The organism is Tumebacillus sp. BK434 (genome assembly GCF_004340785.1).
Taxonomy (GTDB): Bacteria; Bacillota; Bacilli; order Tumebacillales; family Tumebacillaceae; genus Tumebacillus_A.
Window position 1 is genome coordinate 172,256 of record NZ_SLXS01000001.1, and the last position, 115,343, is coordinate 287,598.

Annotated in this window: 63 protein-coding genes and 1 pseudogene (2 of these 64 running past the window's edge); 52 read left to right on the forward strand and 12 right to left on the reverse strand. The window is 59.6% G+C overall.

The features are described 5' to 3' along the window. The 3 genes from EV586_RS00895 to EV586_RS00905 form a co-directional block, all read right to left on the reverse strand. Positions 1-231, reverse strand: the 5' portion of a protein-coding gene (locus EV586_RS00895; protein WP_132943206.1) for a hypothetical protein. It extends 174 nt beyond the left edge of the window; only the first 231 of its 405 coding nucleotides appear in the window; the start codon lies at positions 229-231; the stop codon falls past the left edge of the window. Positions 232-381: 150 nt separating this feature from the next. Then, positions 382-867, reverse strand: a complete 486-nt coding sequence (locus tag EV586_RS00900; protein ID WP_132943207.1) for an SRPBCC family protein — start codon at positions 865-867, stop codon at positions 382-384. A 22-nt stretch (positions 868-889) separates the two neighbouring features. Next, positions 890-1,216 (reverse strand): ArsR/SmtB family transcription factor, encoded by a 327-nt coding sequence (locus tag EV586_RS00905; protein ID WP_132943208.1) that lies wholly within the window; start codon positions 1,214-1,216, stop codon positions 890-892. Positions 1,217-1,351: 135 nt separating this feature from the next. Here EV586_RS00905 and EV586_RS00910 point away from each other — a divergent pair, with 135 nt between their 5' ends. Together EV586_RS00910 and EV586_RS00915 are read left to right on the forward strand one after the other, a co-directional pair. Then, a complete protein-coding gene (locus tag EV586_RS00910) occupies positions 1,352-2,137 on the forward strand; it encodes a class I SAM-dependent methyltransferase (RefSeq protein WP_132943209.1) in 786 nt (261 codons plus the stop codon). Positions 2,138-2,243: 106 nt separating this feature from the next. Then, positions 2,244-2,684, forward strand: coding sequence for a DnaJ family domain-containing protein (locus EV586_RS00915; RefSeq protein WP_132943210.1), 441 nt, complete (start codon positions 2,244-2,246; stop codon positions 2,682-2,684). A gap of 75 nt (positions 2,685-2,759) precedes the next feature. Here the strand turns inward: EV586_RS00915 and EV586_RS00920 are convergent, their stop codons facing one another. Genes EV586_RS00920 through cysT form a run of 4 tightly spaced genes read right to left on the reverse strand, consistent with a single transcriptional unit; the run spans position 2,760 to position 6,439 of the window. Then, positions 2,760-3,782, reverse strand: a complete 1,023-nt coding sequence (locus tag EV586_RS00920) for a sulfate ABC transporter substrate-binding protein (RefSeq protein ID WP_132943211.1) — start codon at positions 3,780-3,782, stop codon at positions 2,760-2,762. Continuing rightward, positions 3,758-4,840: a sulfate/molybdate ABC transporter ATP-binding protein gene (locus EV586_RS00925; protein ID WP_132943212.1), complete on the reverse strand. Its 1,083-nt coding sequence runs from the start codon at positions 4,838-4,840 to the stop codon at positions 3,758-3,760. The genes EV586_RS00920 and EV586_RS00925 overlap by 25 nt, the downstream gene beginning before the upstream one ends. Then, complete coding sequence (locus EV586_RS00930) at positions 4,821-5,639, reverse strand: sulfate ABC transporter permease subunit (protein WP_132943213.1); 819 nt, start codon at positions 5,637-5,639, stop codon at positions 4,821-4,823. Before EV586_RS00930 ends, EV586_RS00925 begins: the two co-directional genes overlap by 20 nt. Continuing rightward, positions 5,636-6,439, reverse strand: coding sequence for a sulfate ABC transporter permease subunit CysT (gene cysT / locus EV586_RS00935; protein ID WP_132943214.1), 804 nt, complete (start codon positions 6,437-6,439; stop codon positions 5,636-5,638). The genes EV586_RS00930 and cysT overlap by 4 nt, the downstream gene beginning before the upstream one ends. A 310-nt stretch (positions 6,440-6,749) precedes the next feature. Between cysT and EV586_RS00940 the strand changes: the two genes are divergently transcribed. From EV586_RS00940 to EV586_RS01050, 23 genes are all read left to right on the forward strand, one after another. Further along, entirely contained in the window at positions 6,750-7,208 is a 459-nt protein-coding gene (locus tag EV586_RS00940) for a hypothetical protein (protein WP_132943215.1), read from the forward strand. Positions 7,209-7,213: 5 nt separating this feature from the next. Further along, positions 7,214-7,402 (forward strand): hypothetical protein, encoded by a 189-nt coding sequence (locus EV586_RS00945; protein WP_132943216.1) that lies wholly within the window; start codon positions 7,214-7,216, stop codon positions 7,400-7,402. 92 nt (positions 7,403-7,494) lie between these two features. Continuing rightward, complete coding sequence (locus EV586_RS00950; protein ID WP_132943217.1) at positions 7,495-9,321, forward strand: ABC transporter ATP-binding protein; 1,827 nt, start codon at positions 7,495-7,497, stop codon at positions 9,319-9,321. Further along, positions 9,309-9,848, forward strand: a complete 540-nt coding sequence (locus tag EV586_RS00955) for a MauE/DoxX family redox-associated membrane protein (protein WP_132943218.1) — start codon at positions 9,309-9,311, stop codon at positions 9,846-9,848. The genes EV586_RS00950 and EV586_RS00955 overlap by 13 nt, the downstream gene beginning before the upstream one ends. Before the next feature lie 15 nt (positions 9,849-9,863). After that, positions 9,864-10,409, forward strand: a complete 546-nt coding sequence (locus EV586_RS00960) for a TlpA family protein disulfide reductase (protein WP_132943219.1) — start codon at positions 9,864-9,866, stop codon at positions 10,407-10,409. A 242-nt stretch (positions 10,410-10,651) separates the two neighbouring features. Next, positions 10,652-12,832 (forward strand): AAA family ATPase, encoded by a 2,181-nt coding sequence (locus EV586_RS00965; protein ID WP_132943220.1) that lies wholly within the window; start codon positions 10,652-10,654, stop codon positions 12,830-12,832. A 13-nt stretch (positions 12,833-12,845) separates the two neighbouring features. Beyond that, positions 12,846-13,412, forward strand: coding sequence for a Pvc16 family protein (locus tag EV586_RS00970; RefSeq protein WP_132943221.1), 567 nt, complete (start codon positions 12,846-12,848; stop codon positions 13,410-13,412). Then, on the forward strand, positions 13,412-14,188 hold the full coding sequence (locus tag EV586_RS00975) for a hypothetical protein (protein ID WP_132943222.1): 777 nt from the start codon (positions 13,412-13,414) through the stop codon (positions 14,186-14,188). The genes EV586_RS00970 and EV586_RS00975 overlap by 1 nt, the downstream gene beginning before the upstream one ends. Before the next feature lie 35 nt (positions 14,189-14,223). Further along, on the forward strand, positions 14,224-15,972 hold the full coding sequence (locus EV586_RS00980; RefSeq protein ID WP_132943223.1) for a phage tail sheath family protein: 1,749 nt from the start codon (positions 14,224-14,226) through the stop codon (positions 15,970-15,972). A gap of 31 nt (positions 15,973-16,003) precedes the next feature. Continuing rightward, positions 16,004-16,438, forward strand: coding sequence for a phage tail protein (locus tag EV586_RS00985; protein WP_087457978.1), 435 nt, complete (start codon positions 16,004-16,006; stop codon positions 16,436-16,438). An 88-nt stretch (positions 16,439-16,526) separates the two neighbouring features. Continuing rightward, positions 16,527-16,904, forward strand: a complete 378-nt coding sequence (locus EV586_RS00990; RefSeq protein WP_132943224.1) for a phage tail assembly protein — start codon at positions 16,527-16,529, stop codon at positions 16,902-16,904. 32 nt (positions 16,905-16,936) lie between these two features. Then, positions 16,937-17,098: a DUF6760 family protein gene (locus EV586_RS00995; RefSeq protein ID WP_232463355.1), complete on the forward strand. Its 162-nt coding sequence runs from the start codon at positions 16,937-16,939 to the stop codon at positions 17,096-17,098. A gap of 18 nt (positions 17,099-17,116) precedes the next feature. Beyond that, positions 17,117-17,560 carry a phage tail protein gene (locus tag EV586_RS01000; protein WP_132943225.1) on the forward strand — a complete coding sequence of 148 codons (444 nt, stop codon included), beginning with the start codon at positions 17,117-17,119 and terminating at the stop codon, positions 17,558-17,560. A gap of 5 nt (positions 17,561-17,565) precedes the next feature. Then, positions 17,566-23,241: a hypothetical protein gene (locus EV586_RS01005; RefSeq protein ID WP_132943226.1), complete on the forward strand. Its 5,676-nt coding sequence runs from the start codon at positions 17,566-17,568 to the stop codon at positions 23,239-23,241. A gap of 33 nt (positions 23,242-23,274) precedes the next feature. Then, positions 23,275-23,907, forward strand: a complete 633-nt coding sequence (locus EV586_RS01010; RefSeq protein WP_132943227.1) for a CIS tube protein — start codon at positions 23,275-23,277, stop codon at positions 23,905-23,907. 6 nt (positions 23,908-23,913) lie between these two features. Next, a complete protein-coding gene (locus EV586_RS01015) occupies positions 23,914-25,026 on the forward strand; it encodes a phage late control D family protein (protein ID WP_132943228.1) in 1,113 nt (370 codons plus the stop codon). Continuing rightward, positions 25,023-25,751, forward strand: coding sequence for a phage baseplate assembly protein V (locus tag EV586_RS01020; RefSeq protein WP_132943229.1), 729 nt, complete (start codon positions 25,023-25,025; stop codon positions 25,749-25,751). Before EV586_RS01015 ends, EV586_RS01020 begins: the two co-directional genes overlap by 4 nt. Positions 25,752-25,795: 44 nt before the next feature. Continuing rightward, on the forward strand, positions 25,796-26,197 hold the full coding sequence (locus EV586_RS01025) for a GPW/gp25 family protein (protein WP_132943230.1): 402 nt from the start codon (positions 25,796-25,798) through the stop codon (positions 26,195-26,197). 26 nt (positions 26,198-26,223) lie between these two features. Continuing rightward, a complete protein-coding gene (locus EV586_RS01030; protein ID WP_132943231.1) occupies positions 26,224-29,286 on the forward strand; it encodes a putative baseplate assembly protein in 3,063 nt (1,020 codons plus the stop codon). 31 nt (positions 29,287-29,317) lie between these two features. Further along, positions 29,318-31,567, forward strand: coding sequence for a putative baseplate assembly protein (locus EV586_RS01035; protein ID WP_132943232.1), 2,250 nt, complete (start codon positions 29,318-29,320; stop codon positions 31,565-31,567). A gap of 30 nt (positions 31,568-31,597) precedes the next feature. Continuing rightward, complete coding sequence (locus EV586_RS01040; RefSeq protein WP_132943233.1) at positions 31,598-33,703, forward strand: phage tail protein; 2,106 nt, start codon at positions 31,598-31,600, stop codon at positions 33,701-33,703. A 24-nt stretch (positions 33,704-33,727) separates the two neighbouring features. Continuing rightward, on the forward strand, positions 33,728-35,422 hold the full coding sequence (locus EV586_RS01045) for a hypothetical protein (RefSeq protein ID WP_132943234.1): 1,695 nt from the start codon (positions 33,728-33,730) through the stop codon (positions 35,420-35,422). Positions 35,423-35,434: 12 nt separating this feature from the next. Continuing rightward, complete coding sequence (locus tag EV586_RS01050) at positions 35,435-36,190, forward strand: eCIS core domain-containing protein (protein WP_243652891.1); 756 nt, start codon at positions 35,435-35,437, stop codon at positions 36,188-36,190. A gap of 26 nt (positions 36,191-36,216) precedes the next feature. Here EV586_RS01050 and EV586_RS01055 read toward each other — a convergent pair whose 3' ends face one another. Then, the gene (locus tag EV586_RS01055; RefSeq protein ID WP_132943235.1) at positions 36,217-37,896 is read right to left on the reverse strand and encodes an MORN repeat-containing protein; all 1,680 of its coding nucleotides are present in this window, start codon (positions 37,894-37,896) and stop codon (positions 36,217-36,219) included. 2 nt (positions 37,897-37,898) lie between these two features. Beyond that, positions 37,899-38,285, reverse strand: coding sequence for a DUF4280 domain-containing protein (locus EV586_RS01060; RefSeq protein ID WP_132943236.1), 387 nt, complete (start codon positions 38,283-38,285; stop codon positions 37,899-37,901). Between the two features lie 127 nt (positions 38,286-38,412). Here EV586_RS01060 and EV586_RS01065 point away from each other — a divergent pair, with 127 nt between their 5' ends. From EV586_RS01065 to EV586_RS01075, 3 genes are read left to right on the forward strand one after another with little or no spacing between them, the layout of a single operon-like run. Continuing rightward, positions 38,413-40,140: a TolC family protein gene (locus EV586_RS01065; protein ID WP_132943237.1), complete on the forward strand. Its 1,728-nt coding sequence runs from the start codon at positions 38,413-38,415 to the stop codon at positions 40,138-40,140. A gap of 13 nt (positions 40,141-40,153) precedes the next feature. Next, complete coding sequence (locus EV586_RS01070) at positions 40,154-42,238, forward strand: stalk domain-containing protein (RefSeq protein WP_132943238.1); 2,085 nt, start codon at positions 40,154-40,156, stop codon at positions 42,236-42,238. Next, entirely contained in the window at positions 42,235-45,096 is a 2,862-nt protein-coding gene (locus EV586_RS01075) for an adenylate/guanylate cyclase domain-containing protein (RefSeq protein WP_132943239.1), read from the forward strand. The genes EV586_RS01070 and EV586_RS01075 overlap by 4 nt, the downstream gene beginning before the upstream one ends. Positions 45,097-45,118: 22 nt before the next feature. On the opposite strand, the gene EV586_RS01080 is transcribed toward EV586_RS01075, so the two are convergent. Next, positions 45,119-45,688 carry a hypothetical protein gene (locus EV586_RS01080; protein ID WP_132943240.1) on the reverse strand — a complete coding sequence of 190 codons (570 nt, stop codon included), beginning with the start codon at positions 45,686-45,688 and terminating at the stop codon, positions 45,119-45,121. A gap of 222 nt (positions 45,689-45,910) precedes the next feature. Between EV586_RS01080 and EV586_RS01085 the strand changes: the two genes are divergently transcribed. The 6 genes from EV586_RS01085 to EV586_RS01110 all read left to right on the forward strand — a co-directional run bounded on the left by EV586_RS01085 (position 45,911) and on the right by EV586_RS01110 (position 52,930). Further along, on the forward strand, positions 45,911-47,089 hold the full coding sequence (locus EV586_RS01085; protein WP_132943241.1) for a helix-turn-helix domain-containing protein: 1,179 nt from the start codon (positions 45,911-45,913) through the stop codon (positions 47,087-47,089). Positions 47,090-47,099: 10 nt separating this feature from the next. Beyond that, positions 47,100-47,312: a helix-turn-helix domain-containing protein gene (locus tag EV586_RS01090; RefSeq protein ID WP_132943242.1), complete on the forward strand. Its 213-nt coding sequence runs from the start codon at positions 47,100-47,102 to the stop codon at positions 47,310-47,312. A gap of 665 nt (positions 47,313-47,977) precedes the next feature. Beyond that, positions 47,978-49,147 (forward strand): helix-turn-helix domain-containing protein, encoded by a 1,170-nt coding sequence (locus tag EV586_RS01095; protein WP_132943243.1) that lies wholly within the window; start codon positions 47,978-47,980, stop codon positions 49,145-49,147. A gap of 28 nt (positions 49,148-49,175) precedes the next feature. After that, complete coding sequence (locus EV586_RS01100) at positions 49,176-50,345, forward strand: helix-turn-helix domain-containing protein (RefSeq protein ID WP_132943244.1); 1,170 nt, start codon at positions 49,176-49,178, stop codon at positions 50,343-50,345. A gap of 29 nt (positions 50,346-50,374) precedes the next feature. Next, positions 50,375-51,544, forward strand: coding sequence for a helix-turn-helix domain-containing protein (locus tag EV586_RS01105; protein ID WP_132943245.1), 1,170 nt, complete (start codon positions 50,375-50,377; stop codon positions 51,542-51,544). A 120-nt stretch (positions 51,545-51,664) separates the two neighbouring features. Further along, positions 51,665-52,930 carry a helix-turn-helix domain-containing protein gene (locus EV586_RS01110; protein ID WP_132943246.1) on the forward strand — a complete coding sequence of 422 codons (1,266 nt, stop codon included), beginning with the start codon at positions 51,665-51,667 and terminating at the stop codon, positions 52,928-52,930. Positions 52,931-53,091: 161 nt separating this feature from the next. On the opposite strand, the gene EV586_RS01115 is transcribed toward EV586_RS01110, so the two are convergent. Continuing rightward, the gene (locus tag EV586_RS01115) at positions 53,092-53,715 is read right to left on the reverse strand and encodes an AAA family ATPase (RefSeq protein WP_132943247.1); all 624 of its coding nucleotides are present in this window, start codon (positions 53,713-53,715) and stop codon (positions 53,092-53,094) included. Between the two features lie 43 nt (positions 53,716-53,758). Further along, a complete protein-coding gene (aepX, locus tag EV586_RS01120) occupies positions 53,759-54,640 on the reverse strand; it encodes a phosphoenolpyruvate mutase (protein WP_132943248.1) in 882 nt (293 codons plus the stop codon). Between the two features lie 1,170 nt (positions 54,641-55,810). On the opposite strand from aepX, the gene EV586_RS01125 reads away from it, so the two are divergent. The 18 genes and pseudogenes from EV586_RS01125 to EV586_RS01200 all read left to right on the forward strand — a co-directional run. After that, positions 55,811-57,085, forward strand: a complete 1,275-nt coding sequence (locus tag EV586_RS01125) for a nucleotidyltransferase family protein (protein WP_132943249.1) — start codon at positions 55,811-55,813, stop codon at positions 57,083-57,085. 5 nt (positions 57,086-57,090) lie between these two features. Beyond that, positions 57,091-58,335 carry an MFS transporter gene (locus tag EV586_RS01130; RefSeq protein WP_165898138.1) on the forward strand — a complete coding sequence of 415 codons (1,245 nt, stop codon included), beginning with the start codon at positions 57,091-57,093 and terminating at the stop codon, positions 58,333-58,335. A gap of 102 nt (positions 58,336-58,437) precedes the next feature. Then, positions 58,438-60,819: a DUF7408 domain-containing protein gene (locus tag EV586_RS01135; protein WP_132943251.1), complete on the forward strand. Its 2,382-nt coding sequence runs from the start codon at positions 58,438-58,440 to the stop codon at positions 60,817-60,819. Continuing rightward, complete coding sequence (locus EV586_RS01140; RefSeq protein ID WP_132943252.1) at positions 60,816-61,742, forward strand: ABC transporter ATP-binding protein; 927 nt, start codon at positions 60,816-60,818, stop codon at positions 61,740-61,742. Before EV586_RS01135 ends, EV586_RS01140 begins: the two co-directional genes overlap by 4 nt. After that, positions 61,739-62,632: an ABC transporter permease gene (locus EV586_RS01145; RefSeq protein WP_132943253.1), complete on the forward strand. Its 894-nt coding sequence runs from the start codon at positions 61,739-61,741 to the stop codon at positions 62,630-62,632. The genes EV586_RS01140 and EV586_RS01145 overlap by 4 nt, the downstream gene beginning before the upstream one ends. Continuing rightward, positions 62,629-64,269 carry a hypothetical protein gene (locus tag EV586_RS01150; protein WP_132943254.1) on the forward strand — a complete coding sequence of 547 codons (1,641 nt, stop codon included), beginning with the start codon at positions 62,629-62,631 and terminating at the stop codon, positions 64,267-64,269. The genes EV586_RS01145 and EV586_RS01150 overlap by 4 nt, the downstream gene beginning before the upstream one ends. A gap of 14 nt (positions 64,270-64,283) precedes the next feature. After that, positions 64,284-65,258 carry an AAA family ATPase gene (locus EV586_RS01155; RefSeq protein ID WP_132943255.1) on the forward strand — a complete coding sequence of 325 codons (975 nt, stop codon included), beginning with the start codon at positions 64,284-64,286 and terminating at the stop codon, positions 65,256-65,258. After that, positions 65,255-66,133: a DUF58 domain-containing protein gene (locus EV586_RS01160; protein WP_132943256.1), complete on the forward strand. Its 879-nt coding sequence runs from the start codon at positions 65,255-65,257 to the stop codon at positions 66,131-66,133. The genes EV586_RS01155 and EV586_RS01160 overlap by 4 nt, the downstream gene beginning before the upstream one ends. Further along, positions 66,130-67,950 (forward strand): vWA domain-containing protein, encoded by a 1,821-nt coding sequence (locus EV586_RS01165; protein WP_132943257.1) that lies wholly within the window; start codon positions 66,130-66,132, stop codon positions 67,948-67,950. The genes EV586_RS01160 and EV586_RS01165 overlap by 4 nt, the downstream gene beginning before the upstream one ends. Next, positions 67,940-70,738, forward strand: a complete 2,799-nt coding sequence (locus tag EV586_RS01170) for a VWA domain-containing protein (RefSeq protein ID WP_132943258.1) — start codon at positions 67,940-67,942, stop codon at positions 70,736-70,738. The genes EV586_RS01165 and EV586_RS01170 overlap by 11 nt, the downstream gene beginning before the upstream one ends. Before the next feature lie 166 nt (positions 70,739-70,904). Continuing rightward, positions 70,905-74,336, forward strand: a pseudogene (locus EV586_RS21730) (condensation domain-containing protein); the annotation flags it as partial. Beyond that, complete coding sequence (locus tag EV586_RS21735) at positions 74,319-76,262, forward strand: non-ribosomal peptide synthetase (RefSeq protein ID WP_481937748.1); 1,944 nt, start codon at positions 74,319-74,321, stop codon at positions 76,260-76,262. The pseudogene EV586_RS21730 and the gene EV586_RS21735, both read left to right, overlap by 18 nt. Then, positions 76,262-80,551, forward strand: coding sequence for a type I polyketide synthase (locus tag EV586_RS01180; protein WP_132943260.1), 4,290 nt, complete (start codon positions 76,262-76,264; stop codon positions 80,549-80,551). Before EV586_RS21735 ends, EV586_RS01180 begins: the two co-directional genes overlap by 1 nt. A gap of 24 nt (positions 80,552-80,575) precedes the next feature. Next, complete coding sequence (locus EV586_RS01185; protein WP_132943261.1) at positions 80,576-82,018, forward strand: condensation domain-containing protein; 1,443 nt, start codon at positions 80,576-80,578, stop codon at positions 82,016-82,018. A gap of 32 nt (positions 82,019-82,050) precedes the next feature. Beyond that, on the forward strand, positions 82,051-82,188 hold the full coding sequence (locus EV586_RS20885; protein ID WP_165898139.1) for a hypothetical protein: 138 nt from the start codon (positions 82,051-82,053) through the stop codon (positions 82,186-82,188). A gap of 537 nt (positions 82,189-82,725) precedes the next feature. Beyond that, positions 82,726-93,084, forward strand: a complete 10,359-nt coding sequence (locus EV586_RS01190; protein ID WP_165898140.1) for a non-ribosomal peptide synthetase — start codon at positions 82,726-82,728, stop codon at positions 93,082-93,084. 175 nt (positions 93,085-93,259) lie between these two features. Continuing rightward, the gene (locus EV586_RS01195) at positions 93,260-113,332 is read left to right on the forward strand and encodes a non-ribosomal peptide synthetase (RefSeq protein ID WP_132943263.1); all 20,073 of its coding nucleotides are present in this window, start codon (positions 93,260-93,262) and stop codon (positions 113,330-113,332) included. Positions 113,333-113,522: 190 nt separating this feature from the next. Next, positions 113,523-115,343 carry the start of an amino acid adenylation domain-containing protein gene (locus tag EV586_RS01200; RefSeq protein WP_132943264.1) on the forward strand. The gene runs 11,724 nt beyond the window's last position, so 1,821 of the gene's 13,545 nt are visible here — the first part of the coding sequence; its start codon is at positions 113,523-113,525; its stop codon lies beyond the right edge, outside the window.

The window sequence follows — 115,343 nt, forward strand, 5'->3', positions numbered from 1 at the left end:
CAGTACTCGATACGGATAAAGGGACAGCAGTACATTCAGATAGGGGAGATAGATCCACATCGCCAGTGCATCATTAAAATGTCCGTGCAAAAATGCGTTGTTCGTCAGGCTCTTCAACACGTGTTCATTGATCAGATACAGGGTGAAAGTACCCGCGAGAATCGCTGCGTTTAGCAGAACGAGAGGAGTACGAATCCAAGTACGATACCGCCTGCGATAATTAAGACCCAAGAGCAGCCGCTCCTTTGTTGTGCCATCGCAAAGACAACCCCTTTTTTGAAAAGTATGAATTAAGCATGACTTTATCTTACCATAAATTTCCCAAAACAAAAGCCATCGGCAGAAAATGCCGATGGCCGAAAATGCTCGTACACGTCAGATTTACAGCTTTTCCAAGTACGCTTCCAACTGCGCAAACGTGCCGCCGAAGCCTTGCTGCATGCTGCTGTGCATGGCAGCAAAGAACTGGTGTTCCTCTTCGGTGGCGTTGAGCGGGATACCGCGCAGGGTGATTTGGGTCTTGCCTTCCTGTTCTTCGAAGGTCAGCGTGTTCAGGATCTCCAGCGGGAAGAGTGAATTGAACGGAGCGCGGATGGTGTTGCCTTCTGCATCGGCGAAAGCGGACGCATAGACGAGCTTCTCCTGCGCGGCGATCTCGTGGTAGGTGAATTTGCCCCACATTTTGTTGCCGTCCGGAGTTTCCATGCTGTACAGGAAGATGCCGTCCGGGCGCAGATCGAATTGGGCGACCTCGAGCTTCATGCCGGCCGGGCCCCACCAATGTTGTAGGTGTGCAGATTCGGTCCAGACTTGATAAACCAGATCGCGCGGAGCTTGCAACGTGCGGGTGATGATCAATTCAGACATTGTGATTTCTCCTTTGAGAACGTTATTTTTTGTTTCGGTCTTGCAGTTCCTGCAGGTATTCGTCCAGTCGATCCAGCCGCTGATCCCAGACGCTGCGGAACGTATCGAGCCACAGGTTCAGCTCTTGCAGCGGCTGAGGACGCAGTGCGTAGAACCTCCGGTTGGCGACGGGGCGCACTTCGACGAGACCTGCTTCACTAAGGACACGCAGATGTTTGGAGACCTGAGGTTGTTGCAGCCCAAGCCGTTCGGCGATCTCGCCCACCGCCAGCGGGCCGTCGCGCAACAGCTCGATCATCTGGAAACGGTTGGGGTCGGCAAGTGCGCTTAGAGTCGTTAGCGGTTTCATGATTCAAATATACCTGAATCGGAATATTCCAGTCAAGGAATATAGAGTATCAATTTTTTCGATAACAGCTTATCGAACTTCTATAACCGGAAAGAGCTGCCACGGGATAGAATAGCAGCAGGAGGTGTTGCCACGATGAACAATCAACATCATGCCAATGAGGCAAAAGCGCTGGTACAGAGCCAGTTCGGGAAAAACGCGCAGCACTATGTGAACAGCGAACTGCACGCCAAAGGCGACGATCTCGCCTTGCTCGTCGAGTGGCTGCAGCCAGAAAAATCGGCCAAGGCGCTCGACATCGCAACGGGCGGCGGACATGTCAGCAAAGCGCTGTCACCGCATGTCGGAGCGGTGGTCGCCTGCGACTTGACGCGGGAGATGCTGCATGCGGCGTCCGGCCACCTGCAAGCTGCAGGCTGCGACAACGTGCTGTTTGTGCGCGGCGATGCGGAGGATCTGCCCTTTTTGAACGAAGCGTTCGACATCGTCACCTGCCGCATCGCGCCGCACCATTTTCCGCATCCGCAATCGTTCGTGCAAGAAGTGGCCCGCGTCCTGCGCACGGGCGGGCAGTTCCTGATGATCGACAACGTGGTGCCGGACGGTGAATTTGGCGCCTGGCGCGACAAGATCGAAAAGCTGCGCGACCCGAGCCACGTGCGCTGCTTGAGCGTGGAGGAATGGAAAAACTTGTTCCAACAAGCCGGCCTGACCGAAGTGCACAGCCGTCTGCGTCGCAAAACGTTCCTCTTCCAGCCGTGGATGGAGCGGATGTCCTGCACCGAGGAACAGAAGCTCGAAACGGAAGCGCTGATCCTCTCCGGCGAGCAGGAGTGGCAAGAATACTTTAACGTCGTCATCGAAGGCGGACGAGTCGTCTCCTTTGAGATCGAAGAGTGGATGGTGCTCACCAAGAAGTAGAAGTGACAGGAAACCGTCACAACTTCAGGCTTGTGAAACCGTTTTCAAGTAAAAAATTAACATACACTGGAGGTAGAAAGAGCAGAGAACTAAGGAGGATGGGAACATGGCGAATTCGAAAAATCAATTCGTACCAGGGGAAGTGCGCGAGAGTTCGGAGGAGACCCGCTATTCGGAAGTTCAGGTGTCCTCATGGCTGGATGAAGCGTTCAAGGATTTTGAAAAAGGCGGAGGTCTGCAAGACAATCCGCACAAGGGCAAACGGCTGGCTGTCGACGACGCGCACCAAAGCGAGAACTACGCGCTGAACTCGATTTTGAAAAACGCCAATGTTCTGCCTCCTTGGCTGGAGTTGCAGCACAAGATCCGCGATGAGATCAAAAAAGTGCTCGACGCACTCGACAGCGGCAAGCAGGTCGAGCTGGAAACGGCCGTGTTCCCGATCAACGAGATGATCAAAAAGTACAACCTGTCTTGTCCGTTCCCGATGCAAAAGACGCGAATCTTCCCGGAGAAGATCCGCACACAATATGAGAAATGGGTCTAACAAGAGCAAAGCAAAGCCGGAGCGGGCATCTGCGCACGCTCCGGCTTTGCTTTGCGTAGGGTAGGGAGAGCAGCCCTATTGACCTGCCAAGATCTGATCCCACAGCGCTCCGTCGGCATAGAGCTCTTGGCGAACCCGATCCCAACCGCCGAGATAGCCGATGTCGAACAGGCCGGGCGGGGTCTGGTACTGGGCGGCGAACTGCTTGGCGACCCATTCTTCGACGGCGCGGAACCCGTTTTCCGCAAAGATCGTCTGCGCCTCGGGGGTGAACAGGAAGTCGACAAACGCTTCGGCCGCTTCGCGGGTGCCGTGCTTGTCGACGTTTTTGTCGATGACGGCGACCGGGTTTTCGATCTTGATCGTATGATTTGGCACGAGAATCGTGTATCGGGCGCCTTCTTTGACGCGGGCCAGCAGCTCGTTTTCATAGGTGACCACGACGTCGCCGGTGCCCGCTTCGAACGTGGTCATCGAGGCGCGGCCGCTTTTGTCGAGCGATTTGACGTTCTTGTGGATCGAAGCGAGCAGTTCCTTGGCGAAGACCGGATCTGGCGCGCCTTTTTCCTCCGATTTTTTCAGGCCGGCGCCGTAGATCGCGTTGATGTCCCACTGCGCGCCGCCCGAAGTTTTCGGGTTGGGATAGAGGACGGAGACGCCCGGCTTCGCGAGGTCTTCCCAGTCTTGGATTCCTTGGGGATTGCCTTCGCGCACGCCGAGCGCCACGACGGAAGTGGTGATCATGCCGCCGTGCTGCCTTTGCTTCCAGTCGTGGGTGATCAGGCCGGCGTGTGTGATCGCGTCGATGTCCGCTTCGAGCGAGAGGGCAGCGACATCCGCCTCAAATCCGCCGGTGATCGCCCGCGCCTGTGTGCCGGACGCCTCGTATGATTCTGCGAATTTGACTCTTTGCCCGGTCTGCGCTTTCCATTCCGCCTGAAACTTCGGGATGATCTTGCTGAACGCTTCTTTGGGAACGGTGTATGCGCCGAGGGTAAGGGTGATCTCGTCTTGCTGGTTCGCCGGTTCTCCGCACGCGGGCAGAACGGCCAGGCTCAGCGCGAGCAGCGCGCCTAGCCAAAGCTTCTTTGTTGCCATCTTGAATCGCTCCCTTTGAGTTCGTTTTCCACCAGCAGCGTTGCACGCTCATCAAACAGGTGGATCTGGTGCACGAGCACCGCCACTTCATCGCCGATCTGCAGCGGGCTTTTTTCGAACGAATGGTGGGCGAGCAGGCGCTGCGGTCCGACTTCCACCTCGACCTGCCAGACGTTGCCGCGGAACTGGACACTTTTCACTTCGCCTTTCGCAGCGGCATGGGGGTAGGCGATCTCCTGCTCGCGGCCGAGCTCGATCGACTCGGGGCGGATGAAGACCTGGTGGCTGCCTTGCAAGTTGGCGGCGGCGCGTTCGAATCCTTTCAGCGCCCGCACATCCTGCACCGCCATCGAATCGCCGATAAAGCGGGCGACAAACGGCGTGGCCGGATGCTTGTAGACCTCCCACGGTGTGCCTTTTTGCTCCAGGCGGCCTTTGCTTACGATCATGATCTCGTCAGCGACTTCGACCGCCTCTTCCTGGTCGTGGGTGACAAAAATCGAAGTGACGCCGAGCTGCCGAATCATCTCTTTCAGCCATTGGCGCAGTTCTTTGCGTACTTTCGCGTCGATCGCCGCAAACGGCTCATCGAGCAGGAGCAGCTGTGGAGCGGGGGCGAGAGCGCGGGCAAAGGCGACGCGCTGGCGCTGCCCGCCGGACAGCTGGTGCGGGAAGCGGCTGCCGAGTCCGCTCAAGCCGGTCAGCTCCAGCAGATGCTGCACGCGGTCGCGCATCTCCCGCTTGCCTTTCTTCTGCACGGCCAGCCCGAATGCGATGTTGTCAAAAATGTCCATGTGCTTAAACAGCGCGTAGTTCTGAAACACGAAGCCGATGCCGCGCTCCTGCGGCGGCAGGTGGTTGACCGGCGCGCCTTCGAAGCGGATTTCGCCGGACGTCGGCGCCTCAAGGCCTGCGAGCATGCGCAAAATCGTCGTTTTGCCGCCGCCGCTCGGACCGAGCAGCCCAATCAGCTGGCCGGAACCGATGGTGAACGACACGTCGTCCACCGCGTGGAACGCGCCAAACTGCTTGCTGAGATTACGTGCCTGAATCTGCATGGAAGATCCCTTCCTTTCGATGTTTCGCCCATTCTAACAAGAGCAGGATCAGGATGGAGAGTGCGGCCAGCACCACCGCAACCCCATTGGCGGCGACAAAATGGAAATTCTCCACTTCCTGATAGACCAGCGTAGTCGCCGTCTGTGTTTTGTTGATGATGTTCCCCGATACGACAAGCACAGCGCCAAACTCACCGAGCGAGCGGGCGACGGTCAGCACCACGCCGTACAGCACGCCGAAGCGGATCGACGGCCAGGTGACGCGCCGAAAGGTCAGCCAGCCGGACGCGCCCAGTGTGTAGGCGGCCTCTTCCTGATCGGTGCCAGCCTCCTGCAGCACCGGCATCACTTCGCGCACCATCAGCGGGAAGGTGACAAACAACGTGGCGATGATCATGCCCGGCAAGGCAAAGACGATCTGGGCGCCGATGCTCTCAAAAAACGTCCCCAGCACCGTCTGCGGGCCGAACAAGAGCAGGATCATCAGCCCGCCGATGACCGGCGAGACGGCAAAGGGCAGATCGACCATCGAGTTCAACACCTGCCGTATTCGGCGGTTCCACCGCGTGCCGCGCACCAGCAGCAGAGCGAGACCGACGCCGAACAAGGTGTTCAGCAAAGTGACGATGACGGCGATCAGGCCGGACAGATACAAGGCATGCAGCACTTCCCGGCTGCTCAGCACCTCGAGCAGGCCGGACAAGCCGTACGCCCCGGCCGAAGCGATCATTTTGCCAAGCGGAACGATCAGCAGCGCCAGAAAAAAGAGGTACGTCAGCAGGATCAGTCCTTTTCTCATCCCCGCCCCCCCCTGTCGGTCAGCAGATTGACGCCCCACAGCACGAGGAAAGACAAGGTGAGCAGCACGACCGACACGGCGGCGGCGCCTTGCGGGTTGTAGTTTTCGATCTGCCCAAAGATGTAGACCGAAGCGACCAGCGTCTTGCCCGGCAGGTTGCCGGCGACCAGCACCACCGCGCCAAACTCGGCCAGCGCCCGGGAAAAAGCCAGCAAAGCGCCGCCGATCACACCGGGGCGAATGGCCGGAAAGATGACCTGCCAAAACGTGCGGCCAGGCGTTGCGCCCAGCGTATACGATGCTTCTTCCTGCGCCGGATCGAGCTCCTCCAAGAGCGGCTGGGTCGAGCGCACGACAAACGGAAAGGTCACAAAGATCATAGCGATGACGATCGCCGGCTGGTGATAGACGACCTCCCAGCCCCGGTTTGCAAAAAATTGTCCAAGCGGGCTTGCCGGACCGAGCAGCAGCAAAATCATCAAGCCCCCGACGGCCGTCGGCAAGGCGAACGGCAGGTCGACGAGCGAATTGAGCAGTTTCCGCCCCGGAAAGCGGTAGCGCACCAGCACCCAGGCGATGATGCTGCCGATCGCCGCGTTGCAGAGCATGGCGATCACCGCCAGTTTCAGCGTTAACAGCACCGCCTGCCAGGCCAGCGGATGGCCGACCGCTTCCCAAAACCGCCCCCACCCGAGCGAAAAACCTTCCCCGTAGACGCGCCCGATCGGCACGGCCACCAGCAGCAAAAAGTAGATCAGCACGGTGCTTTGCCAGCTTCTTTTTACCCACAATCCTTTCACAGCGGTCCTCCTCCTGCTTCCTATCAATAAGAAAGTCTAATTATCATCATTAGCGATCCTTATCTCCGTCAGCACTACAAGATATTACGGACAGCTGTCAGGGGTTCCGTTCGCTTGCGCCCAAATAAACGAAAAATCGAATCAAATGTCGAATCACATATTGAAAAATCTGAATATTTGTCATATGATAAACCTAGTGGTTTGAAAAATAAGATGAAAGTATTACATATTAACTAAAAATCGTGAGGCGATCCGATTGTTGTATGCTGTCTTGACGCTGCTACTCCTCGCGTGGGGTGGATCGTACGTCATGTTTCGGTCACGAATGAAACGCACCGCTCAGGAGATCAACCTGCTGCCGAAGCGGGTGCAAGTTCTGCCCGATGCGGTACACCACCTGGTCGGGAAACCGCTGAGTTACATTCACCGGCTGGCCCCGCTGCCGGAGTCGCTGTTCGGCACCCGCTCCGTCGTGATGTTGCTATCGACGACGTGCCCGTATTGCCCCACCCGGCTGGAAGAGTTTATGGAGCAGTACCTCCCGTACAATCCGGTAGCCTATCTCTGTCTGATCCAGGCGGAGGAAGACCGGGAACTTGAGAAATTTGGAAAGCTCTACCCGGGGCTGCCGATGCTCCGCGTGACCCGGCAAGCGCTGCTCGACTTGCAGCTCGATGAGTTCCCGAACTTTTTGATGGTCGGCGAGGATGGCCGGATCGAAGATTGCGTATCGCGGGCTCAGTTCCTGCCTGCGCTTGAAAGGAGGTGAGAGAGATGATTAAAAAGCTGATGGCCAAAATGACCAGCACTCCGGATGCAACGCCGTGCGTGTATTTGTACATGGAGCACAAGTGCGTGCTGACCTGTGCCGGCCTGAGCGGTTACAACCGTACCCGCACGTACTTCAAAGACGAGTTCGGCCGTACTTGCTATTATAATGACGCTACCTCTTGCGGTTGCTAAGACCTCATCATTTGCATTAAAAAGAGGAGAGGCCTGCCGCCTGCGCAGGCTTCTCCTCTGCTTCTTCTCTTGCTTGATTCAGGAGGTGCCGTATGGGCATTGCGTATTTGCTCCGATCCTTTCGTTTTGTCTGGCAGCACGGAAAGGGATGGGTGATCCTCACGGCGGTGTTGCATGTGCTGAGCGGGCTGTTTCCGCTGGCCAGCCTGTGGGTGGTCAAGGAATTGGTCAATGCTGTCTCGGACGTCTTGCAAGGCACAGGCAATTATCAGATGATCACGGTCCTGCTGCTCGTCCAGTTTGGCATTTCGGTGCTGGAATCGCTGTTTCGCCATCTGCAGACGTGGATGGACAAGCGCATGGAAGTGCGGCTCGAACATGACCTGCAAAAACTGCTGGCCGAAAAACTGGCGGCGGTGCCGGTCGCGTATTTTGACCTGCCGCGCTTTTATCAGCATCTCGACCGCATTCAAGGCGGGGTGGGCAGACGCTTCATCGCTCCGATCCTCGCAGTGTTTGACATCCTGCAGCGCTCGATCACGCTGATCTCCATGCTGGCCTTTTTGTTTATGATCCATTGGAGTTTTCTGGTGATCTCGCTGGTCGCAGCCGTGCCGATCCTGATCATGCAGGCCCGGTTTGGCCAACAGCGCTTTTTCCTGATGCTCTATCAAACGCCTGCCGCGCGCGAAGCCGGATACATGTCGCATCTGATGATGGACCGGCAGGGTGCCAAAGAAGTGCGCCTGTTCAATCTCGCAGGCTACCTGATCGGCCGCTGGTCGAACACCTATCGCAAAAACGCCCGGGAAGCGCTCCACCTGATGCGGAAACAACAAGGCATCGATGTGCTGCTCGAAGCACTGTCCGCCTTTTTCTATATGGCTTCGGCCGGGATTCTGGTCTGGCTGATGAAAAGCCGGCCGCTGCAGATCGGGGATTTCGTTTCGATCGGGCAAGCGGTGCACGGCGCGCAAGGCAGCCTGAACATGCTGGCGATGAGCCTGGCCGGATTGTATGAAGAAATGCTGTATATTCGCGACTTTTTTACATTTTTGGAATTTGAAGAGCCGGAGCTTCGGCGCAGCCAACAGCAGACGGCACGCCAGTTCCCGGAGCGGCTGACCCAAGGGATTACGGTGGAACATGTGTCGTTCCAATATCCGGACACGGAGCGCCGGAGCCTGTCGGACGTCAGCTTTCACATCGCCCCGGGCGAACGGGTAGCGATCGTCGGCGAAAACGGGTCGGGGAAGACGACCCTGGTCAAACTGCTGATGGGCTTGTACCCGATCCGCGAAGGCCGGGTGCTGTTTGACGGCATTCCGGTCGAAGAGCTGGACGAGCAGGACGTGTACCGCAACGTCACGGTGATCTTTCAAGACTTTATGAAATACGCGCTGACCGTGCGGGAGAACATCGCGCTCGGCGACATCGAGCGGATCGATGACCTGCTCCGCCTGGAAGCGGTGGCCAGGGAAACGGGCGTCGACCGTTTCGTGCAGGGATTTGAAGAAGGCTATGAGACGAATCTGGGCCGCTATCTGTTTGACGGAGAAGATGTGTCCGGCGGACAGTGGCAGAAGATCGCTTTGGCCCGCGCCTTGTTTCGCGGCGGCCAGATCATGATCTTGGACGAGCCGACCGCAGCACTTGATCCGCAGGCGGAGATGGATGTGTTTCGCCAGTTCGGGCGGCTCACCGAAAACAAGACGGCGGTGTTTATCTCGCACCGCATGGCCGCCGCCAGGATGGCCGACCGCATCCTCGTGATGAAAGACGGCAGCTTGGCGGAGATCGGCACGCATGAAGAACTGATCGCTCAAGACGGCGAATATTCCCGCATGTATCGGATGCAGGCCCAGTGGTATACGGAGGAAAAACAGCAGTTGCAGGAGGCGGCAGCATGGAAGAGTTGATTTTGTTTTGGCGAATCATACTGGCGGTGCTCTTTCTGAGCAGCGCGGTGTCCAAACTGCAAAAAATGCCGGAGCACTTTGCGATCTTGCAGGATTATCAGATTTTGCCAGCGTCGGCCGTGCGCCCGTTTGGTTGGTTGGAAGTAGGCGCGGAACTGCTCGTCGGCAGCTTGCTGGTGCTGGGCTGGCTGCAGCCGTTGACAGCGTGGGTGACAGCCGGGTTGCTGCTGATGTACAGCGCAGCGGTCGCCATCAATCTGCTGCGGGGACGCCGCGAGATCTCCTGCGGCTGCGGCGGTGTCGCGGGCAATCATCAGCTGTCCTGGAAACTGGTGGCGCGCAATGTGCTGCTGATGCTGGTCTGTGGATTTCTGGCGCAATACACCGCCACGTACGGCTTGCTTGACCCGCGCTTTTGGATCACCGCGCTGGTTTCGATCACGCTGCTTTTGATCGGGATGGGCACACTCGAACTGCGAGCCGTCCGCCGGCGGATGCAAGCGCTGACAGCAAGCGAATTTAGGTGATCAAGGAGGTTCATCATGCAGACATTTCTCGTCATTTCCAACATTATATTATGGGTATGTATGATCGCGGTATTGGTGGGCTTTTTTTATCTGGCGCGCATGGTCGGGGAATTTCTCAACCGCTTTCGGTTGCAGGCGGGCGGACTGGCCAGCGTGCAGCTGGAGCGGGGACAAGCGGCCCCGCCGTTTCGGGAACAAGATCACCGGGGCGAACTGGTCAAACTGTCCGATCACGGCGGGCGTCTGACGATGCTGCTGTTTAAAAGCCAAACGTGCCACACGTGCCGGGATCTCACAGACCAACTTCACTTGTTAGGCGAATCCTACCCAGACCTGAACATTCTGGTGATTGACCGGGTGGCAGGTGTAGAGCGGGAACGCCCGCTGCCGCCGCAGATGCACCTGCTGCTTTCGGACGATCTGTTCAAGTCGTACTATGTGGATGCGGTGCCGCAGCTTTTTCTGATCGATCCAAACGGTATCATCCTCGTCACGGAAAAACTGCACGGCTATGAGCACTTGTGCAGCGTGCTGGATCGCCTGAACGCCGTAGCCTCCTGACCGACACCGTGAAAGGGGTAGCAAAGTGGAAAAACAAAGTGGAAAGCAAAAAGGTTCCTGCTCATGGCGAGTGAGGAACCTTTTTCCATTCAGATATTTACCACTAATAAGATATATGTAAATATTTCTGTATACAACTTACTTAATCATGAAAATATATGCTAGATATAGCGAGCCGGATGGTATAAAATAAGGAGCGGACTTAGATTTATGTCGTTTTTTGTCTGTTAAAGGGAGGCACCATGAGACAACCGAGGGGATACCGAAACGGATGGGAGCATCTGGCAGGTTTATTGGAATGGCTGGATGTGAAAATCGGACTGCTCCTGGAGCGGCAACAGGGGGCCAATCCGCCCGGCGATGACATGATGGACCCGTTTAAAGGGCTGGTCGTCTCGGAGCAGGAAGTCTACCGTCTGCTGGAAGAGCCTGTGTTTTCCTTTCCGCCGGAAGATGTTGCGCATGCGACGCTGTTGGAGGAGCTGGAAGCAGGCCATGAACTGAGCATCGCGCTAAGCGCTGCGGGAGGCGTCTTTTTGCCGCTGCCGTACGTGGCGGACGTGTTTCAGCTCACCGCCTTGGAGCAGCAGATTTTGCTGATCGCCCTCGCCGTCGAGGTGCACCGTAAATATGAGAAGCTTTACGCCTATCTGCAAGATGACGTCACCGCGAAAAGCCCGACCGTCGACCTGGTGGTGAAACTGCTCGGCCAGACGGCGGACGACATGCAGGCGATCCTGGAGCATGTGCGGCCGGATGGAACCTTGTTCGCCTACTTTTTCAAACGGGATGATGAGGCGAACGACACCTTGCTGTCCAGAAAATTGCGGCTAGAGCCGCGAATGATCCGCTTTTTGCTGCAAACTGGCGATGGCGATGAGGTGCTGGCCCGCTGTGCTGAGACGTTCGATCCGCAGGCAGCGCTGCCTGCGCTGCGCTGGGAGCAGGACGTGCAGGAGCAGTTGCGTCGCTTTGTCGATTCGCACGCCGAAGAGACGGCGCTTTTGTTTCTGATCGCCGGCAACCCCGGCTCCGGGAAAAAGCTGCATGCCCGCCATACCGCTCAGCATCTGGGGAAAAAACTGGTGCTGGTCAACCTGCGGGAAGCTTTGCAGGATGAACTGCCGCTGGCAGAGCTGCTGTCCCGCGCCTTGCGGGAGGCAAAATTGCAGCAAGCGGTGCTGGGGCTGTCTGGCGTGCATCTATTGCTTGAAGGGGAGGAAGCTTTGCAGCGCAAGCAGATCTTCATCCTGCAAGAAGCGTTGGACAGCTTCCAGGGCATCGTGTTCCTCTTGTCGGAGAAGCCGTGGAAAGCGCCGGAACTGCGCAGCGGACGCGTGCTGATCGACCTCGCCTTACACGTGCCGCCCGACCCCGTGCGCCAACAGGTCTGGGAGGAAGCAAGCGCCGGCTACGCGATCACCGAGGGACTCGACTGGCGGGCGATGGCCGGGAAGTTTCGCTTCACGATCGGCCAGATCGAGCAGTCGCTGCTCGCGGCCAAAGCGAACGCGCACTGGCAGCAGGACGCCGACACGCCGATCGGCCTCGAGGCGCTGCATCGCGCATGTTACGCACAGGTTCAGCACAATTTGGAGAAAAAAGCGGTCCGCATCACGCCGCGCTACACGTTTGAGCAACTGATCCTGCCCGACGAGCAGAAAGACAACCTGAAAAACGCCTGCAACCAGATGAAATTCCGCTCCGTCGTCTACGGCGAGTGGGGGTTTGATCGCAAGCTGTCCTACGGCAAAGGGTTGTCGATGCTGTTCGCGGGTCCGCCCGGCACGGGGAAGACGATGTCGGCCGAAGTGATCGCCAAAGAACTGCACCTGGAAATCTACAAGATCGACTTGTCGCAAGTCATTTCCAAATATATCGGGGAGACCGAAAAAAATCTGCAAGAGATCTTCGCCGAAGCGCAGCTCTCCAGCGCGATTCTGTTTTTCGATGAAGCGGATGCCCTGTTTGGCAAGCGCTCCGAGGTCAAAGATTCGCACGACAAATACGCCAACGTCGAAACGGCCTATCTGCTGCAAAAGATGGAAGAGTACGAAGGCATCACCATTCTCGCCTCCAACTTCCAGCAGAACATGGACGAAGCGTTCATGCGGCGGATCAACTATGTGATCAAGTTCCCGTTCCCGGACGCGGAGTACCGCGAGATGATCTGGCGCGGCATGTTTCCCAAAGAAACGCCGCTCGATGACGATCTCGACTTCCGCTACCTGGCTGAAAAGTTCCAGTTTGCCGGAGGGAACATTAAAAATATCGTGATGTCGGCCGCGTTTCTGGCGGTCGAAACGGGAAGTCCCGTCGGGATGAGACATCTCATTCGGGCGATCAAACACGAGCTCGGCAAGACGGGCAAACTGCTGCTCAAGCACGAGCTCGATGAGTTCCAAGAATACTTAGGCGTGTAGGAGGCGGAGTACTGTGGCAGATTTTACCGCGCTGGCCGATGTCGGCCGAACGCTTGTCCAGCTGTTGCGAACCCATATGACGCCCGACCCGATCCCCCAGCCGGAGATGATCGGGCTGGCCTCGCCGGCCGATAAAGGGGATTTTGTGCTCTCCCTGTTCCTCTACCAGATCGAGCAAAACGGCCTGGCGCAGCAGTCCTACATGATCGACAACGGCGCATCGGTCAAAGATCCGCCGATGGCGGTCGACCTGCACTATCTGCTGACGGCGCATTCGAACGCCGACCTGCAGACGCGGGCGATCGACGAGCAGCGGATCATGGGGCGGGCGATTCAGGTGCTCCATGACAACTCGCTGGTCAAAGGGTCGGTGCTGCAAGGCGCGCTGGCCGACGCCAACGAAGAATTTAAGATCATCATGCGCGAGCCGATCAACCTGCATACGGCGATCACCCTGTTCCCCAACCAGCCGTACAAGCTGTCGTTCAACATCATGGCCGGACCGATCTACATCGATTCCGGCGCGAACAAGCCGATCGGGCGCATCGTCGAGCGCGGCGACGCGTTTGGCGAGAAATGATGATGAGAGGCGTTGGCAACCGCCTGCTGGTCGTGCAGGCGGTCGACAGCTTCACCGCCGCACCGCCGCTGGGGAAATACGCGGTGACGGCAGAGGGGGTGTTGCGGCCGCCGCTGCAGAAAAGCAACGGCATGAACGTGTTCCAGCATCTGGCGGACGGCAACTACACCGCGCAGGTGCTGGCCGAGCACTATTTTCCCGAAACGGTCACCGTGACGGTGGAAGCGCTCGACCCGCTCTATCCGGTGGTGATCGTACCGCTGACCCCAAAGCCTTCCTACCCGTTTGCCGGAGAGACGACGCTGATTCGTGCGTCCTTTATGGACGAGCACGGAGCGCCGCTGTCCGGGATGCGGGTGCGCGGCGTGGCGATGTCAGAATCTTGCACAAAGGGGAAACTTTCAGCGGAAGCGGAGGCGGGGGCAAAGGAACTGGCTTTGTCCCGTCTGAATGGCCGGGTTCGCGTCGGCGAGCGCTATGCGCTGGGCGCGGAGACGGTGACGATCGCTGAGGCGAAGGAAGGGAGCCGCACGTTTTTTCTGACAGAGCCGCTCGCCGCCAGCCATGCTCGCGGCGTGTCACTTCTGCCGTGTGCAGATACGTTGACCGACGGGCGCGGCGAAGTCGTGCTGGCCTTTGGCAACTGCCGAAGCGCTGCGTTTGATGTGCGGCTTACGGTGTTCCACGGAGAACGTGAATTCTGTCGGGAGGTGAGAGTGGAAGAAGGCACATTGCTGAATTTACGCGCAGTCAACCTTGACGATTTCGCAAGTTGACGATAGATCAAATCCAAATGAGAGGAAGGGCTTCGATGCCAGAGTACAAAACGCCTGGAGTTTATGTGGAAGAGTTTGACAGTGGCTCAGTGCCGATGGAAGGCGTCAGCACCAGCACCGCAGGCTTTATCGGCTGCGCACAGCGCGGACCGACGGTAGGGGTGCCGCAACTGGTCACCAGCTTTAACGATTTCCGCCGCATTTACGGGAGCTATCTGTCGGAGAACCAGTACGGGGATTCCCGTTACCTGTCCTACGCGGTAGAGCACTTTTTCCTGAACGGCGGGGGGCGCTGCTTCGTCATGCGCGTGGTGCCGGCCGATGCAGTGGCTGCGACCAACCTGACGGAAGAAAACAAGGAGACCTTGGCGCTGCATGTGGAAGCGAAAAACCAAGGGGCCTGGGGCAACCAAGTTCGCGTTGTCATCGGCAGCAACAACAAGGCGAAGACCAAGATCACCGCACTGGTGGAAGACGGCCAGCCGAAGTACCAGCTGAAGAGCGCCGACGGCTTTTTTGCAGGCGACATCGTCGTCTACACCGACGCGGAAGGCAACAAGCAGTATAACAAAGTCGTCTTCGCTAAAGACGATGTGATCACCCTCGCCAAGCCGTTGGAAGGCGACGTGGTCGACACCGACCTGATCCCGAAGAAGACGATCCAGACCTGCGAGTTCTCCGTGGAAGCGTTCTACGGCGACGAGGCGGAGAAGTTTGAAAACCTCTCCTTCAACGTCGAAAGCCCGCACTACGTGGTCAACGTCCTCGGCAAGTCGAACCTGATCGCTGTGGAAGACCTGTTCCGCACTCGTCCGGAGACGGAAGAAGTGCAAACTCCGTTCCAAGTGATCACCGGCCGCATCGATGACGGTACGACGTTTGACATCGTGCTGACTCAAGGCACCGACGGCAACCCGCGCGCGATGGTCGCTTCCGACTTCAATGGCGTGGACAACGGCCCGGGCAAGCGTACCGGTCTGGCGTCGTTCGTCGACAACGATGAAGTGGCGATCCTGGCGATCCCGGGCATCACCGACCCGAACGTGCAGCTGAACCTCGTGGCGCACTGTGAAAACCTGAAGAGCCGCTTCGCCGTGCTCGATCTGCCGAAAGAGACGACGAAGATCGAAGATGTGAAAACGCACCGCAACTACTTCGACTCTTCCTATGCGGCGCTGTACGGCCCGTGGCTGCAAGTGTTCGACCCGCTGGAAAAGCGCAGCAACTTCATTCCGCCGTCCGGCTCGGTCGTCGGCATCTACTCCCGTTCCGACACGACCCGCGGCGTGCACAAAGCACCGGCGAACGAAGTGGTGCGCAACTGCACCGGCTTGTACTGCCAGTACAACAACGCGGAGCAGGCGTCGCTCAACCCGATCGGCGTCAACCTGATCCGCTCGTTCACCGGTCAAGGCATCCGCGTCTGGGGCGCTCGCACTCTGTCCTCGAACGGTCTTTGGAAATACATCAACGTGCGCCGTCTGTTCATCTTCGTCGAGCAGTCGACGTTGCGCGGCACAAACTGGGTCGTCTTCGAACCGAACGACGAGCCGCTCTGGGCGCGCGTGCACCGCACGATGGACGTGTTCCTGACCGGCGTATGGCGCTCCGGCGCACTGGTCGGCGCAGCGCCGGGTGAAGGCTTCTACATCAACATCGGCCGCACGACGATGACGCAGGACGACATCGACAACGGCCGCCTGATCTGCGAAATCGGCATCGCGCCGGTCAAACCGGCCGAGTTTGTCATCTTCCGCTTCACGCAGAAGACGAGCGACAACTAATCCTACAATTTGGTAAGAAGGAGGTAGAGGTATGTCTGACCGTAAAGACCCGTACCGCAAGTTTCGATTTAAAGTGGAATATGACGGCATCGTATCGGCCGGTTTCAGCGAAGTGTCCGGTTATGACGCGTCTGTAGACGTTGTCGAGTACCGTGAGGGCACCGAAGTCACCACCCCGCGCAAACTGCCGGGCCTGACCAAGTACGGCAACATCACGCTCAAGCGCGGGATGACCGACAACATGGAGCTGTTCAACTGGATCTTCCAGTACATCGAAAAAGGCGAGATCGTGCGCAAATCGATCACGATCACCGTGATGGACGAAAAAGGCGCCGATGCGGCCGCTTTCCAGATCATCAACGCGTGGCCGATGAAGTACACCGGCCCGGACCTCAACGCAACGGCGTCCGAAGTGACGATCGAGTCGCTTGAGATCGCGCATGAAGGTATGAAGCGCACGAAGTAATTTTTGGCAGGGCACTTGTTTTTGGGGAACAGGAGGGCCGTTTTGTCCTCTTGTTCTCCCTACTCATTTATCCGGGAGGAACTGACCGATGGCATTCCAGACTGAATACGAATTTATTCTTCCGAAGGGTTATGTCGATGAAGAAGGCACCTTGCACAAGCGCGGCGTGATGCGTTTGGCGACGGCAGCCGATGAGATTCTTCCGATGCGCGACCCGCGCGTGCAGTCCAATCCGGGCTACCTGACGATCATTTTGCTGTCCCGCGTGATCACCCGCCTCGGCGACCTGACCATGATCGATACGCGCACCGTGGAGAAGTTTTTCACCGCCGACCTGGCATTTTTGCAAAACTTCTACCGTCAGATCAACGAGGGCGAAGGCGTGCAGGTGAAGACGGTGTGCCCGAAATGCGATCATGAGCATGAGGTCGACATGGCTTTTCTTCCGGGGCCGAGCGGAGCATAACCTTATATCCCGTCGACAAGATCTATGAGGAAGTGGGCTTCATCGCTTATTATTTCCACTGGCCGCATGATGAGATCATGTCGATGGATCACCGCGAGCGCCGCCGCTGGTGTGATGAAATCTCGCGGATCAACCGCAATCTGAACGGGGAGAAGCCTAGTGACAACCCGTTCGATATCTTTGGCGAGTTTTAGGGATAGAGGTGACTTCGGGTGGCCCAGATCAAACCGCGCAACGTTGTGGCCGGGTTTCGGTTCAAAGTGGAGCTGGACGGAATCCAGGTGGCCGGGTTCAGCGAAGTGTCCGGCCTGCAGGCAGAAATCGAATATGAAGAGTATCAGGAAGGCGGCGTGAACATTTTTGTGCACCGTTTTCCGAAGCATACGAAGTATCCGGCACTCGTGCTGAAGCGCGGCGTGAGCAACGGCGATGAGCTGTGGAAGTGGTTCCTCGACACGCGCGACGGCAAGATCTCCAAGAAGAGCGGCGCGGTGATCATGTATGACAAAAAGGATCACGAGCTGTGCCGCTGGACGTTTGTCAACGCCTACCCTGTCAAGTGGGGCGGGCCGGAGCTGAATGCGAACCAGAGCAGTCTGGCGATCGAAACGATTGAGCTTGTGCATCAGGGAATCAAGTTTATCAAAGGAAAGTGACAGCGATGAACGTGCTGCAACCGTTTGAACTGTATCGTGTCCAAAGCGGCCTGCTGACGCCCGATTTTGCGCAGGGGATCTTGGGGAAGTACGGCTTTTCCCATGAGGATTACCTGGGGCTGTTGCGGTTGGTGTTTCGTGAATTGGAACTGTTGGAAGCGGAAGAGGGCAGCCCGGAGATCGCCGAGCTGCTGGCGCAGCTGCGCGGGCAGATCGAACTGCTGCAGCGGCAGAACAGGACGACCTCGCAAACGGTTGAGACCCTGAACAAGGGAGCATTTGCGAAAGGGATTCAGAATGAAATCGGGGTGTTGAAGCACTCGGTCACGAAGCTTTTGACAGGGAGTGTTTTGGCGCCGGTACAGATTTTCTATACGAACACGGGCGATGTGTCGATGCAAGGGGTACGCCAGAAGCTGCAGACCCTGTTGCAACAAGCGCCGGCGCAAGCGGCGCAGCGCATGACCCTGCTGTCCCGGACGGGGCAGTTGACCACCGCTTTGTATCAGGCACAGCGCGGTTTGCAGAACGATGGAACGGCGCGTACCGTGCAGGATACGCTGCGGACGCTGTTGCATGATCATCAGACGATGCAAGAGCGGCTGGACCGCACAGAGCTTGAGGCAGAGCGCGGGGAACAGGTGCTGAAGAGCGTTTCCAAGTACCTGAGCCGCCATGTGCAAGTGCTGCAGCCGTATGTTGACTTGACTCAGCAGCTGGCGCGGCATGGCGCGGTCACCAAAGCAGAGCACAACCAGGAAGCGGGCCAAAGCCTGCGTCCTGATCCACATATGGCCATCCCGGTGCGGGAGGCGCTGCGCATCGTGACGCAGCAGCACCCGCATCTGCTGGATGTGCGTCCTTATTCGAACTACTTCACCAGCCAGCACCACATCAGCCGCCAAATGGCGGGGCACCTGACCCTGCAGAACCTGCTCGGCCTGCAGCCTGTGGCGAGCCTAAAACTTACCGATACCCGCCGCCACGCGGGACTGACGGCAGGAAGGGCAGATGTGCCCATCGACCACCTGCAGGCAGGGGATCTGGCGGGTCAGCGCGGGACTGCTGAATTGTCTTCGGTCACCCAACTGGTGAACGGGTATGGTACTGCGGAGTTGTCTTCAGTCCGCGAGCTGGTGAAGAAATATGGTGTGACCGAATTGTCTTCGGTCAGCCAACTGGTGAACCAGCACGGCGCTGCTGAATTAATTTCGATCAGCGAGCTGGTAAACCAGTACGGCGCTGCTGAATTGACATCGATCAGTGAACTGGTAAACCAGTACGGCGCTGCAGAATTGACTTCGATCAGCGAGCTTGTGAACCGATATGGCGCTGCAGAATTGACTGCGATCAGTGAGCTTGTGAACCGATATGGCGCTGCAGAATTGACTGCGATCAGCGAGCTTGTGAATCAGCACGGTTCTGCAGAATTGACTGCGATCAGCGAGCTTGTGAATCAGTACGGTTCTGCAGAATTGACTTCGATCAGCGAGCATTTGAAACGATATGGCGCTGCAGAATTGATTTCGATCAGCGAGCTTGTGAACCGGTACGGCGCTTCTGAATTGACTTCGATTAACGAGCTTGTGAATCAGTACGGTTCTGCAGAATTGTCTTCGATCAGCGAGCTTGTGAACCGGCATGGTGCTGCAGAATTGTCTTCGATTAGCGAGCTTGTGAATCAGTACGGTTCTGCAGAATTGTCTTCAATCAGCGAGCTTGTGAACCGGCATGGTGCTGCAGAATTGTCTTCGATTAGCGAGCTTGTGAACCAGTACGGCGCTGCAGAATTATCTTCAGTCAGCGTGCTTGTGAACCAATATGGCGCTGCAGAATTATCTTCTGTCGGCGAGCTTGTGAACCGGTACGGTTCTGCAGAATTGTCTTCGGTCAGCGAACTGGTGAATGAGTATGGAGCCGCTGAGCTGGCCACGGTCAGCCAGTTGGTGAACGAGTACGGGGCGGACAACCTCGTGCAGATCAGCCAGCTGATCCAGGAAGTGGGCGTCACCGAGATGTCCCGCGTCAACCAGATGGTCAAAGAGCACGGGGCGAATGAACTGGTGCAGATGAGCCGGTTGATTCAGGAGTTTGGCGCGTCCGAAATCACCCGTGCCAGCCAGATGGTCAACGAGTACGGGACGAATGAACTGGTGCAAATAAGCAACTTGATCCAAGCGTTCGGCGCGACTGAACTCTTGCAGGTCAGCCATCTGCTGCAGGACCTGAAAACGGTCAACGGCGCTGTGGAGACGCTGCGCTCGGCCGACCTGGCGAGTGTGAACCGGCTGTTCCACGAACTGGCGGCGACCGAAGTGAACGAAGTGAACCGCTTGATCGACCGGCTGGCGACGACCGATTTGACCGGTGTCAGCCAGCTCATTCACACGCTGGGCACGACCGATCTGACCGTCCATCAGATGATCGATGCGTTGCGGGCAACCGATCTGACGCATGTGCACCGATTGATCAATGAAATGGCGCCCGCAGAGTCTGTGCTGCTCAGCCAATTTGTTGAAACGCTTTCGAACACCAACATCACGCAAACCAGCCGTCTGATCGCCCAGCTTCACACGGCAGTTCTGACCGACGCGGCCGATTTGGTGGACACGCTGCGCGCGACCGACCTCAGACAGGCGGGCCGACTGATCAACACGCTCTCGGCAACCGACGTGGGGCAGATCACGCAGCTTGTGAACCAGTTTGCGGAAGCTTCTGCAGGCGACGAGTTGAGTGCTGCAACTCTTGTTTATGCCAATCGTACGACACGAGACGGCGATCTTAATGAAGCGGAAGCACGTTCTGCCGACGACTCGCAGATCGTCACCCACATTTCCAAGCTGTTGCAAGATGTGCGTACGAGCGACATCGCGCAGATCACCCACCTGCTGCAAGAGCTGCGCACCGTCGAGGCGTCCAGTTTGATGAAGCGCCTGCACCAGTTGAACCAAATGCCGATCGCGGAAGCGGATGCGCAGTTGCGCGAACTGGCCGCAGTTGAGATCACACAAGCGGCGACGTTGGCTGCTCAGCTCAACTCGACGAGCCTGATCAATGCCACGAAGCTGATCAACTTGCTGAACCGAACGGAGATCACAGACGCTGCGACGCTGACGAAGCTGTTCACCTCCACCGAAATTCAGAATGCAACCAGCCTGATCCAAGCGCTGAACACAGCAGATGTGCCTGGCGTGAATCGGCTGATCCATACACTGCGCAACACCGAAAGCATCATTCAGGCCGCCAGCCTGATCAATACCTTGAGCGTCCCGAATATGACCCGTGCGACTGAACTGCTCAGCACTTTGAGCAAGGCCGAAGTCGTGCGCACCGCCGAGTTGATCCAACTGGTGTCTCGCCCTGAAGTGGCTAAAAGCACCGAGATCCTTGCGACATTGACCGCGGGCGACTTGAAGCTGTTCTCAACACCAGAGGTGATCCGCACCGCCGAGTTCCTGTCCACGCTGACGACAACAGAAGCACTCCATGTGACTGAGGTGCTGGCAACTCCAAGCAGACTCGCCGATGCGGCCCAACTGATTCATACCTTCAGCACTTCCGGACAGGAGATCGCAACGCTGCTCGAAACGAAACTCCTCGCCGATGAACGTGTCATGCGTTTCATCACCGGAACGAGCCAACTGAACAAACTGCTCACGTCCGAAAGTGAAGCGAGTCTCCTCAACATCGTCAACCAATTCAGCAGGCAGCGCACGGCTGACCAAGAGTCCAGCCCGTGGATGACCACGAACCAGTTGGAGACTGAGGCGAACTTCAACTTCATGTCGTCGATGAGCAAGCTCCACCTACTGAGCAAGGAAACTGAAACGAGCCTCGTCAACGTCACCAAACAGCTGAGCACACCACTCAGCTCAGAAAGTGCAGCAAATCTCATCACTGCAGTACAGGCACTAAGAAAACAACTCAACTCGGAAACCGATACCAACCTGATCACGGCCATCACTCACCATAACAAGCAGCTCATTACCGATACCGAAACCAACCTAAGCAACCTCACGAGTCAACTGAGCAAGCAGTTTCGTACAACGAGTGAAACAGACCTGATCAACCTCACGCACCACCAAAGCAAGCAACTCCTTACTGAATCCGAAACCAACTTGAGCAACATCACGAATCAAGTAAGTAAGCAACTCAGTAAAGCAAACGAAACAAACCTGATCACCACGACGCACCATCTTAGCAAGCAACTCCTTACCGAAACTGAAACCAACCTGAGCAACCTCACGAATCAACTAAGCAACCAACTCAGTAAAGCAAACGAAACAAATCTGATCACCACGACGCACCATCTTAGCAAGCAACTCCTTACCGAAACCGAAACCAACCTTAGCAACATCACGAATCAACTGAGCAACCAACTCAGTAAAGCAAACGAAACAAATCTGATCACCACGACGCACCATCTTAGCAAGCAACTCATTACCGAAACCGAAACGAACCTGAGCAACCTCACGAATCAACTGAGCTATCAACTCAGAACAGCAAGTGAAACCAACCTGATCACCACCACGAACCATCTTAGCAAGCAGCTCAACACTGAAAACGAAACCAACCTGAGCATGCTCACGAGTCAACTGAGCAAGCAACTCAGTTCAGCAAGTGAAACTAGCCTTCTTACCACCACGCAACACCTCAGCAAGCAACTCGTTGCCAAAAACGAAGCTAACCTGAGCAACCTCACGAATCAACTGAGCAAGGAGTTTAGCACTGCAAGCGAAACCAACCTGATCAACACCACGCACCACCTAAACAAGCAACTCGTTACTGAAACCGAAACGAACCTGAGCAACCTCACGAATCAACTGAGCAATCAACTCAACACAGCAAGCGAAACCAACCTAGTCACCACCACGCACCACCTAAACAAGCAACTCCTTATCGCAATCGAAACGAACCTGAGCAACCTTACCAGTCAACTGAGCAGACAGGTCAGCACTGAAAACGAAGCGAACCTGAACCATCTCACACGACAACTGAACAACCAAATGAGTACCGGTCACAGCACCGATTTCATGACCACGGCGAACCTGACCAAGCGGCTCACAAACGAGAGCCTCAACAATCTCATCACCACCACGAGCCAATTGACCAGCCAGCTCGCCGCCGAAACGACAAGCGCACTCAGGCAGTTTCATCGCCTCGACATACAATCGCAAGACCGCGCAGGCGGCATTTCGCGACTTGGTGCAGGGCAGCGGGACATCACCACGCTCGCCAACACGCCGATGCTCACCAACCGGGCACAGCATCAGCAGTCCCCGGGCATCGTCACCCAAGCCAAGACCCTGCCCACTACGCTGACCCAGTTGCTGCCCAACGCGGCACAGCTTGACGACAACCCGGACGTCCACCGCGAAGCGGATCAAGACGCCGCGTCAGCTCCCTTCCAGGCGGAGCAGTCGTTCACCCTGCGCCACCCGCAGCAGCACGAATCGCCCGCGATGGACTACCGCAAACAACCCGAGCAGGAACCGGCCCAACAGTCCCAATCGGCCCCGACTTCTGCGGTGCCGGCCACACCGGCACCGGATACAAGCGAAGCCGTTCATCCAGCCAAAAACAACCCGCTCGCCGCGCTCGACATGGACGAACTGGTCGACCATCTCTACCGCGAGCTGGAAAAACGGATCGAATTCGAACGCTCCGTCCGCGGCCTCTAACCGCGATCATCATTAGGAAAGGAAGGAACGGCCATGACCACCAAAGCAGTCATCGAAGTTTTAACCGGCGGCCAAAAGGGCACCAAGATCAAAGTTCTGTTCAACCCGAACAACTACTCCCTCGATCACGGCAACCAGTTCGCCTGGCACACCATTCCCGGCCTTTCCATGCCGATCGCGCAGTTCGTCTCCGGCCAGACGCCGTCCCTGTCGATGGAACTGTTCCTCGATTGCTACGGTGAAAGCGCCGACGCCGACGTCCGCGACTATACCAAGCAGATCGCCGGACTCCTCGCCGTCGACAAAGACCTGCACGCTCCGCCGATGGTCAAATTCGTCTGGGGCTCGCTCAAGTTTCAAGGCATCATCGAGAAGCTCAACCAGAAATTCACCATGTTCTCCAACAAAGGCAACCCCGTCCGCGCTACTTTAAACGTCACTTTCAAAGCGGTCTACGGGGTCAAAGAGCAATTTCAGGACATCCCGCGCCAATCGGCCGACCGCACCAAACAAAAGCTGCTCCGCCAAGGCGACGCGCTCTGGATGATCGCAGCCGAAGAGTACGAAGACCCTGGCAAATGGCGCGAAATCGCCAGAGCCAACGGCATCGACAACCCGAAAAAGCTCGAAACCGGACGCACCCTGACCATCCCGCGATTGGAGTGATGAAGCATGCCGCCGAAAATCAAGCTCGACAGCTCGACCTGCACATTTGAAGACCTTGAATCCAAATACGGCAACTTCTTCGCCCCCGCTTTTCTGATCAGTGTGGACGGCAAAGACATCGTGCGCCAAGGGGCGGCCGTGACCACCGTCTCCGTCACCCAAAGCATCGAAAAAGCGAACAGCTTTACCTTCACCGTCAACAACGCCTACAACTGGGTGTCCCGCGAATTCGACTGGCAGGACACCTTCGTTCTCGGCAACCCGGTCGAGATCAAAATGGGCTATGTCGACAAATTGGAGACCCTGTTCTACGGCCTGATCACCAACGTGTCCTACAACTATCCGTCCGGCGGAACACCGACGATGACCATCAACGGCATGGACTACTCCTACGTCATGATGCGCGGCAAAGGCGATGCCACCCCCAACTCGTGGGAGAAGAAGATGAACAGCGACGTCGTCAAAGAGATTGCACAAAAATATTCCCTGTCCGTCTCCAACGTCGAGTCGACGAACAAAGTGAAAAACAAGATCGACCGCCAAGGACAGGACGATTACAACTTCATCAAAAAGCTGGCCGGAGAGACGTTCTACGAATTCTTCGTGCTCAGCAAAGACGTCTACTTCCGCAAGCCATACCAAAACAAAACGCCGATCACCACGCTCGTCTTTGGCAAGAACCTCAAGTCGTTCTCCACATCGATGAAGCTCGATTTCCAGATCAAAAAGTTTGTTGTCACCGGCTACGACCCGAAGGAAAAAAAGCAGCTCAAAGCGGAATCGAAACCGATCAAGCCGGTCAACTCCAATACCTCGACCGGCGAAGACCTGCTCGCCACCTTCGCCGCCGACAACAAAGTCAGCTATCTGAACACCAACCTGTCCGACTTGAGCGAGCTGCAGACGATCGCCGACGCACAGGCGCTGGAAGCGTCGATGCGGCTGATCTCCGGCAGCGGCGAGTCGATCGGCTTCCCGGAGCTGATCGCCGGACGGTTTCTGAAACTAAACGGCCTCGGCGCCCGGTTCAACCAGCCGATGTATCTGCGCACCGTCACACACAAGATCGGCACGTCAGGCTATGTCACTACATTCGAAGTAGCGGGGAATGCAGTATGATCAATTCGTGGACAGCAGCACCTTCCCATACCGAGGCGCGCAACTACGTGCATGGCGTCGTGCGCGCGCTCGTCACCGACAACAAAGACCCGGAGAATCTCGGGCGCGTCAAACTGAAGATCCCGATCCGCGAAGGCGAAGAAGTCACCGAGTGGGCGTACATCGCTACCTTGATGGCGGGCAAAGAGCGCGGCTCCGTCTTCGTTCCGGAAGTTGACGACGAAGTGCTCGTCGCCTTCCACAACGGCGACATGGCTGAGCCCTACGTGATCGGCATGCTTTGGAACCCGAAAGACAAGCCGCCAGCCTATGATGCTGAAAAAAACAACCTGCGTCGCATCGTCTCCCGCGCCGGGCACGAGCTCACGTTTGACGACAAAGACGGCGAAGGCAAAATCACGATCAAAACGGCCAAAGAGCACCTGATCGAGATCGACGACAAAGCGGAGACCTTGACCATCTCCGACGGCAAAAGCAAGAACTCGATCGTCATCACCGGCGGCGACTCCGGCAAGATCACGATCGACTCCGGCGGCGGACAAGCCAAGATCACCTTGACCGCGCAAGGCGACATCAACATCGAAAGCGCCAAAGCGGTCAAAGTCAAATCGACGCAAGTCAACCTCGAAGCGTCCGGCATGATGGGCCTGAAAGCGACCGGCAACCTCACGCTCGAATCGAGCGCCATGGTCACGATCAAAGGCACGATGGTGAAAATCAACTAGGCGGATGAGCGACCAGATCAAGCAAAACAGAGAGGATGGAACCCATGGGAAAAAGCTTTCTCGGGCGCGGCTGGAAATTTCCGGTCGTCGTCGACCCGGCCACCGGGCGCATCGCCATGTCGGAGTTTGAAGACGACATCGCCGAAGCGGTCCGCATCATCCTCTACACGGCAAAAGGCGAACGGGTGATGCGCCCCGACTTCGGCTGCGGCATCCACGAGTTTCTGTTTGAAACGACCGACGCGACCACCTTGTCGCTGATGGAAGCATCGGTCGAAGAAGCGATCACGCGCTGGGAGCCGCGCGTGCACGAAGTGGACGTCAAGATCACCCAGGAACTGCACGATGAAGGCAAGCTGCACATCAGCGTGTCCTACCGCGTGCGCACGACCAATAACCTGTACAACCAGGTCTATCCGTTCTACATGCATGAAGGCACCAAATAAGCAACCGGAGGAAGGGAGGGGAGAGCATGCTGCCACCCAGAATTGACGAGCGCACCTTGCAGGATCTGGTTGCGCGAATGAAAGAGATGGTTCCGTATTACACGCCGGAGTGGAGATTCTCCCCGAGCGACCCCGATGCAGGCGCGGCCCTGTTCTACATGTTTGCGGAGATGTACCTGCAAAATGTCGAACGCTTAAACCGCGTCCCGATGAAAAACTTGATCGCCTTTCTCAACCTGACCGGCCTGGCGCAGCTGCCGGCCAGCCCGGCGACCGGCTATGTCACCTTTACGCTGAGCACCGGCACCCCGCAGCCCGTGCTGATCCCGACCGGCACCGCCTTGCTCGCCGCAGCGGCGGACGGCGGTGACGCGATCCCGTTTGAGACGGCCGCGCCGCTGCTCGTCACCCCGGCCCGCCTCGTCGAGACTTGGCTGACATCGACCGAGCAGGACCGTATCCTGCGCCTGACGCCAAGCCCGGAGCAACCGGCGCTCTTGTATGATTTCAGCGGCGGGGAGAACCTGCAGTCGCACAGCCTGTACCTCGGGCACCGCGATCTGTTTACCGCCACCCAGCCGGCGGTGATCGAGCTCGATTTCTACCACTCGGCCGCCCGCAACCTGGAGAAGTCGTACGGCGAGAAGCTTGCCGATCCGGCCGCTCTCGAATGGTCGTATTACGGCGAACTGGGCTGGGAACCGTTCGATGTGGTCAGCGCAAAAGGCAACCGCCTGCTGCTGACGAAAAACAAAGTCCGGTCGATCGTCCTGCACGAGCTGCACGGGATCGAAAACCGCTGGATTCGCTGCCGCCTGAAACCGCAGATGCTGGACAAGGTGACCAGCGCCGAGCAGCCGCTGTTGATCGATGCCTTGCACGTCAAAACCAACTACCTCGACGCCAACCGCGAAGGCGGGATCGCGCCCGAGCTGCTTTTTTTCAATGACATTCAGGTCGATCCGGCCGCCTGTTATCCGTTTGGCGAGCATTTCGCGCCGTTTGCTCTGTTCTACGTCGGCAGCCAGGAAGTGTTCACCAAGCGGGACAGCGTCGTCACGATGACCTTCCGCCTGCAAGCGGTGCCGCATCGCCTGCTGCCGGAAGAGGAGCAGAAGATCGACTGGAAAATGGTGATGAAAGAGAGCGATTTTGACAAGCCGAAAGTACATGAGACATCGGTGCTGCACGTGATCTGGGAATATTGGAACGGCAACAGCTGGGTGCGGCTGTTCCATCATAAAGAGTATGAGGAGATCTTCTATCGCCCGAGCGAGGCGGGTGTGGACAAAGTGCTGCAGTTCACCTGTCCTGCCGACATGGCCGACACGATGGTCAACGGGCATCAGGCGCGCTGGATTCGCGCCCGCGTGCTGCAGGTCGAGAACCTGTACACGAACAACCCGGTCTACCTGTCGCCGAAGATCGAGAACCTCCGCCTGCAGTACAGCTATTTCCCCGATGCGGGCTTCCCGGTCGAAAGCTGCCTGACCCAAAACAACATGGAAGTGGCCGACCGCACGTCCCAAGTCTGGCATGGCCAGACGCTGTTTGCGCCGTTCGCCGGGCTCGAAGGCACTTATCCCGCGTTTTACATGGGATTTGACCAGGCGCCGCGCAAAGGGCCGATCCAGATGTACTTCTCGATGAAGGGCCAGCCGGTCTCCCGTTCCTCCGAATTACCGCTGATCGAGTGGGAGTATCTGCGCTATGGCCCGGCCGGGCCGGAGTGGGCTCCGTTAAAGACGATCGACGAGACGCTGGGCTTCACTCGCAGCGGCACGGTGCAGTTTGCCGGCCCGACCGATTTTGTCAAAAGCAACCGCTTCCAAAGCGAGCTGTACTGGATCCGCGCTTTGAACCGCGACGGGCAGTTCGAGCGCAAAGCGCGAGCGCACGGCCCGCGCCCGCATCTGGCCGGCATCCACCTGAACACGACAAAAGTGATCCAGCAAGAGTCGGTCCGCCGTGAAGTGCCGAAAAAAGTCCACGTCAGCGACACCGAAGCGCACTTCCATCTGGAAAACCGGCCCGTCTTCTCCGAAGAAGTCTGGGTCGACGAGACGGGTCGCTTGAACGAGCTCGACCTGAACGCCTTGCTGGAGCAGGACGCAACGGCGACCGAGGTGATCCGCGACTCGGGCGGCAACATCCTGCAGCTTTGGGTGCGCTACAGCGCCGTGGAGCATTTTGACCAGTCTGCTGCGGACGACCGCCACTACCTGCTCGACCGCTCCAGCGGGGTGTTGCGCTTTGGCGACGGGGTGCACGGCAAAGCCCTGCCGAACAACGGTCCGGAGCCGGTGATGGTGCATTACAAAAAGATCGCCGGCAAGCGCGGCAACGTCGAAGCAGGCCGGATCACCCAACTCCAGCAGTCGATCGCCTTTGTGCAGGAAGTGTCCAACCCGGAGCCTGCTGGCGGCGGCAGCGACATCGAGCCGCTGAAAGCGACGCTGCAGCGTGGCCCGCAGACGGTGCGCCACTGCGACCGGGCGATCACTGCGCAGGACTACGAATGGCTGGCGCGACAAGCGTACCATGACATCGCCAAAGTCAAATGCCTGCCCGGCTACAATGCCCGGATGGAGCGGGAGAACGGCTGTATTACGCTGGCTGTGCTCGGCAGCGGCGGCGAAAACGGGCGACCGTTCTTCCCGCAATTAAAGCGCAAAGTCGAAGAGTACCTGGCCGAGCGCTCGGCGAACACGATCGCCATGGCGACGCGCATCACCGTGATCGAGCCGGTCTACCTGGAGATCTCGATCTTCGCCCAGCTTGCCGTCACATCGATGGACCAGATCGTTCCGGCGGAGCTCATGGCGGTGCAAAAGCTGAATCGCTTCCTCGATCCCTACACCGGCAACTATGACGGCAAAGGCTGGGAGATCGGGCAGCAGATTCACGCGTCCGTCTTCTACGGACTCCTGAAGGCGGTGCCGGGTGTCAATCACGTCAAGAAGCTGTCCCTGACTGTGCACAAAGTGGAAGACCGCACCCGCACCGAATTGACGCTGGAGGAAGCGATCCGCATCCAGCACGGGATCGTGATCAACGGCAAACATCAGATCGAAATGGACCTGCTGTAAGGCAAAATTCGAAACAAAAGGTGGTGAGCCCATGCTTCCGTTGCCAAACTTAGATGACCGCCTGTTTGATGAGATCGTGGCCGAAGCCCGCAAGATGATTCCCAAGCTCAGTCCGCAGTGGACCGACGAGAACCCGCATGACCCGGGGATCACGATGCTCGAACTGTTCTCGCACCTCTCGGAGATGCAGCAATACTACCTGAACCGCGTCACCGTCAAAAACGAGCTGAAGTTCCTGCGGATGATGGGCATCCACCTCCGGCAGGCAGAATCGGCCAAAGTGGACGTGTCGTTTGCCGAGGCGGCAAAACCGCAATGGATGCCGGTCGGGACGAAGCTGCGCGGCTTGAACGAGCCGTTTGAGACGACCGAACGGCTGTTGCTGGTGCCTGCACAGATCGACCGCGTGCTGGTCGCTGCGCAGGCGGAGATGTCCGACCATTCCTCGGCCAACGAACACGGCAAAGTCGGCTACTTCGCTTTCGGCTCCGGCGCCAAGCAGGGCAGCCGCCTCTATCTCGCCTTTGACAGCCGGCTGCCGGTCGGCCTGCCGATCACGCTGACGTTCGATCTGGTCAACAACTACCAAGTGCCGATCAATCCGACCGCCGATGGGGAGGACGAACAGATTCCGCCGGCCAAGATCTCGTGGAGCTACTCGGGGATCGATGAAAGTGTGGAGAGCCGGCCGTTGCGCCTGCTGCCGCTCCCCGTCGAGCGCGATGACACGCTGCACCTGTCGCGCAGCGGGCGCATCACGTTCACCGTACCGAAAGCGATGGCCGGCATGCGCATCCATCCGGCGAACGACAAAGACCGCTACTGGATCTGTGCCACGCTTGAAGAGCCGGGCTATGAGCTGCCGCCGAAAGTGGACAAAATTCTGCTGAACACCGTCCAGACGGTGCACCGCGACACGCGCTGTCAGATCCTGTCCTTCGACGGCACCGGTGAGATGTACCAGGAAGAGGTCGTCCATGGCTATCTGCCCTTTTACGGCGACGTGGAAGTGCAAGTTGAAACGGAGACCCCGGGCCTCTGGCGCATCTGGCAACAGGTCGAAGACCTGACCCGCTACGGCCCGGATGACGCCTGCTGCGTGCTGTACCGGGACGAGCAGAAAGACTGCTGCTACCTGCGCTTCGGAAACGGCGAGCACGGGATGATCCCGACAGCCGGCCCCGGCACGATCCGCGTGATCGCAGCGGAGCAGAACTTCCGCGAAGAGATGCTGATCGGAAGAAGCAACGGGTTGCCCGGCCAGCACTTTCAAGTCGCAGGCTCGCCGATCCTGCCCCAATCCCTGCGCCTGCAGGTTGCCGTGCAGGAGGCGAGCGGTGAGTGGCTGTGGCAGGACTGGACACGGGTCGATGACTTTGAACATTCCGGCCCGGACGACCGTCACTACGTGCTCGACCCGGGCAGCGGCGAGATCTATTTTGGCAACAGTGAGACCGGGCAGATCCCCGACGTCGCGGAGCATGACAACATCCGGCTCATCGCTTTGCAAGTGGGCGGCGGTGAGCGCGGGAACGTGCAGCGCCGCCTGATCACGCAATTTGCCCGCCCGGAAGCGTTTGGCACGATCACCGTCATCAACCACGATTTTGCCAAAGGCGGGGCGGAGCGCGAGACGCTGGAGGAGGCGAAAGCGCGGATGCGCCGCGAACTGAAACAGCCGACGCGGGCGGTGACCTGCGAGGATTTTGAAAACATCGCCCTCGCCACGCCGGGACTGCGCGTTGCGCGCGCCAAAGCGGTGCCGCTCTACCAGGTCGGCCTGAAAGGCTACCCGCAAGAGCAGGCCCCGGCACAGGTCACGGTCGTCGTCGTGCCGTACAGCGAAGATCCCAAGCCGCTGCCGAGCAAAGGCTTTCTCAGCACCGTGCAGAGCCACCTCGACCAGCACCGGCTTTTGACGACCGAAGTGCACGTCGTGCCGCCCGAATACGTCAAGATCACTGTGCAGGCGGTTGTGGTCGTCACCCCGGACACGAAAGACATCGCCGCCCGGATCAACACTGCGCTACACAAGCATCTCGATGTGCTCGACAACTCCGATCCGAACAATGGCTGGGATTTCGGGCGCGCCGTCTACAAAGGTGACATCTACGGCATCATCAACCAGATGACCGGCGTTGAATATATTCAAACGCTGTGGTTCGAAGCGGAAGGCGCCGGGGTGCAGAAAGACCCGAGCGGCGACATCCTGTTGCCGCCACACGGACTGGTCTACTCCGGCAACCATCAGATCGAACTGGTGTCCCGAACGGACGTGTAAAACAAGCGGGCGAAATGGAGGTGATTCCCGTTGTACGTCGACACGACCTTTTTCTCCTTAAACCGGCTGGCCGATTGGAAAAAAGGCGCCTTGCATAACTTGAGCATCACCGAGCGGGGCGTGCAGATCGCGCGCTCGGAGCGCTACGGCTTCTATCATACGATCCGGCTGGAACACATCGAGGGGCTGCGCGGCCTGTCCGACCTCGCGCTCGGCGAAAACGACAAGCTGTATCTGCTCGACCGGGCGGCGAACGTGTTCCTCTACGATTATGTCAACGATTACGCAGACCTCATCTTCCGCTCCGGGCACGGCCATTTCTCGCCCCGCGCCAAACTGACCCGCGTCGGCAGCCACCTGCTGATCGCCGAGCGGGAAGGGGAGAACCGCCTGGTCGCTTACTCGCCGGGTACCGGGCAGGCGGTGTGGCGGATGAACCATTACAACGGCATCCCCGTCCATCCGCTGGCGATCACGACCGACCGCCAAGGCGACGCTTATGTGCTGCTGCCGCTCGACCCGGTGCAAGTCTCAACCGGCCACGAAGCGACCGACCACTCTTTTTACGGCGTGCTGAAAGTCAACTCGGGAGGCATCCCGCTGCACTTGTTCCAGCACCACACGCTGGTGATCCCCAAAGCGGCCGGGCTGCACAAGCTGCAGGAGCGCTTTCACATCACGGTCGGCCCGGACGGCAAGCTGTACATCCTTGACGGGTACGAACGGGAAGTGACCACCTTCCATCCGGACGGCGCGTATGAAAAGCGTTCGCGCATCCAGATGTACGGCGGCGCCCCTTCCGGCATCGGGGTCGATCCGCACGGTGCGATCTACATCGGCGACAACCATCCGATCGAGCAGGCGTGGGAAGACAACCGCTTCGTTCTGCAATTCCTCGCCGATGGCAGTTATGTCGACGAGGTGTCCGGTTTCCGCGGCCAGGCGATGAAGCTGCTCGCCGGATACGCGCGCAAGATGTACGTCTGGAACGAAGAAGAAAACCTGATCACCGTGCTCGAACAGAAGCGCCGCACCCAGCCGCTCAACAAGCAGGGCCCGCTGAAAGGCGTGTACTTCAGTCAGGCGTTCGACAGCACCGAATCGGAAACTGTCTGGCATAAGATCACCGTCGACAGTGCACTGCCCGAAGAGACGCAACTGCGCATCTCCTATTTTGCGGCCGATCAAAAAGAGCTGCTGCTCGGCGGACAGCGCGTGCAGCTCGACCGGTATCTCCAAGACGGCAGCATCCCGCTGTCGGCGAAGCTGTCCCAACTGGACGAGCTGTTCTCGACACCGATCATCAACCCGAAAGACGCGCTCTTGCGGGCGCGGGGGCGCTACATCTGGTTCAAGATCGAGTGGAGCGGCAATGACCGCAAGTCGCCGCTCTTGCGCAAGCTGCGCGTGTACTTCCCGCGCCATTCCTATCTGGACTACCTGCCCGGCGTGTACCAGTCCGACCCGGGAAGCCGAGATTTTCTGGAACGGTATCTGTCCTTGTACGGCACTTTCTTCGACGAGATGGAAGAGACGATCGACCATATGTCCCGCTTCTTCGACGTCGATTCCTCGTCAGGGGATCTCCTGAAGTGGCTGGCCACCTGGCTTGGCATCGCCGTCGACGAGCGCTGGAGCGAGGAGCAGATCCGCCGCCTGATGAAAAAAAGCCCCGAGCTGTTCAAAAAGCGCGGGACGCGGCAAGGACTCGCAGAAATGATCGAAGTCTTTACGGGAGAAATGCCTTTGATCGTCGAATATTTTCAGTACAAGTATCTGCTGGAAAAAGCGCAGGTCAAAGAATACATGGAGCAGCTCTACGGCCTTGATCCGTACCGCTTCTGTGTGCTGATCAAGCCCGGTGTCGTGAAGAGCGATGAAGAGCGCAAGATCCTGCAAAAGATCATCGACGAGGAGAAGCCGGCCTTTGCGGAGGCGCAGTTGGTGGTGCTCGAGCCCCGCATCTATCTGGGGACGCACTCCTATCTCGGCCTCAACACCTTCCTGTCTGAGCCGACACTGCTCGTCCTCGACGACCGCACTTCCATGCCGAACAACACCGTGCTGATCGACCTCGACCGCGACAACCGGATCGGCTTGCATACACGTTTGGAACTGGACGCCAATTTAGAATAAACCGGGAGAAAAAGGAGTTTGGAGATGCAAAAATCGCGATTTTATCCATTCGAACGCAATCGTTATTTTTACGGCAAACTGCTGACCGTTCGGGATTTCGAATCGGAGCAGACCTACTTTAACGACAAGCGCCGCCTGCTGAACCGCCTTCTGTACGGCACCGGCGTGATCGCAGGCATGCAGGTCGTCAAAGTCGATGAGCGCTCATTTTCCCTGCAGGCGGGCGTGGCACTCGACCACCTCGGCCGCGAGATCGTCGTGCCGGAGCCGCAGACGTACAACTTGTCGGTCGTGCCGGGGTTTGTGAACAACGGCGAATACAGCAAGTACGTCTACCTCTGCATCGCTTATGATGAAAAAGGCAAAGAGCCGGTCTTTTCTATCGCTAACACGACCGTACGGAAAGATGAGGTCAACGAATACAACCGCATGTTTGAAGGTTACAAAGTGTTTGTTCGCGAGCAGGCGCCTGAGCTGTCAGCTTTCGAGCATCACAATCTGGCGCATACGACAAAAGAGGTGCTCGCCGCAGGCGGCATCCGTATCCTGCACCAAGTGCCGCGCTATGTGCAGGCGGGCAGCGTCTTCGAAGCGAAAGTCATCGTCGAAAAAGCGTTGCAGACTTCCGAGCTGCAACTGGAATTCGAGCTGATGACTAAAGGCTGCGACGCGCAAAACGGCAACAAGCTGGCCTTCAAAGTGCAGGGGAAGAGCGAAACCCGCTCCGAGTTCACCTACCAGCTTCGCGCCCACGACACGCCGGGCCATGATGCGACGGTGGCGATTTTGCCGGAGGGGTCGATGCTTATGGTCGGCAACGAAGTGGTCAAAGTCAGCTCCGTCAGCATCCAAAACATCGAGCTGGCGGCGACTCCGGCCCGCGAGCGGATCCTGGACGAGTATTTTGCCCGCTCGCTCGACAAGGCATTGGAATCGGACAGCGATCCCTGCCTGTATCTGGCCAAGATCCACCTTCAGCAGGTCGGTGCGGTCTTCATGATCGACCGCATTGAAACGGTGCCCTTTGGCGACCACATCTACAACCATTCGCTGCTGACCAACCTCGGTCTCGACAAGCAGCCGGCCTCTCCAGGGGCGATCGGCGGCGCGGCCGCCCCGAACTTCAGCGTGAACTCGGTGGCGGAACGCCTTCCGTCCGATGCCGATCCGAAGCTGGACGTGGCGTACGATCCGTCGAAGCAGGAATTCACCTTCACGCTCGGCGTTCCCGAAGGCAAGCCGGGGCAGGGCGGGGGCGGCACCACCGTCATCAACAAAGGCCATACGCCGAAAACGGCGGCGGGCATGACCGACATTCTGCTCTTCCCGAACCAGCGCTCCGGCAAGATCAACCCGTTTGGCAAAGCGGAGCGCACCTACTACTCGGATGAGATCGAACATGGCCTCGGGGTCGGGAACGTGTTTGTGCAGGCGGGGATCGAAGAGTGCGACTCCCTGCTCAACCAAGGCGATGCGGTGTATTACGGCGACCAGGATGTATTCACAGGCAGCGATCACGAGTCTTTCCTGCCGAAAACGAGCCTCGGCGTCCTCGTCTATCCGAAAAAAGGCACCTTCCGCATCGGATTGAAACTGCATGGCAGCACCGAGATGAGCAAACTGCGCGTCCGCTGGTGGGCGATGCAAGATCCGGACGAACAGGCTGTCGCGCGCGGCCGTTATCAGTCGGAAGCGGCGTCTGCAGACGACGAATTCTAGGAGGAGATCCCAGTGGCCAGACAAATGAACCGAGGCGCCGCCTCGGCCAAAGCAACCACATCCTCAGTCAAACAAAAAAAGACTGCCAGCCAGGAGCAGTCCGCATCGCCTTTGCAAAACACGTTGCTGCAGATGCAGCGCGCCTATGGCAACCAAGCGACCAGCCGCTTCTTAAGCGGGCAGATCCAACGCAAAGCGGCCATCCAGCGCCTGCCGGAGGACGAAGAGGAGCTGCAGTTAAAAGCCGACCCGGCGCAGCGCATGCCTGAGGAAGAGGAGCTCCAGCTGAAAGCAGATCCCGCGCAGCGGATGCCGGGAGACGAAGAGGAGCTTCAGCTCAAGGCCGATCCGGCCCAGCGCATGCCCGACGAAGAGGAGCTGCAGCTGAAGGCGGCCGCCCCGGTGCAGCGCAAATCTGCAGCATCGAACAAGATGCCGGAAGATGTGCAAGCCAAAATGGAGACGGCGATGAACGCCGACTTCTCCGACGTCAACATCCATGTCGGGAGCCAAGCGTCGGACGTCGGCGCGCTTGCCTACGCGCAAGGCAATGACATCCATTTCGCCCAAGGCAAATTCGATCCGCACAGCCAGTCCGGCCAAGAGCTGCTCGGCCATGAGCTGGCCCACGTCGTCCAGCAGCGCCAAGGACGCGTCCAGGCGACAACCTCCGTCGGCGGCCTGCCCGTCAACGACGATCCTTCCCTCGAACAGGAAGCGGACAGCGTCGGCAAGCAGGCGGCGAGCCTCAAGCTTGAAGACAAATAAAAAATCCCTCCACATGGAGGGATTTTTTATTTCATCGCTTTCGTAATCTCGGCCCGTGCGATCACCGACCCATTATATGAGCAATAGTACCAATCGTCACCAATCTCATACACCGTCACATTGCCCGACTTGCGTACTTCCTTGATCGGGGTCACCACAGGCTCATCCTTCGCATCGCCCGTTTTCCCACCGGCCGATGTCTCCGTAGCCTGCCCGGCAGTCGCCGCCTTTTTCACGGCCGCCTGCTTGTCCTTGATCATCTGCTGCAGCTCCGCCAACTGCTCGGAGCCCCACAGCTGCACCGAAGTGACTTTTGCTTCCTTCTGTTTCTCCGGGTCGGGGTCCAGATTGGCCGGGTCCAGCTCCAGCCGGAACAGCATGTTGCTGCCCGCGTAGACCATCTCCAGCGCCGGAGTCCCTTTTTCCGAGATGCGCACGTCGGTCGCCTTGCCGAGCAGTTCTTCCACCTTCTGCGGCGCGAGGTCGAGGAAGCCGGGGTAGAAGGGGTAGCCTTCCTGGAACTGCCCTTTGTACACGACCATGCCCTTCAGATTGTAGCGCTCGCCCGGTCCGTCTTCACGCCCGGCTTTAAACTGCCCCTTGTAGCGCAGATTGCCGTCCGCATCGTACAGCTCGCCTTGACCGTCATACTTGCCGTTAACAAACGCGCCTGTGTACAGCGGTTTGCCTTTCTCGCCGTTCAGCGCGCCGGCACCCTGATACTTCCCGGCCGCGTACTGTCCGGCATACTTCAGCTGGCCATTGCCGTAGTACTCCTTGCCTTCGCTGTTATACTTGCCTTCCTTAAATCCGCCGTCATACAACAGCTTGCCGTCCTTGTCATACAGCTTCCCGGCACCGTGATACTGGCCGCCGGAAAACGTGCCTTCATAGACCTTGTTGCCAGTCTCCGCAAACAGCTTGCCTTCGCCTTCATACACATTGTCCAAGAACAGGCCGTCGTATTTGACCTGTCCGTTAAAATAGTACTCGGTGCCTTTGCCCGCATATTTGTCTTCCACAAACAGGCCTTTGTACATCATCTTGCCGTCCTGATAGTACATCGTGCCGTCGCCGCTCATCTTGCCGTTTTTGAACTGGCCGGAATAGCGGATGTCGCCGTCGGTGTAAAAGGTCGTGCCTTCGCCGTTGTACTGATCATCTGCGAAGTTGCCTTTGTAAACCACTTCGCGCATGGCATTGTACTTCTCTCCGGCGCCGTGCATCTTGCCGTCTTTCATCTCGCCTTTGTACAGCACATCGCCGTTGCTGGCGTACACCGTGCCGCTGCCGGTGAACGTGCCTTTCTTCAGGTCGCCTTCATAGATCAGCTTGCCGCTTTCGTCGACCACTTTGCCATAACCTGAATACTTCGCCACTTCCTTCGAGTTCACCACAAACACGTTCCGCCCCAAGAGTTCGCGCAGGAAGGAAGGCGGATTCAGATACAAGAACTGATAGGCCAAGATCCCAAGCGCGACAGACACGATCAAGATCATCAAAATCAGCCGTTTCGCCACATAGCGCCTGCCGAAGCGCACATAGTTTTTCAGCGACTGCTCTTTGGGGGACAGCATCGCTTCCACCTTGGCTTGGATCGCTTTCGGCAGGTTCGTCACCGCGGCGATCGCTTTTTGCACGGCGGTCCGGACCGGGGTGATCACCGGCTTCACAATCATGTCGGAAAGCTGCATCAACATTTTCATGACTACGGCACCTGGATCGTCTGCTGGCCGGGCTGGGTGATCTGTATCACGCCGCCCCAGTTGCACATCAGCTTCGACGAATTGTTCAAAGCGGGCATGTTGCCGATCTGCACCGTCGGGCTGCCCGGAGCCCAAGGAGCGGCCGTCACCGGAATGCAGGGCATCGGCGTCAGCACGCCCATCGCTGCAGCAGTTGCGGAAGCCACGGTCGGATTGGCCATCGACTGGCACATCCCGAACGGCAATATGTTCACCATCGGCTTGTTGTCCATAATGTTGGCGATCGGCATCGCCGTCAGCACTTTATTAACAGGGAGCACCATCAGTGCGCTCGGTGCAGCGCCAAAACTGCACTGCATTTGAGCGCCCCCGCATACCACAAATCCCATTGCACTCTCTCCTTTATTTCTCCTCTTCTAAATGTATCATAAGTTCTGTCCTTATTGTTCTTAAATTAGATACTAGAGTAGAGGAAAGTGTAGTAATATTGAACTACGAGTCAAGAATCCTACAGGAGTGGTTCATATTTTAATCATTCATAAAAGAACAGCTGCCATCGCCCTGCTCACCGCCCTGATGCTGGCCGGACAAGCTGCGTTGCCGATCATGCCGCAGCACAGCGTCGTGCAGGCTGCAGCCGCCCTGTCGCTGAAAGACCTGACGGCGCGCACCGTCCAAGTCAGCCCTGATCTCAAAGACCTGAACAGCAACCTGCAGAAAAAGAAGCACGAGCTGACCCAAGCGTATCAAGCGGTGCTGATCCAAGCCGAAAAAGACGCCAGCAAGCACGCCAAAGAGCACAGCTTGAGCCGCGACATCGACCTCGGCACGAAGATCCCCAACGCACAGCTTGAAGTCAAAAAAGCAGAACGCGAGCTCGAAAACAAGCGCCTTGCCGTGGCCCTTGAGATCGAACAGCTCTATATAACCGCCTATCAGGCCCAACTCGGCGTTCGAAAAGCGCAGACCGCGCAGAAAAAGGCGGAGACCAAAGTCAACGACCTGACCCAAAAAGCGGTCTTCGGCTATGCCAAGCTGGAAGACGTCGCAGCGGCCAAAGCGGAGCTGGAAACGGCCGTCTCCGCCGTCACCATCGCGCAGCTCAGCTTCAAGTCCAGCCGCAACGAGCTGGGACAGAAGGTGAGCCTGGATCTCGACGGCGATTTCACATTCAACGTCCCGCGCCAGTATGCCCAGCTCAACCAAACGACGCTCTGGCAACTGATCGACCGCGCCGAGAAGACCGACTTTGCACTGTGGAAAGACACCGAAGCCCGCCGGCTCGCCGAAGCGAAAGTCAACCTCGTCCGCCAGCTGTACCGCAACAAGTTTGGCGCTGCGGCGATGCAGATCCTGGAGGCCACCTACGGCGGCACGCAAGAGACCGACTACAGCGCGTTTATGGTCAAATACAATGAGCTGGCCGCGAACATCGACGCCAAATGGAAAGGCAAGACGTGGATTCTCGTCTTTTCCTTGCCCTTCCTGAAATACGTCCCGAAAAAAGAGCTGCAAGGCGAGTATGAAGGCATGCGCTACTTCGAAGATATGCAAAACGCCCTACCTGTCGCGATGCTCGACGCTGACAAAGCCCGCTTGAAAGAAAGCGATTCCCGCCAAAAGCTCGCCGCCAAGATCAAAACATCTTACCTCGGCGTCAAGCAGGCCGAGTCGACCTACATCCTGGCGATGAAGGCGCTCGACAAGGCGAAGCAAGACACCAAGAAGGCGGAAGAGAAGAAAAAGTTCGGCATGATCAAGCAGGAAGAGCTCGACGCCGTCAAAGCGCTGGAAGAGCAAGCGAACGAAGTGGTCACCTCCACCTTCCTCGCCTACAAGCTGTCTCTCTCCAAGCTCGACCTCGACACCTCGGGCGGAGTGGCCTATCGCAACGGCAATCTGCCGTATCAGGTGGACAGCGGACTCGACCCGCTGATCAAGCCGCCGGCCCCCGATCTGCTGCTCGGCGGCTGGAAGCTGGAGCCGGCCGCAGAAGGCATGACCAGCAGATTCACCCTCGTCGACCTCAAGGGCGGCTACAAGCCGACGCATTTCAGCCTGCATTCCAAGAAGAACGGCAAGCAGATCGGCGAGCGCACGGCGATCACCGACGAGCTGCTGCACTTGAACCTCGCGTTCAGCGACACCGGCGATCTGTACGTCGTCTTCTACAACGGGGACAAAAAAATGGACGAAGCCGATCTCGACGGTTACGCGCCGAAAGGGACTTTGACCAAGAAGTAAAAGGAGAATCGCCATGACCAAGAAACATCGCCGCAAGTTCGTGACCTTGTTGCTCGCCTGCGCGCTCTTCGCTGCGTTCCTGCCGACTTCGCCCGACGCGACGGCTGCCGAGCGCCCTGCCGCGTCGCAAGTGAGCAGCGGACACCTGCTGATCGGCACGTACCTGATTCAAAAAGAGGCGCTGACCAAGCCCGTCCTCGATGCAGCCAAAGCGAGCATGGATCAGTCCGACCAGGGCATCTATTATAAATCGGAGCTGGCGGACGGCGCTTGGTTCAACATCCAGAATGGATTCGACCTTTCGGCGATCCTCAACCCGAGCGGCACGACCGTCACCAACGCCGATATCGACAAGATGACGATCAGCGTCTGGGTGCATCTCGTCGCAGGCAAGCCGATCGCCGAGTGGACGCAGACGCCGGCGGAGCTGGACAAAGCGATCGCCGACGCCAAAGCCCAACAGGCGAAAGCAGAAGCGGACAACAAAGCGGCCGTGGAAGCGGGCGACGACACCCTCGCCATCCAGCTGTCCCTGAAAGCGGCCACGCTGAAGGCGCAGGTCGACTTCCTCGAAGCGCTGAAAGCGGGCAAAGGCGACCAGGCCGCCGCCGAGCTTGAGAAACTGGCCGATCCGGAAAAACTGCTCGCAGAATCGGTTAAAGGGGCGCAGGCCGACCTGCAGAAGAAACTTGAAGCCGACTTGAAAAAAGCGGAAGACGAGCTGAACGCCGCCACCGACCCGGCGGAAAAAGCCAAGCTGCTCCAACAGAAGCAGCTGGCCGAAGACAACTTGGACGCTTTTAAGGCGAACGCTCTGTCCTCAGAAGCGGATACTGCCAAAGCGGCGAGCCTGCAGGTGGCGCAAGACCTCAGCCTGGCGGTGAACAACTCGCAGACCCAGAAGGCGCAAGATCTGCTGAGCAAGCTCGACGCGGCCGACCAGCAAGTGCTGGTCCTGCATAAAGGTCTGCTCACCCAGCAGGTCGCCGCCCTGGAGAAAAAGATCAAAGCAGCGACCGACTTCCAAGCGATCCAAAAGCTGCAAGCGGAGCTCGCAGCGACCAAACAAGCGGCCTACAGCAAAGAAAAAGCCGCCTGGGAAGCGGAAGTGAAAGTCTTGGAGCCTGCGTTCCAAACGGCCGACAAGCTGGGACAAAAGGAGATGGCAGCACTGCTGCTCGCCAAGCTGAACACGATCCAGGCCCGCCTTGACGAGCTGCAAGCGGAAGCCACAGCCACCCGCATCGCCTCGCGCCAAGCGGAGATTGCCGACCTGAACAAGCAAATCCGGGAAGCGAAAGCGGCCGGTTCGGCGGACATCGCCGATCAGTTGCTGGTGCCGCTCGTGCAGGCGGAAGGGCGGCTGGCAGCCGACCAACAAGGCGTTGCCGACACGATCCTCGACATCGAATCTGCGATCGTCAAAGTGAACGCCAAGCTGAAAACGGCCGGTACGGAAGAAGCCGTCCTGCTCAAACAAGAGCTGGCCGTCCTGAATGCCAACCTGTTGAAAGCGCAAATGACCGAGCTGTTTCTGCTCAAAGGGCAGGTCGAAAAGAAGCAGGCCGAAGTGAAAGTTGAGACCGGCAAAGAGAGCGCCCGTCTCGCGCCGGTTCGCCAGCAGTACATCAAGGAGATCACAGCGATTGAAAAGCAAAAATACTCAGCCAGTGACCTGGCCGATCTCGCCGCGCTGCAAAAGCAGATCAAAAAAGAGCAGCCCAAAGCGACCGTCCTGCCGGCGGAAAACGTCATTGCGGAGTCGGTCGACATCAAGTTCATGATGCCGCCGGTGATCCTCGACGGCCGCACGCTGATTCACATCCGTCCGATCTCCGAATCGTTTGGATCGACGGTGCTGTGGAACAACGAGGAGCGCAGCGTTTGGATCAGCAACGCCGGCACCACCGTCTACTGCAAGATCGGCGACAAAATGGCGCTCGTCAACGGCAAGCCGGTCACGCTGGACGCGCCGCCGCGCCTGATCGCCGGGCGCACCGTCGTGCCGCTGCGCTTTGTGGTGGAAGCGCTCGGTTTGAACGTGGCGTGGGATGAACAGAGCCAGACCATCGAAATCAAAGGGACGGTCAACCGATGAGACAATATCTGTGGAAACTCTTGCTGCTGGTGGCCGCCTTGACCGGCCTTGGCCTGTATCTCTATCACAATCAAGACTACATCACAAAATTTCCGATCGAAAAGCAAGTCGCCCTGCATCATCCGTCACAAGCGGCCGCAGACGGCAAAGGCAACTGGTACATCATCGAGGACGCCAAACAATCGATCCTCAAATTGGGGCAGGACGGCACGCAGCTCGCCAAGATCAAAGCGCCACTGGCCAGCGAGTTCGTCAGCCTGACCTCCAAAGACCCGACGCTGAAAAACGATGACCGCACCTATCTCACCTATGACCAAGTGCTGCCTGCACCGGACGGGACTTTGTACGCCGTGGTGCGCTTGATGGACATCAACGCGCTGACCTTGAAGCACGAAGCGGTCGTCCGCTACAGCGCCGAAGGGGAGCTCGACCCAAGCTGGGTCGGTTACTCGCGCCCCTACAGCGTGGCCGAGCAAGGGTCGCTGCGCGGCGGCACGATCCGTTCGCTGGCCTTTAAAGAGAACAAGCTGTTCATGATCACGCAGGAGAGCGATGTCGAGCTCGACCTGCACGAGTGGGATGACAAGCTGGACCGGTTCAGCAAGATCACCAGCACGCACATCCCGTCCGAGTCGGGCGTGGCAGACATCAGCGGCGTCAAGTCGCAGGAGCTGATCTACGCTACGAAAAAGGGCGAGATCTATTACGCGAGCGAACGGATCTACCCGCAGACCCGCACGGGGCAAAACGGTATTTTTGCCGATCATGTGCAGGTAGTAGGGAATGACGTCTATTTTCTCGATGAGTACGGGAGCAGCGTCAAGCGCTTTTCCTCCGGGAATCCTGCAAAGGTCGAGACTTTGTTCACCCAGCAGGACGCGGCAGCCAAGCTGGTTTCCGGGCCGGAAGCGAAAGTGGCGCTGTCTGACGCACCTTTGGAAAGCCTCGGTGTGGCGCCGGACGGCACCGTGTTTGTCGCGCTCGGTCGGCACGCTGTGCAACTGATGTCAGGGCGGGAACTTCAGGTGCTTGAGTATTCGGGCAGCACGCGCACGCAGCAGTACCTGATCTGGGCGGCGTTTGCTGTGGCGGCAGTCCTGCTCATCTGGCTGTTCAAGATCCTCTATGTCAACATCATGCCGCATTCGCTGATTTACAAGCAGTTGTTCGTGCTGATCCCGCTGATCTCCCTGTCGATGCTGTCGCTGGCCTTGCTCGTGCATACTGATTTCCGCGCCGACACAGAGCTGGAAGTCAGACGCGCCCTGACCTACCTGGCGCACGACGGGCAGAACCTCGTCGATGCCGAGCGGCTTCTTAAGATCGACTCGCCGCAGGATTTCATGAACGAAGACTACAAGGCGCTCAAAGAAAAGTTGAGCTTCAAAGACAACTACGGCAAGTTCTACATGATGATCTACAAGTACGTCGACCGGCGTCTCTACGATGTGCTGGAAGATGACAACGATGTTCGCATGTTCGACTCCTTCGAAGTATCCGTCCACGATACGGCCGTCTCAGCCTGCATGGTGCGCGACAAGTATACCAGCGAGTTTCTCGAAGTCGATGCCAGTTTCGACTACAGCAAAGCGCTGGAAGAGCAGACCTTCGTCACCTGCAAATCCCAAGATGAAAACGGCACTTGGCTGTTTGCGTTGGGGCCGTTGTACAACGCCGAAAAAACAAAAGTCGTCGGTATCTATGAAGCGGGCATCAACACGCACGCGCTGGATGCGCGGATGAAGACGAACTGGAATGATACGTTAAAACAGTTGACCGGCTTTGCGATCCTGATCTTGATCGTCGTGCTGGTAGTCACGCTTCTGCTCTTGAAATCGGTGCGCAACTTGAGCGTCAGCGCGAACCAGATCGCCAAAGGGCAGTGGAACACGCGGGTGAAGGTCAGCTCGCAGGACGAAGTGGCAGCGCTGGGGCACACGTTTAACAACATGTCGGAAGAAGTGGAGAAAAAGGTGCTGGAGCTGCGCGAGTTCCGCGATGCCTACCGCCATTTTGTGCCGGAGGAGTTCCTCAACTACCTCGGCAAGCGCGACATCCGCCATGTGAACCTCGGCGATCAGGTCGAGCTCGACATGAGCATCCTGGTCACAAACATCCGCCATTTCGATGATTTTATGGAAGACATGAAAGACAAGACGCGCGACAACTTCAACTTTATCAACCGCTTCCTGCATGAGGTCTCGCCGATCGTCGATCAAAACAACGGCGAGGTCAGCAAGTACCTCAACCACGGCATCCTCGCCGTGTTCCCAAACAGCCCGGGCGAGGCGCTGCGGGCAGCAGTGGAGATGAAGCGGGCGCTGGACCGCTACAACTCGCACCGCGCGGGCAAAGGCAAAGCGCGGATCGATGTTGGCATCGGCATCCAGCAAGGGCCGTTGATGCTCGGAATCATCGGTGCAGAAGAGCGGCTGGAGGTGAACGTGATCTCAGACAGTGTGCAGTTTGCGATGGTGCTCGAAGAGATCTCCGACAAGCTGGGCGCGACAATCCTGCTTCCGGCGCGCGTACTGCAGCAGATCCCGGAGCGCGACCGCTTCCAGGCGCGCAGTCTCGGCAAGCTCCAGCTCCAAGGGTCGCTCAGCGGGCCGATCGAACTATACGATGTGTTCGAAGCGGACGATGAAGAGACGCGCCGTCTCAAGCAGAAGACGAAAGACCTTTTCGAGTCGGCGATCACCAAATATCAACAGGGCCGTTTCTACGACGCCCGCGAAGCTTTCCTCCAAGTCATCCGCCAGAACCCGGGCGACAAGATCGCCCAGCTCTACTTTTACGTCTGTGACGAATACCGCAGCGGCATGAAAGATGACTGGAAAGGGACATTGGACGTGTAAACGGCAACAAAAAAAGAGCCTCTCATTCGAGAGGCTCTTTTTCCTGCGACGACAGCACCATCTGGAGCAGTCCGGCCAGATCTTCGTCGCCGTGCGCGATGACCGGGTGATAGAGTGCAGCGCGGTTGTATGCGTCGATTTGGTAGAGACGTATATGAACGGGGAGGTCTATGCCATAGGTGCGGAATGCCTCCATGTAATGGACGATCTTTTCAATAAGTTGAGCTTCCGTCAGATCGGAGGAGTCTACTGCTTCAATATAGCCATCTTGAAAGAACTGGGTATACGAGATGATCGAGCGAGTGTTTGGAACCTTGACGAACGAAGTCATGCTGTACGGTTCGTTTTCTGTCAGGTAGTCTTGCACGGCAAGCGGTGCCAACGGGCGAATGTCATACTCTTTCGGATCGACAAATGCGCTTTCCGGGAACATGTGCAGCACCAGGCGCGCCGTGCCCACAGGCAGGTCGAAGCCGGTGCGCCCTTCCAGGACGCTGTGCAGCCGGGAGATCGATTCATCATGAATGACCTCGTAAAGCGATGGTTGATACTCATACGTCAGTTGCTCAAGTTGGCGAGCCAAATTTTCCACTAGCAGCATCTCCTCTCAGAATGAGGGTGGGAAATTACCATCTAATCATATCACAATTACTTTCGATATAAAATGGTTGGATCGATAGTTATGTATATGATATTAATTCGAGATAGTACTGAAAATTCTGCATGGGTATTAAGCATTATTCGACAAAATTATCTATGCTAAATATAGAGCAATGATTATAATTTTCTTAGGAGCACGTAAAGGAGGATTGCAATGAGCCAACTGCTGGCACCGACCCACACTTATCAAGGCGAGATTCCTTTATGGATACGAATTCGGGAGCTTATGAAAGAAAAGGGGAGTTCTCACAGCATCACGGCTATGGCAGCACGGATCGGGGTCAGCAGGGAAACACTGCGTGTGATGTTAAACGGCGAACGGGAGATCTATTGGTTTGAACTGGAAAAGATTGCGCAAGATTTGAAAGTCCCGATCGCGCGTCTGCTGATGGAAGATTTGAAGGAGCACCTGAGCCGGGATATGATCATAAAACATGTCGCCAACAATCAAATGGAAGCGGCGATGAAAATGGCCAATGAGTGGTTGGCGGTCTCCAACGGACTGTCTGAGAAAGCCCAGTGTTACAGTATCATCGCTTATATACATTTTTGGTCTGGCGAATACGAACTTGCCAAGTTCAGTTATTTGCAGATGCGGCCGATTGCGGAAGAAGTGTATGCGAAATATCAGTTTCAAGAGCTGTTGAGCGGTTGCTTGATCAACTTGTTGAACATCGCGGTGGAACTACATCAATATGAGCAGGTTCCAGAATTACTGGAAGCGACAGAGCCTTTTGTGAAGACTTCTCCTGTGAAAATGGGAATGTGGCACTATGCGAAAGGCAAATGGAAACTTTCGATTTATGAGCGGAAGCAGGCGAAAAACAGTTTTTATCAGTGTCTGGCGCAGATGAAACAGACCGATAACAATTTAGCGATCGGACGTTCCCTCACCCATCTCGGCCACGTGGAGTATGTGGATCGCAACTATGTAGAAGCAAAGGTGCTGTTGCTGGAGGCGATCGAAATCTCTGGCGAAGACCCGGGGTTGCGAGCGTCTGCGATCAAGGAGCTCGCCAAAACATTGATTAAGCTCAAAGAACTGCAGGCTGCAGAAGCGTTGATTCGCAACACGTTGCAGGAGGAATGGTTTGGGCAGTTCCCAGATCTGAAAGCTCGTTTGCTGATTCTGCTTTCCCGCGCTACGGGAGATTCCCGTCATGCAAAAGAGGTAGCGACCCATCGTGGGTATCAGATGCGGGCCCGCTTTCACGCTTACCGATACCTTGAACTTGAAAACTTGAGGCGGAGCAGACAGAGCAGCCAGGCAGTCGGGAAAAAAGCAAAGGGGAAACTGCCTAAACGGCAGATCCCGCTCGATCAGAACTTTTAAGGGGAACATCATGATCAAACTCGTAATACTGACGAATGCCGTTGTTGATAAGATACCGCTTTGGCTGCGAATCCGGGAGATCATGAAGGAGCGGGGCAGTTCGTACAGCTTGACGGCCGTGTCAGCAAGGCTTGGGATCAGCCGCGAGACGCTGCGGCTGATGTTGAGCGGCGAGCGAGAGATCCACACCTTTGAATTGAAAACGATCGCAGAGGATCTCTAAATTTCACTTTAAAGGTTGTTGCAAGAGGCTCTGCTGCCAACTTCTAATAGGGAGTATTTAGGGAATTTCATGGCGAACAGAGAGTGGGAAGCGGCCATGAGGTTTGCAGAAGAATGGCAGGCGATCTTGATCGGTCTCACAGAAAGGCTTTCGTCGAAAAAAAAAGTTTGCCTATCTCTTTTTCTGGAAAAAAAACTAAGAACTTTGCAGAAAGTTAACAGAATAAAGAAAAAGACAGCTCGTACAACCTATATTTAATGGTGGGAAGTTTCGATTGATGCTGAACGGGGAGCGCGAGATTTACTACTATGTACACCAATTTGGTTTTGAACGGACGGTGGCTGGTACTTCCAAGTATCCGATAAATATGCGCTTCCTGACCTGGCACTTCTGTGCATTTATTATCGGCATTGGTTTATGCAAGGACGGAGCATACGTGTGAAAGCAGTGCACAATTTGCCGAAGAGTAGTTTTGGGTATTACAAATATTTCTAGAAGGTGCAGCGAAGTAGGTTGGTGAACCACAAGGGGATAAAAGGAAACGTGAACATTTTGCTTGTACATACAACACGAAATACATGTTACATCGATACGCAAAAGCCATGCTGAAGCTTTCTCTAAGGCAGATATTGTTAAATGATTAGATGGAAAGCGAGTGGATCAACATGAGTCAATTGCTTGCCCCGGCGCAAACGGTCGTGGATGGAATCCCACTATGGCGTAGAATTCGGGAGTTGATGAAGGAAAAGGGCTCCCGTTACAGCATATCTGCCGTTGCGATTCGGCTGGGGATCAGCCGTGAAACGCTGCGGCTGATGCTAAATGGCGAGCGTGAGATCTATTGGTTTGAGTTAGAAAGAATTTCTGAGGATCTGAAGCTGTCTGTGGCACGCATCTTGCAAGAGGACCAGGTTGAACTTTATGAGGAAATCAAAGCGCGAAAAGTGAGTCTGCTCGAATTGGACATGGCACTCGACGTTGCAAAAAGACGTTTTAACATGGCGCAAGGTCTGTCGGAGAAGGCGTATACATGGATCGATATTGGGTATTTTTATTTCCACAAAGAAGAGTATACAGATGCGAAACTGTGTTATATGGCCGCCGGCGATTTGATCGAGAAAATCGGATTTTCAGAGCAAGAGAATGAGTTGATGTATGCCGTACAGCGACGTCTTGTTGTAATCAATATATTTACAAAAGAAATTGCAACAGCGTTAAAGTTGCTGCGATCCAACGAATCGCTTTTCATGAAAACAGTGATTCGCCAAGCTGATTATTTACATATGAATGCGCGATGTCAACTTAGATTAAGCGTTTTGGTTGAGACGAGAAAATACCTGTTGCAAACGTTAGAAAAGCTGAAGGGAACCGGTCAAGAGGAATGGGTCGGCGTTGTTTATTCAGATCTTGGGTATGTTGAATACTTAGACCTAAACTATGAGAAAGCACACGAACTGATGAAATTGGCACTTCAGCATTTGCGGTTTGATGGAAGACGGCTGTTGGTAATCAAAGATTTGGTAAAAGTTCAGCTGAGACTAAACGAACTTCAGGTCGCGGAAGCACTGATTCGCAAAACCTTAGCAGGAGATAGGACAAATATGAGCAAGGAGATGGAAGCTCGCTTTCTCATCCTATTGTCGCGCGTAAAGGGTGTGCCGTTTTACGCCGAAACTGTGGCCGGACATTCTAAGTATCCAACAAATGTGCGCTTTCTGGCCGGACGCTTTCTGCGAATTTTTTACCGCCGCTGGTTTTTACGGGGGAGAAGCAAACGGGTCACAGGGACATATCAATTGCCCCAAAGAAGATTTCCTTATGACAAGTATCTGTAAATGAACAGATCGAAGGTGAGTGTGGAACATGAATCGATTGCTTGCGCCAACGCAAACGGTTGTAGACGGAATTCCGCTTTTCCGTAGAGTGCGGGAGCTGATGAAGGAAAAGGGCTCTCGTTACAGCATTTCAGCCGTTGCTGTTCGGCTCGGGATCAGCCGGGAAACGCTGCGTCTGATGCTAAATGGCGAGCGTGAATTCTATTGGTTTGAATTGGAGAAGGTCGCCGATGACCTTAAAATACCAATAGAACGCATTTTGCAAGAGGATGTTGCAGCTCTTCATGCTGAAATTAAAGCACGCAAAAACAATCTTCAGCAATTGGATAAAGCAATTGAATTGGCACACCAGCGATTTGCTCAGGCGCAAGGTGCGTCGGAAAAGGCAAGTGCTCTACTAGATATCGGGTATTTGCTTTTTTTCAGCGATCGGTTTCAAGAGGCAGAAGAGACATTGCTTACCGCCAATCATTTGATCCAAAGTATTGTTTTGCTTCCGGCAGATGATCGATTAATATTCAGTGTTTTGGTTAACTTCTCAGCGGTATATATTTACTCCAAACAGTACCCAAAAGCTCGTCTTGCTTTAGAATCTTTGCGAAAAATATCCATGTCGTCACCGCAGCGCGAATCAGATTATCATCACTTATATGCAATGTATAAACAGGCTTTGAACGAGCTTGCAGAGGCAAAAGAGTCATTATACAAGACAATTGAACTGCTGCAAGGGCAGGAGCGTGAAGAAACACTTGGACGCGCTTTGTGTGATGTTGCTTACATCGAATACGCAGATTTGAACTACAGGGCTGCTAAAGATATGCTCCGACGGTCACTGCAACATTTGCAGTCGAGCAGCTTTCGGCTAATGACGATCAAAGATATGGTCAAAGTTCACATAAAATTGCAGGAACATCGTGAAGCAGAGCGCTTGATTCGCCAAACCTTGCAAGGGGAAGAGATCAAAAGCAATCGGGAAATGGAAGCGAGGCTGCTCATTTTGCTGTCACGGGTACAAGGCGTGCCATATCATGCTGAAGCTGTGGCCGGCAATTCGAAGTACCCGAAAAACGTCCGCTTCCTGGCTGGTCGCTTTCTGCGCATTTTTTACCGACGTTGGTTTATGCAAGGGCGGAGCAAATGTGTGAAAGCTGTACATAAAATGCCACGCAGAAGTTTTCCCTATGATAAGTATTTTTAACTCGATCGATCGAAAGTGAGTGGATCAACATGAGTCAATTGCTTGCCCCGGCACAAACGGTCGTGGATAGAATCCCGCTTTGGCGCAGGATTCGGGAGTTGATGAAAGAAAAGGGTTCACGATACAGTATGACTGCAGTTGCGAACCGACTCGGGATCAGTCGGGAGACGCTGCGCCTGATGCTCAATGGCGAACGGGAAATTTTTATGTTTGAGCTGGAGAAGATCGCCAATGACCTTAAATTGCCACTGGCACGAATTCTCCAACATGATATTCAGGACCTGCACGAACAGCTTCAGGAAAAGAAAGACAATCTGCAGGACATGGATTTGGCCATGGAGTTGGCGAAACAGCGATATACGATAGCTCAGGGCTTGTCAGAGAAGGCATATGCACTTCTCGATATCAGGTATTTGTATGCCTTCCAAGATAAATGGACCGAAGCGGAAGAAGTATCTTTGACCGCCCAGGAGTTGATCCTGCAGATTGGACTTACGGAGCAAGAGGATGAGGTGCTATTTAGGTTGCAGAATCATCTTGTAACAATCTATCAGTTTACGAAACGATATGAGAAAGCACTTGAAGTTCTGAAATCAATGAAGCAACTCAACAGGGATTTACCAGTACGAATAGCAGCCTTTCATCACAATATGGGAATCTGTCTGCATGGGCTTAATAAGGTCGAGGAAGCGAAAGAGAGTTTTCACAAAGCCTTAGAACTGCTTCAAGACTTAGACAGGCAAGAATGGATTGGACGGGTATATTTTTGTTATGCCTATCTCGAGTACTGCGAGATGAACTACCACAGGTCAAAGGAGCTGATAAATAAAGCTCTGCAACATTTGAAGACCGAAGTCATGCGTATAGGGGCTGTTAGAGATCTTGCCAAAGTCCTGCTGAAACTACGCGATCACCAGGCTGCAGAAGCCCTGATTCTTGAAACGTTGCAAAGTGAAGCAATCGAACAGAATTCTGAGATGGAGGGGCGTCTTTTGATCCTCCTGTCGAAGACGCGCGACCTGCCCTACCACGCAGAAGCGGTGGCAGGCAATTACAAGTATGCCAAAAACATTCGCTTCCTTGCTGCCAAGTTTTTACGTCTCTACTATCGGCGCTGGTTCATGCAGGGACGTCGCAAACGCGTAAAAGCGGTAGGAAAATTGCCGCGCAGACGCTTCCCGTACGATAAATTCCTGTAAATTGTCAGATAACTTCTGCCGTTTTTTTTTCCTGCAACCACATCGGCTGTAAATATATCAAAGGTTGTCAGAACTTGTTACAATGTGTTCAAGAAACACATCGCAAGGAGGAACTCACCAATGATGACAACCTTAGGACAACGCATTCGCGAATTGCGGATCAAAAAAGGACAGACGCAGATCGGACTGGCAGACGGGATTTGCACACCGAGCATGATTTCACAGATAGAAGCGGACCGCACCACCCCTTCGTATAAGATATTGTTTGGCATCGCAGAGAAGCTCGGCGTACCGCTCGACTTCCTGCTGAAAGACATCGAACTGGATCTGGCCGACATCACCAAATACAAAATGGCCAAAGGCCTCGTCCGGGCAAAAGAATACGGCTTGGCGATCAACCAGTTGCAGGAGCTGCTCGACAGCACCGACCAGCAGATTCCGAAGATGGATGTGCAAGTCGAGCTGGCCTTCTGCCTGCTGGAAGTCGGACGGGCATCGGAAGCGATGACCTTCCTGCATGAGGTGCAGGGACTGGCGATTCTGCGTCAGGACGGGGAGCTTTTGGCGAAAGTGTTCTACCATCTGGGGTTGGATGCACTTAAAAAGATCGAATATTCAATCTCTTTGTACCACACGGAGCGTGCTCACGAGGAATTGCAGAAGATCGCGTTGCCTGACCCGGCTTTGCAAGCGAAAGTGCTGGTGCAGCTGGCGGAGATTCAGGAGCGGATCGGACAGGTGAGCAAGGCGGCGGAGAGCTGGGAATCGGCGCTGCAACTGGTCGAGAATACGGAGCGCGGCAAAACGATGCTCAAGCTGGCCGACGCGTTTTATCGCCAGAAGAACTATCTGAAAGCGGACGAGTACGCGACGAAAGCGGCGATTCTGCTGGAGGAGGAGGAAAATTCGCGCCAGAATCAGGAGTGGAAACGCAAAGCGGTGCTGCTGAAGCGCGAAGCTGACTGGCAAGCGTCCGTGCAGGAACTGCTGGAGCTGAGCGCTGCCTGTGACGGGGCGAAGGCCGGCGAGATTTTTGCCGACATCGCGACGATCCTGCTGGAGAACGGCGAGGCGGAGCAGGCGGTGGCGTATGCGGAGCGGGCGCGGATGATCTTGCCGGAGCTGCATCCGGTGATGGGCAAGGTACACCAGCTGTTTGCTCTGCTCTACTTCCAGCGGGGCCAGGAGCAAAAAGGCCAGTCTCATCTTGACCGCGCCCTCGCATTGTTCGAGAAGCACGGCATGTCTGCAGAGCTGGAAGACGGCACGCGCAAGCTCTGCCGCCTGCTCCACGCTCAAGGCAAGCACGAAGAGGCTGCCCGCCGCTGGGAACTGCTGCACGACTTCCTGATCGGCAATTTGCAAAAGCGCGGCATCGCCCTGTAACACCGATCGAGCAAGTGAAAACCACCGCAGACATGATGCCGCAAGAGCTGTGTAACAACATTTCCTGACGAGCGCAGTACGCTGCCTCTGCGGCAATGCGAAAGAGAGTATCCTGCAAGATCGGATACTCTCTTTTTTGCATGTATTTATTTTGCCTGTATTTAATTGGGCGCCTGGGCGACCGGCTTCCAGTCCGGGATGTGAGTTTCGCAAAGACTGCGGGCTTCGGCGATCACTTGCTCCGGGGTTTTGCCGGTCGTGTTCAGCTCGACAAAACTGCCGTCCCAGCTCATCACTTCGCGCAGCGCCGCTTCGAAGTTCAGCGTGTATTCGAGAGAATTGACGACCCGCATGTCGGTTGCCTTCAGCTCATGAACGCGCGCCAGCAGGCGGCTCCGCAATTCCTCATGATCAGCGGTCAGCAAAATCGAAAGCTGCGGTGTCAGCATGCGCTTGCGGATCGGCAGAAACGCCTCTTTGACCACCGACAGCGGGGTGCCGGTGTTCAGCGAGTAGATCGCCATATAGGTCGCAAAGTAGCGGTGGCAGATCACCGGCCCAGTTTGCAAGGATTTCTGCACTTTGCCAGATGTGTAGACACAGGAAGCAAAATAGTATAGCAAGCGGGAGTCATCATCCGCATCTTCATCAACAAAATCGCGGAAATCGCGCCACTCCGGCGACATTCCTTTATAGAAGGCAGCGTTTTGTTCCTGCTCCAGCGCTGCGCAGACGGTGCTTTTCCCGGTGCCGTCGACACCTTCAATCACCAAAAACGGATTCACATTCCTGCACTCCTTTCAGTTGCTCGTGCCGTAGGACTGATCGTTAGCGGACTTCCAGCTTTTTGTAGCGCTCTTCCTGCTTGATCATCTCTTTCAAGCCTTGCAGCTCAAACAGTTGATCCATCGGGCTCAGCTGCTCTTGAATCGCCAGCAGTGATCCGGTCGCTTTCAACTCCGCGAGTACGGCATCCATCGCTTTCACAGCCGCCCGCAGCGCCTGGTTGGCGTAGATGGCCATCTTGATGTTGTGCGCTGCCATGTCGTCCAGCGTGATGCTTGGGTAGGTGGTCGGCACGATGACAAGGGGCGTATCGGACGACCAGCGGCGGCTGAATTCGAAGATCTCGCCGGGGTCCTTTTGCTTGGAGTGAATCAGCACCATGTCGGCTCCCGCCTCATCATAAGCGGCTGCCCGATCCAGAGCTTCTGCCATTCCTTTGCCGGCGATCAGCGCTTCGACGCGGGCGATCACCACAAAGTCAGGGTCTTGCTGCGTGTCTTTCGCCGCGCGAATCTTGGCGGCAAATTCGTCGCGCGGGGCGAGGGACTGGTAGCCCGGAATGAAGGAATTCATCTTTGGAAACACCTTATCTTCTATACAGACGGCGGCGACCCCGGCTTTTTCATAATCGCGCACCATGCGAATGACATTGTTCACATTGCCGAATCCGGTGTCGCAATCGGCGATCACCGGCAGCGTCGTGGCATCGACCATCTGCGCGGCCGCCTGAAGGAATTCCACCATGGTCAAGATGTTGGCGTCCGGCTTGGCGTGGGCGGTTGAGATTTCAAATCCGCTGGCCCATACGGCATCAAATCCATGCTGTTCTACCAACTTGGCTCCCAATGCGTTATGCGCCCCTACGGTTTGGATTACACGCTCCGGCTCCTGCATCATCTTGCGCAACTGTTGTCTCGCGTTCATCTCATTCCCACCTCTCGTTATTTTACCTATAATTTTCGTTTAGGTATAGAGTATTTACCTATCAATCCGACTGAAAAAATTCCAAAACTTATCTTGATTATTTTCTGATTATTTATATAATAGAGTAAACGGAAAATTTTTTCAAGGCAGTGTAATTGCTAAATTTTCCGTCCCAAATTAAATATAAGGGGAGGTGCTCAAGCATGATCCGTAACCGCAAACTCGATCCGGTCCAGTTCATCGACGTTCGTGGCGTTGCTGTCACGTTGCCGGAGTTCATCGACGTACGCAAGTAACTCATCACGCTTGTCATCTCTCATATAGAAAGGAGGTGCCCTTTCATGCGTAACCGTGTAGCTGATCCGGTACAATTCGTTGACGTCCGCAGCCTCGTGATGACTCGTCCGGAGTTCATCGATGTCCGCGGCCTGTAAGCGGTCAAAGGGTACACCCATTACGGGAGAGGAGGTGCACCTCATGCAACGTTGGCAACCGCCTGTCGAGTACATCGACATTCGCAAAGAGTACTGGCAAGAACCGGTACTGTTCATCGACGTCCGCAAATAAGCGGCTTCTGTCTTCCCCGCATGTTTCATTCTCACTCAGCAAGGGAGGTGCTCTCAATGGAGCGCAATCTTTGGACCGACATCCCGTACTTTACCGACATCCGTAAAGGCGAAGTCATGGAGCCGGTTGAATTCATCGACATCCGCAAGAAGTAACTCTTGCTTGCATCTTGCATCCTGACGCACAGGTGGTGTAGATCATGGAGCGCAATCTGCATATGGAAATCCCGGGTTTCATCGACATCCGCAAGTAATAAAAGGTAAGTTGAACTACCAGGAAAGGAGGTGCACAATATGGAGCGCAAACTCGTTATGGAACTGCCGAACTTCACCGACATCCGTCGTGAATTCTTCCCCCACCCGGTTGAATACGTTGACATCCGCAAGAAATAAATGATGACCTGAACGAACGAGAAAGGAGGTGCACAACATGGAGCGCAACCTGCATATGGAACTGCCGTACTTCACCGACATCCGTCGCGGCCTCGTTATGGAACAGCCGAACTTCGTAGACGTTCGCAAATAGTACTTCTGCTACATCATGAAAGGAGAGGAATTCCTCTCCTTTCTCCTGATTTTCAGAGAGACAAAGGAGTGAACCACTGTGCAAGAACAGTTGCTTCCGTTTCTGTATCGACTGGCCCTGACCCCTGATAAAAAAGACGAAAGCCTCATCCGGGACTACAAGCGCATGCAGGATGAACTCAAGAAGATTGCGAATGAAAACAAGATGCTGGTGCCGATTTTGCAGCTCGAAGAAACGATGGGGCTGCACAACGAGTTTACGGAGCGGGTACGGATTCGTGCGGCGCAAGATGCGCTTTTTGCGGAAGTGGCGAAGATACTGAATGAGAACGGTGTGACTTACATTCACATCAAAGGCAACGCGATGAAGAATCTGTATCCGGAGAACTGCTTCCGCCAGATGGGCGACTATGATATGGTCGTGTCAAGCATCGATGAGTTCTGGAGATTGATCACGTTGATTGAGACGCTCGGATTCGACTATCAGAACGCGCCGTCGATCGGTGAGTTTAACGGAGAAGTGGTCGGGGTTGCCGGGTTTTACAAGAAGATCGATGAGACCTGCATGCTGGAGCTGGAAGTCAGCGTCGGTTCGTTTACCATGGGCTTTACGAGCTGGTTGACCGGAGATTTTTGGGGCGAAGCGCGGACGACCGAGGTAAATGGCGTCCCGGTGCCGATTCCGTCGGCCGAAGATATGATCTTGATTCTGACCGGCGAATCGGTGGGCAACAACATCTTCCGCCTGCGCGATGCGGTCGATCTGCATCTGCAGTTGCAAGCGCCGGACCTTGATTTTGAAAAATTGCATACTCGCTTGAAACGTCATCATCTGGATATGGAATTTTATCTCTTGGTGCAGTATTATGAGCAGGTTTCCGGACAGAAATCAAACATCCCCGGCTTTATGCTTGAGGGTTTCTCCAATAGATTGTTCAGCAAGCAAAGCTTGTTCGGCAAGCAAAGCGAATTGCGTAAGAAGCTCTACCATTACATCCCGTACAACGCGGATCATGACGGCTTGTTTAAAGCTCTGTTGCTGGAAGTCCTCAACGTCTACCGCAACAAGCTGACCTTTTGGACGGTTCGGCGTAAAAACTTGAAGCTGGTGCGCACCCTGGAAAAAGTGTTCCCGCCGTTTGCCCGCTACAAACTGCGCATTCTGGCCCATCTGATCCCCGTTCCGAGCGGCACGCCGGGCGCGTACGCCTGGATTCGCCTGCGCGGCAAGATGGTCGTTCGCACCCCGATCGGCTGGTATGTGGCGAGCTGCTTCGGGCTGGAGACGCGCGAGGAGCTGTTGGAAATCGATGCAACGATCGCGGAGCACTGCGCGACCTATAGCGGGGAGTGAGGCCAGTGAGCACGCCGCTTGCCGGAGCGACGCCGGCAGCAAAACCCAAGTCGCTGTGGCGCAACCGCCAGTTTTTGTACCTCTGGGTCGGCACACTGTTTTCCGGGCTGACTTTTCACATCTACACGTTGGGTCTGCCGCTGATGATCTATGATCTGTCACACTCGACGCTGGCGATGAGCTCGATGGCGGTGATGAACATGCTGCCGTATGTGCTGTTTGGCATGTTGGCCGGCGTGATCGTCGACCGCCTCGACCGCAAGCGGGTGATGCTGACCGCCGTGGCGATGCAGGTGGCGATCCTGCTGCTCCTGTTCACGCTGCTCTCGACCGGAGTGGCGCACGTCTGGGTGCTGTATGTGCTGGGCTTTTGTCTGACCACGTTTGGTTATCTGTTTTCCAACGCGTCGACGAGCATCGTGCCCTTGTTGATGGAGCGTGAGCAGTATGTGTCGGCCAACGCTACGATCAATTTCTGGGGCACGGTGATCTCTTCGCTCGGTCCGGCCATCGCCGGGAGCATGCTGGTGGTGATGAACTACCGCTATGGGATCTTGATCACCGTCGGCGGTTTCCTGATGCTCTTTTTCTTCACGTCGCTGATGAAGGTGCCGGTCGCAGAGAAGCCAAAAGAGCTGTCGGAGCGCAAGACGACGATTCGCGAGGAGATGAAGGAAGGCTGGCAGCAACTGCTGTTGACCCGCGAGCTGTTCATGATCACGATCCTCGTCCTGGCGGTGAATTTTGTGACTTCGTTTGCTGGGGCGGTCATCGTCTTTTATGCGCTCGACAAGCTGCATCTGGCCTCCAGTTCGCTGGGGCTGGTCTTGTCGGCGTCTGCGCTTGGCAGCCTCAGCTCGACATTTGTCGCGAAGCCGAGCTTGAAGTGGGGACGGCGCGGCAAACTGCTGGTCGGCGCAGTGCTGACGGCGGCGCTTGGGCAGTCGGTGCTGTTTTTCTCGTCGCATTGGCTGGTCTTAGCGGCCGGGCTGTTCATTTTGGGCGCTTCGTCGACCTTCTCGAACGTTCACATCCACACGATTCGACAGGAAGTTACGCCCAACCACATGCTGGGCAGGGTGGCGGGCACCACGTCGATGCTGGCCCGGGTGGCTGCGCCGATCGGGCTGTTCCTCGGCGGGCTGTGCGGGGAATACATCGAGGTGCACTATATTTTCCTGACCGCAGCGCTGATGTATTTGAGCCTTGCGTTGCTCTCGATGAAAAATAAATTGCAGGATATCGTGTAAATGCCGTCCGTTTTTTGGGGCGGCATTTTTTGTTTGCCATTTGTCGAAAAGCGTGTTATGTTCGAAATAATTCAAAATCCTGTAAATTCGAGAGGTATCAGCATGGGAAAAAGGAAACGTACGTGGCGCTGGACAGCAACAGCGGTCACGGCGGTATGCCTGTTGACCGGCATTCCGGGTTCCGCAGCGGCGGATGATGACATCAATCTGACGGTAAGAGCGGGCTTTGACGGTTCGTATAAAGCCGGAACGTGGACCGTGATGCAAGTGACGCTTGAGAATAAAGGCCCGGATTTTCAAGGCGATGTGGAGATCGTGGAGAAAGCGTCGACCACGCAGCCGAACAGCGGGCATTATGGCACCTACCGCAAGCCGGTAGTGCTGCCGAAAGGGACAACCAAGCAGGTGCTGATCGAAGTGCCGGCCGGCTATCTGGAGCAGCCGCTCACCGTGCGGCTCGTCGATGCGGCGGGCAAGGTGGAGGCGAAGCACAGCCCTGGTATCACCTCGCCGATGGACAATCAGTTGCTGATCGGCGCGATCTCAGCCAAAGAGTCCGACTTGGCGTTTCTGACCAAGACGGCCGGCCCCGGCATTGGGGATCGGGTCCACGTGCGCGAACTGGATGGCACCAATCTGCCGGAGAAGGCCGATCTGCTGCGGTCGCTCGATGTGCTGGCGATCAACCATGCGCCACAGGAGAAGCTGACCCCGGAGCAGATCGCAGCGGTCAAAGCCTGGGTTGAAGGCGGCGGCAACCTGCTGCTCGCCGGCGGCGCACAGTATGCGGGCGGGGCCGGGCTGTTTGCCGACCTGTCGCCGGTGACGGCGGGGGGCACGGTCGAGGTCCGCGACCTGTCCGGATTGGAAAAGCTGGCCGGGCAGAAGCCGAACTTGAACCAATTGACGGTGACCGGCGCGACGCTGAAGCCCGGTGCGCAAGCTTTAGCCGAGGCGGGGGATCTGCCCCTGATCGCCTGGCAGCCGGTCGGCGCGGGCAAAGTTTTTTATGCCGGTTATGACCTCAGCGTGGAGCCGCTCGCGTCTTGGACGGGCAATGCGGAACTGTGGAAGCGGGTGCTTACCGAGCGGGCCACAGGAACGGTGCAAAAGGAGACGGTAAACCCGGGCTATCAGCTGACCAACCTGGCGCGCACGGCGGGGAGCTTTCCCAATCTCGTGCCGCCGATGCGGATACTGGCGCTGGCCTTTGGCGCGTATGTGCTGATCGCGGGACCTGGGCTGTACCTGTTCCTGCGCCGCAAGAACCGTGGCGAATGGGCGTGGGCGCTGATTCCCGCCACCTCGATCGTGTTCGCAGCCGGGATATTCGGCTTCGGCGCTTTGGAGCGCGGGTCTGGTCCGGTGACGCAGACGCTGGCCCATATTCAGCTGAAAAGCGCCGATGCCGCCGACGTGCAGGCGGCAGCAGCGTTTGTCATCCCCAGCGGCGGCAACTATTCGGTGGAGGCGAAGGCAGACGGGCGGATCGCGCCGCTCAACCCTAACTATTCCTACAATGAACAGGGGCTGCAGGCACAGGTGGTGCAAGAGGGCGCAAAACTGTCGGTCGTCTATGAAAGCGTCGAGTATTTCACCTCGCGCGAGGCGGATGTATCGGCAACGGTCAGCGGCTTAGGTCTGGTGACGGCCGATCTGACGCTGGATGATGCAGGCCGGATCAAAGGAACGCTGGTCAACGACTCCAAGCTCGACCTGGAGCGGCTGCACCTGATCGCCGGAGCTTCTTCATTTGAGGTCGGCGACCTGAAGGCGGGGGAAAGCAAGACGATCGATGCAACGTTCCACTATACGGCACCGTCGTCCAACATGGCGATGCATCAGACGCTGCGCGACAAACTGGTCGGCAGCTCCTACATGCAGTATGGCCCGGCCTTTGACATCGAAGAGGAGCGCAGACGGACGCTGGTCGACTTTGGCCTGCAGCCGTACAAGTTAGGGCAGGCGGATGTGGCGCTGATCGGCTTCAGCAAGAGCCCGCTCGATCTGTATACGATCGACGGAGCGGCGGTGCAGGCGGAGACGCGCTCGCTGGTCACGCAGGATCTGACGCTGAAGCACGGCACGGGTCTGGTCAAATGGCCGCTGGGGATGGTGCGGCCCAAGCTGATCAACGCGGAGGGAAATGTGAGCATCAACCAGATTGAACTGATCCTGCAAGGCGGCTCGATCGATCTGGAGTATGATCTGCAACTGGCGCCGGGCTTTGTGGCGGCGAAGGCGCAGATCGACCTCGACGAGTCGATGTATGCGTTGCTAAAGAAACGGTATTTCAACTGGAAGACCCAGCGGTGGGAGGACGTGAACGGCAAGCTGTTGACCGATCTGTCGGCGGCCGACCTGCAGAAGTACATGTCGCCGGATGGGATCATGCGGGTACAACTGCAAGGCGATTCGCAGCTGGCGAGCGGACCGTTCCTGCATTTCCCGAGCATGGGCGTGGAAGGGAAGGTGTCGCCATGATCCGCACGGTAGGTCTGACCAAGCGATATGGCAAGTACAAGGCGGTCGATGATCTCAACCTGCATATCGAGAAAGGCTCCTGTTTTGGTTTTGTCGGGCCGAACGGAGCGGGGAAATCGACGACGATGTCGGTGCTGGCAACCCTGCTGGAACCGACGTCCGGGCACGCCTATGTCGGCGGGTATGACGTGATCGAAGAGCCGTCGCAAGTGCGCCAGCTGATCGGTTATATGCCGGACTTCTTTGGGGTGTATGACAATTTGACGGCGGTGGAGTACCTGGAGTTTTACGCCGGGGCTTACAAGGTGCCGAAAGAGAACCGGATGGCGCTGATCGCCGACCTGCTGGAACTGGTCAACCTGTCGGGCAAAGCGGACGCGTTTGTCGACACGCTGTCCCGGGGGATGAAGCAGCGGCTGGGGCTGGCCCGCTGCCTGATTCATGACCCGCAGGTGCTGATCCTCGACGAGCCGGCCTCGGGCCTTGACCCGCGGGCGCGGATCGAGATGAAGGAGATCTTGAAAGAGCTGCGCAGCATGGGCAAGACGATCTTGATCTCTTCACATATCCTGCCGGAGCTGGCCGAGATGTGCGACACGATCGGCATCATCGAACAGGGCAAGCTGATCGCGATGGCGCCGGTCGACCAGATCGCCGCTCAGGTGGCGGGGCACCGCGTCTTGCGCGTGCGCCTGCTCGACCGGTTGGAAGAGGCGGCTCGGCTTCTGGAACAGTCGGAGCTGGTCACCCGGGCTGAGGTGGAAGATGGCGCGGTGCTCGTCACGTACACGGGCGATGATGCGGGGCAAGTGATCCTGCTCTCGGCGCTGGTGCAAAACGGACTGCCGGTGCTGTCGTTCAGCGAAGAGGCGGGGAATCTTGAAGAAGTGTTCCTGACGGTGACGAAAGGGGTGGGATCATGATCCAACGGCTGTTGTCGCTCGACTTTGTATCCAATCCGATCCTGCTGCGCGAGTTTCGCGCGCGGATGCGGACGCCGAAGACGGTGGTGCTGCTCGTGCTGTACTTGGCGGTGCTCGGCGCTCTGACGATGGCGTTTATCTTTGTCTCCGGATTTGGCAGCGGCAACGCGACCCGTCCGGGGGAGAACCGTTACATCTTGATGGCGGTGGCGGTGATTCAGCTCGTGCTGCTGGCGTTTATCGCGCCGGGGCTGACGGCCGGAGCGATCTCCGGGGAGCGGGAGCGGCAGACGCTGAACATTCTGCTGACGACGCACCTGTCGCCGTTTAAGATCCTGTTCTCCAAGCTGATCTCGTCGATGGCGTTCATCTGGCTGGTGTTGTTCTCGACCTTGCCTTTGTATGCGATCGTTCTGCTGCATGGCGGCGTGTCGCCGATCAAGCTGCTCTATATGTTCGGTTTCTATCTGGTCGTGATGGTGTCGTTTGGCGCGATCGGGCTGTTCTGCTCGACGTGGTTTAAACGGACCGGCGTGGCGGTGGTTGTGTCGTATCTGATCTCGCTGTTTTTGCTGGGTGGGACGGCGATTGCCGGCGAGATGATCAATGTGTTTATGTCGGCGCTGACAGGGAATTACGTGGCGCGCCCGAGCCTGGCGTACATCACGGCGCTGAATCCGGTGATGAACATCTGGCAGATTTTTGAGCCAAATTCGTACATGTTCACGATGGGCCAGAACAACAAGCTTTTTCTGCCCCCGTGGCTGTATTTTTCATCTGTCTATCTGATTGCCTCGGTCCTGCTGATGTGGCTGTCGGTGCGGTTGCTGACGCCGGTCAAGCGGCGGATGGGCGAGAAGATTCAAGCGAAGCAAGAGGCGGCCGAATGATTCCGCGCGAACTGATCACGGGATTGAACCCGGTGCGGCGGCGGTTGTGGATTCGGCAGTCGATCTATAAAACGGGATTTGGCGTACTCGGCGGTCTGGGGGCAGCATGTTTGCTGCTTCTGATCGCCCGTTTCGTTCCTATGCTCGGAAATGAGCTCTGGGCGGGCGGACTGGTGCTGTTCGGCGCATTGGCAGGTGCGGGGTGGAGTCTGTTCACGCCGCCGACCTATCAGCAGGCGGCGAAGGCGGTCGACCGCTACGGGCTGCAGGATCGGGTGAGCACGGCGCTTTCGTTTGCCGGGGACAGCTCCCTGATCGCCATGCTTCAACGGCAGGAAGCGGTCGAGAGGCTGTTGCAGCTGCGCGGGGAAGCGGCGCAGATCGTGAAGTATGAGCTGCCGAAGCAGGCGACCGGCCTTTTACTCGCGCTGGCGCTGCTGATGTCGGCGCTGACCGTGTGGGACAATCCGTTGAATCTGGTGGCGCAAGAGCGTCAGGCCGTCCAGAAGGAAGCGGAGAAGGCGGCGGAGCAAGCGAAAAAGGCGTTGGCGGAAGCGAAGCAACAGGCCGGGCTGAGCGAGAAAGACCAGGCGAAGCTGGATGCCGCGGAAGAGAAACTTTTGGAAGAGTTGAAAGAAGCGAAGACCCGGGAAGAGCTGGAGCGGGCGCTGGCGAAAGCGCAGTTGAAAGTGAAGTCGCTGGAAGACGAGTTGGCGCAGCGGGAGAAGGATCTCGCCAAAGCTGGAGCGAGCCTGTTGCAGTCGGAAGCGGCGAAGAAGCTGGGCGAAGCGCTGCAGAAAAAGGATTCGAAGGCGGTGCAGGAGGCTCTGGATGAGATGAAGGAGCAGTTGGCGTCGTTGTCGGAGGAGCAGCGCAAGCAATTGGCCGAAGCGCTGGCCAACGCTGGCGGGCAAGCGTTCAGTCAGGAGCTGCAGCAGGCGTTCCAAGCGGCCGCAAATGCACTGCAGCAGGGTAATCCGCAGCAGATGCAAAACATGCTCGGCTCGCTGGGCAACATGCTGAACGGCTCGACTGGGCAGCAGACCGCCGGGCTGCAGCAGCTCGGCACGGCCCTCGCCCAAGCGGGAGGCACACCAGGCGGCGTCTACGCAGATGCAGGCGGGAACAGTTCGCAGAGCGGAAACGGTTCGCAAAGCGGAAACGGTTCGCAGAGCGGAAACGGTTCGCAGAACGGGAACGGGAACGGGAACGGGAACGGGAACGGGAACGGGAACGGGAACGGGAACGGGAACGGGAACGGAAACGGAAACGGAAACGGAAACGGAAACGGAAACGGAAACGGAAACGGAAACGGAAACGGAAACGGCTCGGGCGGCACTGGAGCGGGCACCGGCGGTTCCGGCTGGGGCAACAGTGCAGGCGGACGTGAGACGATCATGGTGCCGGCCGGGGAATTTGGCGTTGGCGAACAGGGCAATGACGCAGGCGGCCCGCTCGGAAAGGGCTCCGGTGAGATGATCTCTGGCAGCGGCCAGGTGACGCCGGGCGTCGTGCGCCCGTATGAAGAGGTATACCGCGAATACGCGGACTACGCGCGGGAAAGCGTGGACCGCAGCTCCCTTCCTTTGAATGAACAGGAATTGGTGCGCGACTATTTTTCGGAGATCGCTCCGTAGGAGGTACTGGATAGATGCTGGAACAACTGCAAACGCAACGTGACCGCATGAACGAAGTGCGAGGCCAGATCGGCCGCCAGGTCATCGGGCAGGAAAGCGTGGTCGAACAGGTGCTGTACTGCATCCTCGCCGGCGGCCACGCCCTGCTCGAAGGGGTGCCGGGCCTCGGCAAAACTCTGCTCGTCCGCACCATGGCCGACGTGATGGAGATGCAATACTCGCGCATCCAGTTCACCCCGGATCTGATGCCCGCCGACATCGTCGGCACGGAGATCTTGCGCGAAGAGCCGGGCGTCGGGATGAAATTCGTCTTCCAGCATGGGCCGATCCACGGTAACCTCGTCCTCGCTGACGAGATCAACCGCGCGACGCCGAAGACGCAGTCCGCTCTGCTCGAAGCGATGCAGGAAGCGGCCGTCACCGTCGGCGGACAGACGCGCAAACTACCGAAGCCCTTTTTTGTCCTCGCCACGCAGAACCCGCTGGAGCTCGAAGGCACCTACCCGCTGCCGGAAGCGCAGCTCGACCGCTTCTTGCTGAAAATTCAAGTGCCGTTCCCGACGCGCGAGGAGCTGCAACAGATCGTGCAACTCACCACCGGCGCGGCGCAAGAGGCGCTGACTGCCGTTTTGACCGGCGATGACATCCTGCAACTGCAGGCGACAGTCAGGGAGATGCTGATCACGCCGGAGCTGGTCAACCAGGTCGTCGAGCTGATCTTCCGCTCCCAGCCCGACCAGGACGGCGCACCGGACGAAGTCCGCCGCTATGTCCGCTATGGAGCGGGCCCGCGTGCGGCGCAGGCGATCGTCAAAGTCGCCAAAGCGCGCGCTTTTTTGCAAGGCCGCCTGAACGTGTCGGCGGAAGACATCCGCGAAGTGGCCGTGCCCGCTTTGCGCCACCGCATCGGGATGAACTATGAAGCGGCAGCCGATCAGTACACGGTCGAGCAACTGATCGAACTGCTGCTCACGTGCGTGGGCTTATGAGCCATGGATGGTTGACGCCGGCGTTTCTCGCCCGCCTCGAGCGGCTGCGCTTGCAGGTGCGGGAGATGCCTAGCCACCGGGGCGGGGCGCGGCGTTCCAAGCAGCTCGGCTCTTCGGTCGAGTTTGCCGAATACAGGCCCTATCTGCCGGGCGACGACCTGCGCCATCTGGACTGGCGGGCATACGCGCGGCTTGGGAAACTGTTTCTGAAAACTTTTTTTGACGAGCGCGACGTGCTGCTCTATCTGATGGTCGACGCCTCCCGCTCGATGGACTACCACGGCAAGTTGCAGCAGGCGCAGCACCTCGCCGCCGCACTCGGTTATCTCGGCCTGGCCGAAGAAGACCGCGTCGAGGCGCTGATCTTCGCCGACCGCGTGCGCGACAAGCTGGAGCGGCTGATGAGCAAGCAGTCGGCACCGCGCCTGTTTGCGATGCTCCAACAGGCCAAGGCGCTAGGCGTTGGCACGGAAGGGTCACTGGACTGGCTGACCCGTGCCGGGATGCCGACCGAGCCCGGCGTGGTGGTGATCCTGTCCGACTTTCTGTTTGCTGACGGGTATGAAGAGGCGCTGAAACGCCTGCAGGCCGCCCGGCACCAAGTGGTGGCGGTACAGATCTTGTCCCGTGAAGAGCTCGACCCGGGCTTCGCAGGCGACCTGCACCTGATCGACAGCGAAAGCGACAAAGGGCTCGACGTCGCCTTGTCGCCGTATGTGATCGGTCAGTACCGGGAAGCGGTCGCCGCCTATACGTCAGGGCTGAGCGCGTTCTGCCGCCGCCGCGGCATGTATCACGTGCTGGTGCCGGCGGAGGAGAGCCTGGAAGAGGCGATGTTTGGCCGTCTGCTGCGAACGGGGGTGATCGGACGATGAGCTGGATGTCTCCCTGGATGCTGTCCTTTCTGGCGGCGCTGCCGGTCATCGCGATCCTCTATCTCCTGAAGCGGACGTATGAAAAAGTGACCGTGCCGAGCACGTTGCTCTGGGGACAGGTGCTCCGCGAGATGGAAGCGAACCGGCCGTGGCAAAAGCTGCGCCGCAATCTGCTCCTGCTCTTGCAACTGCTTCTCGCGCTGCTGCTGGCACTCGCGCTGGCCCGCCCTGCTCTGCACGGGGAAGGCCCGGTCGCTGAGCACACGATCATCGTGCTCGACCTCTCGCCGTCGATGGCGGCGGAAGGCGCGGACGGCACGCGGCTGGAAGCGGGCAAGAAAAAAGTGAAAGACCTCATCCAACAGCTCCATCCGCCCCAGCGCTTGACCTTGATCGCCATGGGGCAGGAACCTCGTGTGCTCGGCTCCGGCAGCGACTCGAACGAGCTGCTCAGCCGCCTCGACACGGCGGCACAGGAATACGGCAAGGCCGACTATGAAGGCGCGCTGTCCCTCGCTGCCGCCTTGTCGGTGCAGGAGCCGGAGAGCGACGTGCGGATCTACTCGGACGGCAACTGGGGCATCGACCCGGCCCTGCTGCCGAAATTTGGTCGCAAGCCGACGGTGGAAACGTCTGACGCCGCCGCCAACCTCGGGATTTACCACGCTGCAGGTCTCGTCAGCGGCACGGAAGGCCAACTGGTCGCGACGGTGAAAAACGACAGCGCCGCTGCGGTGACCGTCGAGGTGGAAGTGCTCGACAGCCAAGGCCGGGTGCTCGACGCCAAGCAGGTCGAGATCCCCGCGGAAGGACAAGCGCCGCTGACGTGGACGCGCCTGCCCGCCGAGACTTATTACGAAGTGCGGCTTCCAGGAGCGGACGGGCTGGAAGCGGACAATCGTGTCACCGTCCTGCCGCAGGTGAGCACGACGAAAAAAGTCTGGCTCAGCACAGCGGGCAACGTCTTTCTGGAAAAAGCGCTCGGCATCGGCGGCAACACCACCGTCGAGCGTGGCGCCGACCCGGACACGCCGCCGCAAGACGCCGACTTGTACGTCTATGACGGCGTCTTGCCCAAAGCATGGCCAAGCGGCGCTGTCCTGCTGATCAACCCGCCGCAGGGGGAAGGCATCTTCAAGACGGGCGGCCTGCTCGAACCGGGCAAGCTGCAAGCCGTCCGAGCTGACTCGCCGCTCCTGCAGCATATCGAACTGGAAAAAGTTCATCTGAAAGCGGTGCGCCAGCTGGACGCGCCAGCCTGGCTGCAGCCGGTCGCCAAAAGCGGCGATGCGCCGCTGCTGCTGGCCGGTGCCGGCGAAGGACGGCGCGTCGCCGTGCTGGCGTTCGACCTGCACCAGTCCGACCTGCCGCTGTTGCCTTCGTTCCCGATTCTGATCAAGCAGATCAAAGCATACCTTGCGCCTGCCTCCGGGACGGCGATCGGCCAAGTGACGGCCGGTGAGCGCGTCGCGCTGCTGCCGCCCGTCCGCGAACAGGGCTGGACGGTCACCGCTCCGGGCGGCGAGCGGACGGCGGTCACCAGCGAGATGATCGAGCTCGGATTCCGGCCCGCAGAGCCCGGCCTCTACCGCTTCCAAGGCAAGACGGAACACGAGGTCAAACTGCTGGCCGTCACCATGCCGGAAACGGAGTCGAAGCTGGACGCGGCCAAAACGGCACTGCCGACCGACACCCGCGAGGAGCAGGGGGCAAAGCGGCAGGCGGAGAGCGGGCAGTTTGAGATCTGGCGCTATCTGGCGCTGATCGCTCTGCTCGTGCTGTTTGTGGAATGGGGGGTGTATAAGCGTGGGATTTGATCTGATGCACCCATGGTGGCTGCTGTTGCTGCTCCCTGCCGCCTATGCGATGGTCTGGTGGTACCGCGGCGAGCGCCGCTTGCTCGGCACGCGCAAAAAGGCGGTCGCCGTGCTGCGCTCCCTGATGTTCCTGCTGCTGATCTTCGCAGTCGCCGGGCTCACCTTGCAGGCGCCGGTCGACAAGCAGGAAGTGGTGTTTGTCGTCGACGAGTCGAAAAGCATTTTCTCACAGAAGCAGGCGGTCGCGTTCGTGCAGGAAGCGATCCGCGTGAAACGGCCGGACGACACCTTCGCCATCCTCGGCACCGGTGAGCGCCCGGCGGTGGAGTATCCGCTCAGCGTGGAAGCGCCCGGCGCGCTGGAGCTCGGCGGCGTGCTGAACAAGAACTTTACCGACCTCGCCGCCGGCCTGCGCCTCGCCCAAGGACTGATCGATACCGGCTACCAGCCGCGCGTCGTCCTGCTCTCCGACGGGGAGCAAAATCTCGGCGATGCGGTGCGCGAAGCAGGATACCTGAAAGAGCGTGGCATCCAAGTCGATGTTTCCTACCTGAAGCGTGAAGTCGGCGCCGAGGTATTGGTCAAAAACGCCTCGGTGCCGGCCACGCTCTATCAAGGGGAGAATTTCACCTTGACCGCCGTCGTGGAAAGCACGGTGGCGACGCAAGCAACGCTGCAAGTGTTTGAAGACAACCGGCCGATCGCCAAAAGCGAACTGCAGGTGCAAAAAGGGGAAAGCCGTCTGTCGATCCCCTTGCAGGCGACCGACTCCGGTTTTCACCGCTACCGGGTGGAAGTGCTGCCGGCGCAGGACACGGAGCCGGTCAACAACACCTCGTACGCCTATGGCGATGTGCTCGGCAAATCGCCTGCACTGATCGTTGAGGGCAAGCCGGGCGACGCCAAGTGGCTGACCGAAGCGCTGCGCGCCGGGAAGTTCCCCTACCGCTCGGTGACGGCCGCCACAATGCCGAAGACGGTGGAAGACCTGCGCCGCTATTCGGTGGTCGTCCTCGCCAACGTGTCGGGCGTCGAGATCCCGGAGAGCGTGCAACGGCAGATCGAAAGCGCCGTCCGCGATTTTGGCGTCGGCCTGATGATGACGGGCGGCGACGATTCCTTTGGCCTCGGCGGGTATTTTGACACGCCGGTCGAGAAAGCACTGCCCGTTTACATGGACCTGCGCAACCAGCAGGAGATCCCGTCGCTCGGCCTGATCCTCGTCATCGACCGCTCCGGCTCGATGGGCACCGAGAAGATGGAGCTGGCCAAAGAAGCGGCGCGCCGCTCGACCGGCATGCTGAAAGCGCAGGACACGCTCGGCGTGCTGGCGTTCGACACCACCAACTGGTGGGTCGTCGAGCCGACGAAGGTGACCGACCCGAAAGCGTTGCAGGACAAGATTTCGGGCATCGCCGCGAGCGGAGGCACGTCGATCTACCCGGCGGTGGAAGAGGCGTTTTACAAGCTGGAAAATCTGCAGACCAAACGCAAGCACATCATCCTGCTCACCGACGGTCAATCGCCTGAAGGGGACTATGACGGGCTGACAGCCCGGATGAAAGAAAAAGGCATCACCATGTCGACCGTCGCCGTCGGGCAGGATGCGGATACCGCACTGCTGGAGAGCTTGGCGGAAAAGGCCAAGGGCCGTTTTTACTCGGCGGTCGACTCGCAGAGCGTCCCGATGATCTTCTCCAAAGAGACGGCGCTGGCAGGGAAGACGTACATTGAAGACAATCCGTTCACGCCGGGCATCGGGGTCTCCAAAGAGCTGGCTCCGCTGTTTGCAAAAGGGCTTCCGCAGATCAATGCGCACATCGCCGTCACCGAAAAAGAGACGGCCGACGTGGTGCTCGCCAACCCGAAAGGCGAGCCGGTGCTGGCCCGCTGGCAATACGGGTTGGGCCGCGCGGCCGCCTGGACGTCTGATGCGAAAGGGGTCTGGTCGAACCAATGGGCAGCGTGGAGCGGATCGAGCGCTTTTTGGAACCAGCTGATGACCTGGCTGCTGCCGCAGTACCAGACCGATGCGTTCGACATGCGGGCGGGCATCACCGGCGGCAAAGGCGAACTGTCGATCCGCCTGCAGGAGCCGCTGGCCCAAGGCGCAGTGCTGAAGGCGCGAGTGGTCAGCGGGGATGCGGTGCAGGAAGAAGTGCCCCTGCTCTTGAAAGCGCCGGGCGAGTATGTTGGGCAATTTAATGCCGACCGCCCCGGCACGTACCTGATGTCGGTGGTGGAAGAGCAAAGTGGCAACGTGCTGAAAGCGGCATCCTCTGGCATCGCCGTCGCTTACTCACCGGAATACGACCTGCCGAAAAGCGGGCAGGAAACGCTCGCAGCCATCGCGCAGGCGGGCGGCGGAAGGGTGCTGAACGACCCGGCCGTTGTGTTCGCCGGCGACTTGCCGCCGAAGTGGTCGGCGCGAGACTTGTCCTACCTGCTCCTGCTGCTCGCCGCCTGCCTCTGGCCGCTCGATGTGGCCCTGCGCCGCGTCTCCATATCCACAGCGCGTCTTGCAGCGTGGCAGGCTGCAAGGCAAAAAGGGAAAGCGGAGCGCAACGAGCGCTCCCGGGAGCAGCAAAAGGCGCAGAGCACGTCGATGCAAGGCTTGAAGCGCAAGGCAGAAGGGGCGGCCGAGCGCCGCACCGGCGGTCTGGCACCGCCGCCTGTGACGACAAAGCAGCCGACAGCCGGTACGACAACGGCAACGCCCGCACCTCCTCCCAAACAGGAAGAATCCTCGACAGTATCCAAACTGCTGGACAAGAAACGAAAAAAATAGGTAGTGAAGTGCAAGGGGAGGCCAACGCCTCCTCTTTTTTGTGCCGATCTGTGTTTCTATAAAGGTTTTTAGTTCCCGGAGCAGTATTATTTAATATGTAGAATCACTCACAGATTGTAATCATGATGGACGGAGGCACGAGTGAATCATGGCGGACACGACAACGATGTTTCATACACTAACCGATCTGCTGCGCTGGAGGGCTGTCGAGCAGCCTGCGCAGCTGGCGTATACATTTTTGCTGGAAGATGGAGAGGAAGTCGCTTATACGTATCAGGACGTCGACCGCAAGGCGCGTGCGCTGGGCGCCGCGTTGCAGGGCATGGGGGCGGCGGGCGAGCGCGCGCTCTTGCTGTATCAGCCGGGGATGGACTATCTGGTCGCCTTCTTTGGCTGTTTGTACGCCGGGGTGCAGGCTGTACCGGCCTATCCGCCGCGTCAAAACGGCAATCTGGATCGCCTGCAGGCGGTGGTGACCGATGCGCAAGCCCGCTTCGCGCTCACGACATCGGGCATCCTGCCGGGCATCGCCAAGCGGTTTGCCGACACGCCGGGGCTGTCGCAGCTCAAGTGGGTGGAGACCGACACTTTGTCTGGCGATTTGGCGTCTAACTGGACAGAGCCGGTGATCGGCAAGGACTCCCTTGCCTTTTTGCAGTATACGTCCGGCTCGACGTCCGCTCCGAAAGGCGTCATGCTCAGCCACGGCAACCTGCTGCACAACCTGGCGCTGATCCATGAGCGGTTCGGCATCACCAACGAGACGGAAGGCGTGGTCTGGCTGCCTCCGTATCACGATATGGGCTTGATCGGCGGGATCTTGCAGCCGCTGTTCGGCGGCTACCACATGTCGCTGATGGCGCCCGTCTCGTTTATCACCAAGCCGTTGCGCTGGCTGGAAGCGATTTCGCGCAAAGGGGCGACGCTCGGCGGCGGGCCGAATTTTGCCTATGAGCTGTGCGTGCAGAAGATCACCCCAGAGCAGCGCGACGCGCTCGACCTCAGCAAGTGGGAGAACGCGTTTACAGGCGCGGAGCCGGTGCGGCATGAGACGCTGCAGAAGTTCGCGGAGTATTTCGCTCCGGCCGGCTTCCGGCGCGAGGCGTTTTATCCTTGCTACGGCTTGGCGGAAGGGACGCTGTTCGTCTCCGGCGGCGAGAAGCAGGAACTGCCGATCGTGCGCGATTTTGACGGCGAAGCGCTGGAGCAGAACAAGGTCGTTCCGCTGACCAAGGCGGACGACACGACGCGGACGCTGGTCAGCTCGGGGCGGATCGGTCTGTGCGGGCAGGACATCGCGATCGTGAACACCGTCACGCTGGAGCGGGCGGCGGCACATGAAGTCGGCGAGATCTGGGTGTCCGGCCCGAGTGTAGCGCAAGGGTATTGGAACCGTCCCGAGCAGACGGAAGAGACGTTTGGCGCCTGTCTCGGCGATGGCGCAGGGCCGTTTTTGCGCACGGGCGATCTGGGATTTGTGCAGGACGGCGAGCTGTATGTGACGGGCCGCTTGAAAGACCTGATCATCATCCGCGGTCGCAACCACTATCCGCAGGACATCGAGTTTACGGTCGGTGAGTGTCATCCGGCCGTCGCGGCGGGCGTCGGCGCAGCGGTGGCGGTGGAAATCGAAGGCGAAGAGCGGCTGGTCATCGTGCAGGAGATCGAGCGTGCACATCGAAAGTCGAATCTGGAAGAAGTGACCACGGCGATTCGCCAAGCGGTGGCGAAACATCACGAGTTGCAGGTGTATGCGGTCGTGCTGATCAAGCCGGCCAGCATCCCCAAGACCTCGTCGGGCAAGATCCAGCGCCATCTGTGCAAGGAGCGTTTTTTGCAGGGCGGGCTGGACGCACTGCTGCACAGCTCGCTGGACGGCACGGAGGCCGCGGCAGACAGCAACGGAAGTCAAGCGGCCGAAGAGCTGAACGGAGCACAGCTGTTGTCGCTCCCGGCGTCAGACCGCCGTGCGACGCTGGAAGCGTATCTGTTGGAAAAAGCGGCCGGGGTGCTGAAGATCGCAGCGAGACAACTCTCGAACGACCAGTCGTTAAATGCACTCGGTCTCGATTCGCTGATGGCCGTCGAGTTGAAAAACGAAGTAGAGGAAAGCTTCGGCGTCGCGTTGCCACTGGCGCGCCTGCTCGACGGACCGAGCGTTGCCGCGCTGGCGGAAGCGGTGTTGGATCAGATCGAGGGCGGGCAACTGGAACAGAATGCCCCCGCCGCCGACTCGCACGACTCGAATCAACTGTCCTACGGCCAGCGCGCCCTCTGGTTCATGCAACGCCTGGCGCCGGAGTCGTCCGCCTACAACGTCTCCCGCGCCGTGCGCTTGCCGGGCGAGCTCGATGTGGCGGCGCTGAAGCGCTCGTTTGAGCTCCTGCTGCGCCGCCATCCGCAGTTGCGGATGAACTTCGTCATGCAGGACGGGGAGCCGGTGCAGAAGGCGCAGGAGTACAACGTGGCGTATTTCGTGGTCGAAGACGCCCGCGCGCTGAGCGAAGCGGAACTGACGGCGCGCCTGGCTGCCTATGCGCACCGCCCGTTCGATCTGGAGCAGGATTCGCTGCTGCGCGTGTACTTGCTGCAGCGCTCGGAGCAGGAGCACATTCTGCTGCTCGTCATGCACCACATCATCGTCGACTTCTGGTCGCTGGCGGTGCTGGTCAAGGAGTTGCGCGAGCTGTACCCGCTCCTGAAGCGGGGCGAGATTGTCGCAGCCGACGCCGAACTTGCGCCTGACCACTACCGCGGCTATGCGGCTCGCCAAGCGGCGATGCTTGAAAGTGCAAAAGGCGACGCGCTGCTCAGCTACTGGAAACAGCAGCTCGGCGGCACGCTGCCCGTGCTGAATCTGCCGACCGATCGGCCGCGCCCGCCGGTGCAGACGTACCACGGCGCGGCGCACGGCTTCCGCATCGCAGCAGATGTGACGCAGAAGCTGAAAGAGCTCGCCCAAGCGAACGGGGCAACACTCTACATGGCCTTACTTGCAGCCTACCAGGTGCTGCTCCATCGCTATTCGGGACAGGACGACATCCTCGTCGGGTCGCCGACCGCCGGACGCTCCAGCGCGAAAGACGCGCAGACGGTCGGCTATTTCGTCAACCCGGTCGTGCTGCGCGGCGACCTGTCCGACCGGCCGTCCTTCGTTGCGTTCCTGCAGCAGATGCGGAGCACCGTGCTGGCGGCGCTGGATCATCAGGAGTATCCGCTGCCCCTGTTGGTGGAAAAATTGGCCCCCAAGCGCGACCTGAGCTATCCGCCGCTGTTCCAAGCGATGTTCGTTCTGCAAAAATCGCACCTCGAGAGCGACGGCCTGACCGCGCTGGCGGTGCAGGATGCAGGCGTGCGCCTGGACGGAGGGCTGGCGATGGAAGGCTATGCCCTGCCGCAGCAGATGGCACAGTTCGATCTGACCTTGACGATGACCGAGCATGACGGCGAACTGCTCGCTTCGTTCGAGTACAACACCGACCTGTTCGACACGGGCACGATCGAGCGCATGTCCGGTCACTTGGCCCGCCTGCTCGGCGGGCTGGCCGATGCCCCGGAGCAAAGCATCTCCGAACTGCCGATGCTGACACCTGCTGAACGTGAGCAAGTGCTGTACGGCTGGAACGATTTCCACGCCGACTTCAGCTCGGCATGGACCGTGCATCAACGCTTCGAACAGCAAGCGGAGCGGACCCCGCACGCCGTGGCGGTGACGTTTGAAGGCCGGTCGATGACCTACGCCGAGCTCAACGTGCGCGCCAATCAGTTGGCGCACCGTCTGGGCGCATACGGCGTCGGGCCGGAAGTGATGGTCGGGCTGTGCGTTGAGCGGTCGCTGGAAACGGTCGTCGGCGTGCTCGGCATCTTGAAGGCGGGCGGGGCCTACGTGCCGCTCGACCCGACCTATCCGCAGGAGCGCATCGCCTTTGTGCTGGCCGACGCCAAAGTGCCCGTCCTGCTCACCCAGCAAAAATACCTTTCGAGTTTGTCTGAGCAGACGGTGCCGGTGATTGCGCTTGACAGCGAGTGGGAGACGATCGCGGCGGAGAGCACCGCTAATCCCGACAGCGGCGCGGCGGCCGACAGCCTCGCGTACGTGATCTACACCTCCGGCTCGACCGGGCTCCCGAAAGGCGTCCTGATCGAACATCGCAACGTGGTGCGCCTGTTGGACGCGACGGAGCACTGGTTCCATTTTGATGAAAGAGATGTCTGGACGCTGTTCCACTCCTACGCGTTCGACTTCTCAGTCTGGGAGCTTTGGGGCGCTTTGCTCTACGGCGGCAAACTGGTCGTCGTGCCGTATGGAGTCAGCCGCGACCCGCAGGCGTTCTATGAACTGCTCGTGCAGGAGCGGGTCACAGTATTGAACCAAACGCCGTCCGCGTTCCGGCAACTGCTGGCGGCGGAAGAAGCGAGGGGGGCTTCGGCCGATCTGACGCTGCGCTATGTGATCTTCGGCGGGGAGGCGCTCGATCTGCCCAGCTTGAAACCGTGGTACCAGCGCCATGGTGAGCAGACGGTGCTGGTCAACATGTACGGCATCACCGAGACGACCGTCCATGTCACGTACCGCGCTTTGACACAGCAAGACGTGGAGACGGCGAGCGGCAGCGTGATCGGCGGGCCGATCCCCGACCTGCAAGTCTACCTGCTCGACGGGCAAGGACAGCCGGTCCCGGTCGGCGTGCCGGGCGAGATGTATGTCGGCGGGGCCGGGCTCGCCCGCGGCTATCTGAACCGCGATGAGCTGACGGCGGAGCGCTTTCTGCCCAACCCGTTTGGGCCGGGGCGCCTCTATAAGTCGGGCGACTTGGCGCGCTTCCAGCCGGACGGGCAGCTGCAATACCTCGGCCGCATCGACCATCAGGTGAAAGTGCGCGGCTTCCGCATCGAGCTTGGCGAGATCGAAGCGGCGCTGGAACAGCATCCGGTGATCCGGGAAGCGCTGGTGCTGGCGCGAGAGGACGAGCCGGGCGAGAAGCGCCTCGTCGCGTACTTCACAGCGCGCGAGACGTTGACCGGCGGTGATCTGCGGGCGCATCTGAAAGACCGTCTGCCCGAGTACATGGTGCCGTCCGCCTTCCTGCAGCTGGACGCGTTTCCGCTGACCGGCAACGGCAAGATCGACCGCCGCGCCCTGCCTGCGCCGGAGACGGGCCGCCGCGATGTCAGCACTCAGTACGCCGCGCCGAAAAATGAACTGCAGCGGCAATTGGCTGAAGTCTGGCAGGAGGCGCTCGGGATGGAGCAGGTCGGCATTTACGACAACTTCTTTGACCTCGGCGGCCACTCCCTGTCGCTGGCGAAGGCACATCATCTGATTCAGGAAAAGCTCCTGCGCAAGTTCTCGATCGTGGAGATGTTCAAGCATCCGACGATCGAAGCGCTGGCCGGTTTCTTGCACGGCGAAGCGGACGAAGCGGAGCCGCAGCAGAAGGTCGAGCAGCTGCGCGACAAGGCGAACCGCAAGAAGGAGGCGCTGAACAGACAGAAACAGTTCCGAAAAGACAGGAGGAAGTAATGTTGACAACAAGAGCGTCTTTGCATGGAATTGCGATCATCGGAATGGCCGGAAAGTTTCCGGGTGCTGCGAACGTGGAGGAGTATTGGAACAACTTGTGTGCGGGAACGGAATCGATCCGTTCCCTTTCCGAAGAGGAGCTCAAAGCGGCGGGGACGGACCCGGCGCTTTTGAGCGATCCTTACTTTGTGAAACGAGGAGCGGTGCTGGACGGGGCCGATCAGTTTGATGCGGCGTTTTTTGAGATGGTCGCCAAGGAAGCGGAAGTGACCGACCCGCAGCAGCGCATCTTTCTCGAATGCGCGCACGAAGCGCTGGAGGACGCCGGGTACGACCCGCAGCAGTTCGCCGGGCAGGTCGGCGTGTTTGGCGGCGCGGGGCGCAACACGTATGTCAATCATCTTTACAAGCAACCCGAGCTGGTGCAGGCGGTGGGCAGCTACGGGGCATTGATCGGCAACGACGCCGATTTTCTGGCCACGCGGGCAGCCTACAAGCTGAACCTGCGCGGACCGGCGCTTACCGTGCAGACGGCGTGCTCGACCTCTCTGGTCGCCGTGCATCTGGCATGCCAGAGTCTGTTGACTTACGAGTGTGACATGGCGCTTGCCGGGGGAGTGGCGATCAAAGATCCGCAGACGGAAGGGTACTTGTACCAGGACGGCGGCATCTTGTCGCCGGACGGGCATTGCCGCGCGTTAGACGCCAAAGCGCAAGGCACGGTGGTCGGCAACGGGGCGGGGGTCGTGCTGTTGAAGCGGCTGGATGAGGCACTGGCCGACGGCGACCACATCTATGCGGTGATTCGCGGGTCGGCGGTGAACAATGACGGCTCGCAAAAAGTCGGCTTTACCGCGCCCAGCGTCAACCGGCAGGCGGCGGTGATCGCGGAGGCGCTGGCGCTGGCCGAAGCGGAGCCGGAGACGATCACCTATGTCGAAGCGCACGGCACAGGAACGGCGCTCGGCGACCCGATCGAAGTCGCGGCGCTGACTCAGGCCTTTCGGGAGTCGGGAGCGGAGGGCACCGGCTATTGCGCGCTCGGCACGGTGAAACCGAACATCGGGCACCTCGACGCGGCGGCCGGGGTGGCCGGGCTGATCAAAGCGGTCTTGTCGCTCCAGCGCGGGCAGATACCGCCGACCCTGCATGTTCAAGAGCCGAATCTGCAGATCGACTGGGCGGGCTCGCCGTTCTATGTCAACAGGGAGCTGCAAGAATGGAAGCCGGATGGAGTGCGCCGTGCAGGGGTGAGTTCGTTTGGCATCGGCGGGACGAACGCGCATGTGATCCTGGAAGAAGCGCCCGCTGTGGAAAAAGGGAATGGGGCAAAGGAGCATCAGCTGCTGGTGGTCTCCGCCAAGACGGAGACCGCATTGAAAAGGGCTGCAGCCCGGCTGGCCGACCATCTGGAACGCCGTCCGGCAGCAGAGCTTGCCGACGTGGCATTTACGCTGCAGGCGGGGCGCACGCTGCATCCGCACCGGTTGGCGCTGGTCTGTCGTGACGTGCCGGAAGCGGTGCGGTTGCTGCGCGAGCCGGACTGGGGCGGGCAGGCGCGGGTGGTCAGCGCAAGTGCGGAGCCTTTTGTCGTGTTCCTTTTCTCCGGGCAAGGGTCGCAGTTTGTGAACATGGGGCAGGAACTGTACGAGCAGATTCCGGCGTTTCGCGAGGAGATCGACCGGCTGGCCGTGCTGGCCGAGCCGTATGTTGGCTGTGATCTGCGCGCGATGCTGGCACGGGACGAGCTGCATCAGACGCAATATGCGCAGCCCGCGCTGTTCGTGACCGGGTATGCGCTGACCACGCTGTTGCAGGCGTGGGGCGTGGAACCGCAGGCGATGATCGGGCACAGCATCGGCGAGTATGTCGCGGCGGCCCGAGCCGGGGTGCTGTCGCTGGAGGCTGCTCTTGAGATCGTCGCGGCGCGCGGCCGCCTGATGCAGGAGATGCCGCGCGGGGCGATGACCGCCGTGACGCTCGGCGAGCAGGAGGTCATATCGCTGCTTGTAGCCGAGCAAGCACACTTGTCGGTCGCAGCTGTCAACGGAACGCGCTCAACCGTTGTGTCGGGCAGCTTTGAAGCGGTGGAGAGGCTGGAATCGAGTCTGGCAGCGCTGGACATTGCCTACCGTCGATTGGACACCTCCCATGCGTTTCATTCTAATATGATGGAGCCGATGCTGGAGCGGTTCGCCGAAGTGGTGGCAGGGGTGGAGCTCCGGGCGCCGCAGCAGCCGTATCTGTCCAATCTCACCGGGACGTGGATCACGGCGGAGCAGGCGACCGATCCGGCCTACTATGTGCGCCATCTGCGCGAGACGGTGCGCTTTGCCGACAATCTGGCAGTCGTCAAGCAAGAGCCGAACGCCGCAATCGTGGAAGTCGGCCCGAAACAGACCGCGCTGGCGGCGCTGCTGGAAACGGTCGGCCAGCTGGTGCTGCACGGCGTGAAGGTCGATTGGCAGGCGATGCATGCCGGCGAGCGCCGCCTGCGCCTGTCCTTGCCGACCTATCCGTTTGAGCGCCAGCGCTATTACGTCCCGACCGGCGCGGCCAAACCGTTTTCGCAGGCGGGCAAACTCGCCGAACTGTCCGACTGGTTCTATCTCCCGTCCTGGAAGCGTTCCGCTCCGATCTTGGAGACCGAGAACGGGCACAGGTGGCTGATCTTCCTCGACGCGCACGGACTGGGCGAAAAGCTGGTGCGGCGCCTCCGGGACAGCGGGGAAGACGTGCAGACCCTCGCGCCGGGCGAAGCGTTTGCCGATTCGCTGATGAACTGGCGTCCGACGCGAATCGTCTTTTTGCGAAGCTTGACGGAAGAAAAGCAGAACGAGAGCTTTTTTACCTTGCTGTCGATCGCGCAAGTGTTCGGCGAGCATATGGCTGAGCATCGCTGTCAAATTATCGCTGTCACCGACCAGTTGCAGGATGTGACAGACGATGAAGTGCTGCATCCGGAGCGCGCCACGCTGTTCGGCGCGGTCAAAGTGATCCCGCAAGAGTATTCGCAGCTCAGATGCCGCACCGTCGATGTCGCGCTCGGAGCGAACGAAGACCGGCTGGCCGGCCAACTGTGCGCCGAATTCGCCGCTGCCGGCGCGGAAGAGACGTTTGTCGCCTACCGCGGCAAACACCGCTATGTGCAGACGTTCGAAAAAGTGTGCTTGAAAAACAGCCTGCCCCTGCGCAAGAACGGAGTCTACCTGCTCACCGGCGCCGGCCACGAAGTCGGGAAAAAGTTCGCCGAGCGTCTTTCCGCAGCTGTGCAGGCCCGGCTTGTCCTCATCGCCGAACCGGGCACGCCCCGTCCGCACCTTGGCTCAGAGCACCTGTTCTTTCACGCCGATGTCGCCGACCCGGCGGTGATGAACAGCATCGTTGCAGCCGCCCAAGCCCGCTTTGGCCACCTGCACGGGGTGATTCATGCGGAAGAGGTGATCGGCTCCGGCCTGATCCAGCTCAAAACGCGGGAGGCGGCGGAGCGCGTGCTGCGTCCCAAAGTGCAGGGCACCTTGGCGCTCCATGAAGCGCTGCAAGGAACGCAGCTCGACTTTTTCGCACTCTTCTCGCGGACGATTTCCTTTACGGGAGGGTTCGGCCAAGTGGACAACGCGGCGGCCAGTTCATTTCTGGACGCGTTTGCGCGCAGCAGGCCGGGCACGGTGGCCGTCAACTGGAGCGGCTGGCAGTTCGATGCGTGGCAGAGTGCGCAGACAATGATTTTGCCGGAGCTGCAGCAGCATCTGCAAGACTTGCAGCAGCGGTTTGGACTCTCGGCGGACGAAGGCTGGGAGGCGTTGCTGCGGGCGCTCGGCAGCGGGCAGCCGCAGGTGGTCGTCTCGACGCAGGACTTCCAGACGGCACTGGAGGAGCTGGCGTTTTTCCATACGTCCGCCTATCTCTCCTCCTTGCAAAAAGGGGCCACTGCTGCCGCCCGCAGCGAAGGGCGCACGCATATCGCGCCGCGCAATGAAGTGGAAGCGGCGGTGGCTGCGCTGTGGCAGGAGCTGTTCCAAGTCGAGCAGATCTCCGTGTGCGACAATTTCTTCGATCTTGGAGGCAACTCGCTGCTTGGGGTGCAGCTCGTGATGCGCCTGCGCAACGCGTTTGGCCTGGACGTGCCGATGAGCCTGCTGTACGAATCGCCCACGGTGGAAGGGCTCGCGCAGAGCATCGTGTTGCAGCAGATCGAGCAGACGGAACTGGAAGAGTTGGAAGCGCTGCTCGAGGAGATCGAGACGCTGTCGGCCGAAGAAGCACGGGCGATCTTGACAAGCAAGTGACCGGGAGATGGGGGAACAGGAAAGATGAAGAGTTTGCAAGAGCGGCTGGCCGCACTATCGCCGGAGCAGCGCGCTCTGTTTGAGCAGCAAGTGATGCGCAAGACGCTGTCGGTCAGAAGCGAGCGGACGGCGCAGCAGATCCCGCGCCGCGGGCACAACCGGCCAAGCCCGCTGTCGTTCGATCAGGAGCGGCTGTGGCGGTTGCATCAGAAGGCGCCCGATTTGCCGACGTACAATGTCTACGGCGCGATCCGGCTTTCCGGCACGCTCCACGCCGGGGCGATGGAGCGTGCGGTCAACGAGATCATTCGCCGCCACGAAGCATGGCGGACAGTGTTTCGCACGGTGGACGGCGAGGTCAGGCAAATCGTGCAGCAGCACTTGCAGCTGCAAATGGCAGAAGTGGATCTGACACACCTGCCGCTTGGGGAGCAGGAAGCGGCCGTGCAGCAGGTGATCGGGGAGGAAGTCACACGCCCGTTCGATCTGGAGACCGGGCCGCTCCTGCGGGTGAAGCTGGTGCGGCTTGCGGAGGGGGAAAGCTGTCTGGTGCTGACGGTGCACCATCTGGTGACCGACCGGGTGTCGTTTTCGATCGTATTTGAGGAGCTGACGGCGCACTACCGGGCGTTTTTGCAAGGCGCAGCGCCGACGCTCCCGGAGCCGGCGATTCAATATGCGGATTACGCAGAATGGCAGCACGGGTACTTGACGGGGGAGGTGCGCGAGAAACTGCTGGGCTATTGGAAACACAAATTGGCCGGCAGCGCGTTCGTGCTGCAGCTCCCGGCCGATTTCCCGAGGCCCGACGTGCAGTCGCATCGCGGGGCGCGCGTGTTTTTCACGATCCAAAAGGCGCTGGCCGCCCGGCTGAAAGCGCTCGGACAGCGCGAAGGGGCGACCGGGTTCATGGTGCTGCTGGCAGCCTTTCAGGTGCTCCTGCACAAGCTGAGCGGACAGGAAGACATCCTCGTCGGCACGCCGGTCGCCAATCGCGGGCGGAAAGAGACGGCAAGGGTGATCGGGTATTTTTTGACCAGCTCCGTGCTGCGGACCGAGCTGAACGGGCAGCTGAGCTTTTGGGACGTGCTCAGACGTGTGCGCGAGACGGCGCTGGAAGCGTTTGCTCATCAGGAGCTGCCGTTTCGCCTGCTGCACGAAGCGTTGGAGCTGCCCGAGGATACGAGCCGCAACCCTGTTTTTCAAGCGATGTTCGTCTACGTCGATGTCGACGACCATCCTTTGCAGTTGCCGGGCCTGTCGATCCGCTACGACCTGCTCGATGCCGGAACGGCCAAATATGACCTCACCGTCGGGCTCGTCGAGCGCGAAGGCGGACTGGAATGCTTTTTGGAGTACAGCCCCGACCTGTTCCTCGCCGAGACGGTGGAGGAGTTCGCCGCGAGCTGGCTCCTGATGCTGCAAAACATCATCGAGAATCCTGCAGGCAGAATTTGCACATTCTAAGCGTGACACCATGATGCAGGGAGCGATCGTTGATGGAAGAGAACAAACAGCAGCATCAGCCGGCCGATGACACGCTCAAGCAGCGTGCGGAAGGCGAATACACGCTGGAGGAGTTGGACCGCCGCATCCCGTCTCGTCCACCTGAGAAAAGCGACGGCGCGCGGGCATGAGAAAAGCACCCTGATCGGGTGCTTTTTCTATTTGGCGAGCGAGATGTTGCGCCAAGTGATGAAGACCCCGTCCGGGAATGCGGGAAACGCGGAAAGTTCAGTAACAGCCGCGGGCGCGGTCTTGCCCACGATGGTGCAGCCGACTTTTTGATAGAAGTATAAAACACAAAAATAGCACATGACCTGCGCCACAGGTCATGTGCCCATCACAAGGAAGGAAGTGTGCAACCACTCCAAGAGGTAGGTTGGCGGGGAGAAACGCGCGAGAGGGAACTCAACTCGTTATGCTCGAGCCCGCCAACCGTAACCGCCTATTACAGATACGCAGGGTGTGACGGTTTTCTGACGTGTTTTTGAAGAAAATATTAATGAAATATTTTCCTGCATGAGCTTCGGTTTGTCATTTCTATTTATACATATATTTAACACTTTCAAGCCCTCACAAAGGAAGAATCGTGTTCATGTCGTAATCATCTTTAAGATATGGAATTATATTCACTTAGCTCTTTATACCTTTTGGAAGCAGGTGTCAGATCGATGACCGATCTTGAACTTTGGTATGACGAAACGATCGAGGATATCGAAATGCCGCTCTCGTTTGCGCAAGAGCATGTGTGGCAAAGCGGCCAGATTCATTCGGGTTCGCCGCTCTTCAACATCTCGCTGGTGATCCGTCTTGGCGGCAAATTGAATGTGCGAGCGTTGGAAGCCGGCTATCATGAGCTGATCGCCCGCCATGAAACGTTGCGCACGGTGTTTGGTACGCGCGACGGCGAGCCGGTGCAGGTGATCAAGGAAGCGAAACGGCTTCCCCTGCACCGGCAGGACATTCAAGGGGCGGCAGATGTGGAAGCGGAAATGCACAAGGTCGTTTTGGCAGAGCGTTCCCGCCCGTTCGATCTGGAAAAAGGGCCGTTGATTCGTCTCTTGCTGCTTCAGACAGGGACGGAAGAGCATGTGCTGGTGCTGACGATGCACCAGATCATCTCGGACGCTTGGTCGATGGGCGTATTCATGCAGGAGATCAGCGCGCTGTATCAGGCGTTCGCGACGGGAGGGCCGGTGCCACTGGCGGAACTGGACATTCAGTACGCCGACTACGCAGGCTGGCAGCGGGATGCGCTGCAGGACGGGGTGTGGAACGAGAGCTTGGCCTACTGGCGGCAGCAGTTGGGCGGGGAGCTGAGCGTGCTCCGGCTGCCGACCGACCGTCCGCGCCAGGCGGTGCAGACGCAACGCGGGCGGTCGGTCGATTTTGCGCTGCCGCATGGAGTCCATGACAGGCTGATCTCCTTCGGTCAGCGTGAAGGTGCCACTGCCTATATGATCTATCTGGCCGCGTTTCAAGTTCTGCTCAGCCGCTACACCGGGCAAACCGATCTGCTGGTCGGTTCGCCGGTCGCCGGACGCAACCGCAAGCAGTTGGAGCAGTTGATCGGTTTTTTTGTCAACACCCTCGTCATGCGCACCGACGCCTCGGGCGACCCTGCGTTTGCCGAGCTGCTGCAGCGGGTCAAGCGGACGGCGCTCGATGCGTTCGCCCATCAGGACGTCCCGTTTGCGAGGCTGGCGGAAGACGTGCAGACGGAGCGGAAACCGGGCCAGTTGCCGCTGGTTCCCGTGATGTTTTCACTGTTTAACACGCCTTCGCGCCATGTGCAAGTGGAAGGGATCAAGTTCGAACAGCTCGTCGTCGGCGGTGAGCAGGCCCAGTTTGAATTGACCTTGAACCTGCAGGAAAACGCAGACGGTGTTTCCGGGCAATTCGAATACAACGCCGATCTGTTTGACGAAGCGACGATCTCGCGGATGAGCGAACATTTTCGGCAACTGCTTCGCGCGATCGCCGACCAGCCCTATACGAAGATCTCGTCGCTGCCGCTGTTGACGCAGCGCGAGGGATACCGGCTGCTGGTCGAGTGGAACCGCACGGAGGCGGAGGTGCCTGCTTTGCCAGTGCATGCGCTCTTTGAACAGCAGGCGGAACGGACGCCGGGGCAGTCGGCGATCGTGTTTGCGGACGAGCGCGTTTCCTATCGCGAACTGAACGAGCGGGCAAACCGCTTGGCACGCCATTTGCAAAAAATCGGCATCGGCGCCGGGCAACTGGTCGGGCTGGCGATGGAGCGCTCGGTGGAACTCTATGTGGCGATGATCGCCATTTTAAAGGCGGGCGGCGCTTATGTGCCTTTGGATACGTCGTATCCGGCAGAACGGCTGACCTACATGCTGGCTGACACAGGCATCAGCGTGCTGGTGAGCGTGCAGCGTCTGGCCGGGCTGTTGCCGCCGCATGAGGCGCAGGTAGTCTGTTTGGATGAGCTGCAACTCGGCCCGGACATCGCAGCGGACAACCTTCCGCTCCTCGCCGGCCCGGACAGCGTCGCGTACGTGATGTATACGTCGGGGACGACGGGGCGGCCGAAGGGCGTCTTGACGCCGCATCGCGGGATCGTGCGCTTCGTCTGGGGCGAGACGGCGGCAATGCCGTATCGGGCAGACGATGTGGCGTTCCAATACGCGCCGATCGCGTTTGACGGATCTACGTTGGAGATCTGGGGGGCACTGCTGAACGGGGCGACGCTTTCTGTATTTCCGCCGCATCAAGCTTCTGTGGAGGAGATCGGACAGGCGGTGCAGGCGCATGGCGTGACGGCGCTGTTTTTGACGGCGGGGCTGTTTCATCAGATCGTCGATGTCTATCCTGACGGTCTGCGCGGTCTGCGCCTGCTCGCGTCGGGCGGCGATACGATCTCTGCGCCGCATGTAAAAAAGGTGGTCGGGGAGCTCGGCATTCGATTTCGCAATCTATACGGACCGACCGAAGCCACAACGGTCGCCACAGCCTGCGACGTGCAATCGGTGGACAAGATCGGCGCGAACCTGTCGATTGGACGGCCGATCGCCAACACCACCGTCTATGTGCTGGACGGCCGCATGCAGCCGGTGCCGATCGGGGTAGCAGGGGAACTGCACGTCGGCGGGGAAGGGCTGGCGCTTGGATATTTAAATCGCCCGGAGCTGACGGAGGAGAAATTTGTGCGCAGCCCGTTTCGGCCGGGGGAGCGCCTGTATAAAACGGGCGACCTGGTGCGCTGGCTGCCGAACGGCACGCTGGAATTCATCGGCCGCATCGACAAGCAGGTGAAAATTCGCGGCTTCCGCATCGAACCCGCCGAAATCGAAGCGGTGCTGGACCAGCATCCGTCCGTTGCGCGCTCGGTGGTGACGGCGCGGGAAGATGTGCCGGGGCTGAAGCGCCTCGTCGCCTATGTGATCCTTGAAAAGCGGGTTAACGGTGGGGACATTCGCGCCTATCTGCAGGCCAAACTGCCGGACTACATGGTGCCGAGCGCCATACTCGCGCTGGATGAATTTCCGCTCACCGTCACTCAAAAAGTCGACTACCGCGCGCTGCCCGCCCCGGAAGGACGCCTTGAGCAAGCGGGCGCGTATGTTGCGCCGCGCAATGAGGCGGAAGCGAAGGTGGCCGCGCTTTTTGCCGAACTGCTCGGCGTGAAGCAAGTCGGCGCGCACGACCATTTCTTCGAGCTGGGCGGCCATTCGCTGCTCGCCGGACGTCTGGTGTCCCGCATCCGCCACGCGTTTGCGGCCGAACTGCCGTTGCGGGAACTGTTTAAACATCCGACCGTCGCAGGGCTGGCCAAGCTGGTGACGGAAGACAAGCTGGGCATCCCGGCCGTGTCGTTGCCTCCGTTGCTCAAAGCGGAGCGCGGAGCTGCCATCCCGGTCTCTTACGCCCAACAGCGCCTGCTGTTTCTCGACCAGTTGACGCCGGGCAGCAGCGCGTACAACATGCCGTCCGCTTTGCGGCTGCACGGCGTGCTCGATGTCCTCGCGGTGCGGCAAAGCTTTCAGGAGCTGGTGCGCCGCCATGAGTCGCTGCGCACCACCTTCCAAGAGGTGGAGGAGCAGGCGGTGCAAGTGATCGCACCGCAGCTGGAACTGGATGTGCCCCTGATCAACTTGTCCGCGCACCCGGAGCGTGAGGCAGAGCTGAAACGGCTGGCAGAAGCAGACGCAACCGCGCCGTTCAACCTGCAGCAAGGGCCGCTGTTGCGCGCAGCGCTGGTGCGTCTGGACCGCAAGGAGCACGCGCTGCTCGTCAACATGCACCATCTCATCGCCGACGGCTGGTCGAGGAGCGTGTTCATCCGCGAGTTCGCCGCGCTGTATCGTGCGTTTGCAGAGCAAAAGCCTTCACCGCTCAGCGAACTGCCTGTGCAGTTTGCCGATTATGCACTCTGGCAGCGGGGCTGGATGCAGGGCGAGGTGTTGCGCGAACAGCTGGAGTATTGGAGATCGAAGCTCAGCGGTGACCTCCCCGTTTTGGAGCTGCCCACCGACCTCTCTCCTGTTGAGAATCAGGACCGCGGCCAGAGCGGGAAGGAGGTCGTCTTCCTCTCACCAAGCCTGACGCAGCAGTTGAAGAAGCTGAGTGTAGACGCGGGGGCGTCCCCGTTCATGACCCTGCTGGCCGTTTTCAACATGCTGCTGGCTCGCCTGACCGGTCAAGTCGACATCATCGTCGGCACTCCGGTCGCCGGGCGCAGTCAGGTCGAAACGGAAGGGTTGATCGGCCTGCTGCTCAATACGCTCGCCTTGCGCACCGACCTGTCCGGCGCACCGACCTTTCGCGAACTGCTCGACCGCGTGCGCAAAACGGTATTGGAAGCGTTTGCCCGTCAGGAAGTGCCGTTTGAAAAGATCGTGGAAGAGATTCAGCCCGACCGCAACTTAAACCGCAACCCGGTGTTCGATGTCATGGTCAACTTTCTCAACACGCCGCAAAGCGATCTGTCACTTCCGGGGCTGACCATCACAGGGCTGGACGGAGGAGAGGAACCGGCGTCCAAATTCATGATGACCTTGTACATCTCCGAGCAGGATGAGCAGTTATGCCTGCAACTGGTCTATCGGTCGGCGCTGTTTTCCGGGGAGCGGATGCAGGTGCTCATGGAGCAGTTCCACTCGCTTCTGGAGCAAGTAACCTCAAATGCGGACCGTGCGGTGAATGCGTATCCGCTGCTCACCTCATCGTCCCGCGCCCTGTTGCCCGACCCGACCTCTCCGATCTCCGAACCGCAGTATCCGTCTGTTGGCGAGCTGTTTGCAAATTGGGCAACACACGCGCCGCAACATCCCGCGGTGCTGCAAGGGGAGCGGACTTGGACGTATCAGGAACTGCTGGAACGTGCGGCCGAACTGGCACGCGTGTTGGTGGCCGACGGCGTGCAGCGAGGAGATCCGGTAGCGATCATCGGCACGCGCAGCTTCGGTTTTGTCGCCGCCATGCTCGGCGTGCTGAACAGCGGCGGCGTGCTCGTGCCGGTCGACGCGTATCTCCCTGCGCAGCGCCGGCAGGTGATGGTCGAGCAGTCGGGTGCGCGGCGCCTGCTGCTCGTCGGTGCAGAGGGGGAAGATCTGCCCGAGCTTGACGCGATCCGCCTCGATCCGCTGACAGGCCGGGTTTTGGAAAGATCGGCCCCGACCGACACGGAGCTGCCGGAGCTGGCCCCGAACGATCCGGCCTACATCTTCTTCACCTCAGGCACGACCGGCCTGCCCAAAGGAGTTCTGGGCACGCACAAAGGGCTCAGCCACTTCCTCGCCTGGCAGCGCAGCACGTTTGACATCGGGCCAAGCGACCGGGTGGCGCAACTGATCCATCTGTCCTTTGACGCCGTGCTGCGCGACGTGTTTCTGCCGCTGACCAGCGGGGCGACGCTTTGCCTGCCCGACGTGACGGACGATCTCAGCGGCGATGCGATCCTCCCATGGCTGGAGCGCACAGGCGTCACCGTCCTGCACACTGTGCCCTCGGTCGCACAGGCGTGGGCGACCGATCACCCGGACGGCATCAGCTTGCGCGCCCTGCGCCATCTGTTCCTCGCAGGCGAGCCTTTGACCGATGTGCTGGTCAACCGGCTGCGCGGCGCATTCCCGGAGCTGGGGGAGATCATCAATCTCTACGGCCCGACGGAAACGACGATGGTCAAATGCTGGTATGTCGTGCCGGAACGGCCGCTTGCCGGCATCCAACCGGCCGGACATCCGTTCCCGGAGACGCAAGCGCTCGTCTTGAATGCGGCGGGGCAGCTCGCCGGGGTTGGCGAGCAGGGCGAGATCGTCCTGCGTACGTCGTTTCGCACGCTCGGGTATGTCAATGCGCCGACCGAGAACCAAAATTTCAAGCCCAACCCGTTCCGTCCGCATGACACCTCCGACCTGCTCTATTTCACCGGCGACAAAGGGCGCTACCGCCCGGATGGCAGCCTGGAGATTCTCGGCCGCGTCGACGATCAAGTCAAAGTGCGCGGCGTGCGGGTACAGCTGCAGGAAGTGTCGGCCGTGCTCCTGCGCCACGAAGCGGTCGATGCCTGTGCCGTGATCGACTGGAAAGACGAGAATGGCCAGACACAACTCGCCGCCTACAGCGTGTTAAAACCGGGTCATGACGCGGCCGCCGAGGATCTGCGCGCTCACCTCCAGCGCCATCTGCACGCCGCGATGGTGCCGGGCGTGTATCAGTTCCTCGACGAGCTGCCGCGCCTCGCAAACGGAAAAGTCAACCGCAAAGCATTGCCGAAGCCGGATCGCTCAGGCGGCACGAAGGTGGCTTTTGTTGCCCCGCGCACCCCTGTTGAGGAAAAATTGGCCGGGTTGTTCTCCGAGGTGCTCAAGGTGGAGCGAGTGGGCATCCACGACGACTTTTTCACCCTCGGCGGGCACTCCCTGCTGGCGGCTCAATTGATGTCCCGCATCCGTCGCGGGCTGCAGGCGGAGTTGCCCTTGCGCCTGCTGTTTGAACGATCGACCGTCGCGGCGCTCTCCGCGGTCGTTGGGGAGCAGCAGGCCCTTACGACGTCCGCACCGCCCTTGATCGCAGCCGGTGCTGTACGCGGCGGGACGCGCCCGGCCTCCTATGCGCAACAGCGGCTGTGGTTCCTCGATCAATTGTCGCCGGGAAGCAACGCGTACAACATGCCGCGGGCGATGTTACTGCACGGCAAACTCGATCAGGCGGCGGTGTTCCGCACGTTCCGCGAGATCGTTCGCCGTCATGAAGCGCTGCGCACCACATTCCGTGTCGAAGGCGAGCATGTGCTGCAAGTGATCGCCTCCCGATTGGAACTTGATGTGCAGGTACTCGATCTCTCTGCCGCGGAGGAGCGCGCGGAGCGGTTGCACCTCGTGGCGGAGGAAGAGTCGCTGCGTCCGTTTGACTTGGCAGCAGGGCCGCTGCTTCGCGTCACCCTCGTCCGCATGGCGGAGCAGGAGCATGCGCTGCTGTTCAACATGCACCACATCATCTCCGATGCCTGGTCGCATGGCGTGCTGAGCACCGAGTTTGCCTCCCTCTACGCCGCCTATTCGCAAGGCTTGCCTTCACCGCTTGCGGAACTGCCGGTACAGTTCGCCGACTATTCATACTGGCAGCGGGAGTGGCTGCAAGGGGAGACGCTCGCGCAGCAGCTTGCTTATTGGAAAACGAAGCTGGGCGGCGACCTTCCCGTGCTGGAACTGCCGATGGATCGTGCTTCCGAAGAAAGCCAGGACAGCCGGAGCGCCGCCTGCACGATGCGGCTGCCCAAAGAGCTGTCGCAAGGGCTCAAGTCGTTGAGCCTGCAAGAGCGGGCGACTCCGTATATGACCTTGCTCACCGCGTTTCAAACGCTGCTCGCACGACTCTCCGGGCAGGAAGACATCATCGTCGGGGCGCCGATCGCCAACCGGAGCCAGGTGGAGACGGAAGGGCTGATCGGCCTGTTCGTCAACACGCTCGCGCTGCGCACCGACCTGTCCGGGGCACCCACGTTCCGCGAACTGCTCGGCCGTGTGCGCGAAACCACGCTGGAAGCGTATGCCTGCCAAGACGTGCCGTTTGAAAAGATCGTGCAAGAGATCCAGCCGGAGCGCAGCTTGAGCCGCAACCCGGTGTTCGACGTTATGGTGAACTATGTGAACACGCCGGACAGCGGTGACTTGTCGCTGCCGGGGCTGACGATTTCAGAATTCCGCACGGAACGCGAGCGGGCTTCCAAGTTCCTGATGACCTTGTATATCGCCGAGCAGGGGGAGGAACTGCTGCTCAAACTGGTGTACCAGTCGGAACGGTTTTCCCCCGAGCGCATGGCTGTGTTCATGGGGCAGTACGAAAGCATTTTGACACAGGTGCTGGCCGATGCAGACCGCGCTATCGGCGCTTACACGCTGTGCATCAAAGACGCGAATCAGCTCCCCGATCCGCAAGCGGCGCTGGCGAGCCCGTCATATCCGTTTGTCCGCGAGCTTTTTGAGAAATGGGCATTCGACATGCCGGACCAACCGGCCGTGCAGCAAGGTGGACGCCAGTGGTCGTATGGTGAACTGCGCGAACAGGCGCATGAGCTCGCCTGCGAACTGGTGGTCAAGGGCGTACGCAGTGGCGAAGCGGTCGCCGTGGCCGGGACGCGCAGTTACGGGATCGTGGTTACGATGCTGGCTGTGCTGTTCAGCGGCGGCGTTCTGGTTCCGGTGGACAGTCAATTGCCGCTCAACCGTCAACGTGTCATGGTGGAGCAGTCGCACGCGCGGCATCTGCTGCTCGTCAGTGAAAATGAGATGCATCACGAATGGCAGGAGCTGTTCCCGACCTTTGATCTTTTGCAGATCGATCCACACACGGGCCGGGCATTGCACCAAATCGCCCCGGCTGGCGTCGTGCTGCCGGAGCTGTCCCCGGACGACCCGGCCTACATTTTCTTCACATCTGGCACCACCGGTCTGCCCAAAGGGGTCTTGGGTACCCACAAAGGGCTCAATCACTTCCTCGCCTGGCAGCGCAGCACGTTTGACATCGGGCCAATCGACCGCGTGGCGCAGTTGATCCACTTGTCGTTCGATGCGGTGCTGCGCGACGTGTTCCTGCCGCTGACCAGCGGAGCGACGCTCTGTCTGCCGGAGGTAACAGACAACCTTGGCGGTGATGTCATTCTGCCATGGCTGGAGCGGACAGGCGTCACCGTCCTGCACACCGTGCCGTCTGTCGCGCAGGCATGGACGACAGACGTTCCGCCGAACGTCGCCTTGCGCTCCCTGCGCCATCTGTTCCTCGCCGGTGAGCCTTTGACCGACGTGCTGGTCAACCGTCTGCGCAGCGCGTTCCCGAAGCTGGGGGAGATCATCAATCTCTACGGCCCGACGGAAACGACGATGGTCAAATGCTGGTATGTCGTGCCGGAACGGCCGCTGTCCGGCATCCAACCGGCCGGACATCCGTTCCCGGAGACGCAAGCGCTCGTCCTGAATGCGGCGGGGCAGCTCGCCGGGATCGGCGAACCGGGCGAGATCGTCCTGCGCACGCCGTTCCGCACGCTCGGCTATGTCAATGCGCCGACCGAGAACCAAAATTTCAAGCCCAATCCGTTCCGTCCGCATGACGCGTCCGACCTGCTCTATTACACCGGCGACAAAGGGCGCTACCGCCCGGATGGCAGCTTGGAGATTCTCGGCCGCGTGGACGATCAGGTCAAAGTGCGCGGCGTGCGGGTACAACTGCAGGAAGTGTCGGCCGTGCTCCTGCGCCACGAAGCGGTCGATGCCTGTGCGGTGATCGACTGGAAAGACGAGAGCGGCCAGACACAGCTCGCCGCCTACAGCGTGTTAAAAGCGGGCCTTGACGCGACTGCCGAAGACTTGCGCGACCATCTGGAGCGCCATCTGCCGGTGGCGATGGTGCCGGGTGTGTATCAGTTCCTCGACGAGCTGCCGCGCCTCGCAAACGGAAAGGTCAATCGAAAAGCCCTGCCGAAGCCGGAGCGCGGGCTCGGAGCTTCCGACCGCTATGTGGCGCCGCGCACGGCGGTTGAGCAAACATTGGCCGACATCTTCTGTGAAGTGCTTCAGTTGGAACAGGTCGGCGTGCATGACAACTTCTTCACTCTCGGCGGTCACTCATTGCTCGCCGTCCGGCTGATCGCGCAGATCGAACGTCGCTGCGGGCACAAGCTGCCTTTGTCTGCGCTCTTCCGCGAAGGGACGATCGGCCGTCTGGCTGCGCGTATGCACCAGGACGGGCAGGAGTTGCCCGCCTCGCCGCTCGTCACGATCCAACCGGGTCTGCCGGGCACGGCAGAGCGGCCATTGTTCCTCGTCCACCCGGTCGGCGGCAGCGTGTTCGCCTATCGCAGCCTCGCCTGCGAACTGGGCGAGGAGCAACCGGTGTACGGCTTGCAGGCGCGGGGGGTCGATGATGAGCGAGAACCGCTGGCGACGATGGAGGAGATGGCGGCCGAGTACGTGGCAGCCATCCGCACCGTGCAGCCAGCCGGACCCTATCGTCTCGGCGGCTGGTCGCTGGGCGGCTCGATCGCCTTCGAGATGGCCGGCCAACTGCGCAGCATGGGAGAGACGGTCGAACTGCTCGCCTTGATCGACTCGCGGTCGCCGCTGGACCCCGATCGGGGTGAGCTGACCGAACACGACCTGCTCCTCGCCTTCGCCGGCGACCTTGCGGGACAGCACGGGCTTGACCTCCAAGCGCTGTCGCAGGCGGAGCTGTCCTTGAACGAAGGGGCGCTGTCCGTGCTCCTCGACTTGGCCCGCGAGCATCAGGTGCTGGGGGCAGACCTCGAACTCGGGGACTTGCAACGCCTGCTCAACGTCTTCCGTAGCAATTATGCGGCGTTGCATCGCTACACCCCCGTGCACAAGGTGGAGCATCTGCTGCTGATCCAGGCGCATCATGACGATGCCGGTTGGCGCGAACTCGTGGCGCAAGTGGAGATACACCGTCTTGGCGACGATCACTTTACGCTCCTCCAACACCCGCTCGTTCAAGAACTTGCCAGCATTTTGAAAGATCACCTGCACAGCAGCAAGCACGGGATCTAACCCCCACTTTTCTGGACGACCTTAACTCGATGTTCAACCGGGCTAAGGTCGTTTAATTATATTCAAATCTCATAAAGGGAAGCAGTGCCTTGATGTCGTAATGGTTGTTTAGTTTAGAAAATAAGATTCACTAATTCACTTGTCGTTACAATCTCTTTAGGAGGTCTGATACATCATGGATCATAGCAAAAAGTCAGCGCTTTCCCCGGAGAAGCGGGCGCTGTTAGCCAAGCGGATTCGCGGGGAACTGGCGAACGAAACATTCACCGGAATTCCCAAACGGCCGTCCGGCCAGACGGCTCCGCTATCATTTGCGCAGGAGCGCATGTGGTTCTTGGAGCAGTTTACTCCGGGCACCCCGATGTTCAACATCCCGCGGATGATCCGCATCGACGGACCTTTCCAGGTCGAAGTGCTGGAACTGAGTGTCAACGAACTGCTTCGCCGCCATGAGGTGCTGCGGACGAAGTTTGCGACGATCGACGGCGAGCCGTGCCAGCTCATCGCCGACGAGGTGACCGCAGCGATCCGGATTCACGACTTGACCTGTCTGTCAACGGCTGAACAGCAAGCGGAAACCGTGAGGCTGGCGCGGGCCGAAGCGGAGCAGCCGTTCGATCTGTCGCAGGGGTCGCTCTTGCGCATCACCGTGCTGCGGCTCCATGAACAGGAACACAAAGTGCTGCTTACTTATCATCACATCGTGTCGGACGGCTGGTCGCTCGGGGTGACGACAGGTGAGCTGGCCGCATTGTACGAAGCGTTTGCGCAAGGTCGTCCGTCGCCGCTTGGTGAACTGCCGGTGCAATATGCCGACTATGCAGTCTGGCAGCGGGAGCAGATGCAGCGCGTGCTCGCCAAGCAACTGGACTATTGGAAACAGCAGCTCGGGACGCCTGCCGATCCGTTGGAACTGCCTTTGGACAAACCGCGTCCGGCCGTATCGAAGCATCAAGGCGCCATCTGTTCTGAGCCGATTGCATCGGAGTTGACGACCGCGTTGCGGGCGCTGTGCGAACGCGAAGGCGTCACGCTGTTTATGCTGCTCTTGTCTGCCTTTTCGGTGTTTCTGCACCGCTACACGGGGCAGGAGGACATCCGGGTCGGCACGCCGGTCGCAGGACGCAACCGCGGGGAGATCGAAGGGCTGATCGGTCTGTTCGTCAACACTTTGACGATGCGGGCCGAACTGGGCGGCAACCCTGCTTTTCACGAGCTGCTGCACGCGGTGCGCCAAACGTGTTTGGATGCGTATGCCCATCAGGATCTGCCGTTTGAAAAGCTGGTCGAGGAACTGCACGTCGAGCGCAGCGTGTCGCAGACGCCCTTGTTCCAAGTGATGTTCGCCGTCCACGGCACGGTTGACGCGTCGATCGAACTTTCCGGCTTGACCTGGACGCCGGAGGATCAGCCGTTTGCGGCTGCGATGTTCGACCTGAACGTGCTGTTTGTCGAGCGCGGGTCTGAGTTATCGCTTGATTTTGAGTACAGCACCGAGCTATTTGAAGCGGCGACGATTCAGCGGATGATGAAGCATTTTCTGAACCTGCTGGCCGGGATCGCCGAAGATCCGGCCGGACGCATCGGCGAGCTTCCGCTGTTGGACGCAGCGGAACGGGAGCAGTTGCTCTTCGGGTGGAACGAGACCTCAAGCGACTATCCGCGCGACATGGCGGTGCATCAAGTCTTTGAACGTCAGGCGGCATTGACCCCGAATGCGGTGGCGCTGGCGTTCGAAGGCGAGACGCTCACCTACCGCGAGCTGAACGAACAGGCGAACCGGCTGGCGCGCAAACTGCTGCAGCTGGGCGCGGGAGGGCAATTGGTCGCGGTGTATATGGAACGTTCTTTGGAACTGTTTGCGTCGTTCTTGGCGGTGTTAAAAGCGGGTGCGGCCTATGTGCCGCTCGATGTGGCGTATCCGCAGGAGCGCCTTGCCTACATGCTGGAAGATGCGCAGGCGGCCGTCTTGCTGACCCAGACTCATTTGGGTGACCGGATCGAGTGGGCCGGGAAGGAAGTGCCGGTGCTGGCCGTCGATGGGAACGAAGAAGATTGGGCGGCTTTTGACCCGAGCGACCTGCAAGAGCCGGTCACGGCAGACTTCATGGCGTACATGATGTACACGTCCGGCTCGACCGGCCAACCGAAAGGCGTCTGTGTTCCTCATCGCGGCATCGTGCGGCTGGTGAAAGGCACCGAGTATTTGTCGTTCACTCCGCAGGATGTTCATCTCCAACTGGCTCCGGTCGCGTTTGACGGCTCGACCGGCGAGATCTGGGGCGCCCTGCTCAACGGAGGCAAGCTGGTCGTCTACCCGCCGCACCCGGTCTCGCTGGAAGAGCTGGGCCGCCTGGTGCAGGAGCAGGGTGTGACCACGCTGTTTTTAACGAGTGGACTGTTCACGCAGATGGTCGACCACAGCCTGGAGTCGCTCCGCGGTCTGCGCCAGCTCGTGTCGGGCGGGGATGTCATGTCGGCCGCTCATGCCCAAAAAGTGCTGGAGCGCCTGTCCTGTCGGCTGGTCAACGTGTACGGCCCGACCGAAAACACCACGATCACGACCGCGCATGATGTGACGAAATCAGACGACTTGCGGCAAGGGGTGCCGATCGGCAAGCCGATCGCGAACACGACCGTCTATCTGCTGAATGAGCAGCTGCAGCCCGTTCCGATCGGGGTGCCCGGTCAGCTTTTGACCGGCGGCGACGGGGTGGCGCTCGGCTATTGGCAGCTGCCGGAACTGACGGTGGAGCGGTTCGTGGAAGATCCGTTCGCCAAAGGGCCGGGTGCGTACTTGTACAAGACGGGCGACTTGGCGCGCCGCCGTGCGGACGGAACGCTGGAGTTCCTCGGGCGGCGCGACCAGCAGGTGAAGCTGCGCGGGTTCCGCATCGAGCCGGGAGAGATCGAAGCGTGTCTGCACGAGCATTCTGACGTACAGGAAGCTTTGGCGATGGTGCGGGAAGACCGGCCCGGCGAGAAGCGGTTGACCGCCTATGTGGTCTGGCGCGGGCCGAGAGCCGAACAGGACGAAGCGGTCAAGCAAGAGCTGCGGGCGTTTTTGAAAGCGCGCCTGCCGGAGCACATGCTGCCGTCTGCCTACGTCTTGTTGGCGGCGATGCCGCTGACCGCCAACGAAAAAGTGGATCGCCGCGCCTTGCCCGCCCCGGAGGAAGCTGGGGTCGGCAGTCAGGCGGCGTATGTGGCGCCGCGCACGCAGACCGAGGCGCAGCTCGCGGCGATCTTTGCCGCGCTGCTTGGTGTGGAAAAGGTCGGCGTGCTGGATGACTTCTTCGATCTTGGCGGGCACTCGCTGCTGGCGACCCGGCTCTTGACGCGAATACGGACGGAGCTCGGCGTCGAACTGCCGATGCGCGAGCTGTTTGCCGGCCTTTCGACGGTGGAAGCCCTGGCCCGGCGCTGGGAAGACGAACAGGCGCTTCCGGCCGGGACGGTGGCGGTCGCGCTCCCGACGATTCCGCTCGTGCCGCGCGGCGCGGCACATCCGCTCTCGTTCAGCCAGCAGCGGCTGTGGTTCCTCGACCGGCTGCTGACGAACCGGGCGGCGTACAACATCCCGGCGGCCGTCAAGTTCAGCGGCGCGCTCGATGTGGCCGTGTTGGCGGCGAGCTTCCGGGAGATCGTGCGCCGCCACGAAGCGCTGCGCACGACGTTCCAGCTCCTCGACGACGCACCGGTGCAAGTGATTCTGGAGGACGTGACGACAGAGTTTCCGATCATCGACCTGTCAGACCTTCCGGCCGAGCTGCGTGACTGCGAGGTGCAGAGGCAGATCAGGCTGGAAGCGGAGCGTCCGTTCGACTTGAGCCGTGATCGGCTGCTGCGCACCACCTTGCTGAAATTGTCGCCGAGCGAGCATGTGCTTGTGGCGGTGATGCACCATATCATTTCGGATGGCTGGTCGGTGGGTGTGTTCACCGCTGAGCTTTCCGCGCTGTATCGGGCGTTTTTGCAAGGGGAAGCTTCGCCGCTGCCGGAGCTGGCCGTCCAATATGTCGATTTTGCCGCCTGGCAGAGAACGTGGTTGCAAGGAGCCGTCCTGGAGGAACAGGTTGCGTATTGGACGAAACAGCTCGGCGGCGAGCTCCCGGTGCTGCAGCTGGCGGCCGACCGGTCGCGTCCTGCGCAGCAGAGCTATACGGGAGCCGGGGTGCCGGTCGCGATCTCCAAACGGCTGACGGAAGGGTTGAAGAAGTTGGGCAAGGTCGAGGGATCGACTTTGTTTATGACCCTGCTGGCCGGTTTTCAAGCGCTGCTCTTCCGCCATTCGGGGCAGGAGGACATCATCGTCGGCTCGCCGATCGCCGGGCGCAGGCTGGCCGAAGTGGAAGGGCTGATCGGCTTCTTCACCAACACGCTGGCGATGCGCACCGACCTGTCGGGCGATCCGACGTTTCGCGAACTGCTCGCCCGCGTGCGGCAAACGGCTGTGGATGCCTATGCGCATCAAGACTTACCGTTTGAGCGGCTGGTCGAAGAGCTGCGCGTGACCCGCGACCTGAGCCACTCGCCGATCTTCCAGAGCATGCTGGTGCTGCACAACGCGCCGTCCGCCGCGGTGGAGCTGCCGGGCGTGGAACTGTCCGTGATGCCCAATGAGACGACGGCGGTAAAGTTCGATCTGCTGCTCGAACTGCAGGAGACGGAAGACGGTCTGAGCGGGGTGCTCGAATACAGCACCGATCTTTTTGCCACCGCCTCAGCGGAGCGGCTGGTGCGTGATTTTGAACGGATGATCGTAGGCGCGGTGGAGAATGCGGAGCAGAAGGTGAGTGAGATTCTTTTGCTCACGGAGGCAGACCGTGCCCAACTGATGAGCTGGAGCAGAGGCGAAGAGAAAGAATTGGAGGAGCTGTGCGTCCATCAGCGTTTTGAGCGTCAGGCCGCCCAAACGCCGGATGCTGTGGCGGTGCGGTTCCGCGACGGGCAGACGACCTACCGCGAACTGAACGAGCAGGCGAACCGTCTGGCGCATCGGCTGGCAGAGCTTGGCGTGACGCCTGGCGTGCGCGTGGCGCTCTGCTTGGAGCGTTCGCCGGAGCAGGTCGCGGCGGTGCTCGCCGTCCTGAAAGCGGGCGGTTGTTATGTCCCGCTGGATCCGACACATCCCGAGGAGCGCCTGACGTATGTGCTGACCCAGTCGGAAGCGGAGGTGGTGATCACCACAGGTTCGCTGCTCGGCTCGCTCCCGGCGCATGACGTCACGGTGCTCTGCCTCGACGAAGAAGCGCTGGCGGAACTGCCGCTCGACAACCTGCACAGCGGCGTCTCGCTGGAAGCGGATGCCTACCTGCTGTACACCTCGGGCACCACGGGTGTGCCCAAAGGCGTCTTGATGCACCATCTCCCGCTGGCGAACCTGATCCAGTGGCAGCTCGGCGCCGGGGCTTTTGCGGCCGGACAGCGCACGCTGCAGTACGCGGCACTCACGTTTGACGTGTCGTTCCAGGAACTGTTCAGCACATTATGCACGGGCGGTACGCTGGTGCTGGTCGAGAACGAAGTGCGGATCGATGCCGCCCGTCTGCTGCGCCAGTTGAGCGCGGAGCGGGTGGAGCGGATGTTCCTGCCGTTTGTCGCTTTCCAGCAACTCGCCGAGGCGTTTGCGGCCGATGCGGCAGCGGAGCTGTTTCTGCAGGAGATCTACACGGCAGGCGATCAGCTGCAGATGACGCCATTGATTCAACACCTGTTGCAAAAGCTGCCCGGGTGCCGTTTGTTCAATCACTATGGGCCGACCGAGTCGCATGTCGTGACCGCCTGTGAGGTGGTAGGCGCAGCGGAAGCACTACCGCCGATCGGCCGTCCGATCCACAATGCGGAGATCTATCTGCTGGATGCCAAAGGGAATCTGCAGGGGATCGGCATTCCCGGCGAGCTGCACATCGGCGGGCTGAGCGTGGCGCGTGGGTATGCGGGCCGCCCCGACTTGACTGAGGAGCGCTTCCTCGCCACCGCGTTCGGCCGTCTGTACAAGACGGGCGACTTGGCGCGCTGGCTCCCGGACGGCAATTTGGAGTTCCTGGGGCGCGCCGATGATCAGGTCAAAATCCGCGGCTACCGCGTTGAGCTCGGCGAAGTGGAAAGCATGCTGCGCCAACACCCGGACGTGCAGGATGCGGCAGTGCTGGCGCGGGAAGATGCGGCAGGCGCCAAGCGTCTCGTCGCCTATGTGGTCGCCCAAGCAGGAGCGGACGTTTCGTCGGCCGGGCTGAAAACATTTCTGGCCGCCTCGCTGCCGGAGTACATGGTGCCATTGTTCTTCGTCTTTTTGGATGCGCTGCCGATGAACGCCTCGCGCAAAGTGGACCGCAAAGCCCTGCCTGCACCGGAGCTGACGACGCCGGACAACCAAGCGGCGTATTTGGCACCGGCTACTCCGCTCGAGGAAAAGCTGGCCGGGCTGTATGAGCAGGTGCTGGGCATCGGGCGCGTCGGCGTCCAAGACAGCTTTTTCGAACTGGGCGGGCATTCGCTGCTCGCCACCCGCTTGCTGGCGAAAGTGTTAACCGAACTGCAGGCGGAGGTTCCGGTCAGTATCCTGTTCCAGCACCCGACCGTCTCCGGGCTGGCGCAATGGCTGGAACAACAGACCCCGACTCTTGCCGACAGCCGCCTGGCCCCGCTTCGCAAACGGGAGCGGGACGGCGAGATTCCGCTGTCTTATTCCCAGCAGCGCATCTGGTTCCTCGATCAGTTGACGCCGGGCAGCAATGCCTACAATCTGCCGACAGCGTTGCTGTTTCGCGGCGAGCTGGATGTGGAAGCGGTCAGACGCAGTTTTCACGAGATCGTCCGCCGCCACGAAACGCTGCGCACCACCTTCGAGGTCCGCGACGAGCAGATGATGCAAGCGGTGCAGCAGATCGCCGCCGAGTGGGAGCTTGAGATTCCGCTGCTCGACCTCACGGGCTGTGAAGACCGCGAGGCGGAACTGCATCGCATCGCAGGCGAAGAGGCGTTGCGTCCTTTCGATTTGGCGCACGGGCCGCTGCTGCGGGTGTCGCTGGTCCGTCTGGCGGAGCAGGAGCACGCGCTGCTCATCAACATGCACCACATCATTTCGGACGGCGGGTCGCTCCGCGTCCTGATCGAAGAGTTTGTGGCGCTCTACGGCGCGTTTGCCCAAGGGCTGCCCTCACCGCTGCCGGAGCGCCCCGTGCAGTTTGCCGACTATGCGCTCTGGCAGCGCGAATGGATGCAGGGGGAGACGCTCGAACGTCAACTCGCCTATTGGAAAACCAAGCTCGGCGGCCCGCTTCCTGCGCTGGAACTACCGGCCGACCGTCTGGCGGACGCAGGCACGGGCCACAGCGCGACCTCTACGGTGCTGTTGTCGCAAGAGATGACCATCGCGCTGAAAAAATTGGGTCGGGAAGAAGGCGCGACGCCGTTCATGGCTCTGCTCGCCGTCTTCAAAACGCTGCTGTTCCGCCTGTCGGGACAGGAAGACATCATCGTCGGCACGCCGGTCGACAACCGCGGCAAGGCGGAGACGGAAGGCATGATCGGACTGCTGTTGAACACGCTGGCCCTGCGCACCGACCTGTCCGGCGCGCCGACGTTCCGTGAACTGCTGCAGCGGGTGCGAGCCACGACTTTGGCGAGCTATGAATACCAGGAAGTGCCGTTCGAGAAGATCGTGGAAGAGATTCAGCCGGAGCGCAATCTGCACCGCAACCCGGTGTTTGATGTGATGATCAACTTCATCAACGCATCGCTCGACGAGCTGAAGCTGCCGGGACTAACGATCTCCGGGCTGGAAGCGGGCCATGAGCCGGCGTCCAAGTTTCAGCTGACCTTCTACATCTCCGAGCAGGAGGAGCAGCTCACCTTGGGCTTCGTGTACCAGAAAGAACGCTTCTCCGCCGAGCGCATGGGTGCGTTTTTGGAACAGTTCCAAGCCTTGCTGGAGCAGGCGCTGGTGAATGCCGATCTCGCCATCACCGAGTACACACTGCTGACAGACAGCGCCCGTGCCGTGCTGCCCGACCCTCGGGCTGTGATCGGGGAGCCGTCGTATCCGTTCGTGCGCGACCTGTTTGCAAAATGGGCGGCAGACGCGCCGGAGCAGACGGCGGTGCTGCAAGGGGATCGCGTGTGGTCGTACGCCGAACTGCAGGCGCGGTCTACCGAACTGGCGCGCATGCTGGTGGCAAACGGCGTCCGGCGCGGTGACGCGGTGGCTGTGGCGGGAACGCGCAGCTATGGTTTTGTCGCCGCCATGCTTGGCGTGCTGTGCAGCGGCGGAGTGCTGGTGCCGGTCGACCTTGCGCTGCCGCCCGATCGTCAACGGGTGATGGTGGAGCAGTCGGGTGCACAGCGCGTGCTCTCTGTCAGTGCAGAGCCGATGACAGAGGACTGGCAGGCGATGTTCTCCTCGCTGGAACTCGTGGTGGTCGACCCGCAGTCGGGCGTCGCGCATGCGTCTGTCGTCTCCGATGCAACGCCGCTGCCGGAACTGGCGCCGGACGACCCGGCCTACATTTTCTTCACCTCCGGGACGACCGGCGTGCCGAAAGGTGTGCTCGGCAGCCACAAAGGGTTGAACCATTTCCTCGCCTGGCAGCGCGACACGTTCGACATCGGCCCGGACGACCGGGTGGCGCAATTGATCCACCTGTCGTTCGATGCGGTGCTGCGCGATGTGTTCTTGCCGCTGACCAGCGGCGCGGCGCTGTGCCTGCCCGATGCGGGGGCAGACCTCGGCGGCGACGTGATTCTGCCGTGGCTGGAGCGCAATCGTGTGACCGTTCTGCATACCGTCCCATCGGTCGGGCAAGCGTGGACGGCCGATCATCCGGCCGGCATCACCCTGCGCGCGTTGCGCCACCTGTTCCTCGCCGGCGAACCGCTGACCGACGTGCTGGTCGATCGTCTGCGCGGCGCGTTCCCGGAGCTCGGCCGCATCATCAACCTGTACGGACCGACCGAAACGACGATGGTCAAATGCAGCTATGTCGTGCCGGAGCGGCCGATGGCGGGCATCCAGCCGGTCGGGCTGCCGTTCCCGGAGACGCAAGCGCTTGTCCTGCGCGAGAACGGGCAGCTCGCCGGCATCGGCGAAAGCGGCGAGATCGTGCTGCGCACGCCGTTTGCGACGCTCGGCTATATCAACGCGCCGGAAGCGCAGCAAGCATTCCGACCCAACCCGTTCCGGCAACATGACCCGTTCGACCGGCTGTACTTCACCGGCGACAAAGGGCGCTATCGCCCGGACGGCGCGCTGGAGATCCTCGGGCGGACGGACGATCAGGTCAAAGTGCGCGGCGTGCGCATCCAACTCCAGGAAGTCGCCGCCACGCTGCTGCGCCATGCGGCGGTCGACGCCTGCGCGGTGATCGATTGGCAGGACGAAAGCGGCCAGACCGCGCTCGCCGCCTACAGCGTGTTGAAGCCGGGACAGCAAGCGTCCGCCGTCGAACTGCGCACCCATCTGGAACAGCATCTGCCGGCGGCGATGGTGCCGGGCACGTACCTGTTCCTCGACGCCTTGCCGCGCCTGGCCAACGGCAAAGTCAACCGCAAGGCGCTGCCCAAGCCGGAGCGTGCGGGCACCGAAGCGGAAGTATACACAGCCCCGCGCAACGCGCTGGAAGAGCAGCTGGCCGGGTACTTTTCCGAAGTGCTCAAAGTGGAGCAAGTCGGCATCTACGACCACTTTTTCACCTTGGGCGGCCATTCGCTGCTTGCGACCCAACTGATCGCCCGCATCCGTCGCGGGTTGCAGATCGACCTGCCGCTGCGTCTGCTGTTTGAGCGGCCGACGATCGCTGCGCTCGCGGAGGGGATTCAGCAGCAAAGGGGATTGGGCCAGAACGCGCCGCCCCTGCTGCGCTCCACAGGCGCACGCGAGACGGCGCGAGCGGTGTCGTACGCTCAGCAGAGGCTGTGGTTCCTCGACCAACTGACGCCGGGCAGCAATGCCTACAACATGCCGACCGCGCTGTTGTTGCGCGGTGAGCTTGACCGGGCGGCGGTGATCGCCAGCGTCCAAGAGATCGTCTGCCGCCACGAGACCTTGCGCACGACATTCTCCGTGGTCGGGGAGCAGGTGATGCAAGTGGTCGCGCCAGAGCTGGATCTGGAAGTGGCAGCGCTTGACCTCTCCGGGTCGGAAGGTCGCATGGAACAGCTGCGCCGTCTGGCGGAAGAAGATGCGCTCCGTCCGTTCGATCTCCGCCAAGGCCCGCTGCTTCGCGTCAGCCTGGTGCGGCTGGCCGCAGAGGAGCACGCCCTGCTGGTCAACATGCACCACATCATCTCAGACGGCTGGTCGATCGGTGTGCTGATCCGCGAGTTTACGGCGATCTACGGCGCATTTTCCCAAGGGCTGCCGTCGCCGCTCGCCGAGCTCCCGATCCAGTTTTCCGACTATGCGGACTGGCAGCGGGAGTGGCTGCAAGGCGAAACGCTCGCCCGCCAGCTCTCCTATTGGAAAAACAAGCTCGGCGGCGAGCTGCCCGTGCTGGAGCTGCCGATGGACCGCGCGGAAGAAGGGCAAGGCGGGGGCCGAAGTGCAAGCTGCTCCGTGCTGTTGCCGTCCGATCTGACCCATGGCTTGAAAGAGCTGGGGCTGCAGCAGCAGGCGACGCCGTACATGACGCTGCTCGCCGTGTTTCAAACGCTGCTCTCCCGTCTGACCGGACAGGAAGACATCATCGTGGGGACGCCGTTCGCCAATCGGGGGCAGGTGGAGACGGAAGGCTTGATCGGCCTCCTGCTGAACACGCTGGCCATGCGCACCGATCTGTCCGGCACGCCGACGTTCCGCGAACTGCTCGGCCGCGTGCGCGAAACGGTGCTCGAAGCGTACGCCAACCAAGACGTGCCGTTTGAGAAAATCGTGCAGGAGATCCAGCCGGACCGGAATTTGAACCGCAACCCGGTGTTCGACGTGATGATCAACTTCGTGAACACGCCGGGCAGCGATGCGGCGCTGCCGGGGCTTGTGATTTCCGAACTGGTGCCGGAGGAAGAGAGAGCTTCCAAATTCCTGATGACCTTGTACATCGCCGAGCAGGGCGAAGAGCTGCTGCTGAACCTCGTCTACCAAGCCGACCTGTTCGCGCCGCAGCGCATGCAGGTGTTCATGGCGCAGCTGGAAGGCCTGCTGCGTCAAGTGCTGGCCGATGCGGACCGCAGGCTCGACGCGTACACGCTGCTCACCGCCCGCGATCATGCGCTGCTGCCCGACCCGGCAGCAGCGCTGGACAGCCCGGTCTATCCGTCTGTCCGCGAGCTGTTTGTAAAATGGGCGTCCGACACGCCGGAGCGGACGGCGGTGTCGCAAGGGGAGCGGCGCTGGTCCTATGCCGACTTGCACGAGCGGGCGCACGAGATCGCCCGCGAACTGGTGGCGAGCGGCGTCCAGCAAGGCGATGCGGTCGCCGTGGCCGGGACGCGCCAGTACGGATTGGTGGCCGCGCTGCTCGGCGTGCTGTTTAGCGGCGGCGTGATGGTGCCGGTCGACATGCACTTGCCGCTGAACCGGCAGAAGGTGATGGTCGAGCAGTCCGGCGCACAGCGCCTGCTCCTTGTTACGGAAGAGCGGATGACGGAAGACTGGCAAGCACAGTTTCAGAGCTTCGACATCCTGCAGCTCGACCCACACACCGGGCGGATCCCGCACCCGACGGCGTCCGTCCTGACTGCGCTCCCTGAGCTTTCGCCGGACGACCCGGCCTACATTTTCTTCACTTCGGGCACGACCGGGCTGCCAAAAGGTGTGCTGGGCACACACAAAGGGCTCAACCACTTCCTCGACTGGCAGCGCAGCACGTTCCAGATCGGGCCGGATGACCGGGTGGCGCAACTGATCCACCTGTCGTTCGATGCGGTGTTGCGCGACGTGTTCCTGCCGCTGACCAGCGGAGCTGTACTCTGTCTGCCGGGGGCGGCCGATCATCTCGGCGGCGATGTGGTCCTGCCGTGGCTGGAGCGTGAGCAGATCACCTTGGTGCACACCGTGCCATCTGTCGCTCAAGCGTGGGCGTCCGATCCGCCTGCAGGGATCACTTTGAGCTCGCTGCGCCACCTGTTCCTCGCGGGCGAGCCATTGTCTGCAGCACTGGTTGGCCGTCTGCGCGGCGCGTTCCCGGAGCTCGGCGACATCATCAACCTCTACGGGCCGACCGAGACGACGATGGTCAAATGCTATTATGTCGTGCCGGAAACGCCGGGCGCAGGCATCCAGCCGGCCGGTCGGCCGTTCCCGCAGACCCAGGCGCTCGTCCTGAACGCAGCCGGGCAGCTCGCCGGGATCGGCGAAGGAGGCGAGATCGTCCTGCGCACGCCGTACCGCACGCTCGGCTATGTGAATGCGCCCGAGGAAAACGAGAAGTTTGCGCCGAACCCGTTCCGCCCGCACGACCTGGCCGACAAGCTGTATTTCACCGGCGACAAAGGGCGCTACCGCCCGGACGGCAGCTTGGAAATTCTCGGCCGCGCCGACGATCAGGTCAAAGTGCGCGGCGTGCGGATTCAATTGCACGAAGTGGCGGCGACGCTTTTGCAGCACCCGGCGGTCGACGCCTGCGCGGTGATCGACTGTAAAGACGACAGCGGCCAGACGCAGCTCGCCGCCTACTGCGTGTTGCAAGCGGGGGCAGACGCGACCCCCGAGGACCTGCGCGCCTATCTCGAACGCCACCTGCTGGCGGCGATGGTGCCTGGCGTCTTCCTGTTCCTCGACGAACTGCCGCGCCTCGCCAACGGCAAAGTCGACCGCAAAGCGCTGCCGAAGCCGGAACGGACGCGAGGCACGGCAGGCACCAGAGTGGCCACGCGCACGCCGCTCGAAGAAACACTGGCCGCGATCTACTGCGAAGTGCTGAAGCTGGAAAACGTCGGCGTGACAGACAACTTCTTCAGCCTCGGCGGGCACTCGCTGATCGCCACCCAGCTCGTCTCCCGCGTTCGTCTGGCGCTCGGTGTGGAACTGCCGCTCGTAAGCACTTTCGAACGTCCGACCGTCGCGGCTTTGGCGGAAGAGATTGAACAGCGGATGCAGCAAGCGCCGGACGCAGTCGCACCGGGCGACGCGCCGATCGAGCGGAAGCGGCGCGGTAGTGACGAAGCATCTCGCGCAACCCCGCAGCCGATCCTGCCCATCCCGCGTGCCGAAGGAACGGTGCTCCCGCTGTCGTTTGCCCAGCAGCGCCTCTGGTTCCTCGACCAGCTCGATCCGGGCAGTGTGGCCTACAACCTGCCGCAAGCGATGCAGATCGGCGGCCCGCTGGACGTTCCGGTGCTGGAGCGGGCGCTGCGGGAGATCGTTTCCCGCCACGAAGCGCTGCGCACCAATTTCCAGACACGGGACGGACAGGCGGTGCAGGTGATCGCACCGACGCGCAGCCACGTGTTGCCGATCGTGGATCTGCAGCAGGTTTCGGCAGAAGAGCGGGACGCGGTGATCAGCGACTGGGCCGCCCGAGAGCTGAACACGCCGTTCGACCTCACCTGTGATGCCTTGCTGCGCACCACCCTGCTCAAATGTGGCGCAGAAGAGCACGTACTGCTGATCACCATGCACCACATCATCTCGGATGGCTGGTCGCTCGGCGTATTCGCGGGAGAGCTGATGGCGATCTACACCGCTTTGCGGCAGGAGTTCCCGTCGCCGCTCGGCGAGTTGGCGATTCAATACGCCGACTACGCGGTCTGGCAGCGGGAACAGCTGCAAGGCGCCAAGCGGGCCGAATTGCTCGCTTATTGGAAAGAGCAGTTCGCAGGCGAGATTCCCGTGCTGGAGCTGCCGACAGACCGTCCGCGTCCGGCGGTGCAAAACTTTGCCGGAGATGTGGTTCGCTTTTCGCTGCCAAGCGCACTGCAGGAAGCGCTGCATGCCTTGGCGCAGCAGGAAGGCGCGACGCTGTACATGACCCTGCTCGCCGCGTTCACCACGTTGCTGTCCCGCTACAGCGGGCAGGAAGAGCTCGTGCTTGGTGCACCGGTCGCCGGGCGCAACCGGGTGGAGACGGAGCCGTTGATCGGCTTTTTCGTCAACACGCTGGCTATGCGCACCGACCTGTCGGGCAATCCGAGTTTCCGCAGCCTGTTGCAGCGGGTGCGGGGTGCTGCGCTTGGCGCGTTTGCCCATCAGGACCTGCCGCTGGAGATGTTGATCGACGAGCTCGGCATCGAACGCGACCTGAGCCGCAGCCCCTTGTTCCAAGTCACGTTCCTGTTGCAAAATGCGCCCGGTGCTGAGAGCGGGCAGTCCGGCCTCACCGTGGCTCCGCTGCCTTCCGCCCGCACGGCGGCCAAGTTTGACCTGACGCTGTCGATGCAGGAGAGCGGGCAGGGGCTGACCGGCAGCTTTGAGTTCCGCACCGATCTGTTTGACAGAGCGACGATCGAGCGCATGGCGCTGCACTTCGGTCAACTGCTCAGCTTTGCCGCACAGAACCCGGACGCCTTGCTCGCCGATCTGCCATTGCTGACCTCGGAGGAAGAGCGCTTGATCCTCGACGAGTGGAGCGGAGCGGTCGCAGCGTTCCCGGACGACACCTGCCTGCACACGCTGTTCGAAGCGCAGGCGGCACGCACCCCCGATGAGCCGGCCGTGCTGTTCAACGAACAGACCTTGACCTACTGCGAACTGAACGAAAAAGCCAACCAGTTGGCACACCGGCTGGTCAGGCAGGGCGTAGAGCAGGAGCAGTTGATCGCCATTTTGATGGAGCGCTCCGTGGAGCTGATCGTTGCGATCCTCGCGGTGCAAAAGGCGGGCGGGGCATACGTCCCGATCGATCCGTCCGTTCCGGCGGAGCGCATCGCCTACATGCTGGAAGATTCGGGAGCCGCTGTGCTCCTGACCCAAGCGCACTTGCTGGATGCCCTGCCGGCACACCGTGCGGAAGCGATCGCTGTCGACGCGGCGTGGGAGAGCATCGCCGTGGAGTGTGGCGAGAATCTGGATCTCGACTTGCCGCCTGCAACGCTCGCGTATGTCATCTACACCTCCGGCTCTACAGGCCGTCCGAAAGGCGTGCTGATCGAGCATTACGGAGCGTGCAATGCGGTCGACCAGCATCGCGAACTGCTGCAGATCGGCACCGGCCGCCGCATGCTGCAATTCGCTTCCGCCTCGTTTGACGCGTCGGTCATGGAGATCTTCACGGCGCTGACGTCCGGCGCGACGCTGGTGCTGGCGACTCAAGACCAACTGATGCCGGGTGACGGGCTCGCGGAGCTGATCCGCGAGCGGGAGATCACCGACGTGACGCTGACTCCAGCCGTCCTTGCCTTGCTGCCCGAACACGACCTGCCGTCCCTGCTTACTGTCGTCTCAGCCGGGGAAGTGTGCCCGGCCGAACTGGCAGCACGCTGGATCGGGGCCGGGCACACGTTTATCAACGCGTACGGCCCGACGGAAGCGACGATCGAAGCGACCGTCTCCGTCAACCCGGACACGTCCCGCGCACCCGACATCGGACGTCCGATTCCCAACGCCAGCGTGTACATCCTCGACCGCTCGCTGCGGCCGGTGCCGATCGGCGTTCCGGGCGAGCTCTACCTCGGCGGACCGGGGGTGGCGCGCGGTTATCTCAACCGCCCGGACTTGACGGAGCAGGCGTTCCTGCCCCATCCGTACCACATCGACCCGGACGAGCGGCTGTACCGCACGGGCGATCGGGCGCGCTGGCTCCCGGACGGGCGCATCGAATCGCTTGGCCGACTCGACGATCAGGTGAAGATCCGCGGCTTCCGCATCGAAACCGGCGAGATCGAAACCGCGCTGATGCGCGATCCAATGGTGGAAAAAGCGGTCGTGGTGCCGCACACCGACCATCTCGGTCAGAAGCGCCTCGCCGCCTATTATGTGGCGGCGGGAGGCGGAGCGGTCTCTGCGCAGGAACTGCGCGCCGCCCTCCGGCAGTCCCTGCCCGACTACATGGTGCCTGCTGTCTTCCACAGACTCGACGCCCTGCCGCTCAACGCCAGCGGCAAAGTCGACCGCCGCGCCTTGCCGGAGCCGGACGTCATGGGGGGCGCAGGGCGTGACTTCCAGCCGCCGCAGAGCGGGACGGAACAAACGCTGGCCACGCTCTGGCAGGAATTGCTCGGCCGTGAGGAGATCTCGCGCCATGACAATTTCTTTGAGATCGGCGGCCACTCACTGTTGGCGACGCAGTTGGCGTCCCGCGTCCGCGAGATGTTCCGCGTCGAACTGCCGCTGCGCACGCTGTTTGAAGCGCCGACGATCGAACGCTTGGCCGAGCGGTTGGAAAAAATGGGGCCGGGCGTCGCAATCGAGCCGGAGCTGACGGCGTTCGCCGCAGGTGCAACGGGCGCAGCACCGCTGTCATTTTCCCAACAGCGCCTCTGGTTCCTCGACCAGTGGGAGCCGGGGTCGGCCGCCTATAACATCGCCAACCTTGTGCGCTTGGAAGGTCTGCTTGATCTTCATGTGCTGGAGCAGAGCCTGGCCCTGTTGACCGAACGCCACGAGTCCTTGCGCACCGTCTTCCCGGCGCGGGACGGCGAGCCGTTCCAGCAGGTGCTGGCCGAACTTACGCTGCCGCTTGTGGTCACCGACCTGCAAGGGCTGGCAAACGGGGAGGCCCAAGCTTTGCAGTCCGCACAGGCCGAATCCCGGCGCCCGTTCGATCTGGCGGCCGGCCCGCTTGTGCGCCTGCACGTGTACAAGCTGAGCGACACGGAGCATCTGCTGCTTCTGCTGATGCACCATATCATCTCCGACGGCTGGTCGATGCGCGTCTTCCTGCGCGAACTGATCGCGCTGTACGATGCCCTGCAGCAGGGCGCACCGTCGCCGCTTGCACCGCTGCCTGTGCAATACACCGGTTACTCCCGCTGGCAGCGCCAACGCTTCCAAGGCGAAGCGATGGCGAAACAGCTCGACTACTGGAAACAGCAGCTCGGCGGCGAACTTCCGATCTTGGAACTGCCGACCGACCACCCGCGTCCGGCGGCTGCCACCGGCAGCGGCGCCAAATACGCGTTTGCGCTTTCCGCGCCGCTGACCGCCGCCGTCCGCCAGCTGAGCCAAGAGCAGGGGACGACGCTGTACATGACACTGCTGGCTGCCTTTCAGACTTTGCTCGCCCGCTATACCGGGCAGAGCGACCTGCTGGTCGGCTCGCCGATCGCCGGGCGCAACCGTCAGGAGATCGAAGGCTTGATCGGCTTTTTCGTCAACACGCTGGTCTTGCGCACCGATCTGTCGGGCAGCCCCGGCTTTGCCGAACTGCTGCAGCGGGTGAAACGGACCACGCTGGATGCGTATGCCAACCAGGACGTGCCGTTCGAAATGCTCGTCGCCGAACTGCAGCCGGAGCGTGACAGCGGGCGCACCCCGCTGTTCCAGGCGATGTTCGCCTTGAACCACACGCCGGACACGGTGCAAGCAGTCTCGGGACTGATGCTGAGCGGCCTGCCGCTGGAAAGCGGCACCGCCAAATTCGACATGTCTCTGATGATGTACGAAACGGAAGATGTGCTCTACGCCGCCTTCGAATACAACGCCGACCTCTGGGACGAGGCGGCGATGGCGCGGATGAGCGGACATATGCTCACGCTGCTCGAAGGCATGATCGCCGACCCAGAGCAGCCGGTCGGCACGCTGCCGCTGCTGACCGCAGCGGAAGCCCGCCAGGTGCTCCTCGAATGGAACGAGACGGCGACCGAGTACCCGCGCGAGTCGACCGTGCATGAGCTGGTCGAACATTTTGCCGCGACGACGCCGGACGCGGTCGCGCTGCTGTTTGAACGGACGACCGTGTCCTACCGCGAGCTGAATGAAGCGGCCAACCGTCTGGCCCGCCGCCTGCAGCAGCTCGGCGTGGCACGGGGCGGGCTGGTCGGGATCTCGATCGAGCGCTCGATTGAGATGATCGTCGCCATGGTCGCCATCCTCAAGGCTGGGGCTGCGTTTGTGCCGTTTGACGTGACCTATCCGCACGACCGGCTGAGCTACATGTTCGAAGACACGCAAGTCGGCGTGCTGCTGACCCAAGCGCATCTGGCTGACCGCCTGCCGCAGCACAGCGCTACCGTTCTCATTGTCGACAGCGATCTGACGGTCGCCGAAGAGAGCAGCGCCAACCTGCAGTTGGCGGTCGGCAAGGACGATGCGGCCTACGTCATGTACACCTCCGGCTCGACCGGCCGACCCAAAGGCGTCGTGGTGCCGCACCGCGGGATCGTGCGCCTCGTGCGTGAGGTTGATTACACCGACTACACCCGTGATGATGTGTTCCTCCAGTTCGCGCCGATCGCTTTCGACGTGTCGGTACTGGAGATCTGGGGCGCGCTGCTCAACGGCGGGCGGTTGGCGATCTTCCCGCCGCAGCAAGCAACGCTGGCCGACCTCGGGGACGCGATTCAAACGTACGGCGTGACGACCTTGTGGATCACCACCGGCCTGTTCCACAGTATGGTCGAGCACCATCCGGATGGGTTCCAAGGCGTCCGCCAAGTGCTCACCGGCGGTGACGTGCTGTCGGTGCCGCACGCGCAAAAGGCGCTGCAGCATTTTGACGGCAGCTTGTTCAACGCCTATGGGCCGACCGAAAACACGACGTTCACCACCTGTCACAAAGTGACGGCCGAGGCGATCAACCAGACCGTTCCGATCGGCCGACCGGTCGCGAACACCACCGTCTATGTGCTCGATGCCAAGCTGCAGCCGGTGCCGGTCGGCGTGCCGGGCGAGCTGTACACGGGCGGCGACGGCCTCGCGCTCGGCTACTTGAACCGTCCGGAGCTGACCGCCGAGAAATTTGTGCCGAATCCGTTTGGCGAAGGGAAGCTGTACCGCACAGGCGACGCGGTGCGCTGGATGTCAAACGGGGAGCTGGAGTTCATCGGCCGGATCGACAATCAGGTGAAAATCCGCGGCTTCCGTGTGGAGATCGGAGAAGTTGAAGCGGCGCTCGCGCAGCATCCGTCCGTCCGCGATGCGGTGGTCGTCGTGCGCACGGAGGCCGGGGGCAAACTGCTCGCCGCCTACGTGACGGCAGAACCGGATACGGTGCTCACCTCGCCCGACCTGTCCGGCTTCCTCCAGCAGACCTTGCCGGACTACATGATCCCGACCGCCTTCGTCGTGCTGGATGAACTGCCGCTCAATCCGAACGGCAAAGTCGACCGCAAAGCATTGGCCGCCCGTGCCCTCGACTTTGCGCGCGAAACGGCATTCGCAGCGCCGCAGGACCGCATCGAGCTGGAACTGCTGCAGCTGTGGAGGGAAATGCTCGGGCATCATGCGCTTGGCGTCACCGACGACTTCTTCAAAGTCGGCGGACATTCGCTGCTCGCCGTGCGCCTGATCGCGCAGATCGAAAAGCGCTTCGGGCAGAAGCTCCCGTTGTCGGTCCTCTTCCGCGCCGGGACGGTCCGCCGCCTCGCTGCCCAGTTGCGTCAAGGCGGGCAAGCGCTACCCGCAACACCTCTCGTCACGATCCAGTCGGGTCTGCCGGGCACAGCGGAGACGCCGCTGTTCCTCGTTCATCCGGTCGGCGGCAGCGTGTTTGCCTACCTCGACCTCGCCCGCGAACTGGGCTCTGACCAGCCAGTCTACGGCTTGCAGGCTCGGGGGCTGGAGGACCACCGCGCACCGCTTGTGGTGATGGAGGAGATCGCGGCGGAGTACGTCGCGGCGATCCGCACCGTGCAGCAGAGTGGACCGTACCGTCTCGGCGGCTGGTCGCTTGGCGGCTCCATCGTGTTTGCGATGGCGGGGCAACTGCGTGCGCTGGGCGAAGAGGTGGAACTGCTCGTCTTGATCGATGCCAGAGCGCCGCTCGCCGACTACCAGCGCGAGATGGACGACCAAGAGTTGCTGCTCGCCTTCGCCCGTGACCTGGCGGGGCAGCACGGACACCAGCTGGAAGAACTGGCCCATGCGGAACTGTCGCTGCGCGAGGATGCGCTGGCCGCCTTGCTCGCACTGGCGCGGGAGCATCAGGTGTTCGGCTCCGACCTCGGACTTGAGGACTTGCAGCGGCTGCTCAACGTTTTCCGCAGCAATTACACAGCTTTCAACCGCTACGCCGCTCTGCACCGTGCGGAGCGCGTGCTGCTGATTCAGGCAGAAAACGCCGAGTCGGACGCGTACGGCTGGACGGAGCTGGCGGAAGAAGTGGAAGTCCACCGCATCGGCGGCAACCACTTCACGCTGCTCCAGGCGCCGCATGTGCAAGAGCTTGCCGGCATTTTGAAACAGCATCTGCAAAGCATCAAGCTCAGTCGCTGAGCACAGGAATGGAAAAGCACCCGAACAGGGTGCTTTTCTTTCGTACTGGCAGAGTAGTATTTTCAATTACATTTCTATTTAATAGATTCAAATTTAGTGGAGGGAAGTTGCCGCTACATGTCGTACTTATCATTTAGATGTAGAATCAAATTCAATTTATTGCTCTTTCTCTCTTATGGAGGTGTAGATCATGACAGAACATACAGGAAGTGTGATCGGAGCAGATACGGAAGAACTCTGGTACGACGACACGATTGAAGACATCCAGATGCCATTGTCATTTGCTCAACAGCGTCTGTGGCTCCTCGATCAGCTGGCTCCGGGGTCGCCGCTCTATAACATACCGCTGGTAATGCGTATGACCGGCAACTTGAACGTACAAGCGCTGGAAAAGAGCTACAACGAGATGATTTTCCGCCATGAATCGCTGCGCACCGTGTTTGCCCAGATTGACGGCGAGCCGGTGCAACTGATCCGGGAAGCCATTCCCCTTCCGATCAAGATCTTGGACATCCAAGATGCAAAGGATGTGGAAGCGGAGATTCATGAGATTGCCGCAGCGGAGCGTGCCCGCCCGTTCGATTTGGAAAAAGGGCCCCTGTCGCGTCTTCAGTTGCTGAAATCCGGCCCGGAAGAGCATGTGCTGCTCCTGACGATGCACCACATCATTTCGGACGGCTGGTCGATGAACGTCTTCATCCAAGAGATCGGGTTGCTCTATCAGGCGTTTTCGACGGGACGGCCCTCGCCGCTCTCGGAATTGCCCATTCAATACGCCGATTACGCATGCTGGCAGCGCGACAATCTGCAGGGAGAGGCGCTGGAGGAAAAGCTGGCCTACTGGCGGCAGAAGCTGAGCGGCGAGCTCAGCGTCCTGCAACTGCCGACCGACCGGCCGCGCCCGGCGGTGCAGACGCATCGCGGGCATACGCGCTACTTTTCACTGCCGATGACAGTGGTTGAGAAACTGCATGCCATCGGCATACGCGAACGGGCCACCTCCTATATGATCTGTCTGGCCGCATTCAAAATCTTGCTTAGCAGGTACAGCGGTCAAACGGATCTCTTGGTCGGCTCGCCGATCGCCGGGCGCAACATCACGCAGGTCGAGCCTTTGATCGGATTCTTTGTCAATACATTGGTCATGCGCACCGATCTGTCGGGCGATTTGACGTTTGTCGAGCTTTTGCGCCGCGTCAAGCAGACGACGGTGGATGCGTACGCTCATCAGGATATGCCGTTTGAAATGCTCGTCGCCGACCTGCAGCCGGAACGCAACCTGAGCCATTCGCCGTTGTTCCAAGTGATGTTTTCCCTGCAAAACACGCCGGCGGGCAAGCTGGAAGTCGCAGGCATCACCTTCCAGCAGATTGATGACGAGGGGGAAACGGCCAAATTTGACCTGACTTTGGGTCTGCAGGAAATGGAGGACCAGCTTTCGATCGTGTTCGAATACGATACCGATCTGTTTGACGAAGCGACCATCGTGCGGATGGGCGGGCATTTCTGCGAGTTGTTGACAGCCATCGCGGAGCAGCCGGACGCGAGAGTCGCAGCGCTTCCGCTGTTGAAGCCGGAGGAACTGCAGCAACTGCTGTTCGAGTGGAACCGCAACGAAGTTGCTCTTCCGGAACTGCCTGTGCATGCGCTGTTTGAGCAGGTGGCGGCGCGGATGCCGGAGCAGACGGCGATTCGCTTTGCAGACCAGACGGTCACCTACCGCGAACTGAACGAGCGTGCGAACCGTCTGGCTCGCCATCTGCAAGCGAGCGGCATTAGGGCCGGGCAGTTAGTCGGCGTGGCGCTGGAGAGATCGGTGGAACTGTATGTGGCGGTGCTCGCCATCTTGAAAGCGGGCGGTGCGTATGTGCCGTTCGACACCGCCTACCCGCAGGAGCGGCTGTCGTATATGCTGGAAGACACCGGCATCACCGCGATGCTGACCGTGCAAAAACTGGCAGCTCTGCTGCCGCCGCATGGTGCTGAGCTCTGCCTGCTGGACGATGAGCAG

What these genes read in the sequence shown, in the direction of transcription:
- EV586_RS00900 (WP_132943207.1), bottom strand. Translation starts at nt 867, where the DNA reads ATGTCTGAATTGATCATCACCCGCACGTTGCAAGCTCCGCGCGATCTG.
- EV586_RS00905 (WP_132943208.1), bottom strand. Translation starts at nt 1,216, where the DNA reads ATGAAACCGCTAACGACTCTAAGCGCACTTGCCGACCCCAACCGTTTC.
- EV586_RS00910 (WP_132943209.1), top strand. Translation starts at nt 1,352, where the DNA reads ATGAACAATCAACATCATGCCAATGAGGCAAAAGCGCTGGTACAGAGC.
- EV586_RS00915 (WP_132943210.1), top strand. Translation starts at nt 2,244, where the DNA reads ATGGCGAATTCGAAAAATCAATTCGTACCAGGGGAAGTGCGCGAGAGT.
- EV586_RS00920 (WP_132943211.1), bottom strand. Translation starts at nt 3,782, where the DNA reads ATGGCAACAAAGAAGCTTTGGCTAGGCGCGCTGCTCGCGCTGAGCCTG.
- EV586_RS00925 (WP_132943212.1), bottom strand. Translation starts at nt 4,840, where the DNA reads ATGCAGATTCAGGCACGTAATCTCAGCAAGCAGTTTGGCGCGTTCCAC.
- EV586_RS00930 (WP_132943213.1), bottom strand. Translation starts at nt 5,639, where the DNA reads ATGAGAAAAGGACTGATCCTGCTGACGTACCTCTTTTTTCTGGCGCTG.
- EV586_RS00940 (WP_132943215.1), top strand. Translation starts at nt 6,750, where the DNA reads ATGTTTCGGTCACGAATGAAACGCACCGCTCAGGAGATCAACCTGCTG.
- EV586_RS00945 (WP_132943216.1), top strand. Translation starts at nt 7,214, where the DNA reads ATGATTAAAAAGCTGATGGCCAAAATGACCAGCACTCCGGATGCAACG.
- EV586_RS00950 (WP_132943217.1), top strand. Translation starts at nt 7,495, where the DNA reads ATGGGCATTGCGTATTTGCTCCGATCCTTTCGTTTTGTCTGGCAGCAC.
- EV586_RS00955 (WP_132943218.1), top strand. Translation starts at nt 9,309, where the DNA reads ATGGAAGAGTTGATTTTGTTTTGGCGAATCATACTGGCGGTGCTCTTT.
- EV586_RS00960 (WP_132943219.1), top strand. Translation starts at nt 9,864, where the DNA reads ATGCAGACATTTCTCGTCATTTCCAACATTATATTATGGGTATGTATG.
- EV586_RS00965 (WP_132943220.1), top strand. Translation starts at nt 10,652, where the DNA reads ATGAGACAACCGAGGGGATACCGAAACGGATGGGAGCATCTGGCAGGT.
- EV586_RS00975 (WP_132943222.1), top strand. Translation starts at nt 13,412, where the DNA reads ATGATGAGAGGCGTTGGCAACCGCCTGCTGGTCGTGCAGGCGGTCGAC.
- EV586_RS00980 (WP_132943223.1), top strand. Translation starts at nt 14,224, where the DNA reads ATGCCAGAGTACAAAACGCCTGGAGTTTATGTGGAAGAGTTTGACAGT.
- EV586_RS00985 (WP_087457978.1), top strand. Translation starts at nt 16,004, where the DNA reads ATGTCTGACCGTAAAGACCCGTACCGCAAGTTTCGATTTAAAGTGGAA.
- EV586_RS00990 (WP_132943224.1), top strand. Translation starts at nt 16,527, where the DNA reads ATGGCATTCCAGACTGAATACGAATTTATTCTTCCGAAGGGTTATGTC.
- EV586_RS01005 (WP_132943226.1), top strand. Translation starts at nt 17,566, where the DNA reads ATGAACGTGCTGCAACCGTTTGAACTGTATCGTGTCCAAAGCGGCCTG.
- EV586_RS01010 (WP_132943227.1), top strand. Translation starts at nt 23,275, where the DNA reads ATGACCACCAAAGCAGTCATCGAAGTTTTAACCGGCGGCCAAAAGGGC.
- EV586_RS01015 (WP_132943228.1), top strand. Translation starts at nt 23,914, where the DNA reads ATGCCGCCGAAAATCAAGCTCGACAGCTCGACCTGCACATTTGAAGAC.
- EV586_RS01020 (WP_132943229.1), top strand. Translation starts at nt 25,023, where the DNA reads ATGATCAATTCGTGGACAGCAGCACCTTCCCATACCGAGGCGCGCAAC.
- EV586_RS01025 (WP_132943230.1), top strand. Translation starts at nt 25,796, where the DNA reads ATGGGAAAAAGCTTTCTCGGGCGCGGCTGGAAATTTCCGGTCGTCGTC.
- EV586_RS01030 (WP_132943231.1), top strand. Translation starts at nt 26,224, where the DNA reads ATGCTGCCACCCAGAATTGACGAGCGCACCTTGCAGGATCTGGTTGCG.
- EV586_RS01035 (WP_132943232.1), top strand. Translation starts at nt 29,318, where the DNA reads ATGCTTCCGTTGCCAAACTTAGATGACCGCCTGTTTGATGAGATCGTG.
- EV586_RS01045 (WP_132943234.1), top strand. Translation starts at nt 33,728, where the DNA reads ATGCAAAAATCGCGATTTTATCCATTCGAACGCAATCGTTATTTTTAC.
- EV586_RS01055 (WP_132943235.1), bottom strand. Translation starts at nt 37,896, where the DNA reads ATGAAAATGTTGATGCAGCTTTCCGACATGATTGTGAAGCCGGTGATC.
- EV586_RS01060 (WP_132943236.1), bottom strand. Translation starts at nt 38,285, where the DNA reads ATGGGATTTGTGGTATGCGGGGGCGCTCAAATGCAGTGCAGTTTTGGC.
- EV586_RS01070 (WP_132943238.1), top strand. Translation starts at nt 40,154, where the DNA reads ATGACCAAGAAACATCGCCGCAAGTTCGTGACCTTGTTGCTCGCCTGC.
- EV586_RS01075 (WP_132943239.1), top strand. Translation starts at nt 42,235, where the DNA reads ATGAGACAATATCTGTGGAAACTCTTGCTGCTGGTGGCCGCCTTGACC.
- EV586_RS01085 (WP_132943241.1), top strand. Translation starts at nt 45,911, where the DNA reads ATGAGCCAACTGCTGGCACCGACCCACACTTATCAAGGCGAGATTCCT.
- EV586_RS01090 (WP_132943242.1), top strand. Translation starts at nt 47,100, where the DNA reads ATGATCAAACTCGTAATACTGACGAATGCCGTTGTTGATAAGATACCG.
- EV586_RS01095 (WP_132943243.1), top strand. Translation starts at nt 47,978, where the DNA reads ATGAGTCAATTGCTTGCCCCGGCGCAAACGGTCGTGGATGGAATCCCA.
- EV586_RS01100 (WP_132943244.1), top strand. Translation starts at nt 49,176, where the DNA reads ATGAATCGATTGCTTGCGCCAACGCAAACGGTTGTAGACGGAATTCCG.
- EV586_RS01105 (WP_132943245.1), top strand. Translation starts at nt 50,375, where the DNA reads ATGAGTCAATTGCTTGCCCCGGCACAAACGGTCGTGGATAGAATCCCG.
- EV586_RS01110 (WP_132943246.1), top strand. Translation starts at nt 51,665, where the DNA reads ATGATGACAACCTTAGGACAACGCATTCGCGAATTGCGGATCAAAAAA.
- aepX (WP_132943248.1), bottom strand. Translation starts at nt 54,640, where the DNA reads ATGAACGCGAGACAACAGTTGCGCAAGATGATGCAGGAGCCGGAGCGT.
- EV586_RS01135 (WP_132943251.1), top strand. Translation starts at nt 58,438, where the DNA reads ATGGGAAAAAGGAAACGTACGTGGCGCTGGACAGCAACAGCGGTCACG.
- EV586_RS01140 (WP_132943252.1), top strand. Translation starts at nt 60,816, where the DNA reads ATGATCCGCACGGTAGGTCTGACCAAGCGATATGGCAAGTACAAGGCG.
- EV586_RS01145 (WP_132943253.1), top strand. Translation starts at nt 61,739, where the DNA reads ATGATCCAACGGCTGTTGTCGCTCGACTTTGTATCCAATCCGATCCTG.
- EV586_RS01150 (WP_132943254.1), top strand. Translation starts at nt 62,629, where the DNA reads ATGATTCCGCGCGAACTGATCACGGGATTGAACCCGGTGCGGCGGCGG.
- EV586_RS01155 (WP_132943255.1), top strand. Translation starts at nt 64,284, where the DNA reads ATGCTGGAACAACTGCAAACGCAACGTGACCGCATGAACGAAGTGCGA.
- EV586_RS01160 (WP_132943256.1), top strand. Translation starts at nt 65,255, where the DNA reads ATGAGCCATGGATGGTTGACGCCGGCGTTTCTCGCCCGCCTCGAGCGG.
- EV586_RS01165 (WP_132943257.1), top strand. Translation starts at nt 66,130, where the DNA reads ATGAGCTGGATGTCTCCCTGGATGCTGTCCTTTCTGGCGGCGCTGCCG.
- EV586_RS21735 (WP_481937748.1), top strand. Translation starts at nt 74,319, where the DNA reads ATGCTGACACCTGCTGAACGTGAGCAAGTGCTGTACGGCTGGAACGAT.
- EV586_RS01180 (WP_132943260.1), top strand. Translation starts at nt 76,262, where the DNA reads ATGTTGACAACAAGAGCGTCTTTGCATGGAATTGCGATCATCGGAATG.
- EV586_RS01185 (WP_132943261.1), top strand. Translation starts at nt 80,576, where the DNA reads ATGAAGAGTTTGCAAGAGCGGCTGGCCGCACTATCGCCGGAGCAGCGC.
- EV586_RS20885 (WP_165898139.1), top strand. Translation starts at nt 82,051, where the DNA reads ATGGAAGAGAACAAACAGCAGCATCAGCCGGCCGATGACACGCTCAAG.
- EV586_RS01190 (WP_165898140.1), top strand. Translation starts at nt 82,726, where the DNA reads ATGACCGATCTTGAACTTTGGTATGACGAAACGATCGAGGATATCGAA.
- EV586_RS01195 (WP_132943263.1), top strand. Translation starts at nt 93,260, where the DNA reads ATGGATCATAGCAAAAAGTCAGCGCTTTCCCCGGAGAAGCGGGCGCTG.